The following is a 112,789-nucleotide window of genomic DNA, read 5'->3' as shown; positions in this document are numbered from 1 at the left end:
TCCATCTCCACCGATGTCGCCAAGGCCGCCACCGCGATCGCCACGTCGAATCCGGCACCGCGCTTCGGAAGGCTCGCGGGCGAGAGGTTGACCGTGATGCGGCGCTTCGGCAGATCGAGACCGCGGTTGGTGCAGGCGTTGCGAACGCGCCGCCCGGCCTCGCCCAGCGCCTTGTCGGGGAGTCCGATGATCGAGAACTCCGGCGTCTGAGATGACACGTCGGCCTCGACCTCGACGAGGTCGCCGCGCAGCCCCGACAGCGCCACCGCCCACGTGCGCGCGACGGTCACAGGGCATCCTCGAGGTGCTCGAGCCGGGCCGTGGCCGGGTCGGCGCCCGTCAGTCCGATCGCATCCACGCGAAGCCGTCGGCCGCGGGCCAGGTCGGGGTGGGCGGCGAGCCACGCCATCGCCAGGCGCCACAGACGCGTCGCCTTGCGCTTGTCGATCGCCTCGAACGGGTGCCCGTAGTCCTCGCTGCGCCGGGTCTTCACCTCCACGACGACGAGCGTGCCGTCGCGCTCCGCGACGATGTCTATCTCGCCCTGCGGGCATCGCCAGTTGCGGGCGATGATACGGTAGCCGTCGCCGATCAGATGGGCGACGGCGCGGTTCTCCCCGGCTCGGCCGAGGTCGTCTTTCGCTGCCATGCCCGAGAGCGTGGCATCCGCCTCATTCGGCCCGTCCGCCGGATCGACTCATCCGTGGAGAGCGTGGCAAGTTCGCCTCTGGGGAGGAGCCTCAGTTGTCGAGCGACAGCTCGTCGGGGAGCTGGAAGTCGTGACGCGAGAGCTCCTCGACGTTGACGTCTTTGAACGTCAGCACGCGTACCGACTTCACGAACCGGTCGGCGCGGTAGATGTCCCACACCCACACGTCGGTCATCGAGATCTCGAAGTAGAAGTCGTGCTCGGTGTCGCGCCGCACGACGTTGACGTCGTTCGCGAGGTAGAACCGACGCTCGGTCTCGATCACGTAGGTGAATTGGCGCACGACATCGCGGTACTCGCGGTACAGGGCCAGCTCGAGTTCGCGGTCGTAGTCCTCGAAGACGTCGTCATCCATGGTCTTTCCATCCTAGGCGCGCCCCACGGCACGGGCCGCACGATGACGGACGCCCGGGCGCGTCCCGAGACCAGCCGGCCCGCTGCTCAGAAGAGCGTGGGCGCGGCGGCGATCGCCCACGAATGCCGGTGGTGCACGCTCATGCCGTGCGCGGTGATCGCATCGCGGTGGTCGAGGCTCGCGTAGCCCTTGTTGCGCGCCCAGCCGTAGGCCGGCAGGTCGTCGTGCAGCCCCGTCATGAGCGTGTCGCGCGCGACCTTGGCGATGACGGATGCTGCGGCCGCGCTCGCGCAGTCGCGGTCGGCCTTGATGACGGGCTTCACCGTCAGACCGGACTCTCCCGCCGGCGTGATGTAGTCGTGGTTGCCGTCGAGGATGACGAGCGCCTCCTCGGGCACCACACCGTGCGCGCGCAGGTCGGCGATCGCACGCACCGCGGCGAGCCCGAGAGCACGGATGATGCCGATCTCGTCGATCTCGACCGAGCTCGCCCAGCCGACGGCGCTGTGCTGCACGAAAGCAGCCGCCCGCGCCGCCACCTCGGGACGGCGCGCCTCGGGCACGAGCTTCGAATCCCGCAGTCCCTGCGGCACGCGCTTGCGCGAACGCGACGGGTCGATGACGGCCGCGCCGACCGCCACGGGTCCCGCGAGCGCACCGCGACCGACCTCGTCGCACGCGATGACGATCGCGTGCTCCTTCAGCACGCGACGCTCGAGGGTCAGGGTGGGTTCGATCACTGCTCGGCCGGCGCGGGAACCCCCGCGAACACCTCGTGGTGGAAGTCGATCAGCCCGAATCGCGTGAACGGCCAGGTGATGAGGAACGCCCGGCCCACGACGTTGTCGACGGGCACGAACCCCTTGCTCGGCTGATCCTGGTTGTAGCGGGAATCGCGCGAGCTGTTGCGATTGTCGCCCAGCACCCACAGCGACCCGTCGGGAACCGTCACGTCGTAGGGCACCGGCTCGGGCGCGGTGGCACCGGGGGCGAGGCGCACGTACGGCTCCTCGATCGGCACGCCGTTCACGGTCGTCTGCCCGAGGGCGTTGCAGCACACGACGTGGTCGCCCGCGGTGCCGATCACGCGCTTGATGAGGTGGTCGTCGCTGTCGGGGGCGGACAGGCCGAACAGCGACAGCACCCAGTCCGCGCCCTCGACGACCGGGGAGCGCTCCTCGACCGGCTTCGCCGGAAGCCACCCGCCCGGGTCGCGGAAGACGACGACGTCGCCGCGGGAGTACTCGCCGAAGCGCGGGGTCAGCTCATCGACCAGGATGCGGTCCTTGATCAGGAGCGTGTCCTCCATCGACGCCGACGGGATGTAGAACGAGCGCACTACGAAGGTCTTCACCAGGAACGACACCAGCAGCGCGATGGCGATGATGACGATCAGGTCGCGGAAGAATGCGCCCCACCCGCGGCGGCGTCGCTCGGGAGCGGCGGAAGCCGTGGCATCCGGGGTCGAGGCGGTCTGGTCGCTCATGTGTTCCTTCACCGGGTTCGTCGCACGCCGACAGAACCGCACAGACCAGGGTCGCACACCCGGATGCCGCGCAACGACAGAGCCACCCCCGAAAACGCCGAACGCCCCGCGGGTGAAACCCACGGGGCGTTCGAGAGAGCGGACTCAGCGGTCGCGCTTCTCCTTGATCTTGGCCTTCTTGCCACGCAGGCTGCGGAGGTAGTAGAGCTTCGCGCGACGCACGTCACCGCGGGTGACGACCTCGATGTGGTCGATAACGGGGCTGTGCACCGGGAAGGTACGCTCGACGCCGACCTGGAAGCTGACCTTGCGGACGCAGAAGGTCTCGCGCACGCCGTCGCCCGAACGGCCGATGACGACGCCCTGGAAGACCTGGATACGCGAACGGTTGCCTTCGGTGATGTTCACGTGCACCTTGACGGTGTCACCGGGAGCGAAGGCGGGGATGTCGGAGCGCAGCGAAGCCGCGTCGACGGAGTCGAGGATCTGCATGATCGTCACTTCCTGCGACCGCCACAGGTCGATCGCACGATAAGAGGGAAAAGGATGAGGCGTACCCGAGGCCGCGGATGCGACGTGACTCCCCTGAGGCAGAGCCGGTCAGGGCACGATCGACCATTCTGCCACGCCCGGGCCGACCGGCCAAAACGGGCTCAGTCGGCTCGCCGGTTCTCGGGGACGACGATGACCTCGCCCCCGACCGGCGGCTGAGGCCGTTCGCGCGTCGGCGGGATGTACGCCGTGCCGTCGGAGCTGTGCAGCACGGTCACCGCGCCGCGCGCCTCGTTCCACAGCTGCGCGAGCGACGACCAGAACAGCAGCAGTGCGCCGACGATCGACAGCACGAGCAGCGGGAAGAACACCCGCGAGTCGAAGACGCCCAGCGCGACGATCACCAGCTGCCAGACGCCGACGCCCGCCAGGTCGCGCCACGACACCGCGCGCGTCTCACGGACGCTGGCTCGGCCCCGGATCAGCAGGGCCAGCACCAGCTGCGACACGAAGACGGCGGGCACCGCGACGAACAGCCACAGCAGCGCCCACCCGCTGCCACCGGAGAACACGATCCATCCGACGAAGAGCCACAGCGGCAGCACGAAGGCGGCCGGGAACAACCAGCGGAGGAAGAGTCGGCGCAGCACCATGACCCGATGCTACGACCGCACGATGTGCGCGGCCTTTGAGAACGCCATGCCGCGGCGGCACCCGGGCCGACGGCATCCATCGGGGAGAATGGGGGTTCGACGAAAGGGAACCACCATGATCGAACTGCGCACCCCGGCCGAGATCGACGCGATGCGCCCCGCCGGACGCTTCGTCGCGGAGGTCCTGGCGACGCTGCGCGACGAGACCAAGGTGGGCACCAACCTGCTGCACCTCGACCGCCGTGCGCACGAGATGATCCGTGCCGCGGGAGCCGAGTCCTGCTACATCGACTACCACCCCTCGTTCGGAGCGAGCCCGTTCGGCAAGGTGCTGTGCACGTCGGTCAACGACGCGGTCCTGCACGGCCTCCCCCACGACTACACGCTGCGCGACGGCGACCTCGTCTCGCTCGACTTCGCGGCCTCGGTCGACGGATGGGTCGCAGACTCGGCGGTGTCGTTCGTCGTCGGCACCGCGCGCGACGAAGACCTCGCGCTCATCGACACCACCCAGCGCGCCCTCGCCGCGGCCATCGAGAACGCCACCGTCGGCAAGAAGATCGGCGACATCTCGGCCGCCATCGCCGCCGTCGCCCACGCCGAAGGCCTGTCGATCAACACGGACTTCGGCGGCCACGGCGTCGGCCGTACCATGCACGGCGATCCCCACGTCGCCAACGACGGCAAGGCCGGCCGCGGATACCCGCTGCGCCCGGGCCTCGTCGTGGCGCTCGAGCCGTGGTTCCTCCACACCACCGACCGACTGGTCACCGACCCCGACGGTTGGACGCTGCGCAGCGCCGACGGCTCTCGGGGCTCGCACTCCGAGCACACGGTCGCGATCACGCCCGACGGCCCGATCGTGCTGACCGACCGCTCGTTCCTCGGCGTCGACTGACGGACGATCCCGGATGCCGCGGTGCCGACGTCGCGGCATCCGTCGGACGCGCACCGCGCGGCGTCGAACGCTCCCCACCGCGGAGGCCGTGTGCCGCAGCGTCCGTCGTACCCGGACCGCGCGGCGTCGAAGGCTCGCAGATCGCCCATTCCCCGCGGACCCTGCGACGGTGCGCGTTCATCGGCGCGCAGAACGTCCGCGCGAGATCCTGGATGCCACTGCCGGGCGCTGTCGCAGCGCTCCGGCCGCCGACGGGCCCAGGGGCCGCGAGATCAGTCGGCGAGGAGGTCGGGTCGGCGCTCGCGCGTGCGCACGAGCTGCTGTTCGCGCCGCCACGCGGCGACCGCGCCGTGATTGCCGCTCAGCAGCACCGGCGGCACCTCCCGATCGCGCCAGACGGCGGGCTTGGTGAAAGAGGGGTACTCCAGCAGGCCGTCTTCGTGCGACTCCTCGACGAGGCTCTCGGGGTTGCCGACGACGCCGGGGATGAGTCGGCCGATCGCCTCGACCATCGCCATGACGGCGACCTCTCCCCCGTTCAGCACGTAATCGCCGAGGCTGATCAGGCGCACGTCGCCGAGCTCGGCGGCGTAGTCGAACACCCGCTCGTCGATGCCCTCGTAACGGCCGCACCCGAAGACGAGGTGCGGCGCGGCCGACAGTTCGCGCGCGGTGGCCTGCGTGAACCGCTCACCCGCTGGCGACGGGAAGATGATGACGGGACGCTCGGGGGCGTCGCCGGCGACGGCATCCAGTGCCTCGCCCCAGGGCTCGGGCTTCATGACCATGCCGGCTCCCCCGCCGTAGGGGGTGTCGTCGACGGTGCGGTGACGGTCGTGCGTGTGCTCACGCAGGTCGTGCACGTGCACGTCGAGCAGGCCGCTCTGCCGTGCCTTGCCCAGCAGCGACACCTCGAGCGCGTCGAAGATCGTGGGGAAGATCGACACGATGTCGATGCGCACGTCAGTCCTCGCGGGTGGCGGTGTTCTCGTCGCCGTCGGTCTCGGCGTCGGCGGTAGCCGCGTCATCGGCGTCGGCGGATGCCGCGCTCTCGGCCTCCGGCTCGTCGCCGTCGTCGCTGGGCAGGTCTTCGAACAGACCCGTGGGCGGGGTGACGACCACGCGACCGCCGGCGATGTCGACCTCGGGAACGATGGCGCCGACGAAGGGCACGAGCACCTCGCGGTCTTCACCCGAGGGGCGGACGATCAGCAGATCCTGCGCGGGGAAGTGGTCGACCCGTACGACGCGGCCGATGACGACCCCGTCGCGCACGACGTTGAGTCCCACGAGCTGGTGGTCGTACCAGGCGTCGTCTTCGGCGGGGGCCGTCTCGGCGTCTTGATCGATCCACAGGATCGCCTTGACGAGCTCTTCGGCCGCGGTGCGGTCGTCGACGCCCTCGAAGAAGACGACGGGGTGCGAGTTCATCCAGCGGAACTCACGGACCGTCAGCTCGCGGCCATGCCACGGCGAGGACTCCGGCACCTGCAGGGTGAACGTGCTGCCCGGCACGAAACGGCCGTCGGGATCGTCGGTGTACAGCTCGAGCTTGAACGCGCCTTTCAGGCCGTGGGCCTTGACGAGGCGTCCGACCCGGAGCTGGGTCTTGGCGGGCTGCGCGCCCGCGGTGTCGCCGGCCGCCATCAGTCGTCGGCGACGTCGACGCGCACGCGGCGACCGTCTGCGAGAGCGGTGATGAGCGTGCGCAGCGCCTTGGCGGTGCGTCCGCCGCGCCCGATCACGCGACCCCGGTCATCGGGGTGCACGCGAACCTCCAGCACGTCTCCGCGGGGAGAGGTGCTGGAACGGATGGTCACGGCATCCGGGTGATCGACGATCCCCTTGACGACGTGTTCGAGCGCGGCAGACAGCACGGGAATTACTCGGCCGAGGTCTCGGCGGCGTCCTCAGTGGGCGCCTCGGCGGGAGCGTCGGCCTTCTTCTCGGCCTTGGGCTTCACGACCGACTTCTTCGAGGCGTCGGCCTCGAACGCGGCCTTGGGCTCGCGCACCTTGACGGTGGAGACGGCGTCCTTGTCGCCCTTGAACTTGCCCCAGTCGCCCGTGAGCTTGAGGATGGCGGCGACCTGCTCGGTCGGCTGCGCGCCGACCGAGAGCCAGTACTGCGCGCGGTCCGAGTCGACCTCGATGAACGAGGGCTCCTCGGTCGGGTGGTACTTGCCGATCTCCTCGATGACACGACCATCGCGCTTGGTGCGCGAGTCGGCGACGACGATGCGGTAGTAGGGCGCGCGGATCTTTCCGAGGCGCTTGAGACGGATCTTGACAGCCACGATGACTCCAAATGATGAAAACGAACGAACCGAACGCCTGGAGAGTGGGGTGCACACCCGGCGGAAGCTCAAAAGGGTGGACCGACACTGGATAGAGGGTCGAGTGGCGGGTCCAGCCCTCTATTCTGCCAGATCCCCGCGCCTCGCCGTGACAGGCGAAGCGAAACGACACGGTGCGTCGCGCAGCGTAGCGGAGCGTCGCCGTGCGAGGGCGCCGTGCCAGACTGAGCCGCATGAGGCTGCCGTTCGCTGCATCGACGCGTTCGTCCGTGGGTCTGGAGTGGGAGCTCATGCTCGCCGACCGCGAGACCGGCGATCTGGTCCCCCGCGCACCGGAGATCCTCGAGCACCTCGAGGACAGGACCGCGCTCGAGCGCTTCACCGTCACCGGCGAGCTGCTGACGAACACCGTCGAGGTCACCAGCGGTGTCGGACACACCGTCGCCGAGGCCGTCGACGACATCGGCGACGCCATCTGCGCCCTGCGCGAGGAGACCGAGCCGCGCGGGGTCGAGATGCTGTGCGCCGGAAGCCACCCGTTCGCGCAGTGGTACGACCAGCAGGTCACCGACAAGACGCGCTATCACACCCTCATCGAGCGCACCCAGTGGTGGGGTCGCAACATGATGATCTGGGGCATCCACGTGCACATCGGGGTCGATGACGTCGAGAAGGTCATCCCGATCGTCAACGCGCTGAACGTCTACCTCCCCCACCTGCAGGCCCTGTCGGCGTCGAGCCCGTTCTGGGCGGGCGAGCGCACCGGATACGCATCGAACCGGGCACTCGTGTTCCAGCAGCTGCCCACCGCGGGACTGCCGTGGCAGCTCGACACCTGGGGCGATTTCGAGAACTATCTCGACGACATGGTGCGCACGGGCGTCATGGCGGATGCCAGCGAGGTGCGGTGGGACATCCGTCCGGCGCCGAAGTGGGGCACGGTCGAGATCCGCGCGTGCGACGGCATGTCGACGTTGCCCGAGCTCGCCGCCGTCGCCGCCCTCGCGCAGACGCTCGTCGAGCACTTCTCGCGCCTCATCGACGAGGGGCGGGAGCTCCCCGGCATCCCGCCCTGGTACGCGCGCGAGAACAAGTGGCGCGCCGCGCGCTACGGCCTCGATGCGCGGGTGATCGTGGACCGCGCCGGGACGCAGCGCCCGGTCGTCGAGCACCTGCGCGAGACGATGGAGGAGCTGGCCGACGTCGCGCTCGAGCTGCATTGCGCCAAAGAGTTCGCCAGCCTCGAGACAATCCTGGCCACGGGCGGTAGCTCCGCGCGGCAGATCGCGGTGGCCGAGGCGGCCGACGGCGACCTGCGCGAGGTCGTGCAGCATCTGATCCGCGAGTTCCGCGGCGGTCCCACGCTGCGCGAGCACCTCGCCGCGTTGCGGGTCTGACTCGACGCTCTCTCATAGCCGCGCACTCGTAGGATCGCGGCATGATCTTCCGACGCCGCGCAACGGCCATCGCGTTCGCGGCGGTCTCGGCCGCCACCGCGGCGCTCGTCGCGGGCTGCGCGGCCGAGCCGGTCACCGCGGCACCGCCCCTCGCACCGGCGACCTTCGCGCCACCCGCGCTCGCGGCATCCGCGTCACCGACGTCGTCGTCCACCCCGACGGCCGCCGAGCACGTGGTGACGCTCGGCGACTCGATCATGTCGGGGTTCGGCCTCCCGCCTCGCGAGGCATGGCCCCACCTGCTCGCCGAGCGGGCGCACATCTCGGTGACCAACCTCGCGTGCCCCGGGATGGGGTTCGTCGTGCAGGGCGACTGCGGCACACCGTACTCGGGGCTCATCCCCGCGATCGCCGCGTTGCAGCCCGACCTGCTCATCGTGCAGTCGTCGAGCAACGACTTCTGGGTCGACGCCGATGAGATCCGCTACGACACCGCCGACACGATCGAGACCCTGCACGCCGCGGCGCCCGACGCGCGCATCGTCGCTTTCAGCACGATCTGGAACGACGATCCGCAGGTGCCGGATGACACCGCGGTCACCTCTGAAGCGCTGCGCGACGCCGTCGAATCGATCGGCGGCACGTACATCGACGTCGGTCAGCCGCTGGCCGGCCACCCCGACTGGATGCAGTCCGACGACGTGCACCCGACCGCGCGCGGGCAACGGGCGATCGAGCAGACGGTCATGTCCGCCCTGCAGGACGCCGGCGTCCTGCCCTGAGAAGGAGACCCGAGCCGGTCAGCCCTTGCCGAGCATCTTCTGCAGCTCGGCGAGGTCGGCCTCGCTCGGCATCGCCTGAGCGCCCAGACCGAAGCCCGACCCCGTCGCCGGAGCGGCCGCGGCGATGCCGGCGTTCTCGGCCGCGCGCTTGGCCGGATTGCCCGAACGCGAGCCCTTGGCCTTCTGCTGCTTGCCGCGCTTCGACGACGCGCCGGGCTTGCCGCCCACCGGCCCCATGCCGGGGATGTTGGGTACGCCGCCGCGGGCGACGGTCTTCATCATCTTGGCGGCCTGGTCGAAGCGCTGCACGAGCTGGTTGACGTCGGTGACGGTCATGCCCGAACCGCGGGCGATGCGCAGACGCCGCGAGCCGTTGAGGATCTTGGGGTTGCGACGCTCCGCCAGCGTCATGGAGCGGATGATGGCCTCGGTGCGGTCGATCTCGCGCTCGTCGAAGTCTTCGAGCTGCTGCTTCATGTTGCCCATGCCCGGGAGCATCCCGAGCATCTTCTTCATGGAGCCCATCTTCTTCATCTGCTGCATCTGCTGCAGGAAGTCCTCGAGCGTGAAGGTGTCGGTCGCGAACTTCTCGGCGACCTTCAGCGCTTCGGCTTCGTCGAACGCCGACTGCGCCTGCTCGATCAGGGTGAGGATGTCACCGAGGTCGAGGATGCGGGATGCCATGCGGTCGGGGTGGAACGGCTCGACGTCGTCGAGACCCTCACCGGTCGAGGCGAAGATGATGGGCCGCCCGGTGACGGAGGCGACCGAGAGGGCGGCGCCACCGCGGGCGTCACCGTCGAGCTTCGACAGCACGACGCCGGTGAAGTCGACACCGTCCTGGAAGGCCTTCGCCGTGTTCACGGCATCCTGACCGATCATCGCGTCGATGACGAAGAGCACCTCGTCGGGCTGGGTGGCCCTGCGGATGTCGGAGGCCTGCTTCATCAGCTCGGCGTCGACGCCGAGACGACCGGCGGTGTCGATGATGACGATGTCGTGCTGCTGGCGGGTGGCGTGGGCGACACCGTCGCGCGCGACCTTGACGGGGTCGCCGACGCCGTTGCCGGGCTCGGGGGCGTAGATGGCGGCGCCGGCGCGCTCGGCGACGACCTGCAGCTGGTTCACCGCGTTGGGTCGCTGGAGATCGCACGCGACGAGGAGCGGGGTGTGCCCGTCTTTCTCGAGCATCTTGGCGAGCTTGCCGGCGAAGGTGGTCTTACCCGAGCCCTGGAGGCCGGCGAGCATGATCACGGTCGGCGGGTTCTTGGCGAACTGCAGACGGCGCTGCTGGCCACCCAGGATGCCGATCAGCTCGTCGTTGACGATCTGCACGACCTGCTGCGCCGGGTTCAGCGCCCGGTTGACCTCGTCGCCGAGGGCGCGCTCGCGGACCGCGGCGGTGAACTCCTTGACCACCGGCAGCGCGACGTCGGCGTCGAGCAGCGCGCGACGGATCTCGCGCACCGTCCCGTCGACATCGGCGGGCGTGAGCTGGCCCTTCTTCCGGAGATTGCGGAAGGTCTCTGTGAGCCGGTCGGAGAGGGTGCCGAAAGTCGCCATGATGAGACGAGTTTACGCGGGCGCCGCGCACGGCGCTGCCGCCGGTGCCCGCCGCCTCGCGCGGGCCACGGCCCGGCAGAGCCACAGCGATCCGCCCGACCTCCTTCCGAAGCCCTCGGATGCCGCCGCCCTCCCGCAGGTCGCGAAGAGGGAGCGGCGCTGGCGGTCGGTGCGGGCCGACGCTCAGACGAGGGCGAGCGCCTCGGCGAGGACCTGGTCGAGGGGTCGCCCTGTCGCGGTGCGGTCCGCCCACGACCAGACCGCCGCCAGGACCGCGGCGGCCAGCGCGCCCGCGCGGACCTCGGCGAGCAGGCGCGGCATCCCCTCTCGCGCGAAGCGGGCGGCGACGTGATGCTGCAGGCGGAACTGCCGCACGGCGCGGTCGCGGTCGAGTTCCGCGGCGATGTCCATGGCGTCGGCGTTGGTGATCGCCAGGGCCAGGGCATCGGGCGTGAGTCCCCGGCCGATGGTCGCCAGGGCGGTCACGACCTCGACGTCGTCGTGCAGGAGGGCGACGCTCGCGGCGACCTGCTCGTCGAAGCCCGACCACAGCACGTCGCTCTTGGCGGCGAAGTAGTTGAAGAAGCTCGAGCGACTCACACCGGCCCGGCGGGTGATGTCGGAGACGCTGGTGGCGTCGTACCCCTTCTCGAGGAACAGCTCGCACGCCGCCTCCGACAGCACCTCGCGCGACGAGGCGCGGGGGCGGCCGCTGCGGGGTTCGGGGGTCACCGCCCCAGACTAGACGTGCGGTCCCGGTGTATTGTTGGACGCAATCCAACATCGGAGGCCGTCGATGATCGACATCCACCTCGCGGGGCTCGCCCCGCTGTACGTCCCGTATCTCGACGGCTGGGCCCACCAGCGCCGCATCCATGCCGAGGTGGTCGCCGATGAACGCCCCGACACCCTGCTGCTGCTCGAGCACGAGGCCGTCTACACGGCGGGCAAGCGCACCGAGGAGCACGAGCGTCCCGACGACGGCACGCCCGTGATCGACGTCGACCGCGGCGGCAAGATCACCTGGCACGGCCCGGGGCAGCTCGTCGGCTACCCCATCGTGCGGCTGCCCGAACCGATCGACGTCGTCGCGCACGTGCGCCGGCTGGAGGCGCTGCTCATCGAGGCACTGCGCGAGCACGGCGTCGACGGCTTCCGCGTCGAAGGACGCAGCGGTGTCTGGGTGAGGCGTCCGCTGGGCGTCGATAAGGTCGCGGCCATCGGCGTTCGCGTCGAGAAAGGCGTCACCATGCACGGCTTCGCGGTCAACTGCGACAACTCCCTGGCCGGCTTCCGGCACATCGTCCCCTGCGGGATCACGGATGCCGGAGTCACGACCGTGAGCGAGGTGATCGGCGCCGACGTCTCCCCCGCCGACCTCGTCCCGGCCATCGAGCGAGTCTTCCGCGCAGAGTACGCGGCGGTGGCGGCATGAGCGCCTGCGGGACCGGGAACGCCGGGGCTCCGGCATCCGCCGCTCCGAACGGGCGCAAGCTGCTGCGCCTCGAAGTGCGCAACGCCGAGACCCCGATCGAGCGCAAGCCCGAGTGGATCAAGACCAAGGCCAGGATGGGCCCCGAGTACACCGCGCTGCAGAACCTCGTGAAGACAGAGGAGTTGCACACGGTGTGCCAGGAGGCCGGCTGCCCGAACATCTTCGAGTGCTGGGAGGACCGCGAGGCGACCTTCCTCATCGGAGGCTCGCAGTGCACGCGCCGGTGCGACTTCTGCCAGATCGACACCGGCAAGCCCGCCGACTACGACCGCGACGAACCGCGCCGCGTCGCCGAGAGCGTCACGCGCATGCAGCTGCGGTACGCCACCGTGACGGGCGTCGCCCGCGACGACCTGCCCGATGAGGGCGCGTGGCTGCACGCCGAGACGGTGCGCCGCATCCACGCCGACAACCCGGGAACCGGCGTCGAGATCCTCGCGACCGATTTCTCGGGCAACCCCGCCCATCTCGACGAGGTCTTCTCGTCGCGCCCCGAGGTGTTCGCCCACAACGTCGAGACCGTCCCGCGCATCTTCAAGCGCATCCGCCCCGCCTTCCGGTACGACCGGTCGCTCGGTGTGCTGAGCGCCGCGCGCGACGCGGGACTCATCACGAAGTCGAACCTCATCCTCGGCATGGGCGAGGAGCCCGAGGAGGTCGTGCAGGCCCTCGAAGACCTGCACGCGGCGGGCACCGACATCATCACGATCACGCAGTACCTGCGCCCGACCCCGCGTCACCTGCCGGTGCAGCGGTGGGTGAAGCCCGCCGAGTTCGTCGAGTTCAAGCAGGAGGCGGAGCGCATCGGCTTCCTCGGCGTGCTCGCCGGTCCCCTCGTGCGTTCGTCGTACCGGGCGGGGCGCCTGTGGGCGCAGTCGATGGTGTCGAAGGGCCGCGAGATCCCGCCGCACCTCTCTCACCTCGCGAAGGACATCGCCGCGGCCGACGCCGGTTTCGCGCAGGCGGTGTGAGGCGGGCGCCGCACCCGCCGCGGGCCGGCCGTGATCGCGGCGCAGCGCCACGGCATCCATCACTCGCCGGAGTACGCACGACGCCTCGGTATCGCGTCAGACGCCGGCCTCAGACCGGCCAGATGTAGGGCAGGTCGTCGGGCACGTCGCCGAACCGCGGCACGTAGAACTCGGCGTCTTTGCGGATGAGGTTGGACTGGTGCGCCCGGTGGAACGCCTCGTCGCCGAGCCACGGCGGCAGGTCGAGATCGTGCTGAGCGACCCCGTCGACCTCGGGTGCGAAGACGCGGATCTTCTCGCGGACGGTGTCGTTGCGCCCCTGCGCGATCCATTCGTCCGTCATCACCAGACCGTAGGAGACGAGGCCCGGCAGGTACCCGGCCCACATCTTCGCCGCCGGGTGGTTGCGCCAGCCGTGCCCCGGAACGGTGAGAGCTCGCAGCAGCTGGAACGTCTCGACGCGCTGCTTGCCCAGCCGCTTCGCGTCGAGCGCTCGCGCGGAGTCGACGAACGAGGGGTACGGCAGGAAGGTCTGCAAAGGCTCAGTCGGCGCTGGTGACCGACTGCACGCGGCCGTCGGACGCGAGGTTGACCAGCAGCACGTCGTCGGTGGCGTCGGGGTCGAGCGCGTACTCGAGCACCGCGAAGGGATCGGCGCCGCCGTGCTCGTCGGCGAGGATCGTCATGCTCATCAGCTGCAGGGCCTTGATGACGTCGATGTGCGTGTCGCCCGAGACGTCGGTGAGCAGGTCGTCGAGCTCCTCGCCGAGCGTCGCCTGCTGCTGCAGGATGTACTCGGTCACCTCGCTCGTGCGGGAGTCGAGCTCGTTCACCATGGCGTTGCGGGCGGCCAGATCGATGGCCTCGAGCGACGACACCATGGATGCCGCGACGTCGAGCGCTTCGGCCGACACGTCGTCTTGATCGGGTGCCGTCAGATCGACTGTCACGCTCTGGTCGCCGAACTCGACGTTCTCGCTCCAGAAGATGGACCCGTCGGGGCCCGATTCGAGGAGTCCGAAGAAGTCGTGCTCGATGGCCATGAGTCCATGTAAGCAGTCCGCCCACGCTTCGGGAAGACGACCCGCCCGGGTCGTCGGGTGCGGTATGGGTCAGTCGACGAGCGAGGCCGCGAACACGTGCGGGGTGAAGCCCGTGAGGTCGCCGATGCCCTCGCCCTGCCCGAGGAGCTTGACCGGGATGCCGGTGCGTTCCTGCACCGCGAGCACGAAGCCGCCCTTCGCCGATCCGTCGAGCTTGGTCAGCACGAGGCCGGTGACGCCCGCGCTGTCGAGGAACGCCTGGGCCTGCATCAGACCGTTCTGGCCCGTGGTGGCATCGAGCACGAGAAGCACCTCGGCGATCGGCGACTGCTTCTCGATCACGCGCTTGATCTTGCCGAGCTCGTCCATGAGCCCGCCCTTGGTGTGCAGGCGCCCGGCGGTGTCGACGAGCACGATCTCGGTGCCGGTCTCTTTGGCGTGGGCGACGGTCTGGAAGGCGACGGATGCCGGGTCCTGCCCCTCGTGCTGAGGGCGCACGATGGTCGCTCCCCCGCGCTCGGCCCACGTCGCGAGCTGGTCGACGGCCGCGGCACGGAAGGTGTCGGCGGCGCCCACGACGACCGTGCGCCCGTAGCGCTGCAGGAACTTGGCGAACTTGCCGATGGTCGTCGTCTTGCCCACGCCGTTGACGCCGACCACGAGCACCACGGCCGGCCGCTCCGTGAGGCGCAGGGTCGTGTCGAATTTCGCGAAGTGCTCCTCGAGCGTCTCGCGGAGCATCCGCTGCAGGTCGCGCGGGTCGGTGGTGCGGTAGCGCTCGACCTTCTCGCGCAGCTCGTCGATGAGGCGCTCGGTGACGTCGGGTCCGAAGTCGGCGGTCAGCAGCGCCGTCTCGAGGTCGTCCCACGTCGTCTCGTCGATCGTGGGCTTGACGAACAACCCGCGCAGCGCGCGGCCCAGCGACCAGGAGTTCTCAGCCATTGCTTCAGCTTACGGGCGCGGCTTCGGCCCGGCTCGCCGCCCGGTCGCCCACGCGCTGGCCGACGACGGCCGAGACCCCGTCCTGACGCATCGAGACGCCGTAGAGCGCGTCGGCGATCTCCATCGTGCGCTTCTGGTGCGTGATGACGATGAGCTGGCTGCTCGCCCGGAGCTTCTCGAAGACCCCGAGCAGCCGCCCGAGATTGGCGTCGTCGAGGGCCGCCTCGACCTCGTCGAGGATGTAGAAGGGGCTCGGGCGCGCGGTGAAGATCGAGGTCAAGAAGGCCACGGCGGCCAGCGAGCGCTCGCCGCCGGAGAGCAGCGAGAGGCGCTCGATCTTCTTGCCGACCGGTCGCACCGCCACCTCGATGCCGGTGGTGAGCGGGTTGTCGGGGTCGGTGAGCGAGATGCTGCCGGAACCCCCCGGGAAGAGGATCGGGAAGATGTCGGTGAAGGCGGCCCGGGTGTCCTCGAACGCGGCGACGAAGATCGTCTGCATCCGCTCGTCGAGGTCGGCGATGATGGTCTGCAGGTCGGCGCGGGTCTGCTGCAGGTCGGCCAGCTGTTCGGTGAGGAACGCGTGGCGCTGCTCGAGCGCGGCGAACTCCTCCAGGGCCAGCGGGTTCACCCGGCCCAGCTGCGACAGCTTGCGCTCGGCATCCTGGAGGCGGCGCTTCTGGGCGGCGCGGTCGAAGGGATCCCCCTCCGCGTCGTTCGGCACGAGCTGGTCGGGACCGTACTCGGCGACCAGGACCGCCTCGTCGAGCGCGAGTTCGGACTGCACGCGCTCCAGCAGGCTCGTGACGTGGAGCTTCTTCTCGTGCATCTGCAGTTCGAGACCGTGGACGCTCTCGGTGAGGCGCGAGAGACGCTCCCGCACGCGGGCCTCATCGGCGCGAGCGCGGGCGAGCTCCTCGGTGATCGCGGTGCGGGCCGACTCCGCGGCCGCGAGTTCGACGCGTGCCTGGCTGACCGATCGGTCCACCGAATCCAGGAGGGCGGGCAGCTGGCCTGCCACCTCGGAGGCGACCGCTCGCTGTGCGCGGCGCACGACCGCGCGTCGCGCTGCCTCGGCCGCGGCCGCACGCTCGCGCTCGCGCTGCTGCTCGAGCTGGACGATGCGCGCTTCGCCAGCCCGCACGCGTTCTTTCAGCGTCTCGATGTCGAGCCGCGCGCGCATCTCCGCCTCGCGGGCGGCGTCGACCTCCGCGGCCATCCCCTCGCGGGCGGAGGCGTCCAGCAGCGGACGAGGCGCCTCCAGGGCGCGCGACAGGGCCTCGTCGGCGCGGCGAGCGGCCTCCTCGGCGTCGGCGACCGCCGTCTCGGTCTGCGCGAGACCGGCGGCGAGGCGATCGCACTCGGCGACGGCGGCCTCGTGGCGCACCGTCACGCGGTTGACCTTCTCGGCGTGCGCGGCCAGCGCGGCGTCGTGTTCGCGCAGCGTCGACAGCGCCTCTTTCGTCCGGTGGCGCGCGTCGGCCAGCGCCCGCTGTTCGTCGGAGAGGGCCTCGCGCAGCGAGTCCGCGACCACGACGATCTCGGCGAGCCGCTCCGCCGCGGCGTCTCGCTCGGCCGCCAGTTCCAGCCGTGAGCGGCCCGACCCGGACCCCGCCTTCACCGTTCGCGAGGTCGCGACCTCACCCGTGCGGGTGACCACCGTCACATCGGGCGCCAGCGACGGCTGCAGCGCGCGGACGGCGGCGAGGTCGTCGACGATCACCGTGCGGTTCAGGATGCCGCGCACCCCGGCGGACGCGGTGACGACGTCGAGGGCCGGCACCGCGCCCGGCACCGTGGGGGCCGCCTCGTCGGGACCGCCGTCGGCGATGACGATCTCGACCACACCGAGATCCCCCTCGGTCGCCTCGAGGGCCGCGCGGAACGCGGCGTCGGCGTCGTCGACCAGCAGACCTTCCGCGAGCGACCCGAGGGCAGCGGCGATGGCCGCCTCGTACCCGGAGGCGACCTTGACGTCGTCGCCCACGAGCCCGCGCACCCCCGCGCCGCCCGCCGCGCGCAGGTCGGCGGCGGCGTTGCGCAGATCGAGCGCGCGCCCCAGGGCGGTCGTCTGCGCGGTGAGGGCGTCGCGCTCGCGTTCGGCGGCGTGCAGCCGCTCGCGCAGCCCCGCGACGGCGGTCTCGACGTCGTTCGCGTCGCGCTGCGCCCGCTCATAGGCGGCGGCGTGTTCCGCGGTCGAGGCCTCGGGCACGACGTCCGGGTCGAGCTCCGCACGGGCCTGCTCGGCCTCGGCCCGGCGCACGAGGGCGGCGTCGAGCGCGCGCTGTTGCCGGTCGACGCCGGCGCGGACCGCGTTCAGCGCCGACGTCGCGGCATCCGCGGTCCCCCGCAGGGCCTGGATCTTCATGTCGTGCTCGCTGACGAGCGCGCTCTGCGCCGCGATGTCGACGTCGAGGGCGTCGAGATCGGCCCGGGCGCGCGCGACGGCACGTGCGGCTTCGGCCGCGGCATCCTGTGCATCGCCGAGACCCTGCGCGATGTCGTCGATCTCGGCGCGGAGGTCGTCGATCGTGGTCTGCGAAACGGTGGGGGCCGAGCCCGCGGCGTCGGAGTCGTCGTCGGCGAGCAACGTCAGGCGCTGCCCGGCCAAGGAGTACAGGCCGCGCAGGCGCTCCTGCACCTGCTCGAGCGAGAACGCCACGCTCCGCGCGCGATCGACCGCTTCGGAGCGCTGGTCGTTCTCGAGCCTCTCGACGCGCTGGCGCAGTCCGTCGGCCTGTTCCTGCAGCCCGAGACGCTCCGTGTGCCGTTCGCTCTCGGCCCGGGCGGCGTCGGCGAGCTGCGTCCGCAGCCGCACGAGATCGTCGGCGTACAGCCGAGCCTTGGCATCCCGCACCACGGCGGCGATGGTGGCCGCCTCCCGCGCGATCTCGGCCTGCTTGCCGAGGGGCTTGAGCTGTCGCCGCAGCTCGCCCGCCAGATCGCTCAGGCGGGTGAGGTTGGTCTCCATCGCCTCGAGCTTGCGGACGGTCTTCTCTTTGCGGCGCCGGTGCTTCAGAATGCCGGCGGCCTCCTCGATGAACCCCCGGCGATCCTCCGCGGTGGCCTGCAGCACCGTGTCGAGGCGACCCTGACCGATGATGACGTGCATCTCGCGTCCGAGGCCGGAATCGCTGAGCAGTTCCTGCACGTCGAGCAGACGACACGTCTGCCCGTTGATGGCGTACTCGCTGGCGCCGGTGCGGAACAGCGTCCGGCTGATCGTGACCTCGCTGTAGTCGATGGGCAGCGCCCCGTCGCCGTTGTCGATGGTGAGCTGCACCTCCGCGCGGCCGAGGGGGCCGCGGGTCGACGTGCCGGCGAAGATGACGTCTTCCATCTTCCCGCCGCGCAGCGTCTTGGCGCCCTGCTCCCCCATCACCCAGGCGAGAGCGTCGACCACGTTGGACTTGCCCGACCCGTTCGGCCCGACGATGCAGGTCACGCCGGGTTCGAGCGCGAAGGTCGTCGACTGGGCGAAGGACTTGAAGCCTTTGAGCGTCACGCTCTTCAGGTGCATGTCACCCGCCTTCCCGCCCGGTCGAACTCCTGCCTCACGCTAACTGAGAAACCCCGGAAATCCGCGGCGGCGGGCCGGGGAGCACCGACCGACGCGCCCGGAAGTCCGGCTTTTCTGGGAGATCGCTTGACGGATGCCGCGAACCTCCGCTAGCGTCGGGGGTCGCAACCGACGTCGAAAGGAGGTCACTTCCATGATTCGCAGCACCATCGGCTTCACCGCCACCGGCTTCACCGCCGCTCCCGCGCTGTCCGCACCCGTCACCGGAGTGACCGCCGCCGTCGGCATGCCCTTCCGTCTGGGCTGACCCGTCGCGTCGAGACGCCTGATGCGTCTCCGCCTCCGTGAGCACGTCGTTCCGACGTGTTCCTCTCGATCCTCGGGATCCTCCTCAGCGCCCTCGCGCGCATGACACACCTCTCTTTCGGAGCCTCCGCATGAACGCCCTGTTCGCGCGCGCGCCGCAGCACGCCGCGGCCGCGCCCACGTCCCCGTCCACCCCGTCGACCGTCACGTTCGACACCACCGCCTACCGCCCGCTGGGGCTGTTCGACCGGCTGTCGCTGCGGCTCGGCCTGTGGCTGCTCACGCGTCACGCCGACCGCGCGCGGGCGCTCGACCATCAGGCCGTCGCGGCCCACCGCGCACGCGATGCCTTCGCCGAGCGTGAGAAGCGCGAACGCGCCTGGCAGAGCACGGCCGCCTTCAGCCGGCTCCCCTTCTGACGAGGTGGGGACGACCGCGGCGTCGTCCCCACCTCATTTCCCCCCTCGACACGAAAGTTCTCTCATGACGACTCTTCCGGCCGGCATCGAGCTGCGTCCCCTGCACATCCCGGAATCCATCGACGCCCCCGACGCCGCGGACTTCCGCGAGATGGTGCGCGTGCGCAACCTCGTCTACGCCGAGATCTCCGGCCACGACGACGGCTCCATGCCGGCCGACGAACTCCTGCCCCTGTACCAGCCGCAGCCCGAGACGAAGCGCTTCGCGTGGATCGCCGTCCGAGAGGGCGAGGTCGTCGGCCGCGCGGGTCTCGACCTCCCCCAGGAGGACGGCGCCCGCACCGGCAACTGGCTCGTCGAACTCCGCCGCTCCGCCTGGGGTCTCGGCATCGGCCGCGCCGCCTTGGCCGAGATCGAACGCGTCGCACGAGCGGAAGGGCGTACGATCCTTCAGTCGTGGGCCGAGCACCCCGCCGCCGACGGCCCCCGACTCGAGGCCCCCACGGGCTTCGGCTCCATCCCGCGCGATCATGCGGCGAGGTTCTTCCTGGCATCCGGCTGTTCGCTCAAGCAGATCGTCCGCGTCAGCGCCCTCCCGCTCGCCGACGCGCGCCCGCACCTGGAGCGGCTTCTCGCCGAAGCGGAAGAGGCGGCGGTCGGCTACCGCGTGGTGCAGTGGACCCTGCCGACTCCCGACGAGTTCGTCGACGGCTTCGCGGCGATGAAAGCACGCATGGTGACCGACGCCCCCTCGGCCGACCTGGAGTTCGACGAGGAGGTCTGGGATGCCGCGCGCCTCCGCCGTTACGAGGCCGGATACCTCGACGCCGGCCGCCACATGCTCGTCACCGCGGCGCAGCACGTCGACACCGGAGAGCTCGCCGCCTTCAACGAGCTCGTCATCGGCAAGGACCGGACCACGGCCACGAGCCAGGAGGACACCCTGGTCGTCGCGACGCATCGCGGCCACCGCCTCGGCATGCTGGTGAAGTGCGCCGGACTGCTGGCGTGGCACGACGTCGCCCCCGACTCGCCGCGCGTGATCACCTACAACGCCGAGGAGAACCGTCCGATGCTGTCGATCAACGAACGCATCGGCTTCGCGGCGACGTCGTACGAGGGCGTGTGGAAGAAGGTGCTGGCCTGATCGCGGGCTCCCGGCATCCACCATTTGGGACGGGGGATGCCGGCAGCCCGTGCGCGTCAGCGCAACCGCTGGCAGTGCGGGCAGAAGTGGCTCGAGCGATTCATGAACGACACGCGCACGATCGGCCGCCCGCAGCGCGGGCACGGTTGTCCGGTGCGTCCGTAGGCGTTCAGCGAGTGCGCGAAGTACCCGGCCTGCCCGTTCACGTTGACGTACTGCGCGTCGAAGCTCGTGCCGCCCTCGGCCAGAGCCTTCTCGAGCACGGCTTGCACCTCGCCGAGCAGGCGGTTGACCGCGCGCGTCGGAAGGGCGGATGCCGCCGTCTCGGGGTGGATGCGCGCCGCCCACAGCGACTCGTCGGCGTAGATGTTGCCGATCCCGCTGGCGGCGGTCTGATCGAGCAGCACTCGCTTGATGCCCGACGACGTCCGGGCCAGGCGCGCGCGGAAGCGCTTCGCACTGAAGGCCGGGTCGAGCGGGTCGCGGCCGATGTGCGCGACCTGCGTGGGCACGCGGGCGAGGTCGGAGCCGCGGCCGCCCGCCGCCCCGTCGGGCGTGTCGACGAGCTCGTCGATCGCGAGCGAGCCGAACGTCCGCTGGTCGGCGAACACCACCGACAGCGGGCCGTGGTCGGGGTGCTCGAGCTCGATGCGGATGCGCTCGTGGCGCTCCTCCGGAGCGCCGGGCACACGCAGCAGCATCTGCCCGCTCATCCCCAGGTGCGTGACGATGGCCTCGTCGTCGGCCACCGGCATCCACAGGAACTTGCCCCGCCGCACGGCAGCGGCGATGCGCCGACCCGTGAGCTCCGCCTCGAAGTGGGCCGCTCCCCCGGTGTGCCGCGTGAGCGCGCGTTCGTCGCGCACGTCGACCGAGGAGATCAGTGCACCGCGGACCGCGGGTTCGAGGCCGGCGCGGACGACCTCGACCTCGGGGAGCTCAGGCACGCGCGTCGAGCTCGTGCCACGCCGCGAGGGCGGCGGCCATCTCGGCCTGCTTCTTGCTGGAGCCGTTTCCGGTCGTCGCGAGGTCGCCGACGGTCACCGTGGCGGTGAACCGGCGGTCGTGATCGGGGCCCGTCGCCTCGATGCTGTAGCCGGGGGCGGGCAGTCCCAGCCGCGCCGCGATCTCTTGCAGGCTCGTCTTCGGGTCCATCGCCGCGCCGTAGCGCTCGGGGTCGGCCAACAGCGGCTCGACCAGCCGCAGCACCATGGCCGCCGCCGCCTCTGCGCCCGCCGAGAGGAAAGCCGCGCCGATGAGCGCCTCCATCGTGTCGGCGAGGATGGAGTCCTTGTCACGTCCGCCCGTGAGGATTTCTCCGCGCCCGAGTCGCACATGGACGCCGAGACCGATCCGTCGTGCCACCTCGGCCAGCGCGACGGTCGACACGACGCTGGCGCGCCGCTTGGCGAGGCTGCCCTCTTCGAGTTCGGGATGCCGTGTGTACAGACGGACCGTGACGGCCTGCCCCAGCACCGAGTCACCGAGGAACTCGAGACGCTCGTTGTGGGGGATGCCGCCGTTCTCGTAGGCGAAGGAGCGGTGCGTCAGGGCAAGAGAAAGAAGCTCGGGGTCGATCTCGACCCCGAGCTTCTCGGTGAGCGCTTCGCGCTCGACGTTGTTACGCGTCACGAATCGCCGATCAGACGTCGGCGACCTTGCGGCCCTTGTACTCGAGGAAGAGCTCGGTGCCCTGCGAGTCGGTGACGACCTTCGCCTGGTGGGGGCGGCTGTAGACGACCTTGCCGTTCTCGATGGTCTTGACCAGCGCGGGGGCTTCGGCCTTCCACTGCGCGCGACGCGAGCGGGTGTTCGAGCGGGAGACCTTCCGCTTCGGGGGGTTACCTGCCATGACTAGCTCTTCTCTGTCTTGGGGGCGGCGCGGTGCGCATCGCCGTCGTCTGGGGTGTACTGCTGGAGCGCGGCCCATCGACTGTCGACGGGCGTCTGCTCCGTATCGCCGGGGCTTTCCGTCAGCCTCTCGCCCGTGTTCGGGTCGAGCCCGGGGCAGTCCGGCTGACACACCGGCTGGAACGGAAGCGACAGGACAATGGCATCCCGGACCAGATTTTCAAGATCCACGTGGTCGTCTTGAACGTCGAAGTCACTCGCTTCGTTCCCAGGATACGCGAAAAGTTCCTGGAACTCGACTTCGACAGGCTCTTCGATGTCGATGAGACAGCGCCCGCAGACACCGGTGGCCGTCGTGTCGACGGTGCCGGAGACGAGGATGCCCTCGTGCACCGACTCCAGACGCACCTCGAGTTCGAGCGGCTCGGCCTCGGGGACGGAGACGAGTCCCTCGCCCCATTTCTCGGGCGCAGGGATCTCGAGGCTGTGCTCGCGCATCTCACCGGGCTTGCGCTCGATGTCGCGCACGGGCAGCTGGAAGGGGCCGGGTCGACGGGTTCTCACGGTGGTCCATGCTACCCGCGCGCCCCTGGACGGGGGCCGGGCGGCGCGCAGCGCCTCCGCCGGTTCGGGGCGACGTCGCGCGGGCACCCGGCTCGCGTGCGGTCCGTGGTTCGGCGCGGAGGCGCGCGGCGGCGGGGTCACGCGGTTCGGGGCGGGTTCCGCCGTTGGGGGCGGGAAATTTCTGCCCCGAACGGCTGGATCCGCCCCAAACCGTGATCAGGACGCCATGGGGTGCGGGCACCGATGGCGGCTCGTTCCGCGGTGTGGCCCGAGCCACGCGAGCACACATGGCGGCGTAGTGCGTGGTTTGGGGCGGGTTTCGCCGCTCGGGGCGGGAAATCTCTGCCCCGAATGGCCGAATCCGCCCCAAACCGGGCCATGGCGCTGGCGAACGTCGAGCACACGTCGTCGCTCAAGGCGGAGCCCCACGAGCACACGCGGGGGCGCATCCCGTTATTTGGGGCGGATTTCGCCGCTCGGGGCGGAATATAACTGCCCCGAATGGCCGAATCCGCCCCGAACTGAGCCGGGACGACGCCGAGGGGCGTGCGCAAACGCCGTGGCGAAGGACGGCGCCGCGTGGGCACATGCGGCGGCTCGTTCCGCGGTGTGGCGCGAAGCCTCGCGAGCACGCAGGGGGCGCATTCCATGGTTTGGGGCGGGTTTCGCCGTTCGGGGCGGAAGGCTCCTGCCCCGAATGGCCGAATCCGCCCCGAACTGGGCGCGGGCGACGCCGGGGGGCGACGCCGAGCGGGACCCGAGGTCGAGACCAGCCGGAAGCTCCGCCCGCAGGCGCGGCCCGGAAGCGGTGGGACCGGGCGGCGAACCCGGGGGCGTGCGCGTCAGATGCCGCGGGCGCCCGTGTCGAGGAAGCGCGCCACCGCCGGAGGAACGTACGGCGAGACGTCGCCCCCGAGCCCGGCCACCTGTCGCACGAGCGAGCTCGAGACCAGGGCGTGCGAGGGGTCGGGCAGCAGGAAGACCGTCTCGACATGGGCGAGGTCGCGGTTGACGATCGCCATCGGCGTCTCGTAGGCCACATCGACCTGCGAACGGATGCCCTTCACGAGCACTTTCGCCCCCACGTCGGTGGCGTAGTCCACCAGCAGGCCGACGCTCCAGGCCGCGACGACGACGTCGCCTTCAACCCCGGCCTCGGCGATGGACTGCTCCAACAGCCGCTGTCGCTCGGCGATGGGCAGCATCGCCTCTTTGCCGGGGTTGTGCACCACGAGCACGTGCAGCTGATCGAACAGGCCGGCGGCTCGACGGATGACGTCGAGGTGACCGAGCGTGGGCGGGTCGAACGAGCCGGGAACGACGGCGATCCGGGGATCCATGCCGCCAGCCTAGCGACGCACCCCGGCACCCGAGCCCGCGTCGACGACACGGCTGCTGAGGCGCGCTGCGACTCCACTGCGAGGCCCCCACGCGATTCGCCCGCCGCGGCGACGAGCCCTCACGATTTCGCCAGCGCGGCGCGTTCTTCGACGCCCACCCGGCGCTCCAGCGCGGCCGCCAGCCCCGGATGCCGCACCAGCGCCGGGTCGTCGGCGAGCAGACGCTCCCCCTCGGCGCGCGCCTCGGTGATGAGGTCGGCGTCGGTCACCACGCGCAGCAGGCGCAGGGATGAGCGCGCGCCGGACTGCGCCCCGCCGAGCACATCGCCCTCGCCGCGGAGTTCGACATCGATCTCAGCGAGGGCGAAACCGTCGAGCGTGGCGGCGACCGCTTCGACGCGCGATCGCGACGACGTGCCCGGCGACGCCTCGGTGACGAGCAGGCAGAGTCCCGGAAGGCCGCCGCGTCCGACGCGACCGCGCAGCTGGTGCAGCTGCGACACCCCGAACCGATCCGCCTCGAGGATGACCATCGTCGAGGCGTTCGGCACGTCGACACCGACCTCGATGACCGTCGTCGCGACGAGCACGTCGACGTCGCCGCGGGCGAAGGCCTGCATCACGGCATCCTTCTCGTCGGAGGGCATCTTGCCGTGCAGGATCTGCACCCGGATGCCGTCGAATGCCGGCAACCGCGACAGCAGCGCCTCGACCTGCACGACGCCCCAGCGGGTGCGATTGCTCTCACCCGCCGCGGGACTCGCACCGGCCGGTGCGTCAGCGGGCTCGTCGGTCTTCTCGTCGGCCGCGAGCTGGTCTGAGTCGATCGCGGCGCAGACGACGAACGCCTGGCGGCCCTGCGCGACCTCTTCGGCGACCCGGTCCCAGACCCGGGCGAACCAGCCGGGCTTCTCGGCGAGCGGGGCGACGAACGACTGGATGCCGGCACGCCCGGCCGGCATGGTGCGGATGGTGGAGACGTCGAGGTCGCCGAACACCGTCATGGCCACCGTGCGCGGAATGGGCGTGGCCGTCAGCACGAGCGTGTGCGGGGAGTCGCCCTTCGAGCGCAGCGCCTCGCGCTGGTCGACGCCGAAGCGGTGCTGCTCGTCGACGACGACGAAGCCGAGGTCGGCGAAGGTGGTGGTGGCACTCAGAAGGGCGTGCGTGCCGACGACGATGCGCGCTTGACCGGATGCCACGCGCAGGGCGGCGCGACGCCGCTCGGCGGCCGGCATCTGCCCCGTCAGCAGCGTGGGCATGAGCTCGGGTGCGAGGTCGGGGCCGAGCATGCGCGCGATGGAGCGCAGGTGCTGCCCGGCGAGCACCTCGGTCGGAGCGATGAGGGCGGACTGCCCACCCGACTCCGCCACCTGCAGCATGGCCCGCAGCGCGACCAGTGTCTTGCCCGAACCGACCTCGCCCTGCACGAGACGGCTCATGGGCCAGTCGCCGACGAGATCGGCGGCCAGCTGTGCGCCGACGGTCTGCTGATCGGGGGTCAGGTCGAACGGCAGAATTGCGTCGAAGCGTTCGAGGAGCCCGCCCGGCGCCGCGGGCCGCTTGGTCGCCGACAGCGCACGGACGAACTGCCGCTGCTGCAGCAGCGCCGTCTGCAGCACGAACGCCTCTTGCATGCGCAGCGTGGCGACCGCCGGCGGGATGTCGTCGTCGCTTTCGGGGCGGTGGATCTGCTCGAGCGCCGTGCGGGCGGGCAGCAGTCCGCGCCGGGCACGCAGGTCGTCGGGCAACGGGTCGTCGACCTCGCCGAGGGTGTCGAGCACGAGCGCAATGGTCTTCTGCACGAGGGTGCTCGGAACGGAGCTGGTCGCGGGATAGATCGGGATGGGCCGTCTCGCCGTCACCTCGGCCTCGACGCGCGCCTCTTCGATGTCGTCGAACAGCTCGTAATCGGGGTTGGTGAGCTGCGTCTGACGCCGGTACTCGCCCACCTTGCCCGAGAAGATGCCGCGCCGACCGGGCGTCAGATCTTTCAGGCGCCACGGCTGGTTGAAGAACGTCAGCGACATGCGCCCGTCGCCGTCGCTGATCACGACCTCGAGGAGCGATCCGCGCCGATTCTGCATGCGCCGCTCGGTCGCGCTGACCACCTCGGCGACGATCGTCACGGGTTCGCCGAGCGGAAGCGACGCGATGGGCGTGAGCTCACCGCGTCGGGCGTAGCGCCGCGGGTAGTGCTCGAGCAGCTCGCCCACCGTCTTGACCCCGAATGCGCGGTCGAACGCCGACGCCGTCTTGCCGCCCACGGCGCCGTCGAGCCGGGAGGCGAGCGAGAGACCAGGCATGATCACGAGTCTAGGCAGGGCCTCCGACATCGCCGCTTCGACCTTCGCTGCACGGTCGGCGTTCGCGAAGCGCTCGGTCGCATGACGCCGTCCGGCCCCACGGCCACCGAGCCGACGGCATCCGCACCGCTCGGCATCGGCGACCCTAGGCTGAGACGGTGACGCGCATCATCTCCGGCCGCGCGGGCGGCACCGTGCTCGACGTCCCCCCGAAGGGCACGCGCCCCACGAGCGACCGCGTGCGCGAGTCGCTGTTCGGCGCGCTCGAGTCGGCGGGCGTGATCGACGACGCCCGGGTGGCCGACCTCTTCGCCGGATCGGGCGCTCTCGGGCTCGAGAGCCTGAGCCGCGGCGCCGCCTCGGCCGATCTGGTCGAGCTTTCGGCCCCCGCGGCGACCCTGATCCGCAAGAACGCCGAGCGCGTGCGTGCCGCGGGCGTCACCGCCCCCGCCCGCGTGCACCGCGCGAACGTCACGACGTACCTGACGGCATCCACTGCCGAATGGGACCTGGTGTTCCTCGACCCGCCCTACGACATCGGCGACCACGACCTGACGAAGGCGCTCGTCGCTCTCGCGCCCCATTTGGGCCCGGATGCCACGGTGATCGTCGAGCGCGCGAAGCGCTCCGCCGCTCCCGACTGGGCTGCGGCCGGGCTCGAAGCCGAGCGCGACCGCGCTTACGGCGACACGACGATGTGGTGGGGCCGCCCGTCCGGCGGATCGTAAGAGCCCGCGCATGACGCGCCCACGGCGCCAGGTGCAGCCGTGGGCCCTCGTCGCCGCAGCGGGGTCAGCCCCGCCCGGCGTCCCAGTCGCGGTATGGGTCCCAACCGACACGGCCGGTCCACGCACGCCCGTCGACGGTGAGCGCTTCGGCGCCGCGCGCCACGACGGTGCCGATGCGGCGGCCGAGGGGCTCGGCATCCGGAGCGAAGGCGACGAGGAAGCCGTGATCCTCTCCCCCGCCGAGCGCGCGCGCGGGGTCGTCGCCCAGGGTCGCGGAATCGAGTGCGATCGTGACGCCCGACGCGTCCGCCAGGCGGGTGGCATCCAGCGCGAGTCCGTCGGAGACGTCCATCATCGCCGTCGCCCCGGATGCCGCGGCGCGCAGCGCCTCGGCCAGCGGCGGGCGCGGAGTCAGCTGACGCGACAGCGCCTTCGCGTCCGCGGCGTCGAGCGCGTCGCGCGCCTCGGCGGTCAGCGCGACGGGGGATCCGTCGGCATCCGTGAAACGCTCGAAGAGCACGTCGAGCCCGCGGGCCGCCTCGCCCAGCTCGCCGATGACGTACACGCCGTCGCCCACGCGCGCGCCCGACCGGCGCACGGGGGCGCGACCGTCGAGACTGCCGAGGGCGGTCACCGCGATCGTCAAGGTGTCGGACACCGTGAGATCGCCGCCCTCGACCGCGCAGCCGGGCGCGAGTTCGGCGCAGGCCGCCGCCAGGCCGTCGGCGAAGCCGCGCACGAACGACACCGGGGTCGCGTCGGGCATCGCCAACGCGACCAGCAGCGCGATCGGGCGGGCGCCCATCGCCGCGACGTCGGCGAGGTTCACCGCGGCGGCCTTGAAACCGAGGTCGAACGGCGACGACCATGCCAGCCGGAAGTCGGGACCGTGTACGAGCGTGTCGGTCGTGGCGACGACCCGCCCGTCGGGCACCGACAGAACCGCGGCGTCGTCGCCCGGACCGACGGGGGCGCTGGAGGGCGGGAGGCGGTCGAGGATGCCACGCAGGATCTGCCCCTCGGACAGCTCCCCCACGGTGGTCTCACGGCTGGGCTCGGCGTCGGTCACTCCCCCACGCTATTAGCCTGGACGGGTGCCCCGCTCCTCCCGCCCCCTCGCGCTTCTGGCCGCCCTCGTTCTGCTTCCGGGACTCGCGGCGTGCAGCACGACGGTCGCGATGGAACCGGCGAAGCTCGCCAACGACCCGGCCTGCGCCTCGGTCATCGCGAAGCTGCCGAAGAGCATCTCCGGGCAGCAGCGCCGGTGGACCGACGCGCAAGCGACGGGGGCCTGGGGCGACCCGGCATCCATTCTGATGACGTGCGGACTCGAGCCGCCCGCACCGTCGACCCTGCCGTGTCGCACGTTCGACGGCGTCGACTGGCTCGTCGACGAGTCGCAGGCCGCCGACAACCGTTACACGTTGACCACCTTCGGACGCTCTCCCGCCCTACAGGTCTACCTCGACTTCGACGTCGCCAGCAGCGGCGACGTCGCCCAGGCGCTGGGACCCCTCATCCGCGACTACCTGCAGCCGACGGGTTCGGCCTGCACGGCGCTCTCCGACGCGACGGCCACCCCGGCGCCGTCACCGACGCCGTAGGCCTCGGATCGTCGCCTCGGGCAGGCCGGCCCCCCGACGTCGCCCTGGGCGCGCCTCGACCGCTCTCGCCGCCGGCTCCCATAACCCGCTGACTTGCGACTTGTGTCCGCCCGAACCCCCGCGTGACGACCACAGGCCGCAAGTCACCGCAAAGCCCCGCCCCACGGCCTCGCGAACACCTCTCAAAGTGACTCGCGCCCTATGCCCGCCCGAACACCCACCGGACGAACACAAGACGCAAGTCACCGCAAACGCCGCGGCCCGCGCCGACGCCGCGCCCTCCGCCGACGCCGCGCCACGTGCGCGACCCGCCCACGCGACGGCCGCACGACGCGTCCGTGCGAGGGCCGCGCCCCGCCACCCCACGCGCGGCACGCGGCCGCCGATGTTGACTCGCGCCAAACGCACGCCTAAGCCGCCGTCTGGCGAGCACAGGGCGCAAGTCAACACCGAGCGCCGCCCCCGCTAGGGCCGCAACGACCCGCACGCGCGACCCCGCCCCACGGCCCCGCGAACACCTCTCAGAGTGACTCGCGCCCTATGCCCGCCCGAACACCCACCGGACGAACACAAGACGCAAGTCACCGCAAACGCCGCGGCCCGCGCCGCGCGCGACCCGCGGGGCTCAGGCCTTCGCGAGCGCCGCGTCGAGCAGATCGCTGATCAGGTCGGGATAGCTCAGCCCCGACGCGATCCAGCATGTCGGGAACATGGAGATCGGCGTGAAGCCGGGCATCGTGTTGACCTCGTTCACGTAGAACTCGGTGCCCGTGTAGAAGAAGTCCACGCGCGCGAGACCCTGCCCGCCGATCGCCTCGAACGCCTTCGCGGCGATCCGCTGCATCTCGGCCAGCTCGCCGTCGCCCAGCTCTGCCGGACACACGAGGTCGACCCCCGGCGCGTCGAGGTACTTGGCCTCGAAGTCGTAGAACTCCCGACCCGTGACGACGATCTCGCCGGCCACCGAGACTCGCACCGGTCCCCCGTCGCGTCCGGGCAGCACGCCGCACTCCAGTTCACGGCCGACGATCGCCTGCTCGACGAGCACCAGACCGTCTTCGGCGAATGCGGTGTCGAGGGCGGCATCCAACTCGTCCCAGGCCGACACCTTGGTCACGCCGACGCTCGAGCCCGCCTCGTTGGGCTTGACGAACACGGGCAGGTCGAGCGCGCGGATGCGGCGCTCCCACAGAGCGCGATCTCGTGCGAGGTCGGCGCGCGTGACGGCGACCCACGGCACGACCGGCACGTTCGCCGAGCGCAGCACCTGCTTGGTGACGTTCTTGTTCATGCCGATGGCCGACATGAGCACACCGCCGCCCGCGTACGGGATGCCGAGCAGTTCGAGCAGCCCCTGCACGGTGCCGTCTTCGCCGAAGCGTCCGTGCAGGATCGGCAGCACGACGTCGACGTCGCCGAGCGACCTGGTGCCCTCGGCATCGGTCACCGTCCATTCGCGCGACAGCGTCGAGTCGGGCAGCCGCACGCGCGTGCCGTTGTCGACCACCTCGGGTAGGGCCTCGGGGCGGAGCGCGAACTTGTCGGGGTCGTCGTCTTCGAGCACGAACGCCCCGTCGCGGGTGATGCCGACCGGGATCACCCGGAAGCGGTCACGGTCGATCGCCCGCAGCACCCCGCCCGCCGTGGCGGAACTGATCGAGTGCTCGCTGGAGCGCCCGCCGAAGAGCACCACCACCACCGGATTGGTCATTCTGCGTCCTCTCGCCCTGCGGCTGGTCGTCGTCTGTCGTCAGGTGCGGTGCGATGTCACGGGGGTCCATGGTCCCGTCGAGCACCATCTTCACCTGCTGCACGATGGGCATGTCGACACCGACCTGCTTCGCGAGCTGGAGCACGGGGGCCACGGATGCCAGGCCCTCGGCGGTCTGCTGCATCTGGGCCACGACCTCTTTGTAGCCGTAACCCTGACCGAGCAGTCGCCCGGCGGTGTTGTTGCGGCTGAGCGGCGACTGGCACGTGGCGATCAGATCGCCGAGCCCGGCGAGCCCCTGCAGCGTCTCGGGCTGCGCCCCCTGCGCGACGGCGAAGTCGGTCATCTCGACCAGTCCGCGCGTGATGATGGAAGCCTTCGTGTTCTCGCCGTAGCCGACACCGTCGACGATGCCGATGGCGACCGCGATGAGGTTCTTCAGCACGCCGCCGAACTCAGTGCCGATCACGTCGGTGTTGACGAACGAGCGGAAGTACTTATTGCGCGCGCGACGCGCGACGGCCTCGGCCGTCTCGGGGCTGAGCGAGCTGATGACGGCAGCCGTCGGCTGCTCACGGGCGATCTCGAGGGCGAGGTTGGGCCCGGATGCCACGGCGATGCGGGCCGGGTCGCACTGCAGCACCTGCTCGATGACCTGGCTCATGCGCAGACCCGTCGACTTCTCGACGCCCTTCATGAGCGAGACGATGGGCACGTCTGTGTGCGCGACGAGGGGCCTGATCGCAGCAAGGTTCTCGCGCAGCGACTGGCTCGGCACCGACAGGTAGATCTGCGCCGCGCCGCGCAGCGCCTCGGCGAGGTCGGTGGTCGCGGTCATCGTGCGGGGCAGATTGATGCCCGACAGGTAGCGGCTGTTCCGCTTAGACTCGGTGATCTCGGCCGCCAGCTCGGGGCGACGGGCCCACATGACGACCGACGCCCCGCCGTCGGCGAGGATCTTGCCGAACGTCGTGCCCCAACTGCCGGCGCCGACGACGGCGACCTTCGGTCCCACCGCGGGCAGGACGTTCTTACGGCTCAAGGCGCCCCGTCTCGTTCTGGCCGTGCTTGGTCGGATCCCAGCGCTCCGCGGGTGCGGGAAGGCCCCGGATGCCGGAGAGCATCGCCGCGACCCGGTTCATCATCGCGTCGGTCGCCGCGACGAGCGCCGACGGCTGCGGCGGCGTCCCCGCGTACGACGACAGGTCCATGGCGGGTCCGAACTCCACGACGACGTGCGACCGCCGCGGGAACTTCAGCTTGCCGTACCGGGGAAGGATCTCCTGAACGCCCCACTGCGCCATCGGGATGAGCGGGAGGTCGCCGGCCAGTGCCAGGCGGACGGCGCCGGTCTTGCCGCGCATGGGCCAGAGGTCGGGGTCGCGGGTGAGCGTGCCCTCGGCGTAGACGATGACGCCGCGGCCGTCACGGGCGATCTGCTCGGCCGCCTTCATCGACTGGCTCGCCCCCGACGACGCCCGGGGCACGGGCACCATGCCCGTCGCCTTCAACGCCGCGCCCAGGACGGGAACGCGGAACAGGCTCTCCTTCGCCATGAACCGCGGCGCGCGTCCGAGGCGCCACACGGCGACGGCCACGACGAGCGGGTCGAACTCGGAGTTGTGGTTGGGTGCGAGCACGTACGCGCCCTCGCGCGGCAGGTTCTCGGCACCGCGCACCTCGATGCGGGCGAACAGCCCCACCGCGGGCACGATGATCGCCGCGAGCGGCCAGAAGATGCTCGGGCGACTCGTCTCGGGGGTCGCGCTCACCGCGGTCACTCGGCGACGTCGAAGTCGGCGTCGAGGGCCGTGAGCTTCTCGAGGAACTTCTCGTAGCCGCGACGGATGATCCCGATGTTGCGCACCGTCGACTCGCCCTTCGCGGCGAGGGCGGCGATGACGTAGCTGTATCCCCCGCGCAGGTCGGGAACCTCGACGTCCGCCGCGTGCAGCGCCGTCGGGCCGTTGATGACGGCGGCCTGCTCGAGGTCGCGGCGCGGAACGCGTCGGTCGGCGCTGGCGAGGCCCTTGGGGTGCACGACGATGTCGGCGCCCATCTTGTTCAACGCCTCCGTGAAGCCGAGACGGTTCTCGTAGACCGTCTCGTGCACGACGGACGTGCCGGCGGCCTGGGTCAGCGCGACGATGAGCGGCTGCTGCCAGTCGGTCATGAAGCCGGGGTGCACGTCGGTCTCGACCATGACGGGCTTGAGCGCGTCGCCGCGACGGAACAGGATGCCGTCTTCGCGTACGTCGAACCAGCCGCCGGCCTTGCGGAAGACGTTGAGGAAGGTCAGCATGTCCTGCTGGCGGGCGCCCTTGGCGAAGATCTCGCCGTCGGTGGCGAGGGCCGCGCACGCCCAGGAGGCGGCTTCGTTCCGGTCGAAGATCGCGCGGTGGTCGTACCCGTCGAGACGCTCGACGCCCTCGATGAAGATGACGCGGTTGGGCTCGTACGAGATGATCGCGCCCATCTTCTGCAGCACCGCGATGAGGTCCATGATCTCGGGCTCGATCGCGGCGTTGCGCAGCTCCGTCACGCCCTTGGCGCGCACGGCGGTGAGCAGCACCTGCTCGGTCGCCCCGACGCTCGGGTACGGCAGCGTGATGTTCGCCCCGTGCAAGCCGTTGGGGGCCGTGATGCGGATGCCCTCGTAGCTCTTGTCGACGACGGCGCCGAAGGCGCGGAGCGCGTCCATGTGGAAGTTGATCGGACGGTCGCCGATGCGGCATCCGCCGAGGTCGGGGATCAGCGCCTCGCCCAGCAGGTGCAGCAGCGGGCCGCAGAAGAGGATCGGAATACGCGAGGCGCCGGCGTGCGCGTCGATCTCCTCGAAGTGCGCGGCGACCGCGCCCGAGGGGTCGAGGTGCAGCGTGCCCTCTTCGTCGCCCTCGGTCACGGTCACGCCGTGCACCTCGAGGAGCGACCGCACGACCTTGACGTCGCTGATCATCGGCACGTCGCGCAGCGTGCTCGTGGTGTCGCCGAGGAGGGCCGCCACCATCGCCTTCGTGACGAGGTTCTTGGCCCCCTTGACCTCGACCGTGCCGCGCAGCGGACGCCCTCCACGGATCGTGAGGGTCTCTGCCGCCTCCCAGTCCGGCTGCCCGGGGGTGTGGTCTCCGGAATCGGTGACGAGTGTGCTCATAGGGGGGTGGACCTCACTTCGTTGACGAGGGGCGGCGAATCGACCCGACCGGGTCGATCGGGCTCAGCGGACGGGGAGTGTCCGCGGCCGCCATGCCTCGCGGCGCGCCTCGAACTGCGTGATCTTGTCTTCGTCACGCAGCGTGAGCCCGATGTCGTCGAGCCCTTCGAGAAGCCGCCACCTAGTGTAATCGTCGATGTCGAACGAGACCTGGAGCTCGCCCACCGTGGCGGTCTTCGCGGTCAGGTCCACGGTCATCTCGATGCCGGGGTTCGCCTCGAGGACGGCCCAGATCTGCTCGACCTCGTCTTCGGTGATCACGCCCGTGACCAGGCCCTGCTTGCCCGAGTTGCCGCGGAAGATATCGGCGAACTTCGGGCTCAGCACGACCTGGAAGCCGTAGTCGCGCAGCGCCCACACGGCGTGTTCGCGGCTGGATCCGGTGCCGAAGTCGGGCCCTGCGACGAGGATGGATGCCGAGCGGTAGGCGTCCTGATTCAGGACGAACTCGGGGTCCTGGCGCCAGTTGGCGAACAGCGCGTCGTCGAAGCCGGTCTTGGTGACGCGCTTGAGGAACACCGCGGGGATGATCTGGTCGGTGTCGACGGCCGAGCGTTTCAGGGGGGCGGCGACACCGGTGTGCGTGGTGAACTTCTCCATGGTCAGGCCTCCGACCCGGTCGAAACGGTCTGCGCAGGCACGGTCTCCGAGCCCGTCGAAAGGACGGTCCCTGAGCTTGTCGAAGGGTCGAGGTCGGCCGGGCTCGACAGCGTGCCACGCACGGCCGTCGCCGCGGCGACCAGCGGCGACACGAGGTGCGTGCGGCCGCCCTTGCCCTGACGCCCCTCGAAGTTGCGGTTCGAGGTGGAGGCGCAGCGCTCCCCCGGAGCCAGCTGATCGGGGTTCATGCCCAGGCACATCGAGCATCCGGCGAAGCGCCACTCGGCGCCGAAGTCGGTGAACACCTTGTCGAGACCCTCGGCCTCGGCCTCGAGGCGCACGCGCGCCGAGCCGGGCACGACCATCACGCGGACGTTCTCGGCCTTGGTGCGGCCCTGGATGACCGAGGCGAAGGCGCGCAGGTCTTCGATGCGGCTGTTGGTGCACGAGCCCATGAACACGGCATCCACGCGGATGTCCTTCATCGGGGTGCCGGCCTGGAGGTCCATGTACTCGAGAGCCCGCTCGGCGGCGGCGCGCTCGTTGGGATCGGCGATGTCGGCAGGGGTGGGCACGACGTCCGACAGCGAGACGCCCTGACCGGGGTTCGTGCCCCAGGTGACGAACGGCTCGAGCTCGTTCGCGTCGAGGAACACCTCGGCGTCGTAGACGGCGCCCTCGTCGCTCGGCAGCGTGCGCCAGTAAGTGACGGCGTCGTCCCAGTCCTGACCCTGCGGGGCGTGCGGCTTGTCTTTGACGTAGGCGAAAGTGGTCTCGTCGGGGGCGATCATGCCGGCGCGAGCGCCCGCTTCGATCGACATGTTGCACATCGTCATGCGCCCCTCCATCGAGAGGGAGCGGATCGCCGAGCCGCGGAACTCGAGCACATAGCCCTGACCGCCGTTGGCGCCGATCTTGGCGATGATGGCGAGGATGATGTCTTTCGCGGTGACGCCCGGCTTGAGGTCGCCCTCGACCGTGATCGCCATCGTCTTGAACGGCTTCAGCGGCAGGGTCTGGGTGGCGAGCACGTGCTCGACCTCGCTCGTGCCGATGCCGAACGCCATCGCGCCGAAGGCGCCGTGGGTCGAGGTGTGCGAGTCGCCGCACACGACGGTGATGCCCGGCATGGTCAGCCCGAGCTGCGGGCCGACGACGTGGACGATCCCCTGCTCCTTGTCGCCGAGCGAGTGGATGCGCACGTCGAACTCCGCGGCGTTGCGGCGCAGGGTCTCGATCTGCGTGCGGCTGGTGAGGTCGGCGATCGGCTTGTCGATGTCGAGCGTCGGGGTGTTGTGGTCTTCGGTGGCGATCGTCAGGTCGAGCCGGCGCACGGGACGACCCTCGGCGCGCAGACCGTCGAACGCCTGGGGGCTGGTGACCTCGTGCACGAGGTGCAGGTCGATGTAGATGAGGTCGGGCTGACCGTTCTCGCCCTTGACGACGAGATGGTCGTCCCAGACCTTCTCGGCCAGGGTGCGAGGGTTCTCGGGAATGGTGCTCATGGTTTGCGTTTCTCCTCGGGAGGGGTGTGAGGCCCGCGACGAACTCCGCGACGAGAAAGGCCTAGAACAAGGTCTCGTCGCGGCCGCTAAGGAGGAGGCCGGCGATCCGCACCTGGTCACGATACCACCGGGCCCACGGCACCTCCCCCGTAACACGGCGCCGCACTTTTTAGCGATGCCCGGGGTCGCGTGCGAGCCTGGGCCGACCCGAAGGAAGGAGCGTGCCCCATGGCCGCATACGCCGAACCCGGATTCTCGACCCGACAGGTGCACGCCGGCTCCGCCACCGCGCCCGCCACCCCGCGGGCGACCCCCATCTACCTCACCGCCGGGTTCACGTTCGGCGACCTCGACGCCTCGGCGGCCCACTTCGGCACCGGCTCCGGCTTCGGGTACACCCGCACCGGCAACCCCACCGTGCAGGCCGTCGAAGAGCGCCTCGCCTCACTCGAGGGCGGCGATCAGGCCGTGCTCGTGTCGAGCGGGCAGGCCGCCGTCACCGTCGCACTGCTCGCGCTGGCCGGTGCGGGCGACCACGTCATCGTCTCGGAGCACATCTACGAGGGCACGCGCGGCCTGCTGCTCGACAACCTCGTGCGCCTCGGCATCGAGACGACGTTCGTCGACACCTCCGACCTCGACGCGTGGCGGGATGCCATCACCCCGCGTACGAGGGCGTTCTTCGCCGAGACGCTCTCCAACGCCCGCAACGACGTGCTCGACGTCGCCGCGATCTCGGCGATCGGCCGGGAGCACGGCATCCCCCTCGTCGTCGACAGCACCTTCACCACGCCCTACCTCCTGCGCCCGATCGAGCACGGCGCCGCCGTCGTCGTGCACTCCGCGAGCAAGTTCCTCGCCGGCCAGGGCGCGGTGCTCGGCGGCGTCATCGTCGACGACGGACGCTTCGATGCCGCGGCATCTGGTCACCGCTTCCCCCACCTCGTGCAGACCGACCGCCTCGGCGGCGCGAGCTTCGCCGAGAAGCACGGCGCGCGCGCCCGCGGCGCGTACATCCGCGAGAGCGTGGCCCCGCGCTTCGGCCCGGCGCCGTCGCCCCTGAACGCGTTCCTCATCGGCCAAGGCATCGAGACGCTCAGCCTGCGGGTCGAGCGGCAGTCGCAGAACGCGCTGGCCGTCGCACGGTGGCTCGAGGCGCGACCCGAGGTCGAGCGCGTCGACTACGTGGGGCTGGAGTCGCACCCCCACTTCGCGCTCGGGCAGCGCTACCTCACGCGCGGCAGCGGCTCGGTCTTCACCGTGACGCTGCGCGGCGGTCTGGAGGCCGCGCGGCACGTCGTGCAGTCGGTGCGCCTCATCACGCACATGACCCACCTCGGCGACGTGCGCTCGCTCGTGCTGCATCCGCAGAGCACCTCGCACTCCGCCCGCACGGTCGAGGAGCGCGAACGCGCGGGGGTCTTTCCCGGCACGATCCGCCTGTCGATCGGCATCGAGGACATCGCCGACATCCTCGCCGACCTCGAGCAGGCACTGGTCGGTGTGCCGGCGGCCGAGCGCGAGACGGTCGTGCTGTGACGCGGCTGCAGCACTTCGGCTGGTTCCTCGCGCGCGGCTTCGGTCCGCACGGTTGGGGCCACCCGTACCTGCGGTGGAACCACCGCTGGACCGAGCCGGGGCTCTACCAGGACTCCGCCCGCACGCTCGAGCAGGCCGGCTTCGACCTGCTCATCATCGAGGACGCCCCCTCGCTCGGCAGCGCCGAGACGATCGACCTGCGGGTGAGGCACGCGTTCGGCGGTCCGAAGCACGACCCCCTTCTGCTCGCGCCCTACCTCTTCGCCGCCACGCGCCACCTCGGCGTGGTGCCGACGGTCAATCCCGCGGCGTATCTGCCGTATACGGCGGCGCGGCAGTTCGCCACGCTCCAGCACCTCAGCGGCCACCGCCTCGGGCTCAACGTCGTCACCGACACCGGCAGCGCGCGGCACTTCTCCACCGCCGCGCAGCTCGGCCACGACGCGGCGTACGACCGTGCGGAGGAGTGGCTGGCCGGCATCCGGGATCTCTGGCGCAGCTGGGGCGAGGGCGCGCTCGTCGTCGACGAGGAATCGGGCGTCTACGCCGACGGCACGAAGCTGGATGCCACGCAGCACCGCGGCGAGTATTTCGGTTTCGACGGGCCGTTGAACGCCATCCCGTTCACGGACGGGGAGCCGGCGATCGTGTCTCCGGGCGGGTCGGGTCGCGGGCTGGCGTTCGCGGGACACAACTCCGACGTGCAGTTGGCGCTCGCACCGCTCGACGAGGCGAGCATCCGGGCATATCGTGGTCGCATCCACGACGCCGCCGAGGCCGCGGGCCGTTCGGCCGACGACATCAAGATCCTCTTCGCGATCCAGCCCGTGCTGGTGTCGTCACCGGAAGAGGCCGATCGCCTGGTCGCGGCATCCGCTCATCCCTCCGACGAGGCGCTCGTCGCGATCGCCCGCAAACAATCGAGCGACCTCGAGACCGACCTCACCGGTCTCGATCTCGACAGGCCGCTCGACCGGTCGATCTTCGGCGAGCACGTGTCGGAGGGCAGCATCACGCGCCTGATCGGCAGACACGACGCCGATGCGCCCCTGAGGACGCTGCTCTCCGCGCACGCGCGACTCGGACGGCTCCATGACGGCTCGGGCTTCGTCGGCACGGCCGACGAGTTCGCCGACCGCATCGAAGAGCTCGGTACGTGGGGCAACGACGGCGTCCTGCTGTGGGGCGATCTGCACCCGGTCACCGTGCACCGCGTGCTCGACGACCTCGTGCCGATCCTGCGGCGCCGCGGCATCCTGCGCGAGGAGTACGTCGACGGCGGCCTGCACGCGAACCTGCGCGCCTTCTAGATTCGGGATGCCGCGGTCCCGCGAACTCGCCCCCGTCCCGGCCCCAGGTGGCTGAGCCCGTCGAAGCCACCGGAACCCGCGCGCCGCGGACCCTTCGACAAGCTCAGGGTCCCCGACGTCCAGGTTCCTCGACGTCGGGCCTCTCGGCGCTCAGGACCCTTCGGGTCAGTCGCGCTCGGGGTGCTCGACCGTCGCGGGCGTGCCCTTCTCGTCGGCGACGTCGGCCGCGGCATCCTGAGCCCCGACGGCCGACGGCTCACGACGGGCCGCGACCAGGCTCGCGACGGTGGCGACCGCCATCGACAGGATGATCACCGCGAGCGACACCCACGTCGAGATCTCGGGCGCCCACTCGATGGGCTCGCCGCCGTTGAGGAACGGCAGCTCGTTGACGTGCATCGCGTGCAGGATGAGTTTCACGCCGATGAAGGCGAGGATGAACGCGATCCCGTAGTGCAGGTACTTGAGGCGGTCGAGCAGGTCGCCGAGCAGGAAGTAGAGCTGACGCAGCCCCATCAGCGCGAAGAGGTTCGCGGTGAACACGATGAACGGGCTCTGCGTGATGCCGAAGATCGCAGGGATCGAGTCGATCGCGAAGAGCAGGTCGGTCACACCGATCGCGACGAACACGATGATCATCGGGGTGAACAGCTTCTTGCCGTTCACGCGCGTGATGACCTTCTTGCCGTCGTACGAATCGCTCATCGGCAGCACGCGGCGCAGCGTCCGCACGATGAGGTTCTCTTTCTGCGTGTCGTCGTCGTGATCGCCGCCGGGGAACGCCTGCCGGATCGCGGTGTAGATGAGGAACAGGCCGAACAGGTAGAACACCGGGCTGAAGTTCTCGATGATCGTCGCGCCCACGAGGATGAACGCGCCGCGCAGCACGAGCGCGATGATGATGCCCACCATCAGCACCTCCTGCTGATAACGGCGCGGCACGGCGAACTGCCCCATGATCAGCACGAAGACGAAGAGGTTGTCGATCGACAGGCTGTACTCCGTCAACCAACCGGCGACGAACTGCCCCGCGACCTCTCCCCCGGTGACGATCCACAGCACGCCCGCGAAGATGAGCGCCAGGGTGACGTAGAACACGACCCACAGCGTGGATTCCTTCGGCGAAGGGATGTGCGGGCGCTTCAGGATGATCAGCAGGTCGGCGACCAGGATCAGCACGAGCACCGCCAGGGTGATCGTCTGGAAGAGCGGGTCGAGCTGCAGCTCCATCGCGGAGGCCTTTCGTCGGGGGAAACGCTCGAGTTTATCCGCCCGTCGGGAGGCGCCGCGGGCTTATGTAAGTTCTTGGCGCGCCTCGGTGGCGTCCTGCGCCGAGCGGCCGCGAGATCAGATCCACGCGACGACGGCGACAGCGGGCGCGACGGCGCCGGACAGAGTGGGGCGGTGGCGGTGATCGATGGACGCGGCCGGACACCTTCGCACGGCGGTCTTCTGTAAATGGGTACGTCACGGAGGGCGGAGACGGCGCCGGGCGAGGCAAGAACCGCATCTCAGGTGTTCGTCACAATCTCAAGGGTCATCGCTGCCGCGAGGACGGTCGGCGCTACTCTCTGCTCGATTACAGCCTTTGCAGCACCGCTCGACTATCAGTGCGCCACCGCCGCCCGAGGGCGTCGGAAAACTCCATACTTTCCATCACATAGCCGTCGCTGACCGTGTAGGGGCGCAGTGCCCCTGCGTACTCGTTCGGAAGTATCCCGAGGTCCCAGGCAATGCGACCGACTCCGCGTTCGCGATTCAGCGCCACAAAGAGGCGCCCCGGAGGCAGGGTCACCAGCTTGATGGGCGGCTGCGTCTGCTTATGCATTGTCGCGACGATCTCGATGGAGTGGAATGTCGCGCCGCTGTCGTTGGCGATGAGCACGCCGGACACCCTCGGTTTCGCGGCCGCATCGGTGACAACCCACGCGGTCAAGCGGTTTGCTTGGCTCTTCTCCTCGACCTCTCGATCGTGTGCACGTTTCCGACGGTCACCGAAGTAAGTGAGTGCCGCGAAGCCAATCGCTCCCGTCGATACCCAGGTGGGGAGATCGCCCCACCACTGTAGTCCGTCCATCGTTTTGTCCTTCGCGTCGGCTGGCATGCGACCAGCAGGGAGCATCGCAGAAACGTGCGGCGGCTTCGCGCGAGCCCGGAGTCTCAATCGACCTATCAGCTCCACGGGACCGCAGAAGCGCCGGGCGTCACTGTCACTCTGGGCGGTGGTCGCCGCCCCTCTTATTCACCCCGCGCATCAGCCGGAACGTGGCCCTTTCCCTCTCTCATTCACCGGTGTCGCAGCTGGCGTGAGACGATCCGCCGCGGCGGGACACCTCTGTAGTGAGAGAGTGCTCATCAAGGCCTCGCCCCAGGAGCGGAACGGATGCCATGACCGATGACGTGATCGACGACAGGGCGCTGGTGGCGCGCGCAGCGGGCGGCTCGGAACAGGCATTCCGCGAGCTTTATCGCGCGTACGTCAGACCGGTGTACTGGGTCGCCTTCGGGCTCGTCGGCGACGCCGCGGACGCGGAAGACGTCGCGCAGGAGACCTTCGTCGTCGCCTGGCGCAAGATCCCCTCCCTGCGTCTCGAGGGCACGTCGTTGCTGCCCTGGCTGGCCACCGTGTGCCGGCTGCAGGCGCAGAACCGCCTGCGTGCCCGTCGTCGTCACGGCTCGCACGCCGAACTCGATGAGCAGATCCCCGCCGTCGTCGACGTCGAGGCACAGGTGGTGCAGGCGCAGACCGTCGCGGCGATCATCGCCGCCGTCGATCGGCTCAGCGAGCTGGACCGCGAGATCTTCCGGCTCTGCGCCGCCGAGGGCTACGGCTACGAAGCCGCAGCGGCGACCCTGGGCGTCTCGCACGGCACGGTGCGCAACCGCCTCTCCCGCATCCGTTCCCGGGTGCGTGCCACCGCGATGGAGACGGAGACGCCATGACCACGCCCACCCTTCCCCCGCTGTCCGCCGAGAGGGCGGATGCCATCGAGTCCGCCGTCTTCGGCCGCATCGCCGACGAGCGGCACCGGGTGCGCCGCCGCCGCCGGAACGTCTGGACGGGCGTCGGGGCGGCTGCGGCCGTCTTGCTGATCGCCGCCGTGGTCGGCCCGTCCCTGTCGACGACGCAGGGCACCAGCGGCTCGGCCGTCGTCGATGCGAGCGGCGCCGAGAGCGCACCGGACTTCTCGCAGCAGGACGAGCCCGGCGCCATCGAGGTGATCCCGGGCCAGGATGCCGCGGGCTCCAGCGCTCTCCCGGAGGGATCCGCATCCCGTGACGCAGCGACCCGCGACATCGTCGCCACCGGTTCCAGCACGGTCGAGGTCGACGACGTGCGCGCCGCGATCGATGAGGTCGCGTCCGCCGCGACGGCGGCGGGTGGCTACGTGGAATCGTCGCAGCTGGGTGGCGGGGTGGTGGCAGTCCCCTACGACGGCTCGACGAAGGCCTCAGCGGCATCCTCGGGGTTCATCACCGTGCGCGTCCCCGCCGACACCCTTCAACGGGTCATGGACGGCCTGCGCGACATCGGCGACGTCACGGCGACGACCGTCAACCGCTCCGATGTGACCGAGCAGACGGTCGACCTGGGGGCGCGCGTCGCCGCCGGCGAAGCCTCGGTCGCGCGCCTGACTGAGCTGATGGCGCAGGCGGGGTCGGTGTCCGACCTCATCACCGCCGAATCAGCACTGGCCGAGCGGCAGGCCCAGCTCGACAGCGACCGTCAGGTGCTGCAGTCGCTGGAGTCGCAGGTGGCGATGTCGTCGCTGAGCGTGCAACTCACCGAGCGCACGGCATCCGTCACCGCCGACCCTGCCGGTTTCGGCGACGGGCTTCTCGCTGGCTGGAACGGACTCGTCGCGACGCTGAACGGTGTCGTGATCGGCGTCGGCTTCCTGCTGCCGTGGATCGTCGTCGGCGGGGCAGCCTGGGCCGTCGTGTGGAGCGTGCGGCGGGCGGTGCGCCGGCGGCGGGAGGCACGGGAGGGCTGAGTCGCGAGGGGTGCGTCACGCGGCCCGCGAGGGCTGAGTCGCGCCAGACGTGAATCGGGAGGGGATGCCGGGGTGCCGGTGTCCGGTCCGATTCGGGGTCTCGGACCCCGGCGCCAGGCGCGAGGCCCCCTCTCGCTGCGCGGAGCCTCCGGGCGGTGGGGCCCAACCCGCTCATGCGGCTCCTCGTCCTGCCGGACTCGCCGAAACGACGAAGAGCCCCGACCTATCGGTCGGAGCTCTTCGTCGTGTTGGTGACCCCAGCGGGATTCTCCCTTCGCCCCCTCCACACGCCGCTGCGCGGCGCGCGGAGCCTCCGGGCGAGGGGGCCCAACCCGCCCATGCGGCTCCTCGTCCTGCCGGACTCGCCGAAACGACGAAGAGCCCCGACCTATCGGTCGGAGCTCTTCGTCGTGTTGGTGACCCCAGCGGGATTCGAACCCGCGTTACCGCCGTGAGAGGGCGGCGTACTAGGCCGCTATACGATGGGGCCGCGTCGCAACCGTTCAAGTATGCATCACGATTGACGCGCACGCAAAATCGAGGCCGAGCCGTCGAAATCCCGGGCGTGTCCCTGCACGGTACCGCGATCCGACGAACGAGGGAAGAGGCGTTAGACCCTGTTCACCCGCCGCGCCAGCGGTTGCCGCACGCCCCCGGCCAGGAGTTGACTTGCCGTCATGCGTCTCACGAAGCACGAACATGCCGCCCTCGTCGTCGTCGAGTCGGGCCACTCGCTGGTCATCGACCCCGGCAGCTTCACCTCACCGCTCGAGGACCTCGTCGGTCTCGTCGGCGTCGTCATCACGCACGAGCACCCCGACCACTGGACGCCTGAGCACCTCACCCGTCTGCAGAAGGCGCATCCCGGTGTTCCGATCTACGGCCCCGAGGGAGTCGTCGACGCCGCCGCCGGGTTCGACGTCATCGCGGTGCATCCGGGCGATCGGCTGGAACTCGGCCCGTTCGACCTCGAGTTCTCCGGAGGCCGGCACGCCGTCATCCACGAGTCCATCCCCGTCGTCGACAACGTCGGCGTCCTGGTGAACGATGCCCTGTACTACCCCGGCGACTCCTACACGGTACCCAAGCACGCGAAGGTGAAGCTTCTCGCCGCCCCGGTCGGCGCCCCGTGGCTCAAGATCGCCGAGGCGATGGACTACGTCCTCGCCGTAAAACCCGAGCGCGTCTTCGCGACCCACGACATGACGCTGTCGGTCGCGGGAAAGCAGATGGGCGACGCCCGTCTCACCTGGGCGGTCGAGCAGAACGGCGGCTCATTCGTCGACCTCAAGCCCGGCGACACCGTCGACGTCTGAGCGGGCCGCGGCGAGACGTCCGGAGTTCGGGGCGCGATCGGCCGTTTGGGGCGTGAAGAACTCGCCCCAAACGGCGGAATCCGCCCCGAACCGAAGAAACAGCGACACCAGGACACCAGCGGTCCCCGGCGCGGCGGGGAACACGCGAAAACACCGGATGCCACGAGCCTGGGGCCCGTGGCATCCGGTGTTCGTGCAGAGGTGCTTACTGCGCGTCGAGGTCGGTCTCGAGGAGGGCGACCAGTTCGTCGAGCGCCTGCTCGGCGCCCTCGCCCTCGGCCTTCAGGGTGACGACGGTGCCGTGACCGGCGCCGAGGCCCATGAGCGACAGGATGCTGCCGGCGTTCAGGTCGGCACCGCCGTTCGCCGAGATCGTGACGGGGATCTTCTTCTCCTGCACGGCCTGCACGAAGAGCTTCGCGGGGCGGGCGTGGAGTCCCGAGCTGCTGGCGATGGTGGCCTGACGTTCTGCCATGGTGAATCCTCTCGATTCGACGGGGTCTTAGGCGGCGACCGTGACGGCGGGAGCGGCCTCGGCGGCAGCGACGTCCTTCGTGCTGCGACCGATGCCCTTGAGAGCGACCACGATCAGCGCAGTCACGACGGTACCCGCGATGATCGCGAGCGGGAAACCCCACACCGGGTTGATCGCGAAGAGCACGAAGATGCCGCCGTGCGGCGCGTACGACTGCACGCCGATCAGCATGCTGAGACCACCGGTGATCGCACCTCCCACCATCGAGGCGGGGATGACGCGCAGCGGGTCGGCCGCGGCGAACGGGATCGCGCCCTCGGAGATGAACGAGGCGCCGAGCAGCCAGGCGGCCGCACCGTTCTCGCGCTCGACCGGGGTGAACTTGCCGCGGGCGAGGATGGTCGAGGCCAGGGCCATCGCGAGCGGGGGCACCATGCCGGCGGCCATGACGGCAGCCATGATCAGGTACGGCGCGGTGTTGGTCGTGGTGGCTGCGGCGAGACCGGTCGTGGCGAAGACGTAGGCGACCTTGTTGACGGGTCCGCCGAGGTCGAAGCACATCATCAGGCCCAGGATGACGCCGAGGATGATGGCGCCGGCGCCGCTGGATGCAAGGGAGGTGAGACCGTCGGTCAGCGCGGCCATCAGGGCGGCGATCGGGCGGCCGAGGAACAGGATCATCAGGCCCGAGGCGAAGATCGAGCCGAGGAACGGCACGATCACGACGGGCATGAGGCCGCGCAGCCAGCGAGGGGCGTTGAAGCGACCGAGCCACCAGGCGATGAAACCGGCGAGCAGACCGCCGATGATACCGCCGATGAAGCCGGCGTTCATGAGCACCGCGACGGCACCGGCGACGAAACCGGGAGCGATACCGGGGCGGTCGGCGATGGCGTAGGCGATGAAGCCCGCGAGCACGGCGACCAGGAAGCCCATCGAGGTCGCGCCGATCATGAAGGCGACCGAGCCGAGGTACTGGCCCAGCGGGCCGAACGACGACGTGATGTCCTCGGTGGGGAGATCCCACAGCGAGTTCTGGATGATGACGTTGGCCGCGTTCTGCGTGACCTGGTAGCCGCCGAGCAGGAAGCCCAGCGCGATCAACAGGCCGCCACCGGCGACGAAGGGGATCATGTAGCTGACACCCGTCAGCAGCCACCGCTGGATGCGACGGCCGACCGACTGCTGGGCGACCGGGGCGTCGGAGACGGATGCCGCGGCACCGCCTTGGACGCGGGCGGCGTTCGGGTTGTCGCTCGCAGCGACGGCCTCGGCGATGAGCTGCTTGGGCTGCTCGATGCCGCGCTTGACGCCCGAGCGGACGACGGGCTTGCCCGCGAAGCGCTGCGGCTCGCGCACGTCGACGTCGACCGCGAAGATCACGGCGTCGGCCTCGTCGATGACGCTCTGCGGGAGCGCCTTGTAGCCGCTCGAGCCCTGGGGCTCGACGACGAGCTCGACACCGTCGGCCTCGGCGCCGGCGGCGGTGAGCGCGTCGGCGGCCATGAAGGTGTGGGCGATGCCGGTGGCGCACGCGGTGACGGCGACGATCTTCTTCGGCTTGGTGGCAGTGCGGGCCTCGGCGCGCGTCGCAGCCGGGGCCGCAGTAGCAGCGGCCGGGGCCGCGGCAGCGGCGGCCGGGGCAGCGGCAGCAGCGGCCGGGGCCGCGGCGGTCTCGGTCGCCGGGGTGACGGCATCCGTGATGATGCGGACGGCCTCACCGGGGTTCTGCGCGGCGCGCAGGCCCGACATGAAGTCGTCGCGCATGAGGCTGCGGGCCAGCTGCGACAGCACCGACAGGTGGGCCTCGTCGGCACCGGCGGGCGCGGCGATGAGGAACACGATGTCAGCGGGTCCGTCGGGTGCGCCGAAGTCGACGCCCGGCGTTAGGCGCGCGAAGGCGAGGGTCGGCTCGGTGACCGATGCGCTGCGCGCGTGCGGGATGCCGATGCCGCCGGGCAAGCCGGTCTCGTCCTTCTGCTCGCGGGCCCAGGCGTCGTCGAAGAGCTCTTGCGCACTGGTTGCGCGGCCCTGCGCGACGACGCGCTCGGCGAGGGCGCGGATCACCGACTGCTTGTCGGTGCCCAGGGGCACGTCGAGAGTGACGAGCTCCGGAGTGATGATGTCGGACATTATCAGTGACCTCCGTGGTCAGGATGTAGCGATGGGGGTGGCGAAGTCGGTGACGACGATGGGTGCCGCGGGCAGATCGTCGGGTGTCGGGGCTTGCGTCCCCGGCAGGGTCGCGGCAGCGGCGCCGTAGGCGATGCTGCGCGCGAGGCGGTCAGGGGCCGCGGCCCCCTCGAGGTCGGCCAGCAGGTAGCCGGCGAGCGAGCTGTCGCCCGCGCCGACCGTGCTGGCGACCTGGATCTTGGGGGCGCGTCCGCGCCAGTCGCCCTCGGCGGTGAAGAGCAGCGCTCCGTCGGCACCGAGGGTCACGAGAGCGGATGCCACGCGGCCCGGCACGAGGGCGCGCGCACGGCGGGCGGCCTCCGCGAGCACGTCGGTGTCGGCGGCGGCGTCCTCGCCGACGAGTTCGGCGAGCTCTTCGTGGTTGGGCTTGATGAGATCGGGGTGGGCCTGCTCGACCACGGCGGCGAGGGCCGCGCCCGAGGCGTCGACCGCGATCTTCGGTGCCGCGCTCCCCCATCGCTCTCGAACGGCGGCAACGAGGTCGGCATAGAACGACGCGGGCACACCGGGCGGCAGCGATCCGGCGAGAACCAGCCAGGTCGCACCCTCGGCGGCGGCGACGACTCCGGCGACGACCGCCTCGGCCTCGGCGGCGGAGAGCTCGGCACCGGGGAGGTTCAGCTTCGTGGTCTCGCCGGCGGGGTCGGTGATCGTGAGGTTCGCGCGCGCACGCCCGGCGACCTCGACGATGTCGAGGTCGATGCCGGTGTCCTCGAGCAGCATGCGGTAGGGGTCGTGCGCGTTCACGGGGACGACGGCGCGGGCCGGCGCACCGGCGGCGGAGACGACGCGGGCGACGTTGACGCCCTTGCCACCGGCGTCCTCGCGCGACGAGAGGGCCCGCTGCACCTCGCCCGGGGCCAGGGCCTCGGACAGGACGACCGCGCGGTCGGCCGACGGGTTGGCGGTGAGGGTGACGATCATGCGACACGCACCTCGACGTCGGCGTCGGCGAGGGCCGCGGCGAGCGGGGCGGGCGGGGCCGCGTCGGTGACGAGCACGTCGATCTCGTCGAGTCGGGCGAAGCGCACGAGCAGTTCCTCTCCGAACTTGGCCGCGTCGGCGACGAGGACGACGCGACGGGCCGATTGGATGATGGCGGTCTTCACGGCCGCTTCTTCGGGATCGGGGGTGCTCAAGCCGAACCCGGCGCTGAGCCCGTTCGTCCCGACGAAGGCGATGTCGGGGCGCAGCAGGGAGATCGCGCGCACCGTGTGCGCGCCGACCGCCGCCGCGGTGACCCCGCGCACGCGACCGCCGATGGTGGTGAGCGACAGGTGCGCCTCGCCGGCGAGCAGGTGCGCCGCCTCGAGGGAGTGCGTCACGACCTCGACGCCGGCGGAGGACGAACCGATGGTGTCGGGCAGCATCGCGGCGACCGCAGCCGGGGTCGTGCCGCCGTCGAAGAAGATCGAGCCGCGGAAGCCGCCACCGAGCAGCGACGCCGCCTCGGCCCCGATCGCGCGCTTCGCGTCTCCCTGACGGTCACGACGCTCGGTCAGCGTCGACTCGGCGGTGCTGCCGCGGTCGGTGCTGACGGCACCGCCGTGGACGCGGCGGAGCGAACCCGACGTCTCAAGGCGGTCGAGGTCGCGGCGGACGGTCTCGGTCGTGACGTCGAAGCGACGGGCGAGGTCGACGACGCTGACGCGTCCGACGTCGCGCAGTTCGCGCTCGATGAGCTGCTGGCGCTCCATTGCGTACACGAAATCTCCTTCGAAGATTCCCACAGGATACAACACAGAACCACACAAGGCAACAGGTTCCCGTTGGAACGACCGTCGGCGAGATGCGCGAAACGTCTTCGCTGACGCCGGGATTCTCGGAAGACGAGCCGCCCGTTGTGCGTTCCGCGAGTAAGTGAGGCTATCCTTACCCACGGTCCACCGTCGGGCCCACGCCACACGATCCCTACGGAGTTCCCGGATGCCACGCGCCCGCGCCCTCGTCCTGCCCCTCGTCCTCGCGACGACCGCCCTCCTCGTCGCCGGGTGCGGCGCGTCGGAGGTGGTTCCCGAGGCGTCCGCCGCCCCCGCCGGCGAAGGGTCGACGACCTACCCGCTGACGATCGAGAACTGCGGGCGCGAGGTCACCGTCGACGCCCCGCCGAGTCGCGTCGTGTCGCTCGATCAGGACTCGACCGAGATCCTGCTCTCGCTCGGCCTTCAGGACCGCATGGTGGGAACGGCATCCTGGACCGATCCGGTGCTCGACACGCTCGCCGACGCGAACGCCGTCGTGCCCCGCCTGTCGGACAATGCTCCCTCGTACGAGGTGGTGCTCGGCTCCGACCCCGACTTCGTCACCGCCTCGTTCGGCCGCCACTTCGCCCAGGGCGGCGTCGCCACGCGCGACCGCTTCGCCGAGACCGGCATCGCTTCGTACCTCTCCCCCACCGACTGCGACGGCGACGTCAGCTTCAACGCGGGCGGCACGCGCACCACCCCCCTCACGATCGACGTGCTCTACGGCGAGATCCGCGACCTCGCGCGCGTCTTCGACGTCGCCGACCGCGGCGAGGCGCTCGTCGCGTCGCTGAAGGAGCGCGCCGCCGCCGCGACAGACGGCATCGACTTCGAGGGCCACACGGTGGCCTTCTGGTTCGCCGACACCAAGACGCCCTACGTCGCCGGCGGCTACTCGAACGCCGCCCTGTTGGCATCCACCACGAACATGACCAACGCCTTCGCCGACCAGAGCGACGACTGGCCCGCCGTGGGCTGGGAGAGCATGGTCGCCGCCGACCCCGACGTGCTCGTGCTCGGCGATCTGCAGCGCGACCGCTTCCCCGGCGACCGCCTCGACGACAAGATCGCGTTCCTCGAAAGCGACCCGCTGACGAGCACCATGACCGCGGTCAAGGAGAAGCGCTACATCGCCCTCCACGGCGCCGAGCTCAACCCCTCCATTCGCTTCGTCGACGCGCTCGACAAGATCCGCGCGTGGTGGGATGCCAACGGGAGCACGCTCTGAGCACCACCGTCGTCTCGCGCGCCCGGCTCGGTCGTGGCACCGCGGGCCTCGGCATCGTGCTCGCCGCCGTCGGTCTGGTGGTGTTGACTGCCTCGGTGGGGGTCGCGGTGACGCTCGGGCCCGCCGACGTGTCGCTGGTGAACGTGCGCGACGTGCTGCTGAACCACCTCGGACTCGCGGACATCCCGGTCAAAGCGGCGAAGAACGCGATCGTGTGGGAGGAGCGCCTCCCCCGTGCCCTGGTCGCCGCGTGCGCCGGGGCGGGACTGGCGCTCTGCGGTGTCGTGATGCAGTCGCTGCTGCGGAATCCGCTCGCCGAGCCGTTCGTGCTGGGGGTGTCGTCGGGAGCGTCGACGGGGGCGGTCGTCATCGGCGTCCTCGGTATCGGCGGCGGCGTGCTCGGGCTGTCGGGCGGGGCGTTCGTGGGGGCGCTCGTCGCCTTCGGACTCGTGCTCGTGCTCGCGCGGTTCACCTCGGGCGGCACGTCGGGGGTCATCCTCGCCGGTGTCGCCAGCACGCAGTTCTTCTCGGCGGTCACATCGCTCGTCGTCTTCGCCGTCGCCGACAGCGATGAGACGCGCGGTGTGATGTTCTGGCTGCTCGGCTCGCTCGAGGGCATGCGGTGGGACGATGTCGCGCTGTGCGCCGGGGTCGTCGTCGTCGGCGGCGTGATCTGCACGGCCGCGGCCCGCGCCCTCGACGCCTTCACCTTCGGCGACGACGTCGCCGCATCCCTCGGCATCCCGGTCGCGCAGACGCGGATCGGACTGCTCGTCGTGACGGCGCTCATGACGGCCGCGCTCGTCAGCGTCGTCGGCGCGGTCGGCTTCGTCGGCCTCGTCGTGCCGCACGCCGTCCGCCTGCTCGTCGGCCAGCGCCACGCGCGCGTCGTGCCGCTCGCCGCGGTCGTGGGCGCCGTGTTCATGGTGTGGGTGGATGCCGCCAGCCGCACCCTGTTCGCGCCGACGCCGCTGCCGGTCGGCGTGGGAACGGCGATCGTCGGCGTCCCCGTCTTCGTCGCCCTGCTGCTGCGACGGAGGGGCCGCGCATGACACTCGAAGCCCGTGACGTGCACTGGAGCCGCGGCGGTGCGCTCGTCGTCGACGGCGTCTCACTGCATCCCGAACCCGGGACCACCGTGGGCCTGCTCGGACCGAACGGCTCGGGCAAGTCGTCGCTGCTGCGCCTGCTGCAGGGGGCCGCCCGCCCCGACGCCGGCGAGGTGCTGCTCGACGATCGCCCCCTGTCGTCGTGGCGACGCCGCGACATCGCCCGCACCGTCGCGGTCGTGACGCAGCACGCCGAGACCGACGCCGACATCGTCGTGCGCGACGTCGTCAGACTCGGCCGCACGCCGCATCGCCCCGTCTGGGGCGGATCGACGGCGGGCGACGAGCAGGCCGTCGACGCCGCCCTCGCGCGTGTCGGACTGACCGACAAGGCCGACCGCCTGTGGCACACGCTCTCGGGCGGTGAACGCCAGCGCGCGCAGATCGCCCGTGCGCTGGCGCAGGAGCCTCGCGAGCTGCTGCTCGACGAGCCGACGAACCACCTCGACATCCGCCACCAGCTCGACATCCTCGCGCTCGTGTCTTCCCTGCCGGTCACGAGCATCGTGGCGCTGCACGACCTCAATCTGGCGGCGACCTATTGCGACAGCGTGCTCGTGCTGCGCGAGGGCAGAGTGGTGGCCGCCGGCACGCCGGCCGCCGTGCTGACTCCCGCCCTCATCGCCGACGTCTACGGTGTGCGAGCCCGGGTGATCCCGGATGCCGCGACGAATCGCACGACGATCCTGTTCGACGGGCCGCTGGACGACTGAGACCTTTCACGACCCGCGACATCGCGCGGGCGCAGCCGTCAGTATTCAATGACCGTGATCGTGAAGGCGACCGTCGTTCCGTCGGGACCGGTCACGGTGGCATCCGTGGTCCCGATCTCGCGCACGATGAAGCCCGGGCGGAACACCGCGCCCTCGGACGGGCCGCCCGGTGAGAACTCGGCGATCGCGACGTCGGCGGTGGTGCCGGTCCAGTCCGCCTCGGTTCCGTCCGGAACGGCCAGCACGAGCGAGGTGCCCCGGATGACGCGCACGTCGGTGCCGTCGAGATCAGCGGGGGTGACGGTGGTCGGCGGCAGCATCTGATCCATCGCCGAGGCGGAGGGAGCCGCGGAGCTTTCGGGGCCTCCGACCGACGGGTCCTCGGATGCCGTGGGCGTGCACCCGGCGACGACCAACGGCAGTGCCACGGCGAGGGCGACGGTGCTGATGCGCTTCACGAGGACCTTCTTCCGGCGGAGGCGGCGTCGAGCCGGCCGCTGCTCGGATGCTATCCCGCCCGCCGACGTCGGCTCGGAGATCCGGCCGTGTCGGCGGCGTATCACCCGTCAGTCCGCGTCGTCGGTGTCCGCGGGAGCGTTCATGGGAATCTCGACCGACGTCGTCGAGGCGCTGCCGAGCCCCAGCAGATCGGTCGGCGACGCGGCCGGCCGATCGTCGTCGGGCAGCAGCTCGGCTCTCGTGCGCGCACGCGCGGGCTCGCCGGGCAGGCCGGCCCACTCGCTCGGTTCCTCGGGTCGCTGCACGAAAAGTCCCATGGGTCCATTGTCGGCCCTGCGACGTCGATCCGCCCCGCACACGAGCCCGGGTGAGAGCACCCGCCGGACGAGAACACCCGGTACCGGGTCACGCTCACTGCGCCGCGCCTGTGTTGCCCCTCCCTGTCCACCGTGCTTTGATGAGCGAAGTCCCGGGGGGTCGAGGAGTGCCGCGCTCGATCTCTCTGCGACGGCACCGAGCCCGGTCGCCGCTCGCAGTGTCGCGAGTCGCGCTCCACGGGGGGCGTGGGGCGACGTCACGCGAGCCGGTGGCATCCGACGATCCGCGCTCGAGCGCGGCAATGGGGGTATTCATCGTGTTCATTCATCGCGCCATGCGTTCGCTGGCCTGCACGCTGTCGCTCGCCGTGGCGATAGGGCTCACGGGGGCCGGCGCCGCGCACGCGGCAGCCGATCCGGGCGACGAGGATCCGTCGACGACGGCGGGCCGTTGGCACACCGCCGACGAGCGGGCGCAGTCACGGACCGAGCAGTCGACGCCGGCCTCGCCGAACCGTCTCTTCTCCGCAGCTGCGGCACCCGCCAACGACCTGCTGGCGAATGCCACGAAGGTGACGTCGCTGCCGTTCGACGTCTCGCGGCAACCGTTCGGGGGCGCGACGCTGGAGGCGGACGAACCGGCCACCTGCCGTACGACCGACCCCGACTCGACGGAGTACTTCACCGACGGCGAGCGATCGACCTGGTACTCGTACACGTCGCCGGTCGCTCAGACGCTGTCGTTCGGCGGCGGAGTCGACGGCCGAGAGAGCATGGTCATCGCTTACGCCGCAGCGGCGATGAGCAGCCTCACCCGCATCAGTTGTACGGAGACCGGTTTCCGCGACGAGAACCACCTGCAGGCGAAGGCGGGGACCACCTACCTGTTCCAGGTGACCGACGACGCGTACAACGCGGCATCCACCGATACCGCGTCGCTGTGGATCCGCGCCAGCGCGCCCCTCTCCAACCTGTCGCCCGCGACGGCTTCCTCCGTCTCGGTGCCGAGCACGGTGACGGGGTCGATCGCGAAGGTCGACAACAACTGGTACGAGCCGTACTACGGCTCATGTGACCTCCCCTTCGTCACGATGCTGGGAACCCGGTGGTACAAATACGTCGCCACGTCGACGACGGGGATCCGCGCCGACTTCCGCGAAAGTTACTACAACGCGGATGCCGTGGTGTGGGCGTCCGACGGATCGCGGCCGACCACGCGGATCGGCTGCGTCGCACAAGGAGAGAACGACAGCAGCGGGCCTGGCTCGTACGACCGCGCGAATGCCTATGTCGACTTCGCCGTGGAACCCGGCAAGACCTACTTCATCCAGATCGGCGGCTGGAACTTCAGCGTCGGCGACTACGTGATGAAGCTCTCCACCTATCAGCTCCCGCTTCTTACCCAGATGCCGACGCCCAAGATCACAGGCACCGCGCAGGTCGGCTCGACGCTCACCGTGAACCCGGGCACGTGGGACGAAGGCACCACCCTCACCTATCAGTGGATGCGCGGCAACGGCAGCTACATCTCCGGCGCGAAGGGCACGACCTACACCGTCGGGGCTGCCGACGTGGGCACGCAGATCACCGTCGCCGTCAGCGCGACGAAACCCGGCTACTCCCCCGCGCGCAAGACGAGCGCCCCCACGGCCGTGGTGGCGAAGGGGACGCTCAGCGGCGCGACGCCCACCATCACCGGCACGACCAAGGTGGGCTACACCCTGACCGCGCGCGCCGGCACCTGGGCCCCGGCGCCCGTCGCACTGAGTTATCAGTGGGCGCGTAACGGCGTCGCCATCTCGGGGGCGACCTCGAGCACCTACAAGCTGACCTCGTCCGACAAGGGCAAGCGCATCACCGTCAAGGTCACGGGCACCAAGACGGGCTACACGACCCTGGCGAAGACCAGCGCAGCCACCGCCACGATCGGCTGACACTCTGAGGCCGGGCGCTCGCCGCCTCGCGTCTGACGCGGGGCGGCGGGCATCGCTGTGGGGAGCGGGCGGCGAAGGTGGGCATCTGGCATGGCGAACGCGTTCGCGAAGCCGGCACGTTCCGCGCCTGACGGCTCGACATCGCCGGCACCGAAACGAAAACCCCGGCCTGTCACGCTGTGCGTGATGACCGGGGCTTTTCGTTGTGCTGGGGTACCTGGACTCGAACCAAGAACAACGGAACCAGAAACCGCCGTGTTGCCAATTACACCATACCCCAAGGCGGTGAGCCGTAACTCGTGCCGAGGATCAAGCTTACGTGAGAGCGGGGCGCCTGCCAAATCAAGCCCCGCCCGCGCGCGTCGCTCGCCGTGCAGCCGGCCTCAGCCGAGGTGCGCCACCAGCGCGCTCAAACGCTTGAGCGTCTCGTCTTTGCCGAGCAGCTCCATCGACTCGAACAGCGGCGGCGACACGCGACGGCCGGTGAGCGCGACGCGCGGCGGCCCGTAGGCGACGCGGGGCTTGAGGCCCAGCTCGTCGACGAGCGCGGTCGAGAGGGCCTCCTGCACGCCGGCGGCGGTGAACTCGTCGACGCCCTCGAGCGCTCGGACCGATGCCGTGAGCACCTCGGCTGCGTTGGCGGGCAGCCCCTTGAGCGCGTCTTCGGCGTAGTCCACGTCGGAGACGAAGAGGAAACCGAGCATGCCCGGCACCTCGCCGAGCAGCTGCACGCGCTCCTGCACGAGAGGGGCGGCGGCAGCGATGATCGCGCGGTGCTCGTCGGACGGTTGCTCGGCGATGTACCCCGCGCCCGCGAGGTAGGGGACGATGCGGGCCGCGAAGTCGTCGGCATCCAGCATGCGGATGTGGTCGCCGTTGATCGCCTCGGCCTTCTTCTGGTCGAAGCGCGCGGGGTTCGGGTTGACGTCGGCGATGTCGAACGCGGCGATCATCTCGTCGAGCGAGAAGACGTCGCGGTCGCTCGCGAGCGACCAGCCGAGCAGCGACAGATAGTTGAGCAGCCCCTCGTGGATGAAGCCCTTCTCGCGCTGCAGGAACAGGTCGGCCTGCGGGTCGCGCTTCGACAGCTTCTTGTTGCCGGTCTCGCCCAGCACCAGCGGCATGTGGCCGAAGCGCGGGATGAACGTCGTGACCCCGGCATCCACCAGGGCGGAGTACAGCGCGAGCTGGCGCGCGGTCGAGGGCATCAGGTCTTCGCCGCGGATGACGTGGGTGATGCCCATGAGAGCGTCATCGACCGGGTTCACGAAGGGGTACAGCGGCACTCCCCCGGCGCGCACGAGCACGAAGTCGGGGAACGATCCCGCGGGGAAGGTGACCTCGCCGCGGATCAGATCGTCGTAGCTCAGGTCGTGATCGGGCACGCGCAGGCGCCACGCGGGCTGGCGTCCCTCGGCGCGGAAGGCGGCCTTCTGCTCGTCGGTGAGGTCGCGGTCGTAGTTGTCGTAGCCGAGCTGCTTCGCGCGCCCGTTGGCCTCGTTGCGGGCGTCGATCTCTTCGGCGGTCGAGTAACTCTCGTAGACGGCGCCGGCCGCGACGAGCTTGTCGAGCACCTCGCGGTACAGCTCGTGGCGCTGCGACTGCCGGTACGGCGCGTGCGGGCCGCCGACCTCGACGCCCTCGTCCCAGTCGATGTTCATCCACCGCAGCGCGTCGAGGAGCTGCTGGTAGCTCTCTTCGCTGTCGCGCGCGGCGTCGGTGTCTTCGATGCGGAAGACGAGTTTGCCGCCGTTGTGCCGGGCATAGGCCCAGTTGAACAGGACGGTGCGGATGAGACCCACGTGCGGCAGGCCCGTCGGAGACGGGCAGAAGCGGACGCGAACGTCGGCGCCGGAGGCGGTCGTGGTGCGGGGATCGGGCGTGGCAGACATCCCCTCGATCCTACCGGCGGGCGCTCCCCCGCCCCGAGGGGAGGGGATACTCGGCGAGCACCTCGTCGATCACCGTGAGCGCGACCCCGACGGCGGGCACGTTCTCGGCGCCGCGGGCGGTGACCACGTGCAGCGTGCGAGCCTCGGCATCCGGAAGACGAGGGGCCGCGATCCCGGTGAGGAGGGGGAAGGATGCCACGGCCATGCGCGGCAGGATAGCCACCCCCACGCCCTGGGCGACGAGGTTCTCCACGGCGATGTAGTTGTCGGTCTCGAACGCGATGTCGGGCACGAATCCGGCGCGAGCGCACGCTTCGAGCAGGTGGCCGCGGCACTGGGGGCAGCCGGCGATCCAGCGCTCCGCCGCGAGGCGCGCCAGGTCGATGGGGCCCTCGGCGGCCGGGTGGTCGACCGGCAACACCAGAACGGTGTCGTCGCCGCCGACGGCACGGACCGAGAGCCCGGTGGCGGCCAGATCGAGCTCGCGACGGTCGCCGGGGTAGCTGTAGGTGAGGGCGATGTCGGCGCGGTCCTCGCGCACGGCCAGGATCGCCTCCGGCGGCTCGGCCTCGACGAAGCTGATCGAGACGCCGGGACGACGCGCAGAGACGGCCGCGATGACGCGCGGGACCACCGTCGACGAGGCGGAGGGGAACGCGGCGATGCGGATGCGCCCGGCGCGAAGGCCCCGGAGCTCGGCGAGGTCGCCCGCCGCGGCATCCAGCGCCGTCGTCACCGCCGCGGCGTGGCGAGCCAGCACGCGCCCCGCCTCCGTGAGGCGCACTCCGCGTCCGACGCGCTCGACGATCGGCATCCCCGCCCGCCGTTCGAGGCGTCGCACCTGCTGGCTGACCGCGGGCTGGCTGTAGCCCAGCGCACGGGCCGCGGCCGTGATCGACCCCGTGTCGGCGATGGCTTTCACGACCCGGAGCGAGTGGGCGTCGAGGTCGTCATCGGCATCCGTCACGCGAATACATAATCAGAGGCAATGCTTCTCATGCAACACCTGGTCTGGTGCAATGCACCGCCAGCCGCGACGGTAGATGCATGAGCAGCCTCGCCTCGCACTTCGCCGGTGGCCGCGACTACCTCGCCGCCTGCACCGTCGGCCTTCCGTCGCGTGCCACGGTCCGCGCGATCCGAGCGGATCTGGATGCCGCGGCATCCGGACGCCCCGACGTCGCCGCCGCGACGCGCGCCGTCGAGGACGCCCGGGCGGCCTACGCGCGCCTGGTGCGCTCCCCCGTCGGCGAGGTGGCCATCGCGTCGCAGACGTCGGTCATGGTCTCGCTCATCGCCGCTTCGGTGCCCGATGGCGCCGAGGTGCTGTGCCCCGAGGGGGACTTCGCCTCCCTCGTCGCTCCGTTCGCCCGCGCCGACCGTGGCATCCGCCTGCGCACGGCGCCGCTCGCAGACCTGGCCGACGCCGTGTCGACCGACACCTGGCTCGTCGCGTTCTCGCTCGTGCAGTCGGCCACCGGCGAGGTGGCGGATGCCGCGGGTGTCGCCGCCGCCGCCGTCCGCGCCGGCGCCCGGACGCTCTGCGACCTCACCCAGGCCGCCGGCTGGCTGCCGGTCGACGCGACGCTCTTCGACGCCACCGTCTGCCACGCGTACAAATGGCTGTGCTGCCCCCGCGGCGTCGGCTTCCTCACCGTGCGGCCCGATTTCGCACGGTCGCTGCGCCCGGTGCAGGCCGGCTGGTACTCCGGCGACGACCCGTGGTCGTCGTGCTACGGCACCGGTGGCGCGCTCGCGGCCGACGCCCGCCGCTTCGACGTCTCGCCCGCGTGGCAGGCGTTCGTCGGGGCCGCCCCCGCCCTCAAGCTCTTCGCCGACGCCGACATCACCGCGTCGTACGCGCAGGCGACCGGGTTGGCGGCGCGCTTCCGCGTGGGCCTCGGCCTCGCGCAACCGGCGCGTCCATCGGCGATCGTCACCTGGCCGGATGCCACGGGGGACGCGCTCGCGCAGCTGGCGGCGCACGGCATCACGGCGTCGGGACGCGCCGGTCGCGCCCGCGTGGCGTTCCACGTGTTCAACGACGACGCCGACGTGGACCGCGCGCTGCGCGCTCTCGGCACGGCCGTCCCCGCCGCCGCCGTCCCCGCCGCCGCTCCGGTCGCCCTGAGCTACTCGATCTGAGCCGGTCGCCCGTGCCGGGCTCTGGCGTTGCGCGCGTCCCGATCTCCTTGGTCTCGGCCGCGCCGCCCGTGCTGGGCTCCGGACATTTGCGCGGGTCTCGGCAGCATCAGCGCAACCGGAGCAGCCGTCAACTCCGATTCTCCGGAGCGCGGCACGCACTCGACGGTCGAGACCCCCACCGCGTGGCGCCCCACGCCTTCAACGACGAGGCCGACGGGGGCCGCGCGCTGCGCGCTCCTGGAACCGCCGCCCCGCCGCCGCTCCGCCCTGAGCTTCTCGTCGTGAACCGCGCCGCCCGTGCCGGGCTCCGGACATCTGCGCGGGTCTCGGCAGCACCAGCGCAACCGGAGCAGCCGTCGGCGCCGATCCTCCGGAGCGCGGCACGCACTCGGCGGCGAGGCTCCGACCGACACCCGCGCCGCCCCGGCCGCGCGGCCGGTCGACGCCGACCGTCGCGACCCGGTCAGACGCGCGTCGCGCGGACCGCGCCGGCACCGAGACAGACCACCGCGACCGGGACGAACGCCCAGAGCGCGAGGCCTGCATAGCCGAACTCCCCGAGGATGACCCCCGCGAGCACGGACCCGACGGCGGCCGACGCCGTCATGATCGTGTCGCTGCGGCCCTGGCGACGCGGGCGCGACGCGAGCGGCGTCGCCTCGGTGAGCAGCGCGGAGCCGGCGACGGTCGCGGCGCTCCAGCCGAGCCCGAGCAGCACGAGGGCGACGAGGACACCCGCCTGCGCATCGGTGAAGACCGCGGCGGTGACCAGCGCGCCGGCCAGAAGCAGCTGCCCGAGCAGGATGACGGCGATCCGGCCGACCCGGTCGGCGAGGACCCCGAACACCGGCGACAGTCCGTACATGCCGAACACGTGCAGGGCGATGGTGGTGCCCACCGCGAGGGTCACGGCATCCGGAGCCACGATGTGCGACAGATGCACCGGGGTCATCGCCATCACCGCCGCCATCGTGACGTGCGAGGAGGCGACCGCGAGGACGGCGAAGCGGGCGAGCTCGGGTCTGTCGACATCGACGGTGGGAGTCGCGGCCGAAGTCTCGTCTCGCGCGAGTCGCTGCGCCAGGAGAAGTGGGTCGGGGCGCAGCACGAGCGCGTAGAGCGCGAACGCGCCCGCCTGCGCCAGCAGCGAGAACAGGTAGGCGCCGGTGAGTCGCGGCATCCCGATGCTCGCGCCGAGCAGCTCCCCCGGCGCCAAGAGCAGAGGCCCGACGACACCGCCGACCGTGGTGGCCCACACCACGGTCGCGAGGTCGCGGCCCCGCCGCGCCGTCGTCGCGAGATCGGTGGCGGCGAACCGCGAATGCAGGGTCGCCGCGTTGCCCGCGCCGATGAGGGCGATGCCGGCGAGCAGGAGCGGGAACGAACGCGCCCCCGCCGCGGTCACGACGAGGGCGATACCGGTGAGCGCAGCGACGTTTCCGGTCGTGAGGGCGCGGCGACGGCCGCGGCGTGAGGCGAGTCGCGCCAGGGGGATCGCCGTCAGGGCCGCCCCGAGCGTCACCGCAGCCGTGGCGAACCCCGACAGCGACTCCTCGCCCGAGAGGTCGGCGGCCAGCAGCGCCCCCAGCGACAGGGTCGACCCGAAGGCGACGCCGCTGAGCACCTGTCCCGCCGCGAGGACCCTCACGGTACGGCGCTGCGTGGTGACGAGGTCGACGCCCGCGGGCGCCGCCGGGGTGTCAGGCATCGCGCGCGACGTTGCGCAGAACCCCGATGCCGGCGATCTCGATGTCGATCGCGTCGCCCGCTTCGAAGGATCCGATGCCCGCCGGCGTGCCGGTGAGCAGCAGGTCGCCCGGCAGAAGCGTGAAGACCGCCGAGGCGTACGCGATGAGAGCCGGGATGCCATGGATCATGTCCGACACCGGACCGTTCTGCCGCACCTCGCCGTTGACGCGCGTCGTGATGACGGCAGCGTCGAGGTCGAGGTCGGTCTCGATGACCGGACCGATGGGGCAGAACGTGTCGAAGCCCTTGGCGCGCGACCACTGTCCGTCGGCGCGCTGCAGATCGCGGGCCGTGACGTCGTTGGCGACGGTGTAGCCGAAGATGTACTCGCCGGCGCGCTCCGCCGGCACGTTCTTCGCGACCCGCCCGATGACGACGGCCAGTTCTCCCTCGTAGTCGGTGTGCGAGCTGAGGCGAGTGGGCCGCACGATCGCGTCGCCCGGGCCGATCACCGACGTGTTGGGCTTGAGGAACATCAGCGGCTCGGCCGGTGCTTCGCCGCCCATCTCGGCGGCGTGATCGCGGTAGTTCTTGCCGATGCACACGACCTTGGACCGCGGGATCACCGGGGCGAGCAGAGCGACCTCCGTCAGGGGCACGCGCTCCCCCGTGGTCTCGTAGCCGGCGAACATCGGGTCGCCGGCGAGCACCACGAGCTCGCCGTCGTCGACGATTCCGTAGCGGATGGCATCCTGGTGGCTGAATCGAGCGATCTTCACCCTGTCAGCCTATCCGCGGGGTCCCGGGGCCGTCTTGCTCGCTCACATGCGGCTGATGCGACCTTCGCGCGAACAAGAACGGAGGAGCCCCCGGCATCCGGGAGCCCCTCCGTGCGTGCGCACCGACGATCAGGCGTCGAGGCGGTACAGCCAGCCGTGCTTGTCTTCGGCGCGGCCGTATTGGATGTTCGTGAGCTCTTCGCGCAGTTCGAAGGCGAGCGTCCCGCTGGGCTGCTCGTCGATGAAGTCGCGGCCCTTGAGCGTGCCGATCGGGGTGACCACCGCGGCCGTGCCGCAGGCGAACACCTCGACGATGTCTCCGGATGCCACGCCCTCGCGCCACTCCGTCAGCGAGACGTTGCGTCCCTCGACGTGGTGTCCGCGGTCGCGGGCGAGCTGCAGGAGCGAGTCGCGCGTGATGCCCTCGAGGATCGAATCGGACTGCGGGGTGACGATGGTGCCGTCTTTGTAGACGAACACGACGTTCATGCCGCCGAGCTCTTCGACGTTGCGGTCCTGGTCGAGGAAGACGACCTGGTCGCACTCGTTCTCGTAGGCCTCCGACTGCGGCAACAGGCTGGCGGCGTAGTTGCCGCCGGTCTTGGCCGCACCCGTGCCGCCCTTGCCGGCACGCGAGTAGTCCTCGCTGAGCCAGATCGACACGGGCTTCACGCCGCCCTTGAAGTACGCGCCGGCGGGGCTGGCGATGAGGTAGTACGCCACCTTGTGCGCGGGCCGCACGCCGAGGAACGCTTCCTTGGCGAACATGAACGGGCGCAGGTACAGGCTCTGGTCGTCACCCGAGGGAACCCACGCGCCGTCGACGGCGATGAGCTCGCGCAGCGACTGCAGGAAGTAGGGCACCGGCAGTTCGGGCAGCGCCAGCCGGCGCGCCGAGCGCTGCAGGCGACGACCGTTCTGGTCGGGGCGGAACGTGTGCACCGAGCCGTCGGCGTGGCGGTAGGCCTTGATGCCCTCGAAGATCTCCTGGCCGTAGTGCAGCACGGCGGCCGCAGGGTCGAGCGAGATCGGGCCGTAGGGCGAGACGCGCGGGCGGTGCCAGCCGCCGCGGACGGACCAGCAGATGTCGACCATGTGGTCGGTGAAGCTCTGTCCGAAGCCGGGGCTGGCGAGGATGGCGTCGCGGTCGGCCGTGCTCTTGGCCGCGAGGTTGCGGGTGACGGCGAACTCGAGAGGCTCGAGTCCGGTGTCGGGATCGGTGTCGATGGTGGTCATGTGGGATCCAAAACTCTTCGTGCGCGGGGGCGATGCGGGCCGATCGGTCCAGGTTACGCCTGGACGCGGTCGGCGATGGCGTCACCGATCTGCGCGGTGGTGCGGTCGCCGTTGCGGCTCGCGATGTCGTTCTCGACCGCGCGGGTGACGCGGGCGGCTTCGTCGGTGAGCCCGAGGTGATCGAGCAGGAGGGCGACGGAGAGGATCGCGGCCGTGGGGTCGGCCTTCTGGGTGCCCGCGATGTCGGGCGCCGAACCGTGGACGGGCTCGAACATCGAGGGGAACGCGCCGTCGGGGTTGATGTTGCCCGATGCGGCGAGGCCGATGCCTCCGGTGACGGCGCCGGCCAAGTCGGTCAGGATGTCGCCGAAGAGGTTGTCGGTGACGATCACGTCGAAGCGACCCGGGTTCGTGACCAGGAAGATGGTTGCCGCGTCGACGTGCAGGTAGTCTACGTCGACCCCCGGGAACTCGGATGCCACTGCATCCACGATCCGCTTCCACATGCCGCCGGCGTGCACGAGCACGTTGGTCTTGTGCACGAGCGTGAGCTTGTGGCGGCGGCGCTCGGCGAGGGCGAAGGCGTAACGGACCACGCGCTCGACGCCGTAGGCGGTGTTGACGGACGTCTCGTTCGCGACCTCGTGCGGTGTGCCGCGGCGGATGGCGCCGCCGTTGCCGACGTAAGGGCCCTCGGTGCCCTCGCGGACGACGACGAAGTCGATGTCGCCCGGGTCGGCGAGCGGACCTGCGGCGCCCGGGTACAGCTTCGAGGGACGCAGGTTGACGTAGTGGTCGAGTTCGAAGCGCAGCTTCAGCAGCAGACCACGCTCGATGTTGGCGTCTTTCAGCCGCGGGTCGCCGGGCACTCCCCCGACGGCGCCGAGCAGGATCGCGTCGTGACCGGCGATAGCCGCGAGGTCGTCGTCGGTGAGCGTGTCGCCGGTCTCGAGGTAACGACCAGCACCGAGGGAGAAGGGCGTCTTCTCGAACGTGACACCGGACCCGGCGGTGACCGCGTCGAGGACCTTCACGGCCTCGGTGACGACCTCGGGACCGATGCCGTCACCGGGGATGACGGCCAACTTCACGACACGCGACATCGCTCTCCTCAGAGCTCGGGGCACGTCACTTCGTCGACGTGCTGCGGGTTCCTCCCAGGGTAGTGGCAGCGATCACTCCGGCCACGACGATCAGCACGGCCCCGATGAGCGCCGTCACCACGACCCCCGAATCGAAGGCGTGCGCGGCCGCGGCACGGAGCGCATCGGCCAGCGCGGCATCGTCGAGCGTGTTCGACACGGCGACGGCTCCGGCGAGGGTCTCGCGCGATGACTGCGCAGCCGCCTCGGAAAGACCCGCGGGCAGAATCAGATGCGACCGGTAGAACGCGGCGAGGATGCCGCCGAGCACGGCCGTGCCGAGCACGGCGCCGACCTCGTACGCGGTCTCGGACACGGCGCTGGCCGCACCGGCCTTGGCAGCCGGGGCGCTGGAGAGGATGAGCTCGTTCGACACGGTCTCGGCCGCGCCGATGCCGATGCCGAGCAGCGCGAAGGCGACGATGAGCTGCAGGAGGTCGGCGGTGGACAGGGCGACCATCACGTACGCGACCACCGAGAAGGAGAGGGCGACGGGCACGACGACCCGCGGCGCGAATCTCTTGGCGACGGGTACGACGGCCAGGCCCGCGACGATCATGAGCGCGAGGCCCGGCACGAGCGCGAACCCGGCGGCCATGGGCGACAGTCCCACCACGAGCTGCAGGTGCTGCGCGACGAAGTAGAGGAAGCCGACGAGGCCCACGACGCTGAGCAGGTTGACCAGGATCGCCCCCGAGAACGTTCCGCGCTGGAAGAGCGTCATGTCGAGCATGGGTGACGCCATGCGACGCTGGCGGCGCACGAACAGCCAGCCGAACACCACGCCGACGATGAAGAGCACCGGAGCGAGGGACAGCGGCCCCTCGACCGCGAGCTTCTTGATGCCGTAGACGATCGGCACCATCGTGGCCAGCGACAGCAGCACGCTCACCGGGTCGAAACGCCCGGGCGCCGGGTCGCGGCTCTCGGGGACGAAGAAGGGCGCGAGCACGAGGAGCGGCACCAGCACGGGCACCGCCATGAGGAACACCGAGCCCCACGAGAAATGCTCGAGCAGGAACCCCCCGACGATGGGACCGAGGGCGGCACCGGCAGAGAAGCCCGACGCCCAGACGGCGATGGCGAAGCGACGCTGGTCGCGGTCTCGGAAGATGCTGCGCAGCAGCGACAGGGTCGACGGCATGAGCATCGCCCCGAACACGCCCATGAGCGCGCGGCCGGCGATCAGCAGGGCGGCCGTGGGCGCGAACGCCGACAGAGCCGAGACCGCGGCGAAGCCGGTCGCGCCGATGAGCAGCATCCGCTTGCGTCCGAACCGGTCGCCGAGGGTTCCCATGGTCACCAGGAGACCGGCGAGGACCAGCGGGTAGACGTCGATGATCCAGAGCTGCTCGATGCTGGAGGGCTGCAGGTCGAGCGCGATCTCGGGCAGCGCGAAGCTGAGCACGGTGTTGTCGACCGAGACCAGCAGCACCGGCAGCATCAGCACCGCGAGCGCGAACCACCCGCGCCACCCGGCGCGGGTCACGGCGATGTCTTGAGTGGGCAACGACGAGGTGAGCATTGATGCGATCCGTTTCTAAACCGTCCAGCCGGTATAGTATCAGACGATCACAGGTCCCCACCAGTACGATCGAGGAGCCATGAGCCGCCCCCCACTCGCCCGCGACGCCGTCCTCGACGCCTTCACGCGCATCCTCGTCGACGAGGGCGAACGCGCGGCGACGATGGACGCCACCGCCCGCGCCGCCGGTGTCTCGAAGGGCGGGCTGCTGTACCACTTCAACTCGAAGAGCGCGCTCGAAGCAGCCCTCGTCGAGCGGCTCGAACGCCTCGCCCAAGACGATGTCGACGAGATCGAGCGGTCCGATGAGGGCGTCGTCGCCGCACACCTGCGGTCGTCGCAGAACACGGGTTCACCGCTCGACGTCACGATCCTGGCCGTCTCGCGCCTCGCGCAGAACGGCAGCGACGCCGCCTCGGCATCCCTCCGCCGCGTTCGCGAGCTGTGGGAGGAGAGCCTGCGCTCCCACACGCGCGACGAAACGGCGCTGCAGATGGTGCTGCTGGTCAGCGACGGCCTCTACTTCAACGCAGTGCTCGACCTCAACGCCGTGCCCGGCCCGCAGCTCGAGGGCGCGGACCTCGACCGGCTCATCGCCGCCGTCGTCGCCGCGACCACCTGACGCACCCGCGCGGCTCGGTATCCGGGCACGGCTCCCTCTCGACCGCCGACCGCGGCATCCCGCCCGCCATGGGCCGGGCCGAGGGCGTGGACCGCGCGGGAGGAGTTTCCGCGCCAGGAGGCCCGCCCGAGCCCGAGACATCCTCCCCTGCCCGAATCACCTCCACTCCGCGGGCGACAGCCCCCGGCAGGCGACAGGCCTCCGACCAACGACACGCCGCAACGAGATCCTCGCCACGAGAGCCCCGGCGCAGAAGACACCCGGCTGCGGGAAGGTCGCACGGCCCCGGCGGCATCCCCCTCGCGACTCACCATGCGCACGGGCTTCGAACCCGAGAGGGCAGACGGCCGTCGAACGACGAAGGGGGCCGCCGCAGCGACCCCCTCCCCCGTCTCCTCGGGCCTCAGCCCTCGTCGACGATGTCGATCTGACGGAACAGGTCCGCACCGACGGCCTCGCGCATCGCGCCGAGGATCTCGTCGGGCACCGGCGAGTCGACCGTGAGCACCGAGAGCGCACGACCCGTGGCATCCGGAGCCGCCACCTGGAGACCGGCGATGTTGATGCCCGCGTCTCCCAGCTTCTGGCCGTAGATCGCGACGATGCCGGGGCGGTCGGCGTATCGCATGACGACGTGGTGCTGCGCGATCGGCACCTCGATCTCGTAGCCGTTGATCGAAACGACCTTGGGCACCATGCGCGTGCCGGCGAGCGTGCCCGCGACCTCGAGGGTCGAGCCGTCGGCGAGAGTGCCGCGCAGGATCGTGATGTTGCGGTAGAGCGGGCTCTCGGCCTCCACGACGAGGCGCGCCTCGACGCCGCGCTGCTCGGCGAACAGCGGAGCGTTGACGTACGACACGCTCTCGCTGACGATGCGGCTGAAGTATCCCTTGAGGGCCGCGAGGCGGTACACGCTGACGTCGTACGCGGCGAGCTCACCGCGCACCTCGATGTCGAGGTTCGTGAGGGCGCTGTCGGCGAGACCGCTGAAGAACTGGCCGAGCATTTCGACGAGCGCGATGCCGGGACGGACGAAGGGGTCGATCGCGCCGCCGGCGACGTTCACGGCATCCGGAACGAGATCGCCCTCGAGCGCGAGCTTGACGGAGCGAGCGACCGAGACGCCCGCCTTCTCTTGCGCCTCCTCGGTGCTGGCACCCAGGTGCGGGGTGACGACGACGTTCGGCAGGTCGAGCAGCTTGCGGGCGGGACCGCCCTCGGCGGGCGGCTCGGTCGAGAAGACGTCGAGGCCGGCGCCCGCGATTTCGCCGGTGGTGAGGGCGTCGAAGAGCGCCTCTTCGTCGATGAGACCGCCGCGGGCGACGTTGATCACGTACGCGGTGTTCTTCATGCGGCGCAGCTGCTCCGCACCGATCATGCCGGTGGTCTCGGGCGTCTTCGGCATGTGGATGGTGACGAAATCACTCTGCTCGAGGAGCTCGTCGAGCGAGACCAGCTGCACGCCGAGCTGCTGTGCGCGAGCCGCGGTGACGTAGGGGTCGTACGCGATCACGCGCATGTCGAACGCCTGCAGGCGAGCGGCGATCAGCGCACCGATGCGGCCGAGGCCGATGATGCCGATGGTCTTCTCGAACAGCTCGGTGCCGGTGAACGAGCTGCGCTTCCACAGGCCCTGTGCAAGCGAGGAGTGTGCGGCGGGGATGCGGCGCGCCAGGCTCAGGACGTGACCGACGGTGAGCTCGGCGGCCGAGATTATGTTCGAGGTCGGGGCGTTCACGACCATGACGCCGGCCGCGGTGGCCGACTTGATGTCGACGTTGTCGAGTCCGACACCGGCGCGGGCGACGACCTTGAGCGACGGCGCGGCGGCCAGCGCCTCGGCGTCGATCTGGGTGGCCGAGCGCACGAGCACCGCGTGCGCGTCGGCCAGGGCCGAGAGCAGTGCGGGGCGATCGGTCCCGTCGACGCCTCGCACGTCGAAGTCGGGGCCGAGCGCGTCGATCGTGGCGGGAGAGAGTTCTTCGGCGATGAGCACGACGGGCTTCGTCACGGATGCGTCCTTCGAAACGGTGCTGGGGACTGCCGCGCACCATCGCACCGCCGGCGCGAACCGGGCGCGCGACCCGTGCGGGCCGTCTGCCAGCCTAGCGCGGAGGCGGAGCCGCCCCCGACCGTATGACGGTGGGCGACGGATGCCGCGCTCGCGGGCGACCGCATGAAACCGTTCGCGCGCGAGAGGGCATCCCGCCGATGAGGCGTCGTTGGCGGCGACCGACTCGCCGGCCGGACGCCGTCCCACGGCGCACGCGGGAGCCAACCCGGGCGCCGCGCCCCGCACACGAGCGCGCGCAAACGTCGCCGACCGTGAGCCGTCCCCGCGAGCGCACGCCGGCGCGCCACCGACCGAAAGCCCTCCCGAGGCGAGCCATGCACCGAGACGTGCCGATCAGCGAGCCGAGCCGTCCGGCGTCACGAACCGCCCGCCGGGGTATGCCCGCGCCTGACGACGAGTCGCCGTCAGGCGCCGTACAGTCCGTACGACGTCGTGCCGTACCCCACGATGGCCAGCCAGAACGCTGCAGAGACCGTCAGGCCCGCCAGCAGCGCGATCGCGAGCTCGCCCGCGCGGCGCCGCGCCCCGATGGCGAAGGCCACACCGAACGCCACGAGCGGGAAGACGATCGGCAGGATGTACACGAACCAGCCCAGCCCGTTCAGGCCGAGCGGTCCGTTCACCTGCTGGATCAGCAGCGCGACCGCGCTCCACACGACGTAGGCGTAGAACAGACCGAAGAGTCCGGCGATCGTCACGATCAGCCAGGTGGGGAGGAGGCGCCTGCGCGCGACGTCGCTCATGCGAAGACCCCCAATGACAGGAACGGCCAGGGAACGAGGAGCACGATCCCGAGGATGAGCAGCAGGAAGCGCTGCCAGGTGCGCCACCCGCGAGTCAGCGCGAGCACGGCGACGAACCAGACGACCGGCGCCAGGGCGGCACCCATCGTGAGCGCGACGACCGTGACCGAGGGGATCGGCAGACCCAGGCCGTTCAGCTGGAGCCCCGCGAGCAACCACCCGACCGCGAAGAGCAGGAAGGTCGCCGCCACCATCCCGATGCCCACGAGCCCGACGTTGCCCAGCGGCGCCGAGTGCGCGGCATCCGGCTGCTCTGCGTCGGACGGCTCGTCGGATTCGGGATGCCGCGCGGCCGGCGACGCGATGTCGGCGCGAGGCTGCAAGGGCTCCGGCGCGGGCTGCAACGGCTCCGGCCCGCTGGATGCGAGCGATTCGTTAGGGCGCTCAACGGGCGCACCGACGCCGGTGCGTCCCGGCTCGCGCTTGTCCCCGACGTCGAGGGTCGGGTCATCGTCACCGCCCCACGAGAGGGCGTCGTCATCACGCGGAGTGCTCACCCGTCCACGGTAGCGGCGCTCCCCCACGACCGGGCCGCGCCCCGCCGGACGCCCCGATCCACGGCATCCCGATCCGCGGCATCCGCAACCGCCGCGGTGCACAGCTACGGATGCGACAGCCGACACGCCGCGTCGGACGTCGCAGCGTCGGCGTGTCGCCCACTTCTCCCGCCGTTGTGCGCGGCCGCGGACCCCGCCGCATCGGAGTCGTCGGCCTCGGCCGCGCGCCGGCCCCCGTCGGCGCCACCCGCCGGGCAGCACGTGTGCGCGACCTGCACCGGCTCCGCCACGCTGGGCACCGCCGCACAGCAACGATGAACGCCCCGGAACCGTGAGGTCCCGGGGCGTTCGTGACGAGGAACTCAGCGCGCGGCCGAGCCCTCGACGTAGTCGCTGTCCTGCTGCTTCCACGCGAACAGGCCGCGGAGCTCCTTGCCGGTCGCCTCGATGGGGTGACCCTGTTCCTTCTCGCGGAGCTCGAGGAACTCGGTGGCGCCGTTGTCCTGGTCGTCGATGAAGCGCTTCGCGAACGCACCCGACTGGATGTCGGCGAGCACGGCCTGCATGCTCGTCTTGACCTCGGGCGAGATGACGCGGGGGCCCGACACGTAGTCGCCGTACTCGGCGGTGTCGGAGATCGACCAGCGCTGCTTGGCGATGCCGCCCTCCCACATGAGGTCGACGATGAGCTTGAGCTCGTGCAGCACCTCGAAGTAGGCGATCTGCGGCTGGTAGCCGGCCTCGACGAGGGTCTCGAAACCGTACTGGACGAGGTGGCTCATGCCACCGCAGAGCACGGCCTGCTCGCCGAACAGGTCGGTCTCGGTCTCTTCGGTGAAGGTGGTCTTGATGACGCCGGCGCGGGTGCCGCCGATGGCCTTGGCGTACGACAGGGCGGTGTCCCAGGCCGAGCCCGAGGCGTCGCGCTCGACGGCGATGATGTCGGGGATGCCGCGACCGGCGACGTACTCGCGACGCACGGTGTGGCCGGGAGCCTTGGGGGCGACGAGGATGACGTCGACGCCCTCGGGGGCGTCGATGTAGCCGAAGCGGATGTTGAAGCCGTGCGCGAAGGCGAGCGTCTTGCCCTCGGTCAGCTTGTCCTTGATCGAGTCGGCGTAGATCGACCGCTGGTGCTGGTCGGGCGCGAGGATCATGATGAGGTCGGCCCACTCGGCGGCGTCGGCGACGCTCTTGACCTCGAAGCCGTCTTCCTGCGCCTTGGCGGCCGACTTGGAGCCGTCCTTCAGCGCGATGACGACCTGGACGCCCGAGTCGCGGAGGTTCTGCGCGTGCGCGTGACCCTGCGAGCCGTAGCCGACGATCGCGACCTTCTTGCCCTGGATGATCGAGATGTCGGCGTCGTCGTCGTAGAAGATCTCTGCCATGAGGATGTTTCTCCTTGAGTCAGGTCCCTGAGCGTGTCGAAGGGACCGGGGTTGTGGGACGTGTGAAGTTCGGGGGGTCGGGCCCTTCGACAGGCTCAGGGACCGACTGGTCGGGGTGTCGGGCCCTTCGGCAGGCTCAGGGACCGACTGGTCGGGGTGTCGGGCCCTTCGACAGGCTCAGGGACCGACGGGGTTCAGCCGCGCAGGACGCGCTCGGTGATGCTCTTGCCGCCGCGACCCACGGCGAGCAGGCCCGACTGCGCGAGCTCTTTCACGCCGAAGGGCTCGATCGCCTTCAAGAAGGCCCCGACCTTGCCGGAGTCTCCGGTGATCTCGATGACCATCGCGTCGGGGGCGTAGTCGACCACCGAGGCGCGGAAGAGGTTGACCACCTCGACGACGTTCGAGCGGGTGGCGTTGTCGGCGCGCACCTTCACGAGCACGTGCTCGCGCTGCACGGATGCCGCGGGGTCGAGCTCGACGATCTTGATGACGTTGATCAGCTTGTTGAGCTGCTTGGTCACCTGCTCGAGCGGGAGGCCTTCGACGTCGACGACGACCGTGATGCGCGAGAGCCCCGGCACCTCGGTGACGCCCACGGCGAGCGACTCGATGTTGAACCCGCGGCGGGCGAAGAGACCCGCGACGCGGGTCAGCAGACCGGGCTTGTCCTCGACGAGGAGGCTCAGAACGTGACGAGACATCTCAGTCCTCCTGCTCGGCGAAGGCGGGCGAGTGGTCGCGCGCGTACTGGACGTAGCTGTTGCTGACGCCCTGCGGCACCATCGGCCAGACCATCGCGTCGGCGCTCACGACGAAGTCGATCACGACCGGACGGTCATTGGTGTCGAGCGCGAGCTGGATGGCCGCGTCGATCTCGTCTTCCTTCTCGACGCGGATCGCGAGGCACCCGTACGCCTCGGCCAGCTTGACGAAGTCGGGGATGCGGCGCGTGCCGTGGCCCGTGTTCAGGTCGGTGTTGGAGTGACGACCGTCGAAGAACAGCGTCTGCCACTGGCGCACCATGCCGAGCGAGGAGTTGTTGATGATCGCGACCTTGATCGGGATGTCGTTGATGACGCAGGTCGCCAGCTCCTGATTTGTCATCTGGAAGCAGCCGTCACCGTCGATCGCCCACACGGCGCGCTCGGGCTGGGCGACCTTTGCGCCCATGGCGGCGGGCACCGCGTAACCCATGGTGCCGGCGCCGCCGGAGTTCAGCCAGGCGTTGGGGCGCTCGTACTTGATGAACTGCGCGGCCCACATCTGATGCTGGCCGACGCCGGAGGCGTAGACGCCCTCGGGGCCGGTCAGCTCGCCGATGCGCTGGATCACGTGCTGCGGCGAGAGCAGGCCGTCGGTGGTGGGCGTGTAGCCGAGGGGGAACTCCTCGCGCAGGCCGTTCAGGTAGGTCCACCACTCGGTGTAGTCGTGCGGGTGCTCGGCGTCGGCCGCGCGGAACGCGGCATCCAGGTCGACGAGCACCTCGCGCAGATCGCCCACGATCGGCACGTCAGCGGTGCGGATCTTGGAGATCTCGGCGGGGTCGATGTCGACGTGTACGACCTGGGCGTGCGGGGCGAACAGCGCCGCCTTGCCGGTGACGCGGTCGTCGAAGCGGGCGCCGAGCGAGACGATGAGATCGCTCTCCTGCAGGGCGAGCACGGCGGGCACGGTGCCGTGCATGCCGGGCATGCCGAGGTGCTGCTCGTGCGAGTCGGGGAAGGCCCCGCGCGCCATGAGAGTCGTCACGACGGGCGCACCCGTGGCCTCGGCGAGCACCTTCAGCTCGGCGGAGGCGTTCGAGCGGATCGCGCCGCCACCCACGTACAACACCGGCTTCTTGGCGGTGGCGAGCAGCTGGGCCGCGGCCTGGATCTGCTTGCCGTGCGCCTTCGTCACCGGGCGGTAGCCGGGCAGGTCGATCTTCGGCGGCCAGACGAACGGCGCCTCGGCCTGCTGCGCGTCTTTGGTGATGTCGACGAGCACGGGGCCGGGGCGGCCGGTCGACGCGATCTCGAACGCCGCGGCGATGGCGCCGGGGATCTCGTCGGCGGTCTTGACCAGGAACGAGTGCTTCGTGATGGGCATCGTGATGCCGACGATGTCGGCCTCCTGGAAGGCGTCGGTCCCCATCAGGGTCGAGAACACCTGGCCGGTGATGCACACCAGCGGCACCGAGTCCATGTAGGCGTCGGCGATCGCGGTGACGAGGTTCGTGGCGCCGGGGCCCGACGTCGCGATGGCGACGCCGACCTTGCCGGACGCCGCGGCGTAGCCCTCGGCGGCGTGGCCGGCGCCCTGCTCGTGGCGCACGAGGATGTGACGCACGCGCTCGTCATCCATGAGCGGGTCGTAGACGGGCATGATCGCCCCGCCCGGCAGACCGAACACGTCGGTCACGCCGAGCAGGTCGAGCGAGCGGACGACCGCCTGCGCGCCCGTCATCACGGGCGCCGGGGCTGTGCGCGCGGGCGGCCGGGGCACGGCCGCGGTGGGGGAATCGATGGACATAGGAGTACCTCGAGAACCGTAAGAAGGTGAGAAGGGGGACGGCCGTCAGCCCGTGACAGCGCCTTCCGCGGCGGAACGCACGAGCTTGGAGTACTTGGCCAGAACGCCACGGGTATAGCGCGGGGGAAGCGGTTCCCAGCCTTCGCGGCGGGAACTCAGCTCGGCTTCATCGACGATCAAGTCGAGACTGCGAGCGGCGATATCGACCCGTATCAGATCACCATCGCGCACGAAGGCGATCGGACCTGCGTCCACCGCTTCGGGAGCTATGTGGCCGATGCAGAGGCCGGTTGTGCCGCCCGAGAATCGACCGTCCGTCAAGAGTAGTACATCTTTTCCGAGGCCCGCGCCCTTGATGGCCGCCGTGATGGCGAGCATCTCGCGCATGCCGGGGCCGCCCTTGGGGCCCTCGTAGCGGATGACGACCACGTCGCCGGCGGCGATCTCGCCCGCCTCGAGGGCGTCCATGGCGGCGCGTTCGCGCTCGAACACGCGCGCCGGACCCTCGAAGACGTTGCCGGTGAAACCCGCCGACTTCACGACGGCACCCTCGGGCGCCATCGAACCGTGGAGGATCGTGATGCCGCCGGTGGCGTGGATCGGGTCGTCGAACGAGTGGATGACCTTGCCGTCGACCGGGTCGGGCTCGAGGTCGCGGAGGTTCTCGGCGAGGGTCTTGCCGGTGACGGTGAGGGCGTCGCCGTGCAGCAGGCCCTCGTCGAGCATGGCCTTCAGCACGACGGGGATGCCGCCGTGACGGTCGACGTCGTTCATGACGTACTGCCCGAAGGGCTTCATGTCGGCCACGTGCGGCGTCTTGTCGCCGATGCGGTTGAAGTCGTGAAGGGTGAGCTCGACCTCGGCCTCGCGCGCGATGGCGAGAAGGTGCAGCACGACGTTGGTCGAGCCGCCGAGCGCCATGGCGAGGGCGATGGCGTTCTCGAACGCCTCTCTGGTGAGGATGTCGCGCGTGGTGATGCCCTGGCGCAGCAGGTTGACGACGGCCTCGCCCGAGCGGTGGGCGAAGTAGTCGCGGCGGCGATCGGCCGACGGCGGGGCGGCCGAGCCGGGCAGGCTCAGGCCGAGCGCCTCGGCGACCGAAGCCATGGTGTTGGCGGTGTACATACCGCCGCAGGCGCCTTCGCCGGGGGCGAAGGAGCACTCGATGCGCTTGAGGTCGGCCTCGCTCATGCGACCCGCGAGGCACGCGCCGACCCCCTCGAAGGAGTCGATGATCGTGATCTCTTTCTCGGTGCCGTCGGAGAGCTTGACCCAGCCCGGCGCGATGGAACCGGCGTAGAGGAAGACGCTGGAGAGGTCGAGGCGGGCGGATGCCATGAGCATGCCCGGGATCGACTTGTCGCAGCCGGCGAGCAGCACGGAGCCGTCGAGGCGCTCGGCCATCATGACGGTCTCGACGCTGTCGGCGATGACCTCACGGGACACGAGCGAGAAGTGCATGCCCTCGTGGCCCATCGAAATGCCGTCGGAGACGGAGATGGTGCCGAACTGCAGGGGGTACCCGCCGCCGGAGTGCACGCCCTCTTTCGCGCCCTGCGCGAGGCGGTCGAGGCTGAGGTTGCAGGGGGTGATCTCGTTCCAGCTGGACGCGATGCCGATCTGGGGCTTGTCCCAGTCGTCGTCGCCCATGCCGACGCCGCGGAGCATGCCTCGCGACGTCGTGGCTTCGATGCCATCGGTGATGACGCGGCTGCGGGGCTTGATGTCGAACTCGCCGGTGTTCGGATTCTGCGGTGCGGGCATCCTCGAAGTCTATTGCGCGCGCGGGCACGGCCGATGCGCAACGGGCGATGAACGGCTGATTGATCGCGGTGTGGAGGAGGGGTCAGCGGGCACGAGGACGCCGGACGCGAGTCGTTGCGCCCCCGCTGCCCCGAAGGTCAGCCGCCGTGCGCCCGCCGCAGACGCGCGACGTCGTCGAGCACGGCGACGAACGCGTCGATGTCGTCCACCCGCAGGGTCGCCGCCGTCTCTCCCCCGCCGACCCGGATGCCGAGGTCTCCCGGTCCCAGCGAGCGCAAGGCGTCTTCATCGGTGACGTCGTCACCGGCGAACAGCACGGCCGAGGCGCCGACGCGCTCCCGCAGCCGCGCGATCGCGGAGTCCTTGCCCTCGTGCCGGAACGCGAACTCGAGGATGTCGTGACCGGTGCGGCGGCGCCACGTGGGCGCGGCCACCCCGACCAGCTCGTCGACCAGGCTTCGCGCGGCGCGTGCGGTCTCGGCATCCGCCGTGCGCGTGTGCACGCCGAGGCCGTACTCCTTCGGCTCGATCCACACCCCGGCCATCTCGGCGGTGGCCGACGACGCCTCGTCGAAGAGCCGGTCGCGCAGCGCGAGGTCGGAGGCCGCGTCGGCGGTCGCCTCCACGCCCGTGCCCGGCACCCAGTACTGGGCACCGTGCGATCCCGCGAGCCACACCGGCGAGTCGTCGGCGTGCTCCGCGATCTCGCGCAGGTGCCCGAGCGAGCGGCCCGACACCAGCGCGACCACCGTGCGCGGGAGCGCGGCGAGCTCGTCGAGCGCGGCGCGGGCGCCCGGCGTCATGCGTGCCGACATCGGTTCGTCGACCAGCGGCGAGAGGGTCCCGTCGAAATCGAGCGCGACCAGCAGGGTGTCGGTGGTGGCGACGGCCTCGACCGCGGCGTCGGCGGCGGTCATTCGGCATCCATCGCGTCGTCGTCGACGTCGGCGGCCTCGACCTCAGCGGCGGCCGCCGCGCTCGACGAGCGCTCGTGGAACACCGACAGCGCCTCGAGGAAGCCTCTCGACCAGTCCTCGACGTCGTGCTCGCGCACGCGTTTGCGCAGCGTCCGCATACGGCGGCCCTGTTCGGCGGCGGGCATGTCGATCGCGCGGACGATGGCATCCTTCAATCCGTCGATGTCGTGCGGGTTGATCAGCAGGGCGCTGCCCATCTCGTCGGCGGCTCCGGCGAACTCGCTCAGCACGAGCACGCCGCGGTTGTCGGTGCGGCTGGCGACGTACTCCTTGGCGACGAGGTTCATGCCGTCGCGGAGCGCCGTGACGAGCATGACGTCGGCGGCGAGGAAGAGCGCCACCATCTCTTCGCGCGGATACGACTGGTGCAGGTACCGGATCGCGGTGTGGGTGGTGGTGTCGTGGTCGCCGTTGATGCGTCCCACCGTCATCTCGATCTCGTCGCGCAGCTGCACGTAGGCGTCGACGCGCTCGCGACTGGGGCTCGCGACCTGCACGAGAGTGGCGTCTTCGACGTGAGCCCGGCCGTCTTCGAGCAGCTCTCCCCATGCCTTGAGGCGGTGCCGGATGCCCTTGGTGTAGTCGAGACGATCGACGCCGAGCAGGATCTTGCGCGGGTTGCCGAGCCCCTCGCGGATCTCTTTCGCCCGCTGCTGGATCTCGGGCTTCTGAGCCAGCTCGACGTACGACTCGGCGTCGATCGAGATGGGGAACGCCTTCGCGAGGGCGACGCGGGTGGCGCCGTCGCCGTCGGGAACGAGGATGCCACTGGCCTTGGTCTCGTAGCGCAGCTGACGGCGGACGGCGCGGGCGAAGTTGCCGGCGTCGGCCACCCGCTGGAAGCCGATGACGTCGGCGCCGAGCAGTCCCTCTAGCACCTGCTTGCGCCACGGGAGCTGCGCGTACAGACCGTAGGCGGGGAACGGGATGTGGTGGAAGTAGCCGATCGTGAGGTCGGGACGCAGCTCGCGCAGCATCTTGGGCACGAGCTGCAGCTGGTAGTCCTGCACCCACACGATGCCGCCCTCGGCGGCGACGGAGGCTGCGGCGTCGGCGAAGCGCTTGTTGACCTTGACGTAGGCGTCCCACCACGCGCGTTTGTAGGTCGGCGCCGCGATGACGTCGTGGTACAGCGGCCAGATCGTGTCGTTGGAGAAGCCCTCGTAGTAGAGCTGCACGTCGGCGGCGGAGAGTGTCACCGGCACGAGGTACGTGCCGTCGAACTCGAAGGGCTCGACGTCGACATCGGCTTGGCCGGCCCACCCCACCCACGCGCCTTCGGCCCGACGCATGACGGGCTCGAGGGCGGTGACGAGACCGCCGGGCGAACGCCGCCAGCCCTCTCCATCGGGGGTGTGGTCGACGGGCAAGCGGTTGGCGACGACGACGAAATCGGCCTGGGTCACAGGTCCTCCTCGGGGATCTTCCTCAGGCTAACAGCGGCGCGAATCCGGTCGAGGGGGTGGACGGCGACCGTCGAAGCCGTCCACCGCCGGTCGCACCCATCGAGGAGCAGGGGCCCGGGTGTCAAGGCGCGGCACGCGACAGCGCGCATCGATAGGTTGAGAGCATGCGGCAGTACATCTTCGGAACGGGTCTTCTCAGCGCCATCACCGGCGGCGTCACGCTCCTGCGGGCTCTCAAGAACGACGAGCCCTTCACGTGGCGCACGGCGCTGGCGTGGCTGAGCTGGGGCATCACCCTCGCGCTTGCCATCGGGTCGGTCGTCGACACTCGCCGCGCGCGCCGCGGCAAGGTGATCGCCGGCGACTCCCCCATCGCCAAGAAGCAGCAGAAGCTGCTCAAGAAGCGCCTCGCGCGCTGACCCACAACACCAACGAACGGATGCCGCGGCCTCGGGGTCGCGGCATCCGTTCGTTGTTCTCGAGGGGCGCGGCTACCGCTGTCTGAGCTCCGGCATCCGCCCTCTGCCGTCGGGATGCCCCACCGACCCGTGCCGAACTCCGGAAGAATGCGCCGCCAACCACCGCCCACACGCAGAATTCCGGGGCACCGGCCGCTCGGCGGCACCGGATCTCCGGAGTCAGGCACCATGCCGGACCGCAAGCCCGCCGCCCCCGGGCGCCTCCGATCCGAGGCGCCCCCGCCGCTCACGGCACCCGCCGCGGGTCAGCGGGTCAGGATCAGCGCGTCGCCCTGACCGCCGCCGCCGCAGAGCGCGACCGCCGCCGTGCCGCTCCCCCGCCGCACGAGCTCGTGCACCGCGTGGACGACGAGACGATTGCCCGAGGCGCCGATCGGGTGACCGATCGCGATACCTCCGCCGTGCGGGTTGACGACGTCGTCGGAGAGACCGAGCTCGACCTGCGAACGGGCGACGACCGCACCGAACGCCTCGTTGATCTCGACGAGGTCGAGGTCGGATGCCGAGATGCCCTGCTTCTCGAGCGCCCGGGCGATGGCGCGGGCCGGCTGATCGTGCAGCGAGTTGTCGGGACCGGCGACCTGGCCCGCGGCGCCGACGACCGCGAGCACGTCCCAGCCGTGCTGCTCGGCGACCGCGCGGGTGGTCACGACGACGGCGGAGGCGCCGTCGGAGATCTGCGAGGCGTTGCCCGCGGTGATCGAGCCACCCTCGGCGAACGCCGGGCGCAGCTTCGCGAGGGTCTCGACCGTGGTGTCTACGCGAATCCCCTCGTCGGCGCTCACGACGACCGGGTCGCCCTTGCGCTGCGGGATCTCGACGGGCACGATCTCCGCCTCGAAGACCCCGGCGCTCTGCGCGGAGGCAGCGCGCTGGTGGGAGCGGGCGGCCACGGCATCCTGTGCCTCGCGGGTGATCTCGTACCGGGCGTTCGCGCGCTCGGTCGAGGCGCCCATGCTCTCGCGGTCGTAGGCGTCGGTGAGACCGTCGAAGGCCATGTGGTCGAGCACCTCGACCGAGCCGTACGCATATCCCTCGCGGGAGTTCATCAGCAGGTGCGGGGCGCGGGTCATCGACTCCATGCCGGCCGCGACCACGACCGTGGCGTCGCCGAGACGCAGCATGCGGGCGGCGTCGATGACCGCGGTCAGCCCCGACAGGCAGACCTTGTTGATCGTGGCGCTGTGCACGTCCCACCCGATGCCCGCGGCGACCGCCGCCTGGCGTGCGGCGTTCTGCCCGGCGCCGGCCTGCAGCACCTGTCCGACGAGCACGGCGTCCACGGTCTCGGCCGGAATGCCGCCGCGCTCGAGCGCCCCGCGGATCGCGGCGGCGCCCAGCTGCACGGCGGTGAGGGGCGCGAGCTGACCCTTCAGCCGCCCCTGCGGGGTGCGGGCGGCGGCGACGATGACGATGTCGTTCTCGGCGTTCATGCGGTTTGGATCTCCTCGGTGAGTCGCACGGTCAGCTCGGGCTCGGTGGCACCCCGTACCTCGTCGACGCTGACGCCGGGGGCGAGCTCGACGAGCACGAGTCCATCCTGCGTCACATCGATGACGGCGAGGTCGGTGATGATGCGGTCGACCACGCCGCGACCGGTCAGGGGCAGGGAGCAGGCGTCGACGATCTTCGGCGAGCCGTCTCTGGCGACGTGCTCCATCAGCACGATCACCCGCGCCGCGCCGTGCACGAGGTCCATCGCGCCGCCCGGGCCCTTGACCATTTTCCCGGGGATCATCCAGTTCGCCAGGTCTCCGGACGCCGACACCTGCATCGCCCCGAGGATGGCGGCGTCGATCTTGCCGCCGCGGATCATGCCAAAGCTCAGCGCCGAGTCGAAGAACGCCGCTCCCGGGAGCGTCGTCACCGTCTCTTTGCCGGCGTTGATGAGGTCGGCATCCACCGCGTCCTCCGTCGGGTAGGGCCCCACGCCCAGGATGCCGTTCTCCGACTGCAGCACGACGGTGACACCCTCGGGCACGTGGTTGGGCACGAGGGTCGGCAGGCCGATGCCGAGGTTGACGTACGCGCCGTCAGCGAGCTCACGGGCGGCGCGGGCCGCCATCTCGATCCGGGTCAGGGCCATGTCAGTTCTCCTCTGGGACGGTCGGGGTCGGTGCGGGGCGGGGCCCCGGAACGCGAGGTCCCAGAGCCTGTCGAAGGGAGCGGAGGGCGCGGATCCGCGCCCTCACCGGCCGCCCTCGCGAACCGTGCGCTTCTCGATGCGCTTCTCGACCGCGCCGACCTCGACGATGCGGTGCACGAAGACGCCTGGCAGGTGCACGGCATCCGGCTCGATCTCGCCGGGTTCGACGAGGTGCTCGACCTGCACGATGCACGTGCGTCCGGCCATCGCGGCGAGGGGGTTGAAGCTGCGCGCAGCCTTGCGGAAGACGAGATTGCCGTGGCGATCGCCCCTGTGGGCGTGCACCAACGCGAAGTCGGTGGTGATGGCTTCTTCCAGCACGAACTCGCGGGACTGACCGTTCACGTCGAAGGTGCGCACGTCTTTCGCGGGAGATGCCACGGCGATGCCGCCGGAGCCGTCGTAGCGGCGCGGCAGACCGCCCTCGGCGACCTGGGTGCCCACGCCGGTCTGCGTGTAGAACGCGGCGATGCCGGATCCGCCGGCGCGCAGCTTCTCGGCGAGGGTGCCCTGGGGGGTGAGCTCGAGCTCGAGTTCCCCCGACAGGAACTTCCGCTCGAACTCCTTGTTCTCGCCCACGTACGACGATGTCATCTTGCGGATGCGACCGGCTCCGAGCAGGATGCCGAGCCCCCAGTCGTCGACGCCGCAGTTGTTCGACACGACCGAGAGGTCGCGCGTGCCCTGGGCGAGGAGCGCCTCGATGAGCGCGATGGGGTTGCCGGAGAGGCCGAACCCTCCGACTGCGAGCGAGGCCCCGTCGGGGATGTCGGCGACGGCGTCGGCGGCCGACGGCCAGGTCTTGTCGATCACGCGCACTCCTTCGAACAGCGTGTTCCCATGCTGCGTCCGCCGCCGGCGCCGCACCGAGCGCGTTCTTGCGATGTGGATGCCAGGCGGCGTACCGTCCACATCGTGGACACCCCCGATACGCGAGGCCCGCGGAGCACCGTCCCGGGCGCCCAGGCCATCGCGCGTGCCGCGCACCTGCTCCGACTCGTCACCGCGGCCGGCGACGCGGGCGCGACCGTCGGCGACCTGGCGCACGACGCCGACCTGACCCGTCCCACCGCGCATCGCCTACTCAGCGCCCTGCGGCTGGAGGGGCTGGTCGATCGCGACGACACGACCGGTCACTGGCTCCCGGGGCCCGAGCTCTATCTGATGGGCAGCGTCGCGGCATCCCGATTCGACGTCACCGCCGTTGCCCGCGACATCGTGCGCTCGCTCGCGGTGCGCACCGAGGAGAGCGCCTTCCTGTCGGTCAGGCGGGGCGACGAGACGGTGTGCCTCGTGCGCGAGGACGGCAGCTTCCCCATCCGCTCGTTCGTGCTGTCGGAGGGGGTGCGGTTCCCGCTCGGCGTCGCGTCGGCGGGATTGGCGATCCTGGCGTTCCTCCCGCCTCAGGATGTGGACGCCTACCTGGAGCGGCACCCCGAGCTGGCCGAACGCTGGGGCGCGTCGCACTCCCCCGCGCGCCTGCGCACGCGCGTCGCCGACACGAAGGCGCGAGGCTACGCCGTGAATCCGGGCCTGATCGTCGAGGGCAGTTGGGGTGTCGGCGCGGCGGTGTTCACCCGCTCCGGCGACCCGCAATGGGCTCTCAGCCTCACCGGGGTCGAGTTCCGCTTCGGCGGTGAGCGGCTCGCGGAACTCGGACGGATCCTGCTCGCCCACGCGCACCAGCTCTCGACGCGCATCGCCGCCCGCTGATCCGCACAGATTAGATACCGCAGGTATATACCTGCGGTATGCTTTTCGTCATGACCCGCGACGACGACCTGCAGACACTCCTGCTCGCGGTGCACGCCCTCACGCGCATCGCGGCCCTCGACACCCACAACGACGCTCCCGCCGCGCAGTGGCGCACCCTGACGCTGCTGCGCGATCACGGACCGCAGCGTCTCGGCGACCTGGCCACCCTCAGCCGGGTGACCCAACCGGGCATGACCCGCCTCGTGCACCAGATGGATGCCGCGGGCCTCGTCGAGCGCGCCGCGCACCCGACCGATTCGCGCGTCAGCGTCGTCCGCGCCACCGCCCGCGGTCTCGAGGCGCTCGCGGTGTGGTTCGAGCAGTTCCGCGCCGCGCTCGCCCCGCACGTCGCCGACCTGTCACCGGAGGAGTGGGATGCCGTCGGCGTCGCCGCCTCCGCCCTCTCCCTGCGTGTCGGGCTGGTGCCCGTCGCGACCCTCGACACGTCACGCGAGAAGAAGGAGGTCGTCCGGTGAGCGCCGACACCACCCCCGTCACGAGCCCGGCCGCCACGCGGCAGCAGTCGCCCGCGGCATCCCGGATCTGGAAGCAGCCCGCCCAGGTGTGGGCCGTCGCCTTCGCATGCGTCGTCGCGTTCATGGGCATCGGGCTGGTCGACCCGATCCTGCCCGCGATCGCCGAATCGCTCGAGGCGAGCCCCGTCGAGACCGAACTGCTCTTCACCAGCTACCTCGTCGTCACCGGCCTCGCCATGCTCGTGACCAGCTGGATCTCGAGCCGCATCGGCGCCAAGGCGACCCTGCTCGTGGGCCTCGCGCTCATCGTCGTCTTCTCACTGCTGTGCGCCCTCAGCGGCAGCGTCGACGCCATCATCGGCTTCCGTGCCGGCTGGGGTCTCGGCAACGCGCTCTTCATCTCCACCGCCCTCGCCACCATCGTGGGAGCGGCGTCCGGAGGCAGCTCGGCGGCGATCATCCTGTACGAAGCCGCCCTGGGCCTCGGCATCGCCATCGGTCCCCTGCTCGGTGGCATCCTGGGCGAGATCAGCTGGCGCGGCCCGTTCTTCGGCGTCGTCGCCCTCATGGCCATCGCCTTCGTCGCGGTGACGGTGCTGTTGCGCGGGCCCGCGCCCGAGCGCACGCCGCTGGCGTTCAGCGCCCCGTTCCGCGCCCTCGGGCGTCCGGCGCTCGCGATCCTCGCCGCGACGGCACTGTTCTATAACATCGGCTTCTTCACGCTGCTGGCGTTCTCGCCGTTCCCGCTCGGCTTCGGCGCGATGGGGATCGGGCTGACGTTCTTCGGCTGGGGCGTCGGGCTCGCGGTCACGAGTGTGTGGGTGGCGCCGATCCTGCTGCGGCGGCTGCGACTGACCACCGTGCTGCTGATCGCGCTGCCACTGCTCGCCCTCGATCTGCTCGTCGCGGCGTTCGTCGTGTCGTCGGCCGCGGCACTGGTGGCCTGCATCGTGGTGGGAGGGCTCGTGCTCGGCGTCGTCAACACCGCCCTCACCGAAGCCGTCATGGAGGCGACCGACCTACCCCGGTCGGTGGCGTCGTCGGCATACTCGGCCGTGCGCTTCCTCGGCGGCGCGATCGCTCCCCCGCTCGCCGCCCTGCTGTGGCACACATACAACGCGGGCGTTCCGTATGTCGTCGCCGCGGTCGCCGTCATCGTCGCGAGCGCCTGCATCCTCTTCGGTCGGCGCCTGCTCGCCCACATCGACGGCACGCACCCGGATGCCGCCGACGAGGGCGCGGCGGTGCTGGTGGGCGACGCCGCGTGAGGCGCAGCCGCTGACCGCATCGCGCCGTCAATACGCCGGAGGCGCCGGATGCCGGCACGTCGATCACGTGCGGCCTCCGGCGCCTCGGTCGTTGGCGCCTCGCGCCGTGGGTCGGGTCAGCCCCAGATGGCCGCCAGACGCTCGGCCGTGGGGACGGGAGCCATCTCGTCGAGGTCGTCGAGGGTCAGCGGCTGAAGCTTGCTGAACCCGCGGTCGCCCTTCGTGCTCTCGGACGATTCGACCTCGGTGAACGAGTACGACGTCGAGACGCTGCCGGCGACGGTGGAGGTCTCCATCGCCAGGTCCGACCAGGTGCCGTGCAGCGAGTTGGCGGCCGTGACGGGCTGGCCGCCCGCGTAGACCGGGTAGCGCTGCTGGCTCGTCTTGCCGCCCACGACGAGGGTGTTGCGGATCTCTCCGCCGCTGTTGCTGCCCGCGATGATCCCCTGGTTGGAGGAGGCGAAGACGGCGGAGTCCTCGATGACGATGTCGGTCATAGTGCCCTTGCCCGACGTGGTCACGAACTGGATGGTGTCGGTGTGGGCGTTGGAGCCGCGCTCCTTGTAGTGCGGAGCCGCGTACAGGCCCGAGAACGTCAGTCCGTCGATGTGGAAGCCGTCGGCGGACTTGACCTCCATGCGGTCGTAACCGGCCCCGGCGACCGCCTCGGTACCCGCGACGACCTCGACGACGTCGACGTCATTCACCCCGCGGCCGCCGTTCGCGGTCACGAGCAGGGTGGACACGGTGGAGTAACCGAAGCCGAACGATTCGACGTTGCGGAGCATGACGGACGTGTCGCCCAGGTCGATGCCGATGATCGACACGCCGCGCACACCGACGAACGAGATGCCCTTGTCGCCGGCGGTCTTCACGGTTCCGATGCCGTCACAGGGGGTGACGAGGATGCGGGACGCGCGCTGCGCGTTGCCGATGTCTTGCAGGACCCCCTTGGCGCTCGACCCGGAGCCGTTGCCGCCGGTGATCGTGCCCGGTGCGACGCAGATGACGACGTCGTCGGAGGTCTTGGACTCCGCGACGATCGCCGCGGAGATGGCTGCCCAGGTCGGCTTGACGCTCACGACGCGCGCGTTCTCGATGCGGGGGGTGTTCTCGGGCCAGTGCGTTCCATCGGGGCCCACGGCACGGATGAGTCCGGCGGGGTCCGGCGCGGGTGCGCTGGTTTCCTCCGGCACGGGCGCCGGCTCCGGCGCGGTCGTCTCGGGCTCAGTCGGCTCGGTGCCGGTTTCGAGGTCGGGCTCGGCGGTGAAGGCGATGTCGACGAGCCCGCTGGAGGTCTGGCCGATGGTCGGGAATCCGGCGGAGGCCTTGTACACACCCGCCTTCGCGGGGGTGACGATGCCGTTGGTCGTCTTCGCCTCGGCGAAGAAGTTCTCGATGGCGGGGATACGGCCGTCTTTGTCGAGCACGCTGACGGTGTACGTGACATCGGCGTCGAGGTCGAGGTCGATCGGGACGGTGCGCCAGCCGACCGCGGCGACGGGGTTGACCGGCGCCTGCGCGAGAAGGGCTCCGGTCGACGACCACACCGACGCGCTGACCACGCCCGAGTTCGGCGCGTTCTGGTAGAACCGCACACCCGAGAGGGTGCCCGACTCCGCGGGCTTGAAGGTGAACCCGACCTCGAGGGGACCGGGGACGGGCATCGCGAGCACCTGCGGTTTGACGCCGTCGGGGTGGACGCCGAGGGGCGCGGTCACCGCGGCGACGCTGGGGGTCGCCGTGCCGGCGACCAGGGCGGCGGCAGCGGTGAGAGTCGTGAGGAGCATCGCGCGCCGGCGAAGGGCGGACGAACGGGACGGAACACCAGGGACGGCGTTGAGTTCCATGGGCGCATCGGGCTTTCGGCTCGTGCTCAGGGTGCGCATTGTTTTGTGTACGCCCCGCGGCGGGTGTGAATATGAAGACCGCTGCGGCGCAGCAGATCTGACCATATACCTGCACCATTACGGGTGGATTAACAATAGACCGCCCCGACTACCTAATTTGCACCGAGACCGTCGCTCGCAGCCCCGGTAGCCGGTCGACCGGAGCCGGGGGCGCCCCGCGCCCCTATGTCGCAGCGATGATTCACCCCGACATTCCACTCGGAGGGAAACGCCTGCTTGACAACGATCCGAGCCGTGTCTCATGATGACGTCAACACGCCGTCAGCCCCTGTCGAGGAATTGTCGACGGCGGCGGAGACGACGAGAGCGACCACGTCGCGATGCGCTGGGCGAAAGAGACTGCCTCGGCGCGCAGAATCGACCGGCGCGATCGATCAATGGACCGCGGCGGCGCCATTACTGCGCGCCGACGCGGTGGGATCGCCGACCTCGGCGACCATGAAGGGCCGCGCTCCCGGGCGGGACGGGTTGTACCCGGGCCGCAGTGCCCGCTCATCCCGCACCCGTGCCGCGGTCAGCCGGGTGATCTCAGCGCAGCCCGCGGGTGAAATGCGAAATCCCCTCCCGGCTGCACGGCCGTGGAGGGGATTTCGTGTGTGGTGCACCCCCTGGGACTCGAACCCAGAACCCACTGATTAAGAGTCAGTTGCTCTGCCGATTGAGCTAGAGGTGCGTTCCGTTTCGGCCCGAAACTCGCGTTCCGAACCGAGGGATTACGTTACCAGGCGTGACGCGGGCACACCAAATCGGCCGCGGGTCGACCGTTATCCTGGAGCCGTGTCCCCTCTCGAAGCGCCCTGTCCGACGCTCCCCGACGACCTCGCCCTCGCCCTTCGCCTGGCCGATGCCGCCGACGCCGTGTCGATGCAGCGTTTCGACGCGGCCGACCTCCGCATCGACACCAAGCCCGACCGCACGCACGTCACCGAGGCCGATCTCGCGACCGAGAGAGCGATCCGCCGCATCCTCGATGCCGAGCGGCCCCACGACGCGGTTCTCGGCGAAGAGTTCGGCACCTCCGGCGACACCGCACGTCGGTGGGTCATCGACCCCATCGACGGAACGCACAACTACATGCGCGGCATCCCGGTCTGGGCGACGCTGATCGCCCTCACCGTCGACGGCGTGCCGCAGGTGGGCGTGGTCAGTCAGCCCGCCATCGGACGTCGCTGGTGGGCCGCCGTAGGCCATGGAGCCTGGACATCGACCGCGTCGGGTGAGACCCGCGGCATCCGGGTGTCGGAGGTCGACGAGATGGGTGCCGCGAGCATCAGCTTCCAGAGCATCGAGCAGTGGGACGGCGTCGGGCTGCTCCCCGCGCTCGAGAGCCTCACCCGCGTGGTCTGGCGCGACCGTGCCTACGGCGACGCCCTGCCGTACATGTGGCTCGCCGAGGGGCGCCTGGAGCTCGTCGCCGAGTTCGACGTGAAAGAGTACGACATCGCCGCGATCGCCCCGATCGTGCGCGAGGCCGGTGGGCGCTTCACCGCCTTCGACGGCTCCGACCGGCTCGACGCGGGCTCGTCGTTCGCGACCAACGGCATCCTCCACGACGCCTTCTCGGCCGCCTTGCGCGACGAGGCCGCCCGATGACCGGGTGGCGTCGTCGCGGCATCCTCGCCGCCGCGGCTGCTCTGGCCGTCGGCGCGACGCTGACGGCCTGCACGGGGCAGAGCCCCGATGCGGCGCCCAGCGTCGCGGAATCAGCCGCGGGTCCCTCGATCGCGGCTCCCGAGACCACGGCGACACCCGCGTCGGAGACGCCCGATCCGACCTGCGAGAACATCATCCCGCAGGCCACAGCCGACGACTTCACGAGTCTCGGCTGGGCCAGCCAGGAGGAGCCGTTCCGCATCGGAGCGACGACCATCGACGACGGCATCCAGTGCAAGTGGGGCGACCAGAAGATCGCCTCCGACCGCGTGCAGATCTTCGGGTGGGCGCCGATCGACGACGCGACCGCGGTGAGCGCGCGCAACGAGCTCGTCGCATCCGGCTGGCAGGTCGAGGTCGACGCCGACGGGACGTACGTCACCGAGAACCCGGAGTGGCTGGGCGGTCGCGGCGTCGACGGCTACGGTCTGACCTACCTGTTCGGCGAAGGGTGGGTGAAGCTCGCCGACACGCGGCAGAGCCTGATCCTCGTCGACGCGCCGCGGCAGGACGCGGCGGACGTCAACGGTACGGATTGACCGCCGCGGCGTCCCGCGCCGCCGCGAAACCCTCGTCCCACGCGTCGCCCCGCGCCTCTCCCGCCCGCCACAGCTCGTCGGCGCGGAGCACCTTGTGGGCGAAGGCGACCCAGTCGCCCCAGGTGGCGGTGATGCCCGGCGAAGCGTCTGCTCCCGCCGCCTGAGCCCCGCTGGAGGCGCGCGCCTGAGCCCCGCCGGCGGCGCGCGCCGCGGCGGTCCAGGTCGCCGCATCGGGTGTGGGCGCGAGGTGGAAGGGGCCGACGTCGATGCGGAGCGCGCGAGGGTCAGGCATGCCCCGACCCTAGACGGCGCGGAGCCCGTCGTCGCGTCCACGCTCGCGTAGGCTCGATCCTCGTGGCTATCGGCTCGACCATTCACACGTTCACGGTGCAGCTGTCCGACGTCGATCGCGGCGTCTACGACGAACTGCAGCTGCGCGTCGCCCGGCATCCGTCTGAGACGGCTCCGTACATGCTCACGCGCGTGCTCGCGTACTGCCTCGAGTACGAGGAGGGCATCGGCTTCAGCGAGGGCGTCGCCGCCACCGACGAGCCCGCCGTGATGGTCACCGACCTCACCGGTGCCCTCGTCGCATGGATCGAAGTCGGAGCGCCGGATGCCGCGCGCCTGCACACCGGCAGCATGAAGGCCGAGCGGGTCGCCGTCTACACGCACCGCGATCCCGACAAGGTGTCGGCCGCGTGGGCCGGCAAGCGCATCCACCGCGGCGACGAGGTGCTGCTGCACAGCTTCGACCCCGGCTTCGTCGAGCGACTCGCCGAGAGCATCGAGCGCCGCAGCACCGCCACCCTCACGCGCACTGAGGGACGCATCTATCTCGAGCTCAACGGCACGTCGGGCGAGAGCGACATCCACACGCGCGCAGCGGCCTGAACACGACGAAACCCCCGCCCCGCCGAGACGGGCGGGAGCGGGGGCTTCTTCTGACGACTCGATCGTGACAACGGCTCGTGGAGCTGGGGGGAATCGAACCCCCGTCCAACGCTGGGTCTCCGCGTTTTCTCCGGGCGCAGTCTGTGCAGACGTTCTGCTCGGCTCCGACCTTTGTCACAGACACCTAAGTCGACGAGCCCAGCCTGGGAAAAGTCCCGCGTGACGTCCAGACGCCATCACGCAGCAAGACCCCTAAATGACGCCAGGATCCGTGGCGGGGTCACACACGGTCTGACGGACTATCGGGCTCGCTTAGGCAGCGAGGGCGAAGTCAGTGCGCTTAGCATCGGCACTTATTGTTTTGCAGGGAGCGTTTACGAGATAACCCCACATCCTCGGCCCGCTTCTCGCGGGTTCGCAGGCGCTGTCGAAACCGATCAGCCCCGGGAACTCCGTGAAGGAGCGGCCGTTGTCACGCTGTTGAGTTGCCAGCTCGGGAGCCGAAGCACCCGAGCATCACAGTCTACAACGGATCGCGGGCCGGGATGATTCCCGGCCGCCACGGCTTTCGGTCTGCGGGCGGCTGGAAGCCCCTGGTGTGCGTGCCGGGCTCCGGAGAATCAGACCCGCCGTCGCGCCATTCCGAGCCGCCGCCCCCACCCCGCGCCGCTTCTCCGGAGCCCGGCCCGGGCTGGCGCAGCGCGCAGAGCCGTCGCGTATGCTCGCGCCATGAGCGACGTCGTCATCACCGTCCGAGGCGAGAGCAGTGCCCGCGTGCGAGCGGAGGAGGCGGCGGTGCGCGTCACGGTCTCGACCGACGGCCCCTCGCGCGGCCCCGTGGTCGAACGCGCGCAGGAACGTGCGTCAACGGTGCAGGACGGCCTGGTCGCGCACCTGCGCTCCGGCGAGGTGTCGGAATGGTCGAGCGCCCGCGTGTCGGTCTGGTCCGACAGGCCGTGGAACAACGAGGGCGTCCAGCTCCCCCTCGTGCACCACGCCAGCGTCGAGGTCTCGGCGACCTTCACCGACGCCGGTGCGCTGTCGTGGTGGTTGGGCGATGTCGCCGAGTCCGACGACGTGCAGGTCACGGCGGTCGAGTGGCGCCTCTCCCCCGACACCCGCGCGCGCGTGGAGCGCGAGGTCGCCGCTGAGGCGGTGCACGTCGCCGTCGAACGCGCCGCCGCGTACGCGGACGCGCTGGGGCTGGCATCCGTCTCCGCCGTCGAGATCGCCGACGCCGGCCTGCTCGGCGCTCGCCCCGAAGCGCCGGCGCCGATCAACGCGCGCCTCATGGCCGCGAGCAACGCCCACGGACCGTCGTTCAGCCTGCAGCCGCCCGAGATCGACGTGACGTCGGTCGTCGAGGGGCGCTTCCGCGCGGAGTAGCACCGAAGGACCCTGTCGAGCCACACCCTCGCGGGCCCGCACCGCGCCCCGCGCGGCTGTCCGACCGACACCCGACGCCGACGACCCCGAGGCCCGCACGACGCGACGCCATCCTCCGCGAGCCCCACGGTCACCGGCCCCGCCCCGCACGACGCCGGTCGAGCGAGCCGCACGGGCACGGGCCGCGCAACCCCACACGGCGCCAGCCGACAAACCCCGCGACCGACCCCGGCCTACTCGCCCAGGCGGTTCTTCGTGCGCATCGCCCGCTCGGCCTCGCGCTTGTCTTCGCGCTCGCGGATGGTCTGGCGCTTCTCGAACTCGCGCTTTCCCTTCGCCACGGCGATCTCGACCTTCGCGCGCCCGTCGAGGAAGTACAGCCGCAACGGCACGAGCGTGTAGCCGCCCGCCGACACCGCGTGCGACAGCTTGATGATCTCTTCTTTGTGCAGGAGCAGCTTGCGCGTGCGCTTGGCGGAGTGGTTGGTCCAGTGCCCCTGCGAGTACTCGGGGATGTGCACGGCGTCGAGGTAGGCCTGCCCGCCGTCGATGTAGGCGTAGCCGTCGGTGAGGTTGGCGCGTCCCTGACGCAGCGACTTCACCTCGGTGCCGGTCAGGATCAGACCGGCCTCGTAGGTCTTCTCGATGGCGTAGTCGTGACGCGCCTTCTTGTTCGACGCGATGAGCTTCTCACCCTGCTCACGAGGCATGGTGCCACCTCCTCATGATCATGGGCACACGGAGCCTTACAGATTACCCCACACCGGATGCCGGCTTCGCGCGGGGCGCCGATCCGCTAGGCGCGGAGCCAGCGACGGATGGCGAAGCTCGCGCTGAGGGCCGCGAGCACGACACCCAGCACGACGATCACCGGGATGACGATGGCCACGTCGCCGATGTCGACCCACGACGTGATGAAGCCGACGCGGTCGCGCAGGTACTGATCGACGCCGACGCCGACCATCGCCCAGACCGCGACGCTCGCGAGCGCCGAACCGACGAGGGCCGCCAGCACGCCCTCGAGGACGAACGGCGTTTGGATGAACCGGTTGGACGCTCCCACGAGACGCATGATGCCGAGCTCGCGCCGGCGGGCGAAAGCCGACAGCCGGATGGTGGTGGCGATCAGCAGCACGGCGGCGATGAGCATGAGCCCGGCGATGCCGACGGCGACGTAGGTCGCCACCGTCAGCGTCTGGAAGAGGGGCTCGAGGTACTGCAGCTGGTCGGTGACGTCTTCGACGCCGGTCTGACCGCTGAAGGCCTCGATGATGACGTCGGACTGGCGTTGGTCGACGAGGTTGATGCTGAACGTGGCATTGAACTGGTCGGCGGTGACCACGCCGAGGATGTCCTCGGGCAGCAGGCCCTTGGCGTTCTCGAACACCTGCTCGCTGGTCGCGTAGGTGTAGTCGCGGATCAGCGGGGCGAGAGCGGGTCCGTCGAGCTTGGCCTTGACCGCGTCGATCTGGTCCTGGGTGGCGGCCTGGCCGGCTTGACAGGTGTCGACGTCGGAGACCGTCGCGCACATCGACACCGCCACCTGGGCCCGGTCGGCCCAGTACGACTGCATCTTGCCGATCTGCATCTGCATGAGCATCGCCGCGCCGACGAAGGTCAGCGAGACGAAGGTGACGAGGATGACGGAGATCACCATCGACGCATTGCGCCGAAGGCCCGTGAAGGCCTCCGACAGGATGAGTCCGATCCTCATGTCGTGGGTCCCACTTCGTCGCTGCCGTCTTTCTTCGTGCCGAGCCCGAGCCGGTCGGCCAGGCCGAGCTCGTCGACGTCGGGGGTCGTGACCGGGATGAACCCGGTGGTGGTCGAGGGCTCGCGCGGCGCCCGTGCGGACTCGTCGACCGGGGCCTCGGCGGACGGCGCCACGGGGGCGGATGCCACGGCATCCGGTGTCGACGCGGTCCGGGGCGCGGGCGCGGCCTCCGTCTGGGGCAGCGGCTCGACCGGGCCGGTGAGACCGGTGACCTCGCGCTGCACCTCGAGCACGGCCGTGAGGGCGGCGACGGCCGCCGCGCCCTTCTCGACCTCGGGTGTCAGGCGCGGGATGCTGGCCGTGTCGCCGTAGCCGCCGCCGCGCTCATCGCGCACCAGCTCGCCGCCGCGCAGCTCGATCACGCGCCGCTGCATCTGGTCGACGAAACCGGCCTCGTGCGTGGCCATGACCACGGTGGTGCCGCCGGCGTTGATGCGGGCGAGCAGGCGCATGATGTCGGTGGAGGTACCGGGGTCGAGGTTTCCGGTCGGCTCGTCGGCGAGCAGCACCTGGGGGCGGTTGACGAGTGCGCGCGCGATCGCGACGCGCTGCTGCTCCCCGCCCGACAGCTCGTGCGGGAGGCGCTTCTCTTTGCCGTCGAGGCCGACCAGCGCGAGCACCTCGGGCACGGCCTGCTGGATGAAGCCGCGCGACGAGCCGGTCACCTGCAGCGTGAAGGCGACGTTCTGGAACACCGTCTTGTTCGGCAGCAGGCGGAAGTCCTGGAAGACCGAGCCGATCTCGCGACGGAAGTAGGGCACCTTGCGGTTGGACAGGGTGCGCAGGTCGCGGCCGAGCACGACGACGCGCCCCTCGCTGGGGGTCTCCGCCCGCAGGATGAGCTGCAGGCACGACGACTTCCCCGACCCCGAGGCGCCGACGAGGAAGACGAACTCCCCGCGGAGCACTTCGAAGTCGACGGCGTTCAGGGCGGGCTTCGCGGTGCCGCGATACCGCTTGGTGACGTTCTCGAACCGGATCATGGCTCGACGAGCCTAAACGGGCGTTCTGGGCACGCCGTCAAGACGCGCCGTGACCCGGAACGGAGAAAGCCCTGTGGATGCCGGGGCACCGGCATCCACAGGGCTTCTCGGGAAACGGGAGACGCGTCAGTCGTCGTCGTCTTTGCGCTTGCGCCAACGGATGCCGGCGGCGATGAGGCCGTCGAGGTCGCCGTCGAAGACGACCGCCGGGTTTCCGACCTCGTAGCCGGTGCGAAGGTCTTTCACCAGCTGCTGCCCGTACAGGAAGTAGGAGCGCATCTGGTCGCCCCAGCTGGCGGTGATCGTGCCCGCGAGCTCTTTCTTCTTCGCCGCTTCTTCTTCGCGCTTGAGCAGGAGCAGACGGGTCTGCAGCACGCGCATGGCGGCCGCGCGGTTCTGGATCTGCGACTTCTCGTTCTGCATCGACACGACGAGACCGGTGGGGATGTGCGTGATGCGCACGGCGGAGTCGGTCGTGTTGACCGACTGGCCGCCGGGGCCCGACGAACGGAAGACGTCGACGCGGATGTCGCCCTCGGGCACGTCGACCTCGACGGCTTCTTCCATGACGGGGATGACCTCGACCGCGGCGAAGCTCGTCTGGCGCTTGTCGGCGCCACCGAAGGGGCTGATGCGCGCGAGACGGTGCGTGCCGGCCTCGACCGAGAGCGTGCCGTAGGCGTAGGGCACGTCGACCTCGAAGGTGGCCGATTTGATGCCCGCGCCCTCGGCGTACGACATGTCCATGACCTTCGCGGGGTACTTGTGACGCTCGCACCAGCGCAGGTACATGCGCAGCAGCATCTCGGCGAAGTCGGTGGCGTCGTCGCCGCCGGCGCCCGAGCGGATGGTCACGACCGCGGAGCGCGCGTCGTACTCGCCGTCGAGGAGCGTCTGCACCTCGAGCTGGCCGATGACGTCTTTCAGCGCGGCGAGCTCGCGGCGGGCCTCGTCGGCGGAGTCTTCGTCTTCCATCTCGATCGCGAGCTCGACGAGCACCTCGAGGTCGTCGAGGCGCTGCTCGATCTCGGTGATGCGCTTGAGCTCGGCCTGGCGGTGGCTGAGCCGGCTGGTCACCTTCTGCGCGTTGTCGACGTCGTCCCACAGGTCGGGCGCACCGGCCTCTTCGTTCAGGCGGTCGATGTCGGCTTTGAGTGCGTCGACGTCGACCACGGCCTGGATATCGGCGAAGGTCGAGCGCAGCGCCTGGATGTCGGCGGTCAAATCGAGTTCGAGCATTTGGCATCCAGCCTATCGTGGAGACGGTGACAGCCAACTCTCCCCGGAACGTGCTGGTGCGCTTCGCGCCGATGATCTACGGACCGACGCTGCTCTTCGCCATCGGCGAGGGCGCGGTCATCCCCCTGATCCCCGTGATCGCCGACCGGCTCGGCGCCGACGTGGCGCTGGCCGCGCTGGTGGCATCCGCGCTCGTCGTCGGTCAGCTCTGCGGCAACATCCCGGCCGGGTGGGCCGTCGCCCGCTTCGGCGAGCGCGTGACGATGGGCGTCGCCGGCATCGTGGTGCTGGCGGGCCTCGTGGGGATCGTGTTCGCCCCGTCGCTGCTGTTCTTCGCCGCGGCGGTCTTCCTCATCGGATTCTGCGCCGCGGCGTTCGCGCTCGCGCGCCACTCGTTCATGACCACGCGCGTGCCCCTGCATTTCCGCGCCCGGGCGTTGTCGCTGCTGGGGGGAACGTTCCGGCTCGGCATGTTCGTCGGCCCGTTCATCTCGGCGGCGCTGCTCGGGATCTTCGGCGACGAGACGGCATCCGTCGTCTTCTTCGCCGTGTGCCAGATCGCGGTGATCCTGCTGGTGTTCCTCGGACCGGATCCCGAGAAGGCCGTCCCCGTCGGCGCGGGCGCGATGCGGCGCTCCCCCACCGGGGCGGGCGAGGCCGAAGACAGCGGCGAGCCGGTGACCGGGGCCATCCCGATCGTCGAACGGGTCGGCGTCTTCCGCACGATGTGGCGATTCCGGGGCGTTCTCGCGCGGCTCGGCCTGGCGGCGGCCTCGCTGTCGGCGGTGCGTTCGGCCCGGCAGGTGGTGCTCCCGCTGTGGGGCGTGTCGCTGGGGTCGGACGCCGGCACGATCGCGGTGGTCGTCGGGGTCTCGGGGGCGATCGACTTCGCCCTGTTCTACGCGAGCGGCCAGGTCATGGACCGCTTCGGCCGTCTGTGGGCGGCACTGCCGGCGATGATCCTCATGGGTGCGGGGTTCCTGTCGCTGTCGTTCACGCACGAGCTGGGGTCGGCGGCCATGTGGTACGCGATGTTCGCCGCGGTGCTGGGGGTGGGCAACGGCCTGTCGAGCGGCATCCTGCTGACCCTCGGCGCTGACATCGCCCCGCCGAACGAGCCGGCCGCCTTCCTCGGTTCGTGGCGCACGTTGACGGATGCCGGGGGCGCGGTGGCTCCGCTCATCGTGTCGGCGCTCACGGCCGCTGCCTCGCTATCGGTCGGCGTCGGCGCGATGGGGGTGATCGCCGTGCTCGGAGCGGTGGGCTTCATCCGGTGGGTGCCGAGGTACGTGCCGCGGGCGCGGTGAGGAGCCGGGGTCGCGCATCAGCGCGGCCCCGGCGGTTCTCATGCGGCGGTTACTCCGCGTCGCCGACGCGGATGAGCACCTTGCCGGTGGCGCCGTCCGCGACGGCGTCGTGAGCGGCGGCGGTCTCGGCGAGCGCGAACCACGTCAGCGGCAGCCCGGCATCGTCTCCGACCGGCAGCACACCGTCGGCGACGGCGGCCGACACGTCGTGGGCGGCGGCGGCGAGGGCGTCTTCGCCGACCGTGTAGAGCAGCAGTCCCTGCCAGCGCACGTTCTTGGCGAAGCTGGCGCGCACCGCGGCGGAGAAGCGGTCTCCGCCGTTGTCGGCGTAGTAGCCGATCGAACCGTGGTTGGCGATCACCTCGACGTCGAGGGCCGCGTTGTCGGCGATGGCGACCTCGACGATGTGGTCGACCCCATTCGGGGCGAGCTCGCGGATGCCGTCGGCGAGCGTCTCGCTCGGGTACTGCACGACGTGGTGGGCACCAGCCGCGCGGGCGAGTGCCTCTTTCTCGTCGCTGCTGACGGTGGCGATGACCGTCGCCCCGGCCCACACCGCGAGCTGGATCGCGGCGTGCCCGACGGCGCCGGCGCCGCCCTGCACGAGCACCGTCCGCCCGTCGAGGGCGCCGGGGGCCAGCCGCGACGGTCCGTTCTCGTGCACGGTCAGCGCGCGGTGCGCGGTCATCGCCGGAACGCCGAGGCTCGCACCGAGGGCGAACGAGGCGTCATCGGCCAGCGGCACCGCGCGAGACGCGGGGATGACGGCGTACTCGGCGGCCGTGCCCGTCGGGCGCTCGTGCTGGGCGAGGTAGATCCACACCCGCTGCCCCACCGAGACGTCGTCGACGCCGTCGCCGACGGCATCCACCGTTCCCGCCCCGTCCTGGTTCGGGGTGACCTCGTCCCACGAGAACGGGCGACCGCCCTCGCGCGCCTTCCAGTCGGTCGGGTTCACGCCCGACACGGCGATGCGCACGCGCACCTCGCCGGGCCCGGGTTCGGGCAGAGGACGCTCGACGAGCGTGAGGACGGAGGAGTCACCGGTCTGGGAGTACGTGATCGCCTGCATACAGAGGGACAAGGGGCACGCGGCGGCTCGCATTCCCGCTCGGCGTGTCGTGGCGGCGCCCGCCACACTGGGGCGGTGAGCGCTCTGATCATCGGCAACGCGGTCGTCTTCTCGGACGGACGGGTACAGGATGCCGACACCATCGGCATCCGCGACGGGATCGTCGTCGCGGTCGGGACTCTGGCGTCGGTCCAGGATGCCGTGGGTACGGGCGCGGACGACCTCGACGCCCGCGGGGGTCTCGTCACCCCGGGCTTCGTCGACGCGCACGTGCACCTCGGCGTCGGAGCCATGGACGCGCTGCGCTGCGACCTGTCGGGCGCGGCCTCGCTCGTGGAGATCGACGCGCGCGTGCGGGCCTTCGCCGCGGACTCCCCCGCGCCGTGGGTCGTCGGCGGCGGGTGGGATCCGACGCTGTTCCCGGCTTCGGGGCCGCAGGCGACGCACCTCGACGCCCTCGTGCCCGACCGGCCCGCCCTGCTGCTCGACGCCGATCACCACGGCGCGTGGGCCAACTCGGCGGCGCTGGCGGCGGCGGGGCTCGACGCCTCGACGCCCGACCCCGCCGACGGGCGCATCGAGAGAGATACCGACGGCCGCCCGAGCGGCGCCCTGCGGGAGGGGGCGATGCAGCTCGTCGCCCGGCTGCTGCCCTCACCGGCCACGGAAGACGTCGCCCGCGGCATCCTGCGCTTGTCGCGCGACCTGCTCGGCGCGGGGGTCACCGGTTGGCAGGAGGCGGCGCTCGGCGCCTACGGCGGGTTCCCCGACTTCACCGACGCCTACCTCCACCTTCTTCGCCAGGGCTCCCTGCGCGGACGCGCGACCGGGGCGATCTGGGTGCCGCGCGATCTGACCCCCGACGGTGTCGACGCCTTCGTCGCACACGCCGTCGGGCGCGCACGGGCCAACGCCGCGGCGGGCCTGCCGAGCGCCACCGCCAAACTCATGCTCGACGGGATCGTCGAGACCCGCACCGCTCATCTGCTCGAGCCCTACGTCGGAAGCGAGGAGCGCGGGCTGTCGTACTTCTCGCCCGCGCTCGTGCAGCGGCTGGTGCCGGCGCTGAACGCCGCGGGGATCGCCGTGCACGTGCACGCCATCGGCGATGCGGCGGTGCGCGACGCGCTCGACGGCTTCGCCCGGGTGCCCCCGGCGGACCGACAGCGGGTGCGCAATCACATCGCGCACATCCAGCTCATCCACCCCGACGACGTCGCCCGCTTCGCCGCGCTCGAGGTGACCGCGAACGCCCAGCCGTTCTGGGCCTGCGCGACGGCGCTCACCCGCCAGGCGACGCTGCCGACAATCGGCGACGACCGCGCCGACGAGCTCTACGTCTTCGGCTCGCTGCACCGCGCGGGTGCGCGCCTGGCGATGGGCTCCGACTGGCCCGTGTCGAGCTTCGACCCGTGGCAGGGCGTGCACGTCGCCGTAACGCGCCGGCCACCCACCGAACCGGATGCCACGCCCCTCGGTGACGGCGAAGCCCTCGATCTCGCAGCCTCGATCGACGCCTACACGCGCGGCTCGGCCCATCTGCTCGGGCTCCCCGGCGGGGCGATCACCCCCGGCCGCGCGGCCGACCTCGCGATCGCCGACCGCGATCCGTTCACGGGTCACCCCGCCGGCATCCACGAGACCCGCAACGTCGCGACGATAGTCGCGGGTGAGGTGGTGGGCGGTTGACGGCGGCTTCACATCGGGGAAACGCGGCTCCCGTTTAGACTGAACCCACTCGCGGGAGTGGTGAAATCGGCAGACACGCAGGATTTAGGTTCCTGTGCCTTCGGGCGTGGGGGTTCAAGTCCCCCCTTCCGCACGGGTGATCCGCCTCACCGGCACCGCACCTGCACCGATTCTCCGACCCGACGGGACCGATGTGATCCACACCAACGCCGCCCTGCTCCCGTGGCTCGACCCCGCGACGATCATCACGAACTCGCAGCCGTGGGCTCTGCTGGTGGTCTGCTTCATCATCTTCGCCGAGACGGGTCTGCTGATCGGGTTCCTGCTGCCCGGTGACACGCTGCTGATCATGGCGGGCCTGCTGTCGCACTCGACGCCGGCGGCTCCCAACGGTGTGTTCGGCATCAACGCGTGGTGGGTGGCGCTCGCCATCGGCGTCGCCGCGTTCGTCGGCGGCGAGGTCGGTTACTTCATCGGCCACAAAGCCGGTCCCTCGATCTTCGAGCGCAAAGAGTCGGGCATCTTCAGCAAGAAGAACGTCGAGCGCACGAACGCGTTCTTCGAGCGGTTCGGCGGGCTCACCGTCATCCTCGCCCGCTTCGTGCCGGTGGTGCGCACCTTCGCCCCCATCGCGGCCGGCGTCGGGCACATGCCGTGGCGCAAGTACACGCTCTACAACTTCATCGGCGCGGTCATCTGGGGCATCGGCCTCACGATGCTCGGGTACGCGGTGGGCTACATCCCGTTCATCCGCGACATCGTGACCGAGTACATCGACGTCATCCTGCTCGCCGCCGTCGCCGGCACCGCGCTGTTCATCGCGATCCACTACTTCCGCGAGCGCGCCGCCGCCAAGCGCGAAGGGGCCGTGACGCCCGCCGAGGCCGAGGCCCTGACCCTCGACCCGAAGACCCTCGAAGACGGCGACCAGCCCACACGCTGAGTCCCGCCGCCTCGACGACTCGGCCTGCTGCTGGCCGAGGCGCGTCCGATCATCCGCCGCTCGGGCATACAGCTGCTGCCGTCACCCGGCGGCGAGCGCCGCGATCACGAGGCCTTCGAGCTCTTCTTCTTGGCGGGTGCTTTCTTCGCGGGGGCGTCCTTCTCGGCACGCGCGGCACGTGAGCGCTCGACGCTCGCTCGGAGCGCCTCCATCAGGTCGATGACCTCGCCGCCGTCGTCGTCCTCGGCCTTGCCGAAGGTGGCATCCGTATCGAGGGCATCGCCCTGTTCGAGCTTGGCGTCGATCAGGGTGCGCAGTTCTGCCTGGTACTCGTCGGTGAACTCCTCGGGGTCGAAGTCCTTCGAGAAGCTGTCGACGAGCGACGCCGACATCTCGAGCTCCTTCGCCGAGATGCGTACGCTCTCGTCCAGCGCCGGGAACGCCGCTTCGCGCACCTCGTCGGCCCACAGCAGCGTCTGCAGCACCAACACGTCACCGCGCACGCGCAGGGCCGCGAGCCGCGTCTTCTGCCGCAGCGAGAACCGCACGATCGCGGTGCGGTCGGTCTGCTCCAGCGTCTTGCGCAGCAGCACGTACGCCTTCGGCGACGACGAGTCGGGCTCGAGGTAGTACGCCTTGTCGAGGGTCAGCAGGTCGACCTGGTCGCTCGGCACGAACTCCACGACCTCGATCTCGCGGCTTCGTTCGCTCGGCAGCGACGCGAGGTCGTCCTTGGTCAGCACGACGGTCTGCTCGCCGTCGTCGTACGCCTTGTCGATGTCGCTGTAGGGCACGACCTCGCCGTCGATCTCGCAGATGCGCTGGTACCGGATGCGCCCGCCGTCGGCGTTGTGCACCTGATGCAGCGAGACGTCGTGGTCTTCGGTGGCCGAGTACACCTTCACGGGCACGTTGACGAGGCCGAACGTCAGGGCGCCCTTCCAGATCGATCGCATGGGTCCAGTGAACACCGTCGGACGGGTGGATGCCGAGACCCTTGCGTCGTTCACGGCCCCCGGTCCCTTCGACGAACTCAGGGACCTCCCACCCAGGTGGCCGAGCCCGCCGAATCCACCGCGACCCACCGCACACGCAACCCCCTCGGCATCCGGAACCGCCCCGGCTCTACGCTGGGGCGATGGTGGAGCAGACGGTGCAGATCGGCGGTCGCCGGCTGCGCCTCTCGAACCTCGACAAGGTGCTCTACCCCGAGACGGGCACCACCAAGGGCGAGGTCATCGACTACTACTCGCGCATCGCCCCGCGCCTGCTCCCCCACGTCGCCGACCGCCCCGGCACGCGCAAACGCTGGCCCGACGGCGTCGGCACCGACACCGCCCCCACCGAGCCGTTCTTCGCGAAGGCCCTCGAGCCGGGTGCGCCCGCGTGGGTCAGGCGCTTTCCGATCGACCACTCCTCGGGCGCAAAAGATTACCCGCTCGTCGACGATCTGCCGACCCTCGTCTACCTCGCGCAGGTCGCGAGCCTCGAGGTTCACGTGCCGCAGTGGCGCTTCTCGCCGGACGGCGCGCGGCAGAACCCCGACAGGCTCGTGCTCGACCTCGATCCCGGCCCGGGTGTCGGTCTCGCCGAATGCGCCGAGGTCGCCCGCTGGGCGCGGGCCATCCTGCAGGACATGGGCCTCGACCCCCTGCCGGTGACGAGCGGGAGCAAGGGCATCCACCTTTACGCGCACCTCGACGGCCGTCCCACGAGCGACGCGGCAAGCGCCATCGCGAAAGAACTCGCGCGCGCGATCGAGGCCGACCACCCCGACCTCGTCGTCAGCCAGATGTCGAAAGCCGCACGTCCCGGCAAGGTGTTCATCGACTGGAGCCAGAACAACGGGTCGAAGACGACGATCGCGCCCTATTCGCTGCGCGGGCGGGCCCAGCCGACGGTCGCCGCACCCCGCACGTGGGACGAACTCGACGATCCCGACCTGCGCCATCTGCTGTTCACCGAGGTGCTGGAGCGCTCCGGCGACCCGCTCGCGCCGGTCGAGCGCGACACCGGTCCGCTGCGCGCGTACATCTCCAAGCGCACCGCCGGACGCACGCCCGAGCCCGTGCCAGAGGCCCCCCACGGCGAGGCCGCGCCCGACGGTCTGCCGCGCTTCGTCATCCAGGAGCACCACGCCTCGCGCCTGCACTGGGACCTGCGACTCGAACACGACGGCGTCCTCGTGAGTTGGGCGGTTCCGAAGGGCGTGCCGCCGACCACCGCGAAGAACAGCCTCGCCGTCATGACCGAGGACCACCCGATGCAATACCTCGACTTCGCCGGAGAGATCCCCCGCGGCGAGTACGGCGCCGGCATCATGACCGTCTGGGACACCGGCACCTACGAGCTCGAGAAGTGGCGCGACGACGAGGTGATCGCCACCCTGCAGGGTCGCGCCGACGGCCCGCTCGGTCGAGTTCGCGTCGCCCTCATCCGCACCGAGGGTCGTGGGGAGAAGTCGCAGTGGCTGCTGCACCGGATGAAGACGGATGCCGAGGGCCGGCCGCAGAGCGACGGCGAGCCCGTGGTGCCCCGGGATCACGGCGCGACCGGAGCAGCCCCCGCGCGCACCGCGGCCTCGGCCGATTCCCGTGCCTCGGCATCGTCGCGCACGCCCGCCAACCCGTCCACTTCCCCGCCGAGCGGCACCGCGCCCCGCACCTCTGCCGCGTCGGACCCGGCATCCGCTCCCGCCGACACTGGGTCGGCCGCGGAACCCACCGTCGCCGAGCTGCGGCCCATGCTCGCCACGTCGGCGACAGCGGGGATCGCCCGCGCCGCCGCGGAACGCTGGGGCGGCCCGCCGTGGGTGGAGATGAAGTGGGACGGCATCCGGGGTCTGGGCATCTGGGACGGCAGCCGCCTGCGCCTGCGCTCGCGCAACGGCAATGACCTGACCGCCGCCTATCCCGAGCTGACGAGCGTCGACCTGGGTCTCGGCTCCCGCCCGGCGGTGTTCGACGGCGAGATCGTCGCACTCGACCTGCAGGGACGCCCGAGCTTCCCGCTCCTGCAGAAGCGCATGAACCTGGTTCAACCCCGCGAGATCGAGCGAGAGAGAACGCGCACCCCCGTGCACCTCTACCTTTTCGACGTGCTCTCGGCGAGCGGGCGAGACGTGGCATCCCTGCCCCTGTCGGAACGCCGCGCGCTGCTCGAGCAGCTTGCCGGCGACGCGGTCGGTGCGATCGTCGTTCCGCCGGTCTTCGACGATGTGGATGCCGCGGTGTCGACGAGCGACCGCTTCGGCCTCGAGGGCGTCGTCGTGAAAGACCCCGGCTCGGCCTACCGACGAGGCGAGCGGTCGGAACGGTGGCTCAAGGTCAAGCACTCGCGCACGCAGGAGGTCGTGATCGGCGGCGTACGGCCCGGCAAGGGCAATCGGGCGGGCACCATCGGCTCGCTGCTCGTGGGGGTGCCCGACGCCGACGGGCTCCGGTATGCCGGACGCGTCGGCTCCGGCTTCGGCGAGCAGACGCTGATGCGCCTGACCGAGATGCTCGCCCCACTGGGCAGCGACGTCGATCCGTTCGTCGGCGTGCCCGCCGCCGATGCGCGCGACGCGCTGTGGGTGCGGCCGGAGCTCGTCGCCGAGGTGGAGTTCGCGGAGTTCACACCCGGCGGCATCCTGCGGCAGGCGCGGTGGCGGGGGCTGCGGCCCGACAAGGACCCGGACGACGTCGCGCGGGAGAGCTGAGCCGGGTCCGGAGCGCTGGGCCTATCGTCGGCACCGCGACACGCGACTCGCACGCGAGGTGGCTGAGCTTGTCGAAGCCACCGTCACCCGCCCGGACCCTTCAACAGGCTCAGGGCCCTCCGCCGCCACAAGGTGGCTGAGCTTGTCGAAGCCACCGACACCCACCCGCACCCTTCAACAGGCTCAGAGCCCTCCGACGCCACAAAGGTGGCTGAGCCCGTCGAAGCCACCGACACCCACCCGCACCCTCCAACAGGCTCAGGGCCCTCCGACGCGACCCTGCGGGACGTCACGCGTGCCGGGAGTCGTGCTCCACGTGCCCGGCGGGCTCGAGCTGGAACGTCGAGTGCTCGACGTCGAAGTGGTCGCTGAGGCATTCCTGCAGCGACGAGAGGATGCGGGCAGCCCGGCCGTCGGTCAGGGCCGCGTCGTCGACGATGACGTGCGCGCTGAACACCGGCGCTCCGCGCGTGAGCTGCCACACGTGCACGTCGTGCACGTCGACGACGCCGTCGGCCCCGCGCAGGTGCTCGCGGATCTCGGCGACGTGCACGCCGACCGGCGCCGACTCCGTCAGCACGACGACGACCTCGCGCAGCAGACCAATCGCCCGCGGCACGATGAGCACGGCGATGAAGAGCGAGGCGATGGCATCCGCCTGAGCGAAACCGGTCGTGACGATGACGATCGCGGCGACGATCACCGCCGCCGACCCGATGAGGTCGCCGAGCACCTCGAGGTAGGCGCCGCGCACGTTGATGCTGCGTTTCTGCGCACGGCCGAGCAGCCACATCGACACGGCGTTCGCGATCATGCCGACGGTGGCGACGATGAGCATCAACCCGCCCTGGACATCGGCCTCGGCGGGTGCGAGCAGGCGCTGCACCGCCTCGACACCCACCCAGGTGCACAGCACGATCAGGATGACGCCGTTCGCGAGCGCCCCGAGCACCTCGGCCCGCTGGTAGCCGAACGTGCGGCGGTCGTCGGCGGGCCGCGAGGCGATCGAGGTCGCGACCAGGGCGACGACGAGCGCCGCCGCGTCGGTGAACATGTGCGCCGCATCGGCGAGCAGGGCGAGCGAGCCCGACAGCACCGCCCCGACGATCTGCACGACCATGACCGTCGCGGTCAGCGCGAGGGCCGTCGTGAGCAGGCGCCGATGGCTGGCATCGCGGATGCCACCTGACGGCGCGTGATCGTGCATGGTTTCAGGCTAGAACCGACCACCGACATCGCGCCCATCACGCCGCTAGTCGGGAATGAGAACCGCTGTCGCGCCCCGCGCCACGCCGGAGCGCGGTCAGCCGCGCAGCGCCCGCACCCGCGCCTGCACCCGCCGATGCACGTGCAGCGCCGGGTAGACGCCGAGGAACACCGCCATCGGCGCGCGCAGCCGCACATCGCGGATGTCGTGCGCCGCGTAGGTGTTCTCGAAACGGTCGACGTACCGGCGGAAGTCGCGCGGGCGATCGTCGAGGCGGCGCGCCGACATGCCGGCGACCATGTCGGAGCAGTAGCCGATGCGGTGACCGCCGAGGGCGAGATGGATCGCGATGTCGAGGTCTTCGTGCATGACGTCGGCCTCGTCGTCGCAGAGGAACTCCCGCACGTCGCGCCAGGCGCTCGCGCGCACGGCCATGTTGCTGCCGAAGAGGAAGACGAAGTCCCCCGCGAGCTTCACCTGCAACCGCCGCAACCGGTCGTCGATCTGCTGCCCGATCGCCCGCAGGGGGAGGTCGTAGTACTCGACCGGGCCGGAGACGGCATCCATCGATCCCGTCGCGAACGCGTGCGACACCTGAGCCACCCAGTCGGGCTTGAGCACGGTGTCGGCGTCGATGCGTCCGAGGACGTCGCCCGTGGCGGCATCCATCCCGAGGTTGCGGGTCGGCACGAGGCCCTGGCGCGCATCTTGGCGCAGCAGCCGGATGCCGGCGGCCGGGTTCTCGTCGATGACACGCTGCACCACCTCGCGCGTGCCGTCGGTCGAGAGGTTGTCGACCACGAGCACCTCGGCCGCGGGGACGCTCTGCCGCACGATCGCCCGCAGGCACCGCTCGATGACCGCCTCTTCGTTGTAGGCGGGAACAACGATCGACACCGTGGGCATTGCGGTCACCTCACGGGTCTACACGCTCAGAGTGACGTGAGAAGGGGCGCGAGCTGAACGAATGCCCGGGCGCGGTGCGACTCGGCGTTCTTCTCGTCAGCCGTCCATTCGCCCACCGTGCGCTCGGCATTCGCGGGCTGGCCGTCGGGTATGAAGATGGGGTCATACCCGAAGCCACCCGGTCCGGCCGGCGCGTTCGCCAGGCGTCCGGGCCAGCGGCCCTCCACCGTCTGCTCGCTGCCGTCGGAACGAACGAGGGCGATCACCGACACGAACTGCGCCGTGCGGTGCGGGTCGGCGACGTCAGCGAGCTGGTCGAGCAGCAGCTCGAGATTGGCCGTCGCGTCCTTCTTGTGCCCGGCCCAGTAGGCCGAGAACACCCCGGGAGAGCCACCGAGCACGTCGACGGCCACGCCGGAGTCGTCGGCCAAGGCCGGGAGTCCCGTGTGCGCGGCCGCGGCACGCGCCTTGATGAGGGCGTTCGCCGCGAACGTCACCCCGTCTTCGACCGGCTCGGGGCCGTCGTACGCCACGACCTCGAGGTCGGGACGCACCGCCGCGACGATCGCCTGGAACTCCTCGACCTTGTGCGGGTTGTGCGTGGCGAGCACGACGCGCGCCATGTCAGCCCTCGAGCGCGGCGGTCTGGATGCCACGCAGTTCGGCGCAACCGTTCACGCCCAGCTCGAGCAGCTGGTCGAGCTCGCGCTTGTCGAACGGCGCCCCCTCGGCGGTGCCCTGCACCTCGACGAAGAGCCCCCGGCCGGTGACGACGACGTTCATGTCGGTCTCGGCGCGCACATCCTCCACGTACGCGAGGTCGAGCATCGGCTCGCCGTCGATGATGCCGACCGAGACCGCGGCGACCGAGTCGCGCAGCACCTCGGCGCGCTGGCCGATGAACTTCTTCTCGCGGCCCCAGGCGATGGCATCCGCCAGGGCGACGTACGCGCCCGTGATGGCCGCGGTGCGCGTGCCGCCGTCGGCCTGCAGCACGTCGCAGTCGATGACGATCGTGTTCTCACCGAGCGCTTTGGTGTCGACGACGGCGCGGAGCGCGCGGCCGATCAGCCGCGAGATCTCGTGCGTGCGACCGCCGACCTTGCCCTTGATGCTCTCGCGGTCGTTGCGGCTGTTGGTCGCGCGCGGCAGCATCGCGTACTCCGCGGTGACCCACCCCTTGCCCTTGCCGGTGAGCCAGCGCGGCACGCCGTTGGTGAACGACGCGGTGCACAGCACCTTCGTGCCGCCGAACGTGATGAGCGCGGAGCCCTCGGCGTGCGCCGACCAGCCGCGCTCGATCGTGACGGGGCGGAGTTGATCGGTGGTGCGACCGTCTTTGCGGGTCATGGGTCCTCCAGAGGAACGGGAAACGGATGCCACGCCTCAGCGCGGCAGGTCGATGGCGCCGGTCTGCACGAGCTGCACCTCGCGCACCTCGCGGCCCATGAGGCGGTTGGCGAGGTTCACGAAGTCGTCGGCCGACGAGCCGGTGGCTTCGTAGCGGTGTCTCGGGGTGGCATCCGGACTCGCCAGCAGATCGCGCGAGACGAGCTGGCGGAAGACGTCTTTGGCCGTCTCGCTGTCGCTCGAGACGAGGCTGACGTCGGGACCCATCACGTAGCTGATCGCCCCCTCGAGGAACGGGTAGTGCGTGCACCCGAGCACGAGGGTGTCGACGCCGGCGTGGCGGAGGGGCGCCAGGTACTGCTCGGCCGTGGCGAGCACCTCGGGCGAATCGGTGACGCCGGCCTCGACGAACTCGACGAAGCGCGGGCACGCCTCGGCGAAGACGGTGAGGCGTTCGTTGACCTCGAGCATGTCTTGATAGGCGCGCGAGCCGATCGTGCCGACCGTTCCGATGACGCCGATGCGGCCGTTGCGGGTCGTCGACATCGCGGTGCGCACGGCGGGGCCGATGACCTCGACGACCGGGACGTCGTAGCGCTCCCGGGCGTCGCGGAGCATCGCGGCCGAGGCGGTGTTGCAGGCGATCACGAGCATCTTCACGCCCTGGTCGACGAGGGTGTCGAGCACTTCGAGCGCGTACCGGCGCACGTCGGCGATGGGCTTCGGACCGTAGGGCGAGCGGGCGGTGTCGCCGATATAGAGGATCGACTCGCGCGGCAGCTGCTGCGACACGGCCCGGGCGACGGTGAGACCGCCGACTCCCGAGTCGAAGATCCCGATCGGCGCGTCATCCATAGGGGCCCAGCCTATCGGGCGGGGTGCGGGTGCACCGGGCGCGGGTCGGGGCGTCGCGAGGGCGCGAGCCAAACTCCGGAGGGAATGCGCGACTCGGGCTCCTCCGGCGCCTTCGGCCCGGGTTCGCGCCGGAAACTCCGGAGTTCGGAACGGCGAGGGGCGGGTGTCAACCGCCGGGGCGCACGCGAGCGCGCCGCGGATGCCGCAATAGGCTGACGCCATGACCCGCAGCACGGCCCTGCACACCGACCGCTACGAACTCACGATGCTCGACGCGGCGCTTCGCGACGGCACCGCCTCACGCCGCTGCGTGTTCGAGGTGTTCGGGCGCCGGCTGTCGGGCGGGCGCCGGTTCGGCGTCGTCGCGGGCACGGGCCGGCTGCTCGAGGCCATCCGCGACTTCCGTTTCGGCGACGACGAACTGCGCTTCCTGCGCGACAACCGCATCGTGGATGCCGCGACCCTCGACTTCCTCGCCGGATACCGCTTCACCGGGTCGGTGACCGGCTATCGCGAGGGCGAGGTGTACTTCCCCGGCTCGCCGCTGCTCACCATCGAGGGCACCTTCGCCGAGGCGGTGCTGCTGGAGACGGTAGCCCTCAGCATCCTGAACTACGACAGCGCCGTCGCCACGGCCGCCGCCCGCATGAGCGTGGCCGCCGGCGACCGTCCCCTCGCCGAGATGGGCTCCCGCCGGGCGAGCGAAGAGGCCGCGGTCGCCGCAGCACGCGCCGCCTACGTCGCCGGTTTCTCGGCGACGAGCAATCTGGAGGCCGGCCGCCGGTGGGGTGTGCCCACGATGGGCACGGCCGCGCACGCCTGGACGCTGCTGCACGACACCGAAGAAGACGCGTTCCGCTCGCAGATCGACGCCCTCGGCAGCGGCACCACGCTGCTCGTCGACACGTACGACATCGCCGAAGGCGTGCGCACGGCCGTCCGTGTGGCGGGAACCGAACTCGGCGGTGTGCGCATCGACTCCGGCGATCTGCCGATCGTCGCGGGCGAGGTGCGGGCGCTCCTCGACGAGCTCGGGGCGACCGGCACCCGCATCACCGTGACCAGCGACCTCGACGAGTACGCGCTCGCTGCGCTGGCGGCCTCCCCCGTCGACTCGTACGGCGTCGGCACGTCGGTCGCGACCGGCTCGGGCGTGCCGACCGCGGGCCTCGTGTTCAAGCTCGTCGCGCGCGAAGCCGTCGACGGGTCGTGGGTGGCCGTGGCGAAGGCGTCGACCCAGAAGGCCTCGCACGGAGGCCGCAAGGCCGCGTTCCGCACGCTCGACGCGGGCACCGCGACGGCGGAGGTCATCGTCGTCAGCGACGGGTTCGAGGAGCTGTCGACGGCCGCCGAGCATCCCGACGCCCGCGCCCTGCAGACGACCTTGATGGCGGACGGGGAGGCGGATGCCGCTGCCCTCGGCGCCGCCGGCGTACAGGCCGCGAGGGCTCACCACGCCCGCGTGCGCGAGGAACTGCCGGTGCGCGCCCTCGCGCTCAGCAAGGCCGACCCGGCGCTGCCGACCGAGTACCGCGAGGCACGCTGACGGCCCACCGCGCGAGTCGCCAAGAACTGTCGCTTCAGACGCACTGCAGCGACAATTTCTGGCGACTCACGCGAGATGCAGTCGGGGCCGCGCGGGGAAGATCAGCTGACGAGCGACTCGTAGATCTCTTTGCACTGCGGGCAGACCGGGAACTTCTCGGGGTCGCGCCCCGGCGTCCACTTCTTGCCGCATAGCGCGCGCACGGGCTTGCCGGTGATCGCGGACTCGAGGATCTTGTCTTTCTTCACGTAGTGCGAGAAGCGCTCATGGTCGCCGGGCTCGATGTTCTCTTCGCGGATGAGCTCCTCGAGCTCACGATCCAGGGTCGCGAGACCCCCGCTGTCGGGACTGTCGAGAGGCGTGCTCATGGAGAGCCAGTGTAGCCGCGGACCGCGCCCGACGGTCGGGTCATCGGGTTTCAGGTCGCCTCGGCGAACTCCATCAGGCGCGTCGCGCGGCGTTCGTAGACGACGGCTCCGAGGCCGATCCCCACGACGAGTACGAACGCGCCGGCCCCGACACCGACCCACAGCGCGAGCACGGAATCGATGGTGGCGCCGCCGATGGCCTGCCAAGTGAGCCAACCGGCCGGAAGCGCGGTGAGCATCGCACCGAGCATCACGAGGCCCTGTGCGACCACCCCGCCGGAGCCGGTGCGCTGCGGTTGCTGGAACGGGCTGTCACCGGGGCGTGAGACGGCGTACGGCGCCAGCACCGACGAGATGCTCGACAGTCCGAGACCGCCGAGGAAGAGCGCGGCGCAGACGCCCACCATCGCGGGGAAGACGGCCCACCGGCCGTGGGCGACGATGGCGAGAGGAAGGCTGACGGCCAGGATCGGGATGCCGATGAGCAGCACGGGCACGAGACGCCCGACGCGGTCGGGGATGCCGCGCACGCCGCTGGCGATGTGCATCCACAGGGCCGTCGAGTCGTAGGCCAGGTCGTTGTGCGGCAACCAGCCGAAGAAAAGGGCCATGATCGGCACCGGCAGCAGCACGGCGAGCTCGAACGGCACGCCCGCGACCAGCAGAGGCACGGTCGACACGACGGCGGCGATCGGTACGATCACGACGTTGACGATGTAGCGACGGTCGCGCAGCCAGTACGACAGGCTTCGCGCCGCGACCGCTCCCCCGGGCGTGCCCGGCAGCAGAGCGAACCACCCGAGACCGCCCCGCTCGCGCACGGCCGCGGGGCGGCGGGTCGTGGTGAGCAGCACCCGCACCAGCGCGAACCATGCCAGGACCAGCACCGCCATCGTGGCGAGAGCCACGACGAGACTTCCCACCGCGGCGCCGGCGGTGGGCGCGAGACCGATGGCCCAGGCGGCGCCGATCGGCGTCCACGAGAGGATCTCGGCCGCCGAGGCCAGCTGGGTGGGCACCGCGCCGCGCCATTCGAGCGAGCCGAGGAAGACCCCGATCGGCACCACGACGACGAGGACGGCGATGAGGTACACGCTCACGAGCTCTCGCGACTGGCGGGGCCGCTGAACGAGCGCCCCGAGCGCCATGCTGACGCGCGCGAACAGCACGCACGTCGTCAGGCCCAGGACGACGGATGCCACGCTCGCCACCGCCGACGCCCCCTGCGCGCCCCAGGCCACGGCGAGGCTCACGCCGAGGGTGAGCGTCACGAGCACGGGCACGCTGAGGAAGCCGGCGAGGATCAGCGCTCCGGCGAGGGGACGCGGTTCGGGGCCGATCACGGCGAAGCGTCGCGGGTCGAGGGGGTCGATCGAGGCCGTCACGGGCGGGCCGATCGCGAATCCGAGGGTCACGGCGGAGCCGGCGAGCACGCTCACCACCGCCGTCGTGAGCCGATCGGCGTCCGCGAGGCCCGCGGCGCTCATCGCCGCGACGACGGTGGCCGCGACGAGCAGCACCACGCCGATCACCCGCCGGATCACGTCGCGCCGGTCGCCGCGGAGGGCGCCCAGCATCATCGCCAGTCTCAGGCGGAGAACGTGTGCAACCACTCGAGGCCCTCCACGTCGCCCAGTCCGCCCGACAGCTCGCGGAAACGCTCCTCCAGCGTGCCCTCGCCGCGCACCTCGTCGACGGTGCCTTCGGCGAGCACCTGTCCTGACACGATGACCGCGACGCGCGAGCAGACCCGCTCTACGAGTTCCATGCCGTGGCTCGACAGGATCACGGTGCCGCCGTGCTCGACGTAGGTGCGGAGGATGTCGAGGATGACGCCGCTGGAGACGGGGTCGACGGCCTCGAAGGGCTCATCGAGCACGAGCAGCCGGGGCGAGTGGATCATCGCGCCCGCGAGCATGACCTTCTTCGTCATACCCGCCGAGTAGTCGGACACCGGCCGCGCGAGCGCATCGACGAGGTCGAAGGCGCGAGCCAGATCGGCCATACGGCTCTCGACGAGACCGCTCGGAAGACCGCGCAGCGCGCCGTAGTACGAAAGCAGCTGGCGCCCGGTCAGGCGGTCGAACGTGCGCAGACGATCGGGCAGCACGCCGATGAGCTTTTTCGCCTCGCGCGCCCGCTTCGTGGCGTCGACACCGTTGATGGTGACTTCGCCGGCGTCGGCCCGGAGCAGCCCCGCGATGATCGACAGTGTCGTGGTCTTGCCAGCGCCGTTGGGTCCTACCAGACCGTAGAACGAGCCGGCGGGAACGGTCAGGTCGATCGCGTCGACGGCGCGCAGATCACCGAAGGTCTTCGTGATGTGCCGCAGAGTGAGCACCGGTATCGCAGCGTCGGCGTCTGCGGCCGCGTCGGGATTGGCGTCGGCGTCCCCCTCGGGAGAGACGGAAGCGGGAGCGGGGAGCACGGCCGTCGTCTCTGAAGCGTCTGACGCGTCCGACTCGTCGAGCGCCGCGGTCGTGTCGATTCCGGCTGCGTCGGCCTCCACGGCCTCGACGACTGCTGCGTGGGCCTCCACGACCTCGTTGTCTGCTGCGTCGCCCTCGGCGGCTGCCGGCTCGGTCGCGTCTGCGTCCACTGTCTCGGCGAGCGACACCTCCGCGGGGGCGGTGTCGTCGGCACGTGCGTCCGGCCGAGTGGAGTCAAGCGGGTCGACGAGCGAGACACCGGCAACCGCCGCATCTTCCTCCGCAGCGTCCGTGACCGGTGCGTCCTCCGTCGGGGCCGGGTCGTCGGCCCGCACATCGGGCGGAGTCGGATCTTGCGTGTCGTCGGCGGACGACGAGTCGACCTCGCCCTCGTCCGCTCGCTCGGCGATCGTTCCAGTGCCCGGTTCGACAGCACTGCCGTCGAAGCGGTCGACCTCGAGCGGCGTTTCGACGACCACCTCGACCTCGGCGGCGCGGGGCTCGGCCGATTCCGACTCCGAGGCGACACCGGAGGGCGTCTCGGGATGGTCGACCGAGGCCTCGGGGCCAAAAGTCACCGGCTCCTCGACCGCGACGTCAGCGGGCGTGAGATCTCCGAGTGAGGCGTCGGGGCCGGAGGTCACCGGCTCCTCGACCGCGACGTCGGCGGGCGTGACGTCTTCGACCGTGTGGTCATCGGTGCTGCTTCGCGAGCCGACGGTACCCGGCACCGGCAGCGGCGGACGCGGCGGGATGACGATGTCTTCGAAAGCCGTTGCCGACGCCGCCGTGCTCGATGCCGGCACGGCATCCGCCTCGCTCGCGGTCGTCGGCCCCTCGTCGGTGACCGCCGAATCGGACATCGTCGGCGCCTGCGGAGACTCCGGACCCGCGACGTTCTGCGGGGCGGTCGGCGTCTCGACGTCATCGATCGGGGCGGCAGCGACGGCACCGGCCGCCGTCTCCGACCCCGCGGAATCGCGAGCCGGCGCCTCGATCCCCGCAACCGTCTGCAGCTCTGTCGGCGTCTCGACACCATCGATCGACACGGCCCCGGCAGTGCCGGTGCCCGTCGCCGACCCGGCGGAACCACGAGGCGTCGCGGGCTTCTTCGCCGCGGACGAGCGAGGCGTGGCCGGCTTCTTGGCCGCCGCGGCGGTCTTCTTCGCCGCCGGGGTACGCTCACCAGCCGCCGGAGTACGGCCGCCAGCCGCCGGGGTACGCCCACCAGCCGCCGGGGTACGCCCACCAGCCGCCGGCGTACGGCCGCCGCCCGCCGTCGCACGCGCCGTGCTGGCCGTACGCGGAGACCGGGGGGCGCGCGGCTTGGGTGCCGGCGTGCCCGTCGCCTCCGCAACGTCGCCGGAGTCCGACGCATCGTCGCCCTTCGCACGCGCGGGCGGACGCTTCGCCGCCGTGCTGCGCGGAGCGCGCGGCTTCGGCGCTGGGGCGACCGCGGGTTCGGCGCTCGCCGCGACGCCCTCGGTCTCGGAGGAGGACGATTCGGGGAGTTCCGGCAGCGACGCTGTCATCGCACCAAACTATCAACCCCCTCCGACACCGCCCGCCTCTTGCCGATGCGCGCGGACCGTGCGAGGCCGCCCCGACGGTCCGCCTGCGACCCGTCAATCCACGGCCCGCGCCGAGGTGCCCGGGAGAAGATGTCGTCATGGCTGAGAAGGTGCACCGCATCCACTCCCTTCCGAACGACGCGCCCTGGACGGGCGGACTCCCGCCGGTCGGGTCCGAGGAGCATCCCCGCGCGATCCGCATGCTCGACCGCGTGCTCTCGGTGCAGCGCCCCGTCGTGCTTGCGCACCTGCGCAGCGTCCGTCTCCGGCATCCGGATGCCACGGTCGACGAGCTCCTGAAGATCCTCGAGCGTCGTTACCTCGCGGCGGTGACCACCGGAGGAGCCGCGGTGGGAGCCACCGCCGTCGTACCGGGCATCGGCACCGGCGTCACGCTCGCGTTGAGCGGGGTTGAGACCGTCGGCTTCCTCGAGGCGACCGCCCTCTTCGCGCAGTCGGTGGCCGAGGTGCACGGCGTCGCCGTCGAAGACCCCGACCGCGGGCGCGCCCTCGTGCTCGCGCTCATGCTAGGCAAAGAAGGCGTCGATCTCGTGTCGCAGCTCGCCGCGCAGGCCGCCGGTCGCGGCACGACCCGCTCCGGATACTGGGGCGAGCTCATCACGAAGACGTTGCCGCGCGCCGCAGTCGGGCCCCTCGTCGATCGGTT

Annotated in this window: 107 protein-coding genes, 4 tRNA genes and 1 other RNA gene (2 of these 112 cut by a window edge); 35 read left to right on the top strand and 77 right to left on the bottom strand. The window is 70.7% G+C overall.

The genetic code is table 11. From position 1 onward, the window contains the following. The 7 genes from AS029_RS04740 to AS029_RS04710 form a co-directional block, all read right to left on the bottom strand. Positions 1–290: the start of a YifB family Mg chelatase-like AAA ATPase gene (locus AS029_RS04740; RefSeq protein ID WP_058231438.1), read on the bottom strand. Its footprint begins 1,234 nt before the window's first position; 290 of the gene's 1,524 nt are visible here — the first part of the coding sequence; it begins with the start codon at positions 288–290; its stop codon lies beyond the left edge, outside the window. Beyond that, complete coding sequence (locus tag AS029_RS04735) at positions 287–649, bottom strand: YraN family protein (RefSeq protein ID WP_058231437.1); 363 nt, start codon at positions 647–649, stop codon at positions 287–289. The genes AS029_RS04740 and AS029_RS04735 overlap by 4 nt, the downstream gene beginning before the upstream one ends. A 91-nt stretch (positions 650–740) precedes the next feature. Then, complete coding sequence (locus AS029_RS04730) at positions 741–1,064, bottom strand: DUF2469 family protein (protein WP_055836674.1); 324 nt, start codon at positions 1,062–1,064, stop codon at positions 741–743. Between the two features lie 86 nt (positions 1,065–1,150). Beyond that, positions 1,151–1,804, bottom strand: a complete 654-nt coding sequence (locus tag AS029_RS04725) for a ribonuclease HII (RefSeq protein ID WP_058231436.1) — start codon at positions 1,802–1,804, stop codon at positions 1,151–1,153. Beyond that, positions 1,801–2,550, bottom strand: a complete 750-nt coding sequence (gene lepB / locus AS029_RS04720; RefSeq protein ID WP_058231435.1) for a signal peptidase I — start codon at positions 2,548–2,550, stop codon at positions 1,801–1,803. The genes AS029_RS04725 and lepB overlap by 4 nt, the downstream gene beginning before the upstream one ends. Before the next feature lie 144 nt (positions 2,551–2,694). Next, on the bottom strand, positions 2,695–3,042 hold the full coding sequence (rplS, locus tag AS029_RS04715; RefSeq protein WP_058231655.1) for a 50S ribosomal protein L19: 348 nt from the start codon (positions 3,040–3,042) through the stop codon (positions 2,695–2,697). Positions 3,043–3,203: 161 nt separating this feature from the next. Next, on the bottom strand, positions 3,204–3,695 hold the full coding sequence (locus AS029_RS04710; protein WP_058231434.1) for a hypothetical protein: 492 nt from the start codon (positions 3,693–3,695) through the stop codon (positions 3,204–3,206). A 115-nt stretch (positions 3,696–3,810) separates the two neighbouring features. On the opposite strand from AS029_RS04710, the gene map reads away from it, so the two are divergent. Further along, entirely contained in the window at positions 3,811–4,593 is a 783-nt protein-coding gene (map, locus tag AS029_RS04705) for a type I methionyl aminopeptidase (protein ID WP_058231433.1), read from the top strand. A 272-nt stretch (positions 4,594–4,865) separates the two neighbouring features. On the opposite strand, the gene trmD is transcribed toward map, so the two are convergent. From trmD to rpsP, 4 genes are read right to left on the bottom strand one after another with little or no spacing between them, the layout of a single operon-like run. Then, positions 4,866–5,555: a tRNA (guanosine(37)-N1)-methyltransferase TrmD gene (gene trmD, locus AS029_RS04700; protein WP_058231432.1), complete on the bottom strand. Its 690-nt coding sequence runs from the start codon at positions 5,553–5,555 to the stop codon at positions 4,866–4,868. A gap of 1 nt (position 5,556) precedes the next feature. Then, complete coding sequence (gene rimM, locus AS029_RS04695) at positions 5,557–6,240, bottom strand: ribosome maturation factor RimM (RefSeq protein ID WP_058231431.1); 684 nt, start codon at positions 6,238–6,240, stop codon at positions 5,557–5,559. Next, positions 6,240–6,470, bottom strand: coding sequence for an RNA-binding protein (locus tag AS029_RS04690; protein ID WP_058231430.1), 231 nt, complete (start codon positions 6,468–6,470; stop codon positions 6,240–6,242). Before AS029_RS04690 ends, rimM begins: the two co-directional genes overlap by 1 nt. A 5-nt stretch (positions 6,471–6,475) precedes the next feature. Continuing rightward, positions 6,476–6,889 carry a 30S ribosomal protein S16 gene (gene rpsP / locus AS029_RS04685; RefSeq protein ID WP_058231429.1) on the bottom strand — a complete coding sequence of 138 codons (414 nt, stop codon included), beginning with the start codon at positions 6,887–6,889 and terminating at the stop codon, positions 6,476–6,478. Positions 6,890–7,122: 233 nt separating this feature from the next. Between rpsP and AS029_RS04680 the strand changes: the two genes are divergently transcribed. Together AS029_RS04680 and AS029_RS04675 are read left to right on the top strand one after the other, a co-directional pair. Then, positions 7,123–8,286 carry a glutamate--cysteine ligase gene (locus tag AS029_RS04680; protein WP_058231428.1) on the top strand — a complete coding sequence of 388 codons (1,164 nt, stop codon included), beginning with the start codon at positions 7,123–7,125 and terminating at the stop codon, positions 8,284–8,286. 41 nt (positions 8,287–8,327) lie between these two features. After that, a complete protein-coding gene (locus tag AS029_RS04675) occupies positions 8,328–9,068 on the top strand; it encodes an SGNH/GDSL hydrolase family protein (protein WP_058231427.1) in 741 nt (246 codons plus the stop codon). A gap of 18 nt (positions 9,069–9,086) precedes the next feature. On the opposite strand, the gene ffh is transcribed toward AS029_RS04675, so the two are convergent. Both ffh and AS029_RS04665 read right to left on the bottom strand, forming a co-directional pair. Beyond that, positions 9,087–10,631: a signal recognition particle protein gene (gene ffh / locus AS029_RS04670; protein ID WP_058231426.1), complete on the bottom strand. Its 1,545-nt coding sequence runs from the start codon at positions 10,629–10,631 to the stop codon at positions 9,087–9,089. A 183-nt stretch (positions 10,632–10,814) separates the two neighbouring features. Next, positions 10,815–11,363, bottom strand: a complete 549-nt coding sequence (locus AS029_RS04665; RefSeq protein WP_058231425.1) for a TetR/AcrR family transcriptional regulator — start codon at positions 11,361–11,363, stop codon at positions 10,815–10,817. Positions 11,364–11,427: 64 nt separating this feature from the next. Here AS029_RS04665 and lipB point away from each other — a divergent pair, with 64 nt between their 5' ends. After that, positions 11,428–12,066: a lipoyl(octanoyl) transferase LipB gene (lipB, locus tag AS029_RS04660; RefSeq protein ID WP_058231424.1), complete on the top strand. Its 639-nt coding sequence runs from the start codon at positions 11,428–11,430 to the stop codon at positions 12,064–12,066. Next, positions 12,063–13,097 (top strand): lipoyl synthase, encoded by a 1,035-nt coding sequence (gene lipA / locus AS029_RS04655; protein WP_175456631.1) that lies wholly within the window; start codon positions 12,063–12,065, stop codon positions 13,095–13,097. Before lipB ends, lipA begins: the two co-directional genes overlap by 4 nt. Before the next feature lie 109 nt (positions 13,098–13,206). Here the strand turns inward: lipA and AS029_RS04650 are convergent, their stop codons facing one another. The 4 genes from AS029_RS04650 to smc form a co-directional block, all read right to left on the bottom strand. After that, complete coding sequence (locus AS029_RS04650) at positions 13,207–13,635, bottom strand: MSMEG_6728 family protein (RefSeq protein ID WP_058231423.1); 429 nt, start codon at positions 13,633–13,635, stop codon at positions 13,207–13,209. 4 nt (positions 13,636–13,639) lie between these two features. Further along, positions 13,640–14,140: a DUF2004 domain-containing protein gene (locus tag AS029_RS04645; RefSeq protein WP_058231422.1), complete on the bottom strand. Its 501-nt coding sequence runs from the start codon at positions 14,138–14,140 to the stop codon at positions 13,640–13,642. 69 nt (positions 14,141–14,209) lie between these two features. Continuing rightward, entirely contained in the window at positions 14,210–15,082 is an 873-nt protein-coding gene (gene ftsY, locus AS029_RS04640; RefSeq protein WP_058231421.1) for a signal recognition particle-docking protein FtsY, read from the bottom strand. A 4-nt stretch (positions 15,083–15,086) separates the two neighbouring features. Next, entirely contained in the window at positions 15,087–18,599 is a 3,513-nt protein-coding gene (gene smc / locus AS029_RS04635) for a chromosome segregation protein SMC (protein WP_058231420.1), read from the bottom strand. A 437-nt stretch (positions 18,600–19,036) separates the two neighbouring features. Between smc and AS029_RS04630 the strand changes: the two genes are divergently transcribed. Both AS029_RS04630 and AS029_RS04625 read left to right on the top strand, forming a co-directional pair. Next, the gene (locus AS029_RS04630; RefSeq protein WP_058231419.1) at positions 19,037–19,324 is read left to right on the top strand and encodes a hypothetical protein; all 288 of its coding nucleotides are present in this window, start codon (positions 19,037–19,039) and stop codon (positions 19,322–19,324) included. 64 nt (positions 19,325–19,388) lie between these two features. Further along, positions 19,389–20,471: a GNAT family N-acetyltransferase gene (locus AS029_RS04625; protein WP_058231418.1), complete on the top strand. Its 1,083-nt coding sequence runs from the start codon at positions 19,389–19,391 to the stop codon at positions 20,469–20,471. A 56-nt stretch (positions 20,472–20,527) separates the two neighbouring features. Here the strand turns inward: AS029_RS04625 and mutM are convergent, their stop codons facing one another. The 6 genes from mutM to AS029_RS04595 form a co-directional block, all read right to left on the bottom strand. Then, positions 20,528–21,418, bottom strand: a complete 891-nt coding sequence (gene mutM / locus AS029_RS04620; RefSeq protein WP_058231417.1) for a bifunctional DNA-formamidopyrimidine glycosylase/DNA-(apurinic or apyrimidinic site) lyase — start codon at positions 21,416–21,418, stop codon at positions 20,528–20,530. Next, positions 21,411–22,103 carry a ribonuclease III gene (gene rnc / locus AS029_RS04615; RefSeq protein ID WP_058231416.1) on the bottom strand — a complete coding sequence of 231 codons (693 nt, stop codon included), beginning with the start codon at positions 22,101–22,103 and terminating at the stop codon, positions 21,411–21,413. The genes mutM and rnc overlap by 8 nt, the downstream gene beginning before the upstream one ends. A 10-nt stretch (positions 22,104–22,113) precedes the next feature. Further along, positions 22,114–22,323 carry a 50S ribosomal protein L32 gene (gene rpmF / locus AS029_RS04610; RefSeq protein ID WP_013586329.1) on the bottom strand — a complete coding sequence of 70 codons (210 nt, stop codon included), beginning with the start codon at positions 22,321–22,323 and terminating at the stop codon, positions 22,114–22,116. 2 nt (positions 22,324–22,325) lie between these two features. Next, positions 22,326–22,820, bottom strand: a complete 495-nt coding sequence (locus AS029_RS04605) for a YceD family protein (RefSeq protein WP_058231653.1) — start codon at positions 22,818–22,820, stop codon at positions 22,326–22,328. A 908-nt stretch (positions 22,821–23,728) separates the two neighbouring features. Further along, on the bottom strand, positions 23,729–24,226 hold the full coding sequence (gene coaD / locus AS029_RS04600; RefSeq protein ID WP_058231415.1) for a pantetheine-phosphate adenylyltransferase: 498 nt from the start codon (positions 24,224–24,226) through the stop codon (positions 23,729–23,731). 119 nt (positions 24,227–24,345) lie between these two features. Further along, positions 24,346–26,532, bottom strand: a complete 2,187-nt coding sequence (locus tag AS029_RS04595; RefSeq protein ID WP_058231652.1) for an ATP-dependent DNA helicase RecG — start codon at positions 26,530–26,532, stop codon at positions 24,346–24,348. Between the two features lie 158 nt (positions 26,533–26,690). Here AS029_RS04595 and rsmD point away from each other — a divergent pair, with 158 nt between their 5' ends. Next, complete coding sequence (gene rsmD, locus AS029_RS04590; RefSeq protein ID WP_058231414.1) at positions 26,691–27,260, top strand: 16S rRNA (guanine(966)-N(2))-methyltransferase RsmD; 570 nt, start codon at positions 26,691–26,693, stop codon at positions 27,258–27,260. Positions 27,261–27,324: 64 nt separating this feature from the next. Here the strand turns inward: rsmD and thiL are convergent, their stop codons facing one another. Continuing rightward, positions 27,325–28,329 carry a thiamine-phosphate kinase gene (gene thiL, locus AS029_RS04585; protein WP_058231413.1) on the bottom strand — a complete coding sequence of 335 codons (1,005 nt, stop codon included), beginning with the start codon at positions 28,327–28,329 and terminating at the stop codon, positions 27,325–27,327. Positions 28,330–28,354: 25 nt separating this feature from the next. Between thiL and AS029_RS04580 the strand changes: the two genes are divergently transcribed. Further along, positions 28,355–28,864 carry a DUF3515 family protein gene (locus AS029_RS04580; RefSeq protein WP_058231412.1) on the top strand — a complete coding sequence of 170 codons (510 nt, stop codon included), beginning with the start codon at positions 28,355–28,357 and terminating at the stop codon, positions 28,862–28,864. A gap of 625 nt (positions 28,865–29,489) precedes the next feature. Here the strand turns inward: AS029_RS04580 and AS029_RS04575 are convergent. The 6 genes from AS029_RS04575 to leuC form a co-directional block, all read right to left on the bottom strand. Then, the gene (locus AS029_RS04575; RefSeq protein ID WP_074615847.1) at positions 29,490–30,575 is read right to left on the bottom strand and encodes a D-alanine--D-alanine ligase family protein; all 1,086 of its coding nucleotides are present in this window, start codon (positions 30,573–30,575) and stop codon (positions 29,490–29,492) included. Beyond that, positions 30,475–31,617 carry an NAD(P)H-dependent glycerol-3-phosphate dehydrogenase gene (locus tag AS029_RS04570; RefSeq protein WP_058231411.1) on the bottom strand — a complete coding sequence of 381 codons (1,143 nt, stop codon included), beginning with the start codon at positions 31,615–31,617 and terminating at the stop codon, positions 30,475–30,477. The genes AS029_RS04575 and AS029_RS04570 overlap by 101 nt, the downstream gene beginning before the upstream one ends. Beyond that, positions 31,607–32,356, bottom strand: a complete 750-nt coding sequence (locus AS029_RS04565; protein ID WP_058231410.1) for a lysophospholipid acyltransferase family protein — start codon at positions 32,354–32,356, stop codon at positions 31,607–31,609. Before AS029_RS04565 ends, AS029_RS04570 begins: the two co-directional genes overlap by 11 nt. Next, positions 32,353–33,726 (bottom strand): UDP-N-acetylglucosamine 1-carboxyvinyltransferase, encoded by a 1,374-nt coding sequence (gene murA, locus AS029_RS04560; RefSeq protein WP_058231409.1) that lies wholly within the window; start codon positions 33,724–33,726, stop codon positions 32,353–32,355. Before murA ends, AS029_RS04565 begins: the two co-directional genes overlap by 4 nt. Positions 33,727–33,789: 63 nt before the next feature. Continuing rightward, positions 33,790–34,386 carry a 3-isopropylmalate dehydratase small subunit gene (leuD, locus tag AS029_RS04555; protein ID WP_058231408.1) on the bottom strand — a complete coding sequence of 199 codons (597 nt, stop codon included), beginning with the start codon at positions 34,384–34,386 and terminating at the stop codon, positions 33,790–33,792. A gap of 2 nt (positions 34,387–34,388) precedes the next feature. Then, positions 34,389–35,891 (bottom strand): 3-isopropylmalate dehydratase large subunit, encoded by a 1,503-nt coding sequence (gene leuC, locus AS029_RS04550; RefSeq protein WP_058231407.1) that lies wholly within the window; start codon positions 35,889–35,891, stop codon positions 34,389–34,391. 228 nt (positions 35,892–36,119) lie between these two features. Here leuC and AS029_RS04545 point away from each other — a divergent pair, with 228 nt between their 5' ends. Together AS029_RS04545 and AS029_RS04540 are read left to right on the top strand one after the other, a co-directional pair. Next, the gene (locus AS029_RS04545; protein ID WP_058231406.1) at positions 36,120–37,430 is read left to right on the top strand and encodes an O-acetylhomoserine aminocarboxypropyltransferase/cysteine synthase family protein; all 1,311 of its coding nucleotides are present in this window, start codon (positions 36,120–36,122) and stop codon (positions 37,428–37,430) included. Further along, on the top strand, positions 37,427–38,740 hold the full coding sequence (locus tag AS029_RS04540) for an LLM class flavin-dependent oxidoreductase (RefSeq protein WP_058231405.1): 1,314 nt from the start codon (positions 37,427–37,429) through the stop codon (positions 38,738–38,740). The genes AS029_RS04545 and AS029_RS04540 overlap by 4 nt, the downstream gene beginning before the upstream one ends. Before the next feature lie 165 nt (positions 38,741–38,905). Here the strand turns inward: AS029_RS04540 and AS029_RS04535 are convergent, their stop codons facing one another. Beyond that, positions 38,906–39,970, bottom strand: coding sequence for a TerC family protein (locus AS029_RS04535; RefSeq protein WP_058231404.1), 1,065 nt, complete (start codon positions 39,968–39,970; stop codon positions 38,906–38,908). 349 nt (positions 39,971–40,319) lie between these two features. After that, the gene (locus tag AS029_RS17190; RefSeq protein WP_139168017.1) at positions 40,320–40,817 is read right to left on the bottom strand and encodes a hypothetical protein; all 498 of its coding nucleotides are present in this window, start codon (positions 40,815–40,817) and stop codon (positions 40,320–40,322) included. A 311-nt stretch (positions 40,818–41,128) separates the two neighbouring features. Here AS029_RS17190 and AS029_RS04525 point away from each other — a divergent pair, with 311 nt between their 5' ends. After that, entirely contained in the window at positions 41,129–41,683 is a 555-nt protein-coding gene (locus tag AS029_RS04525) for an RNA polymerase sigma factor (RefSeq protein ID WP_058231402.1), read from the top strand. Next, a complete protein-coding gene (locus tag AS029_RS04520; RefSeq protein WP_058231401.1) occupies positions 41,680–42,735 on the top strand; it encodes a DUF4349 domain-containing protein in 1,056 nt (351 codons plus the stop codon). The genes AS029_RS04525 and AS029_RS04520 overlap by 4 nt, the downstream gene beginning before the upstream one ends. A gap of 414 nt (positions 42,736–43,149) precedes the next feature. On the opposite strand, the gene AS029_RS04515 is transcribed toward AS029_RS04520, so the two are convergent. Beyond that, a tRNA-Glu gene (locus tag AS029_RS04515) sits at positions 43,150–43,225 on the bottom strand. Positions 43,226–43,412: 187 nt separating this feature from the next. On the opposite strand from AS029_RS04515, the gene AS029_RS04510 reads away from it, so the two are divergent. After that, positions 43,413–44,051 carry an MBL fold metallo-hydrolase gene (locus AS029_RS04510; RefSeq protein WP_058231400.1) on the top strand — a complete coding sequence of 213 codons (639 nt, stop codon included), beginning with the start codon at positions 43,413–43,415 and terminating at the stop codon, positions 44,049–44,051. Positions 44,052–44,256: 205 nt separating this feature from the next. Here AS029_RS04510 and AS029_RS04505 read toward each other — a convergent pair whose 3' ends face one another. The 4 genes from AS029_RS04505 to AS029_RS04490 are packed head-to-tail and all read right to left on the bottom strand — an operon-like array spanning position 44,257 to position 48,425. Beyond that, entirely contained in the window at positions 44,257–44,526 is a 270-nt protein-coding gene (locus tag AS029_RS04505) for an HPr family phosphocarrier protein (RefSeq protein WP_058231399.1), read from the bottom strand. A 27-nt stretch (positions 44,527–44,553) separates the two neighbouring features. Then, on the bottom strand, positions 44,554–46,659 hold the full coding sequence (locus tag AS029_RS04500; RefSeq protein WP_058231398.1) for a PTS fructose transporter subunit IIABC: 2,106 nt from the start codon (positions 46,657–46,659) through the stop codon (positions 44,554–44,556). A gap of 18 nt (positions 46,660–46,677) precedes the next feature. Then, positions 46,678–47,643: a 1-phosphofructokinase family hexose kinase gene (locus tag AS029_RS04495; protein WP_058231397.1), complete on the bottom strand. Its 966-nt coding sequence runs from the start codon at positions 47,641–47,643 to the stop codon at positions 46,678–46,680. Further along, the gene (locus tag AS029_RS04490; protein ID WP_074615845.1) at positions 47,640–48,425 is read right to left on the bottom strand and encodes a DeoR/GlpR family DNA-binding transcription regulator; all 786 of its coding nucleotides are present in this window, start codon (positions 48,423–48,425) and stop codon (positions 47,640–47,642) included. Before AS029_RS04490 ends, AS029_RS04495 begins: the two co-directional genes overlap by 4 nt. A 220-nt stretch (positions 48,426–48,645) precedes the next feature. Here AS029_RS04490 and AS029_RS04485 point away from each other — a divergent pair, with 220 nt between their 5' ends. Genes AS029_RS04485 through AS029_RS04475 form a run of 3 tightly spaced genes read left to right on the top strand, consistent with a single transcriptional unit; the run spans position 48,646 to position 51,514 of the window. After that, positions 48,646–49,692: an ABC transporter substrate-binding protein gene (locus AS029_RS04485; RefSeq protein WP_058231395.1), complete on the top strand. Its 1,047-nt coding sequence runs from the start codon at positions 48,646–48,648 to the stop codon at positions 49,690–49,692. 53 nt (positions 49,693–49,745) lie between these two features. Continuing rightward, complete coding sequence (locus tag AS029_RS04480; protein ID WP_244886979.1) at positions 49,746–50,744, top strand: FecCD family ABC transporter permease; 999 nt, start codon at positions 49,746–49,748, stop codon at positions 50,742–50,744. Next, positions 50,741–51,514 (top strand): ABC transporter ATP-binding protein, encoded by a 774-nt coding sequence (locus AS029_RS04475; RefSeq protein ID WP_058231394.1) that lies wholly within the window; start codon positions 50,741–50,743, stop codon positions 51,512–51,514. The genes AS029_RS04480 and AS029_RS04475 overlap by 4 nt, the downstream gene beginning before the upstream one ends. A gap of 38 nt (positions 51,515–51,552) precedes the next feature. Here AS029_RS04475 and AS029_RS04470 read toward each other — a convergent pair whose 3' ends face one another. Together AS029_RS04470 and AS029_RS04465 are read right to left on the bottom strand one after the other, a co-directional pair. Further along, a complete protein-coding gene (locus AS029_RS04470) occupies positions 51,553–51,972 on the bottom strand; it encodes a hypothetical protein (RefSeq protein ID WP_058231393.1) in 420 nt (139 codons plus the stop codon). Between the two features lie 108 nt (positions 51,973–52,080). Next, positions 52,081–52,290 carry a hypothetical protein gene (locus AS029_RS04465; protein WP_058231392.1) on the bottom strand — a complete coding sequence of 70 codons (210 nt, stop codon included), beginning with the start codon at positions 52,288–52,290 and terminating at the stop codon, positions 52,081–52,083. A gap of 335 nt (positions 52,291–52,625) precedes the next feature. Between AS029_RS04465 and AS029_RS04460 the strand changes: the two genes are divergently transcribed. After that, positions 52,626–54,224, top strand: a complete 1,599-nt coding sequence (locus tag AS029_RS04460) for a hypothetical protein (protein WP_139168015.1) — start codon at positions 52,626–52,628, stop codon at positions 54,222–54,224. Between the two features lie 208 nt (positions 54,225–54,432). Here AS029_RS04460 and AS029_RS04455 read toward each other — a convergent pair. From AS029_RS04455 to AS029_RS04445, 3 genes are all read right to left on the bottom strand, one after another. Then, a tRNA-Gln gene (locus AS029_RS04455) sits at positions 54,433–54,504 on the bottom strand. Between the two features lie 103 nt (positions 54,505–54,607). Next, on the bottom strand, positions 54,608–56,116 hold the full coding sequence (gene gltX / locus AS029_RS04450) for a glutamate--tRNA ligase (protein WP_058231390.1): 1,509 nt from the start codon (positions 56,114–56,116) through the stop codon (positions 54,608–54,610). Positions 56,117–56,126: 10 nt separating this feature from the next. Then, positions 56,127–57,083 (bottom strand): LysR family transcriptional regulator, encoded by a 957-nt coding sequence (locus tag AS029_RS04445; RefSeq protein WP_058231389.1) that lies wholly within the window; start codon positions 57,081–57,083, stop codon positions 56,127–56,129. A gap of 80 nt (positions 57,084–57,163) precedes the next feature. Here AS029_RS04445 and AS029_RS04440 point away from each other — a divergent pair, with 80 nt between their 5' ends. Next, positions 57,164–58,261 carry an aminotransferase class V-fold PLP-dependent enzyme gene (locus tag AS029_RS04440; protein WP_058231388.1) on the top strand — a complete coding sequence of 366 codons (1,098 nt, stop codon included), beginning with the start codon at positions 57,164–57,166 and terminating at the stop codon, positions 58,259–58,261. A 463-nt stretch (positions 58,262–58,724) separates the two neighbouring features. Here the strand turns inward: AS029_RS04440 and AS029_RS04435 are convergent, their stop codons facing one another. The 5 genes from AS029_RS04435 to AS029_RS04415 form a co-directional block, all read right to left on the bottom strand. Next, positions 58,725–59,969 carry an MFS transporter gene (locus tag AS029_RS04435; RefSeq protein WP_058231387.1) on the bottom strand — a complete coding sequence of 415 codons (1,245 nt, stop codon included), beginning with the start codon at positions 59,967–59,969 and terminating at the stop codon, positions 58,725–58,727. Then, positions 59,962–60,729: a fumarylacetoacetate hydrolase family protein gene (locus AS029_RS04430; RefSeq protein ID WP_058231386.1), complete on the bottom strand. Its 768-nt coding sequence runs from the start codon at positions 60,727–60,729 to the stop codon at positions 59,962–59,964. Before AS029_RS04430 ends, AS029_RS04435 begins: the two co-directional genes overlap by 8 nt. 129 nt (positions 60,730–60,858) lie before the next feature. Beyond that, the gene (locus tag AS029_RS04425; protein ID WP_058231385.1) at positions 60,859–61,965 is read right to left on the bottom strand and encodes a branched-chain amino acid aminotransferase; all 1,107 of its coding nucleotides are present in this window, start codon (positions 61,963–61,965) and stop codon (positions 60,859–60,861) included. Positions 61,966–62,018: 53 nt separating this feature from the next. Then, on the bottom strand, positions 62,019–63,068 hold the full coding sequence (locus AS029_RS04420) for a 3-isopropylmalate dehydrogenase (protein WP_058231384.1): 1,050 nt from the start codon (positions 63,066–63,068) through the stop codon (positions 62,019–62,021). Between the two features lie 25 nt (positions 63,069–63,093). Next, positions 63,094–64,632, bottom strand: coding sequence for an MFS transporter (locus AS029_RS04415; protein ID WP_058231383.1), 1,539 nt, complete (start codon positions 64,630–64,632; stop codon positions 63,094–63,096). 79 nt (positions 64,633–64,711) lie between these two features. Between AS029_RS04415 and AS029_RS04410 the strand changes: the two genes are divergently transcribed. Then, on the top strand, positions 64,712–65,254 hold the full coding sequence (locus AS029_RS04410; protein ID WP_058231382.1) for a TetR/AcrR family transcriptional regulator: 543 nt from the start codon (positions 64,712–64,714) through the stop codon (positions 65,252–65,254). Positions 65,255–65,657: 403 nt separating this feature from the next. Here the strand turns inward: AS029_RS04410 and serA are convergent, their stop codons facing one another. From serA to otsA, 9 genes are all read right to left on the bottom strand, one after another. Continuing rightward, positions 65,658–67,265: a phosphoglycerate dehydrogenase gene (gene serA, locus AS029_RS04405; RefSeq protein ID WP_058231381.1), complete on the bottom strand. Its 1,608-nt coding sequence runs from the start codon at positions 67,263–67,265 to the stop codon at positions 65,658–65,660. 467 nt (positions 67,266–67,732) lie between these two features. Continuing rightward, positions 67,733–68,071 (bottom strand): hypothetical protein, encoded by a 339-nt coding sequence (locus AS029_RS04400; RefSeq protein ID WP_058231380.1) that lies wholly within the window; start codon positions 68,069–68,071, stop codon positions 67,733–67,735. Continuing rightward, on the bottom strand, positions 68,068–68,628 hold the full coding sequence (locus AS029_RS04395) for a hypothetical protein (RefSeq protein ID WP_074615860.1): 561 nt from the start codon (positions 68,626–68,628) through the stop codon (positions 68,068–68,070). The genes AS029_RS04400 and AS029_RS04395 overlap by 4 nt, the downstream gene beginning before the upstream one ends. 362 nt (positions 68,629–68,990) lie before the next feature. After that, a complete protein-coding gene (gene ilvC, locus AS029_RS04390; protein WP_058231378.1) occupies positions 68,991–70,016 on the bottom strand; it encodes a ketol-acid reductoisomerase in 1,026 nt (341 codons plus the stop codon). 194 nt (positions 70,017–70,210) lie between these two features. Continuing rightward, entirely contained in the window at positions 70,211–70,720 is a 510-nt protein-coding gene (ilvN, locus tag AS029_RS04385) for an acetolactate synthase small subunit (protein ID WP_055953948.1), read from the bottom strand. Position 70,721: 1 nt separating this feature from the next. Then, positions 70,722–72,530: an acetolactate synthase large subunit gene (locus AS029_RS04380; RefSeq protein WP_058231377.1), complete on the bottom strand. Its 1,809-nt coding sequence runs from the start codon at positions 72,528–72,530 to the stop codon at positions 70,722–70,724. A gap of 45 nt (positions 72,531–72,575) precedes the next feature. Beyond that, complete coding sequence (ilvD, locus tag AS029_RS04375; protein WP_058231376.1) at positions 72,576–74,294, bottom strand: dihydroxy-acid dehydratase; 1,719 nt, start codon at positions 74,292–74,294, stop codon at positions 72,576–72,578. Positions 74,295–74,431: 137 nt separating this feature from the next. Beyond that, positions 74,432–75,211 carry a trehalose-phosphatase gene (gene otsB, locus AS029_RS04370; RefSeq protein WP_058231375.1) on the bottom strand — a complete coding sequence of 260 codons (780 nt, stop codon included), beginning with the start codon at positions 75,209–75,211 and terminating at the stop codon, positions 74,432–74,434. After that, complete coding sequence (gene otsA / locus AS029_RS04365) at positions 75,208–76,677, bottom strand: alpha,alpha-trehalose-phosphate synthase (UDP-forming) (RefSeq protein WP_058231374.1); 1,470 nt, start codon at positions 76,675–76,677, stop codon at positions 75,208–75,210. Before otsA ends, otsB begins: the two co-directional genes overlap by 4 nt. 164 nt (positions 76,678–76,841) lie before the next feature. Here otsA and AS029_RS04360 point away from each other — a divergent pair, with 164 nt between their 5' ends. After that, positions 76,842–77,096, top strand: coding sequence for a hypothetical protein (locus tag AS029_RS04360; RefSeq protein ID WP_058231373.1), 255 nt, complete (start codon positions 76,842–76,844; stop codon positions 77,094–77,096). A gap of 305 nt (positions 77,097–77,401) precedes the next feature. Here AS029_RS04360 and AS029_RS04355 read toward each other — a convergent pair whose 3' ends face one another. The 3 genes from AS029_RS04355 to AS029_RS04345 all read right to left on the bottom strand — a co-directional run bounded on the left by AS029_RS04355 (position 77,402) and on the right by AS029_RS04345 (position 80,115). Continuing rightward, positions 77,402–78,589, bottom strand: coding sequence for an acetyl-CoA C-acetyltransferase (locus AS029_RS04355; protein ID WP_058231372.1), 1,188 nt, complete (start codon positions 78,587–78,589; stop codon positions 77,402–77,404). Next, on the bottom strand, positions 78,586–79,242 hold the full coding sequence (locus AS029_RS04350) for a CoA transferase subunit B (RefSeq protein ID WP_175456630.1): 657 nt from the start codon (positions 79,240–79,242) through the stop codon (positions 78,586–78,588). The genes AS029_RS04355 and AS029_RS04350 overlap by 4 nt, the downstream gene beginning before the upstream one ends. Positions 79,243–79,344: 102 nt before the next feature. After that, complete coding sequence (locus AS029_RS04345; protein ID WP_058231371.1) at positions 79,345–80,115, bottom strand: CoA transferase subunit A; 771 nt, start codon at positions 80,113–80,115, stop codon at positions 79,345–79,347. A gap of 102 nt (positions 80,116–80,217) precedes the next feature. Between AS029_RS04345 and AS029_RS04340 the strand changes: the two genes are divergently transcribed. The 3 genes from AS029_RS04340 (at position 80,218) to AS029_RS04330 (ending at position 82,801) form a co-directional block, all read left to right on the top strand. After that, the gene (locus AS029_RS04340; protein ID WP_058231370.1) at positions 80,218–81,015 is read left to right on the top strand and encodes an IclR family transcriptional regulator; all 798 of its coding nucleotides are present in this window, start codon (positions 80,218–80,220) and stop codon (positions 81,013–81,015) included. 50 nt (positions 81,016–81,065) lie between these two features. Then, on the top strand, positions 81,066–81,533 hold the full coding sequence (locus tag AS029_RS04335; protein ID WP_058231648.1) for a MarR family winged helix-turn-helix transcriptional regulator: 468 nt from the start codon (positions 81,066–81,068) through the stop codon (positions 81,531–81,533). 65 nt (positions 81,534–81,598) lie between these two features. Further along, the gene (locus AS029_RS04330; protein ID WP_058231647.1) at positions 81,599–82,801 is read left to right on the top strand and encodes an MFS transporter; all 1,203 of its coding nucleotides are present in this window, start codon (positions 81,599–81,601) and stop codon (positions 82,799–82,801) included. Positions 82,802–82,917: 116 nt separating this feature from the next. On the opposite strand, the gene AS029_RS04325 is transcribed toward AS029_RS04330, so the two are convergent. Beyond that, the gene (locus tag AS029_RS04325; RefSeq protein WP_058231369.1) at positions 82,918–84,591 is read right to left on the bottom strand and encodes a DUF4082 domain-containing protein; all 1,674 of its coding nucleotides are present in this window, start codon (positions 84,589–84,591) and stop codon (positions 82,918–82,920) included. Positions 84,592–85,308: 717 nt separating this feature from the next. Beyond that, positions 85,309–85,384: transfer RNA gene (locus tag AS029_RS04320), tRNA-Lys, on the bottom strand. Between the two features lie 104 nt (positions 85,385–85,488). On the opposite strand from AS029_RS04320, the gene AS029_RS04315 reads away from it, so the two are divergent. Together AS029_RS04315 and AS029_RS04310 are read left to right on the top strand one after the other, a co-directional pair. Continuing rightward, entirely contained in the window at positions 85,489–86,304 is an 816-nt protein-coding gene (locus tag AS029_RS04315; RefSeq protein WP_058231368.1) for an inositol monophosphatase family protein, read from the top strand. Next, on the top strand, positions 86,301–86,903 hold the full coding sequence (locus AS029_RS04310) for a hypothetical protein (RefSeq protein ID WP_058231367.1): 603 nt from the start codon (positions 86,301–86,303) through the stop codon (positions 86,901–86,903). The genes AS029_RS04315 and AS029_RS04310 overlap by 4 nt, the downstream gene beginning before the upstream one ends. Here the strand turns inward: AS029_RS04310 and AS029_RS04305 are convergent. Continuing rightward, the gene (locus AS029_RS04305; protein ID WP_058231366.1) at positions 86,887–87,195 is read right to left on the bottom strand and encodes a hypothetical protein; all 309 of its coding nucleotides are present in this window, start codon (positions 87,193–87,195) and stop codon (positions 86,887–86,889) included. The genes AS029_RS04310 and AS029_RS04305 overlap by 17 nt on opposite strands. 62 nt (positions 87,196–87,257) lie before the next feature. On the opposite strand from AS029_RS04305, the gene AS029_RS04300 reads away from it, so the two are divergent. Then, on the top strand, positions 87,258–87,797 hold the full coding sequence (locus AS029_RS04300; protein WP_058231365.1) for a YaeQ family protein: 540 nt from the start codon (positions 87,258–87,260) through the stop codon (positions 87,795–87,797). A 75-nt stretch (positions 87,798–87,872) separates the two neighbouring features. Here AS029_RS04300 and ssrA read toward each other — a convergent pair. After that, positions 87,873–88,242, bottom strand: a transfer-messenger RNA (tmRNA) gene (ssrA, locus tag AS029_RS16830). 284 nt (positions 88,243–88,526) lie between these two features. Between ssrA and AS029_RS04295 the strand changes: the two genes are divergently transcribed. After that, on the top strand, positions 88,527–89,183 hold the full coding sequence (locus AS029_RS04295) for an SIMPL domain-containing protein (RefSeq protein WP_058231364.1): 657 nt from the start codon (positions 88,527–88,529) through the stop codon (positions 89,181–89,183). 233 nt (positions 89,184–89,416) lie between these two features. On the opposite strand, the gene smpB is transcribed toward AS029_RS04295, so the two are convergent. The 4 genes from smpB to prfB all read right to left on the bottom strand — a co-directional run bounded on the left by smpB (position 89,417) and on the right by prfB (position 93,179). Continuing rightward, positions 89,417–89,893, bottom strand: a complete 477-nt coding sequence (gene smpB / locus AS029_RS04290; protein ID WP_058231363.1) for an SsrA-binding protein SmpB — start codon at positions 89,891–89,893, stop codon at positions 89,417–89,419. A gap of 86 nt (positions 89,894–89,979) precedes the next feature. Continuing rightward, a complete protein-coding gene (ftsX, locus tag AS029_RS04285; RefSeq protein WP_058231362.1) occupies positions 89,980–90,897 on the bottom strand; it encodes a permease-like cell division protein FtsX in 918 nt (305 codons plus the stop codon). After that, positions 90,894–91,940, bottom strand: coding sequence for a cell division ATP-binding protein FtsE (gene ftsE / locus AS029_RS04280; RefSeq protein WP_058231361.1), 1,047 nt, complete (start codon positions 91,938–91,940; stop codon positions 90,894–90,896). The genes ftsX and ftsE overlap by 4 nt, the downstream gene beginning before the upstream one ends. Positions 91,941–92,066: 126 nt before the next feature. Beyond that, complete coding sequence (prfB, locus tag AS029_RS04275; RefSeq protein ID WP_058231360.1) at positions 92,067–93,179, bottom strand: peptide chain release factor 2; 1,113 nt, start codon at positions 93,177–93,179, stop codon at positions 92,067–92,069. Between the two features lie 71 nt (positions 93,180–93,250). On the opposite strand from prfB, the gene AS029_RS04270 reads away from it, so the two are divergent. Continuing rightward, complete coding sequence (locus tag AS029_RS04270; protein ID WP_058231646.1) at positions 93,251–94,486, top strand: MFS transporter; 1,236 nt, start codon at positions 93,251–93,253, stop codon at positions 94,484–94,486. A gap of 49 nt (positions 94,487–94,535) precedes the next feature. On the opposite strand, the gene AS029_RS04265 is transcribed toward AS029_RS04270, so the two are convergent. Next, positions 94,536–95,558 carry an NADPH:quinone reductase gene (locus tag AS029_RS04265; RefSeq protein ID WP_058231359.1) on the bottom strand — a complete coding sequence of 341 codons (1,023 nt, stop codon included), beginning with the start codon at positions 95,556–95,558 and terminating at the stop codon, positions 94,536–94,538. Positions 95,559–95,633: 75 nt separating this feature from the next. Here AS029_RS04265 and AS029_RS04260 point away from each other — a divergent pair, with 75 nt between their 5' ends. The 3 genes from AS029_RS04260 to AS029_RS04250 all read left to right on the top strand — a co-directional run bounded on the left by AS029_RS04260 (position 95,634) and on the right by AS029_RS04250 (position 98,190). Continuing rightward, a complete protein-coding gene (locus AS029_RS04260; RefSeq protein WP_058231358.1) occupies positions 95,634–97,247 on the top strand; it encodes an amidohydrolase in 1,614 nt (537 codons plus the stop codon). A 51-nt stretch (positions 97,248–97,298) separates the two neighbouring features. After that, a tRNA-Leu gene (locus tag AS029_RS04255) sits at positions 97,299–97,380 on the top strand. A gap of 60 nt (positions 97,381–97,440) precedes the next feature. After that, on the top strand, positions 97,441–98,190 hold the full coding sequence (locus AS029_RS04250; protein ID WP_058231645.1) for a DedA family protein: 750 nt from the start codon (positions 97,441–97,443) through the stop codon (positions 98,188–98,190). 104 nt (positions 98,191–98,294) lie between these two features. Here the strand turns inward: AS029_RS04250 and ku are convergent, their stop codons facing one another. Next, entirely contained in the window at positions 98,295–99,146 is an 852-nt protein-coding gene (gene ku, locus AS029_RS04245) for a non-homologous end joining protein Ku (RefSeq protein WP_058231357.1), read from the bottom strand. A gap of 182 nt (positions 99,147–99,328) precedes the next feature. Here ku and AS029_RS04240 point away from each other — a divergent pair, with 182 nt between their 5' ends. Next, complete coding sequence (locus AS029_RS04240; protein WP_058231356.1) at positions 99,329–101,890, top strand: ATP-dependent DNA ligase; 2,562 nt, start codon at positions 99,329–99,331, stop codon at positions 101,888–101,890. A 289-nt stretch (positions 101,891–102,179) separates the two neighbouring features. On the opposite strand, the gene AS029_RS04235 is transcribed toward AS029_RS04240, so the two are convergent. The 5 genes from AS029_RS04235 to murI all read right to left on the bottom strand — a co-directional run bounded on the left by AS029_RS04235 (position 102,180) and on the right by murI (position 106,208). Next, positions 102,180–103,097 carry a cation diffusion facilitator family transporter gene (locus AS029_RS04235; protein ID WP_058231355.1) on the bottom strand — a complete coding sequence of 306 codons (918 nt, stop codon included), beginning with the start codon at positions 103,095–103,097 and terminating at the stop codon, positions 102,180–102,182. A gap of 96 nt (positions 103,098–103,193) precedes the next feature. Next, positions 103,194–104,003, bottom strand: a complete 810-nt coding sequence (locus AS029_RS04230; protein WP_058231354.1) for a glycosyltransferase family 2 protein — start codon at positions 104,001–104,003, stop codon at positions 103,194–103,196. 26 nt (positions 104,004–104,029) lie between these two features. Continuing rightward, complete coding sequence (gene rdgB, locus AS029_RS04225) at positions 104,030–104,626, bottom strand: RdgB/HAM1 family non-canonical purine NTP pyrophosphatase (protein ID WP_058231353.1); 597 nt, start codon at positions 104,624–104,626, stop codon at positions 104,030–104,032. A 1-nt stretch (position 104,627) separates the two neighbouring features. After that, positions 104,628–105,353 carry a ribonuclease PH gene (gene rph, locus AS029_RS04220; protein ID WP_058231352.1) on the bottom strand — a complete coding sequence of 242 codons (726 nt, stop codon included), beginning with the start codon at positions 105,351–105,353 and terminating at the stop codon, positions 104,628–104,630. 36 nt (positions 105,354–105,389) lie between these two features. Continuing rightward, a complete protein-coding gene (gene murI / locus AS029_RS04215) occupies positions 105,390–106,208 on the bottom strand; it encodes a glutamate racemase (RefSeq protein WP_058231351.1) in 819 nt (272 codons plus the stop codon). Between the two features lie 220 nt (positions 106,209–106,428). Here murI and AS029_RS04210 point away from each other — a divergent pair, with 220 nt between their 5' ends. Continuing rightward, on the top strand, positions 106,429–107,754 hold the full coding sequence (locus tag AS029_RS04210) for a nicotinate phosphoribosyltransferase (protein ID WP_058231350.1): 1,326 nt from the start codon (positions 106,429–106,431) through the stop codon (positions 107,752–107,754). 101 nt (positions 107,755–107,855) lie between these two features. Here AS029_RS04210 and AS029_RS04205 read toward each other — a convergent pair whose 3' ends face one another. From AS029_RS04205 to AS029_RS16825, 3 genes are read right to left on the bottom strand one after another with little or no spacing between them, the layout of a single operon-like run. Next, entirely contained in the window at positions 107,856–108,122 is a 267-nt protein-coding gene (locus AS029_RS04205; protein ID WP_058231349.1) for a DUF3039 domain-containing protein, read from the bottom strand. A gap of 50 nt (positions 108,123–108,172) precedes the next feature. Beyond that, the gene (locus tag AS029_RS04200; protein ID WP_175456629.1) at positions 108,173–109,699 is read right to left on the bottom strand and encodes a hypothetical protein; all 1,527 of its coding nucleotides are present in this window, start codon (positions 109,697–109,699) and stop codon (positions 108,173–108,175) included. 11 nt (positions 109,700–109,710) lie between these two features. Continuing rightward, positions 109,711–111,600, bottom strand: coding sequence for an ABC transporter ATP-binding protein (locus AS029_RS16825; RefSeq protein ID WP_228375877.1), 1,890 nt, complete (start codon positions 111,598–111,600; stop codon positions 109,711–109,713). Positions 111,601–112,220: 620 nt separating this feature from the next. On the opposite strand from AS029_RS16825, the gene AS029_RS04190 reads away from it, so the two are divergent. After that, positions 112,221–112,789: the 5' portion of a hypothetical protein gene (locus AS029_RS04190; RefSeq protein ID WP_058231347.1), read on the top strand. The gene runs 367 nt beyond the window's last position; only the first 569 of its 936 coding nucleotides appear in the window; its start codon is at positions 112,221–112,223; its stop codon lies off the right edge, out of view.

The sequence above is a fragment of the Microbacterium enclense genome (genome assembly GCF_001456955.1).
GTDB classification, from domain to species: domain Bacteria; phylum Actinomycetota; class Actinomycetes; order Actinomycetales; family Microbacteriaceae; genus Microbacterium; species Microbacterium enclense.
Note: the sequence above shows the minus strand (reverse complement) of the source record. Positions and strands in the feature narration are given on the sequence as shown.

Bases quoted from the DNA above. Each gene is read 5' to 3' on its own strand.
- rdgB (WP_058231353.1), bottom strand. From the start codon at position 104,626: ATGGCGCGCGTCGTGCTCGCCACGCACAACCCGCACAAGGTCGAGGAG.
- AS029_RS04710 (WP_058231434.1), bottom strand. From the start codon at position 3,695: ATGGTGCTGCGCCGACTCTTCCTCCGCTGGTTGTTCCCGGCCGCCTTC.
- AS029_RS04440 (WP_058231388.1), top strand. From the start codon at position 57,164: ATGAGCAGCCTCGCCTCGCACTTCGCCGGTGGCCGCGACTACCTCGCC.
- lipA (WP_175456631.1), top strand. From the start codon at position 12,063: ATGAGCGCCTGCGGGACCGGGAACGCCGGGGCTCCGGCATCCGCCGCT.
- AS029_RS04425 (WP_058231385.1), bottom strand. From the start codon at position 61,965: ATGACCACCATCGACACCGATCCCGACACCGGACTCGAGCCTCTCGAG.
- AS029_RS04500 (WP_058231398.1), bottom strand. From the start codon at position 46,659: ATGTCCGACATCATCACTCCGGAGCTCGTCACTCTCGACGTGCCCCTG.
- AS029_RS04305 (WP_058231366.1), bottom strand. From the start codon at position 87,195: ATGCCTGACCCTCGCGCGCTCCGCATCGACGTCGGCCCCTTCCACCTC.
- ku (WP_058231357.1), bottom strand. From the start codon at position 99,146: ATGCGATCGATCTGGAAGGGCGCCCTGACGTTCGGCCTCGTCAACGTG.
- prfB (WP_058231360.1), bottom strand. From the start codon at position 93,179: ATGCTCGAACTCGATTTGACCGCCGACATCCAGGCGCTGCGCTCGACC.
- AS029_RS04295 (WP_058231364.1), top strand. From the start codon at position 88,527: ATGAGCGACGTCGTCATCACCGTCCGAGGCGAGAGCAGTGCCCGCGTG.
- AS029_RS04420 (WP_058231384.1), bottom strand. From the start codon at position 63,068: ATGTCGCGTGTCGTGAAGTTGGCCGTCATCCCCGGTGACGGCATCGGT.
- AS029_RS04310 (WP_058231367.1), top strand. From the start codon at position 86,301: ATGACCGGGTGGCGTCGTCGCGGCATCCTCGCCGCCGCGGCTGCTCTG.
- smc (WP_058231420.1), bottom strand. From the start codon at position 18,599: ATGCACCTGAAGAGCGTGACGCTCAAAGGCTTCAAGTCCTTCGCCCAG.
- leuD (WP_058231408.1), bottom strand. From the start codon at position 34,386: ATGGAGAAGTTCACCACGCACACCGGTGTCGCCGCCCCCCTGAAACGC.
- AS029_RS04335 (WP_058231648.1), top strand. From the start codon at position 81,066: ATGACCCGCGACGACGACCTGCAGACACTCCTGCTCGCGGTGCACGCC.
- AS029_RS04460 (WP_139168015.1), top strand. From the start codon at position 52,626: ATGCGTTCGCTGGCCTGCACGCTGTCGCTCGCCGTGGCGATAGGGCTC.
- AS029_RS04265 (WP_058231359.1), bottom strand. From the start codon at position 95,558: ATGCAGGCGATCACGTACTCCCAGACCGGTGACTCCTCCGTCCTCACG.
- AS029_RS04415 (WP_058231383.1), bottom strand. From the start codon at position 64,632: ATGCTCACCTCGTCGTTGCCCACTCAAGACATCGCCGTGACCCGCGCC.
- AS029_RS04325 (WP_058231369.1), bottom strand. From the start codon at position 84,591: ATGCTCCTCACGACTCTCACCGCTGCCGCCGCCCTGGTCGCCGGCACG.
- AS029_RS04465 (WP_058231392.1), bottom strand. From the start codon at position 52,290: ATGGGACTTTTCGTGCAGCGACCCGAGGAACCGAGCGAGTGGGCCGGC.
- rph (WP_058231352.1), bottom strand. From the start codon at position 105,353: ATGACCCGCAAAGACGGTCGCACCACCGATCAACTCCGCCCCGTCACG.
- lipB (WP_058231424.1), top strand. From the start codon at position 11,428: ATGATCGACATCCACCTCGCGGGGCTCGCCCCGCTGTACGTCCCGTAT.
- AS029_RS04605 (WP_058231653.1), bottom strand. From the start codon at position 22,820: ATGCGCGAGCACAGCCTCGAGATCCCTGCGCCCGAGAAATGGGGCGAG.
- AS029_RS04205 (WP_058231349.1), bottom strand. From the start codon at position 108,122: ATGAGCACGCCTCTCGACAGTCCCGACAGCGGGGGTCTCGCGACCCTG.
- otsB (WP_058231375.1), bottom strand. From the start codon at position 75,211: ATGACCGCCGCCGACGCCGCGGTCGAGGCCGTCGCCACCACCGACACC.
- leuC (WP_058231407.1), bottom strand. From the start codon at position 35,891: ATGAGCACCATTCCCGAGAACCCTCGCACCCTGGCCGAGAAGGTCTGG.
- AS029_RS04595 (WP_058231652.1), bottom strand. From the start codon at position 26,532: ATGCCTGGTCTCTCGCTCGCCTCCCGGCTCGACGGCGCCGTGGGCGGC.
- rpmF (WP_013586329.1), bottom strand. From the start codon at position 22,323: ATGGCAGGTAACCCCCCGAAGCGGAAGGTCTCCCGCTCGAACACCCGC.
- rplS (WP_058231655.1), bottom strand. From the start codon at position 3,042: ATGCAGATCCTCGACTCCGTCGACGCGGCTTCGCTGCGCTCCGACATC.
- AS029_RS04410 (WP_058231382.1), top strand. From the start codon at position 64,712: ATGAGCCGCCCCCCACTCGCCCGCGACGCCGTCCTCGACGCCTTCACG.
- AS029_RS04210 (WP_058231350.1), top strand. From the start codon at position 106,429: ATGACCCGCAGCACGGCCCTGCACACCGACCGCTACGAACTCACGATG.
- AS029_RS04350 (WP_175456630.1), bottom strand. From the start codon at position 79,242: ATGGCCCTGACCCGGATCGAGATGGCGGCCCGCGCCGCCCGTGAGCTC.
- AS029_RS04400 (WP_058231380.1), bottom strand. From the start codon at position 68,071: ATGAGCGACGTCGCGCGCAGGCGCCTCCTCCCCACCTGGCTGATCGTG.
- ftsY (WP_058231421.1), bottom strand. From the start codon at position 15,082: ATGGCTGAGAACTCCTGGTCGCTGGGCCGCGCGCTGCGCGGGTTGTTC.
- AS029_RS04730 (WP_055836674.1), bottom strand. From the start codon at position 1,064: ATGGATGACGACGTCTTCGAGGACTACGACCGCGAACTCGAGCTGGCC.
- AS029_RS04360 (WP_058231373.1), top strand. From the start codon at position 76,842: ATGCGGCAGTACATCTTCGGAACGGGTCTTCTCAGCGCCATCACCGGC.
- ilvN (WP_055953948.1), bottom strand. From the start codon at position 70,720: ATGTCTCGTCACGTTCTGAGCCTCCTCGTCGAGGACAAGCCCGGTCTG.
- AS029_RS04625 (WP_058231418.1), top strand. From the start codon at position 19,389: ATGACGACTCTTCCGGCCGGCATCGAGCTGCGTCCCCTGCACATCCCG.
- smpB (WP_058231363.1), bottom strand. From the start codon at position 89,893: ATGCCTCGTGAGCAGGGTGAGAAGCTCATCGCGTCGAACAAGAAGGCG.
- AS029_RS04355 (WP_058231372.1), bottom strand. From the start codon at position 78,589: ATGAACGCCGAGAACGACATCGTCATCGTCGCCGCCGCCCGCACCCCG.
- AS029_RS04200 (WP_175456629.1), bottom strand. From the start codon at position 109,699: ATGCTGGGCGCCCTCCGCGGCGACCGGCGCGACGTGATCCGGCGGGTG.
- AS029_RS04680 (WP_058231428.1), top strand. From the start codon at position 7,123: ATGAGGCTGCCGTTCGCTGCATCGACGCGTTCGTCCGTGGGTCTGGAG.
- murI (WP_058231351.1), bottom strand. From the start codon at position 106,208: ATGGATGACGCGCCGATCGGGATCTTCGACTCGGGAGTCGGCGGTCTC.
- AS029_RS04230 (WP_058231354.1), bottom strand. From the start codon at position 104,003: ATGCCCACGGTGTCGATCGTTGTTCCCGCCTACAACGAAGAGGCGGTC.
- rimM (WP_058231431.1), bottom strand. From the start codon at position 6,240: ATGGCGGCCGGCGACACCGCGGGCGCGCAGCCCGCCAAGACCCAGCTC.
- AS029_RS04510 (WP_058231400.1), top strand. From the start codon at position 43,413: ATGCGTCTCACGAAGCACGAACATGCCGCCCTCGTCGTCGTCGAGTCG.
- AS029_RS04645 (WP_058231422.1), bottom strand. From the start codon at position 14,140: ATGGCCATCGAGCACGACTTCTTCGGACTCCTCGAATCGGGCCCCGAC.
- map (WP_058231433.1), top strand. From the start codon at position 3,811: ATGATCGAACTGCGCACCCCGGCCGAGATCGACGCGATGCGCCCCGCC.
- AS029_RS04575 (WP_074615847.1), bottom strand. From the start codon at position 30,575: ATGACCAATCCGGTGGTGGTGGTGCTCTTCGGCGGGCGCTCCAGCGAG.
- AS029_RS04535 (WP_058231404.1), bottom strand. From the start codon at position 39,970: ATGGAGCTGCAGCTCGACCCGCTCTTCCAGACGATCACCCTGGCGGTG.
- ilvD (WP_058231376.1), bottom strand. From the start codon at position 74,294: ATGCCCGCACCGCAGAATCCGAACACCGGCGAGTTCGACATCAAGCCC.
- AS029_RS04675 (WP_058231427.1), top strand. From the start codon at position 8,328: ATGATCTTCCGACGCCGCGCAACGGCCATCGCGTTCGCGGCGGTCTCG.
- gltX (WP_058231390.1), bottom strand. From the start codon at position 56,116: ATGTCTGCCACGCCCGATCCCCGCACCACGACCGCCTCCGGCGCCGAC.
- coaD (WP_058231415.1), bottom strand. From the start codon at position 24,226: ATGGATCCCCGGATCGCCGTCGTTCCCGGCTCGTTCGACCCGCCCACG.
- ffh (WP_058231426.1), bottom strand. From the start codon at position 10,631: ATGGCGACTTTCGGCACCCTCTCCGACCGGCTCACAGAGACCTTCCGC.
- AS029_RS04495 (WP_058231397.1), bottom strand. From the start codon at position 47,643: ATGATCGTCACCCTCACCGCCAACCCGTCGGCCGACCGCGCGGTCGTC.
- murA (WP_058231409.1), bottom strand. From the start codon at position 33,726: ATGAGCACACTCGTCACCGATTCCGGAGACCACACCCCCGGGCAGCCG.
- AS029_RS04235 (WP_058231355.1), bottom strand. From the start codon at position 103,097: ATGCACGATCACGCGCCGTCAGGTGGCATCCGCGATGCCAGCCATCGG.
- AS029_RS04270 (WP_058231646.1), top strand. From the start codon at position 93,251: ATGATCTACGGACCGACGCTGCTCTTCGCCATCGGCGAGGGCGCGGTC.
- ilvC (WP_058231378.1), bottom strand. From the start codon at position 70,016: ATGGCAGAGATCTTCTACGACGACGACGCCGACATCTCGATCATCCAG.
- ftsE (WP_058231361.1), bottom strand. From the start codon at position 91,940: ATGATCCGGTTCGAGAACGTCACCAAGCGGTATCGCGGCACCGCGAAG.
- AS029_RS04485 (WP_058231395.1), top strand. From the start codon at position 48,646: ATGCCACGCGCCCGCGCCCTCGTCCTGCCCCTCGTCCTCGCGACGACC.
- AS029_RS17190 (WP_139168017.1), bottom strand. From the start codon at position 40,817: ATGGACGGACTACAGTGGTGGGGCGATCTCCCCACCTGGGTATCGACG.
- AS029_RS04475 (WP_058231394.1), top strand. From the start codon at position 50,741: ATGACACTCGAAGCCCGTGACGTGCACTGGAGCCGCGGCGGTGCGCTC.
- lepB (WP_058231435.1), bottom strand. From the start codon at position 2,550: ATGAGCGACCAGACCGCCTCGACCCCGGATGCCACGGCTTCCGCCGCT.
- AS029_RS04240 (WP_058231356.1), top strand. From the start codon at position 99,329: ATGGTGGAGCAGACGGTGCAGATCGGCGGTCGCCGGCTGCGCCTCTCG.
- AS029_RS04735 (WP_058231437.1), bottom strand. From the start codon at position 649: ATGGCAGCGAAAGACGACCTCGGCCGAGCCGGGGAGAACCGCGCCGTC.
- AS029_RS04630 (WP_058231419.1), top strand. From the start codon at position 19,037: ATGAACGCCCTGTTCGCGCGCGCGCCGCAGCACGCCGCGGCCGCGCCC.
- AS029_RS04545 (WP_058231406.1), top strand. From the start codon at position 36,120: ATGGCCGCATACGCCGAACCCGGATTCTCGACCCGACAGGTGCACGCC.
- AS029_RS04505 (WP_058231399.1), bottom strand. From the start codon at position 44,526: ATGGCAGAACGTCAGGCCACCATCGCCAGCAGCTCGGGACTCCACGCC.
- AS029_RS04435 (WP_058231387.1), bottom strand. From the start codon at position 59,969: ATGCCTGACACCCCGGCGGCGCCCGCGGGCGTCGACCTCGTCACCACG.
- AS029_RS04380 (WP_058231377.1), bottom strand. From the start codon at position 72,530: ATGTCCATCGATTCCCCCACCGCGGCCGTGCCCCGGCCGCCCGCGCGC.
- ftsX (WP_058231362.1), bottom strand. From the start codon at position 90,897: ATGAGGATCGGACTCATCCTGTCGGAGGCCTTCACGGGCCTTCGGCGC.
- AS029_RS04525 (WP_058231402.1), top strand. From the start codon at position 41,129: ATGACCGATGACGTGATCGACGACAGGGCGCTGGTGGCGCGCGCAGCG.
- AS029_RS04520 (WP_058231401.1), top strand. From the start codon at position 41,680: ATGACCACGCCCACCCTTCCCCCGCTGTCCGCCGAGAGGGCGGATGCC.